This window comes from Thioalkalivibrio sp. HL-Eb18 (genome assembly GCF_000364985.1).
Classification (GTDB): domain Bacteria; phylum Pseudomonadota; class Gammaproteobacteria; order Ectothiorhodospirales; family Ectothiorhodospiraceae; genus Thioalkalivibrio.
The window spans coordinates 180,334-274,768 of record NZ_KB822961.1 but is presented as its reverse complement, the minus strand read 5'-3'; the positions used below and the strand labels follow the sequence as shown (position 1 = coordinate 274,768).

Sequence of the window (94,435 nt, the reverse complement as noted above, 5' to 3'; positions counted from 1 at the left end):
CGTTCCATGGGCTGGCACCGGTCCTGGAAGAATCGGGGACCACGGTCCGGCGGCCCTCGCGGTTGGCGAAGATCGGTTCCAGCCGACTGCGCAAGGCGCTCTACATGGCGGCGGTGGTGGCGACCCGGTACAACCCGGACGTGCGACACCAGCATCAACGTCTGCTGACACGCGGCAAGGCCAAGATGTCGGCGATCGGGGCGGCTATGCGCAAACTCCTGCACATCGCCTTCGGTGTGCTCAAATCCCAACCCCCGTATCAAGCCCGCCATGAAACCCCTTGCACCCCGTAGGGCAAGACGGTATCTACAATTGGCGCTATTACGCAGGATTCGGTAGCTCCGGACGGAGATCGCCACGACGCTGCGAGGCGCCGCGGGGGCCGTGGCAACCTCCCGAACCGGGAACGGCGCATGGCGCGCTCTTGGCCACTGTAGCGGGTGCTTTATACTCCCGGGGCATTGGGGAACCGGGCGGGAGATTCGGGTGGGCAAGACCGATCAGGGGCAATGGCGGGCCGTGGCGCCCAACGGGCTGCGAGCGGGCCTGCTGCTGGCGCTGGCCGCGATCACGGCGGGCTGTGCGACGCTGGCGCCGTCGCCGCCGTCGGATCAGAGCAACATCTGCGAGATCTTCCGCGACCAGCCGCGCTGGTACGACTACGCGCGCGACTCCGAACGCGAATGGGGCACCCCCATCGCCACACAGATGTCGTTTATCCAGCAGGAGTCATCGTTCCGCAGCCATGTGCGCCCGGATCGCGAACGCCTGCTGGGATTTATCCCGTGGCGCCGCCCCTCCTCTGCCTATGGCTATGCCCAGGCGCAAGACCCGGTCTGGGGCGAGTACCGCGAGGATGCCGGAAGCCGGATGGCGCGGCGCACACACATGAAGCACGCGACCGACTTTATCGGCTGGTACAACGCGCGCACCCAGCGCATCACCGGGGTCTCCCTGCACAATAGCGAGCACCTGTACCTGGCTTACCACGAGGGCCAGGGCGGCTATAACCGCGGCAGCTACCGCAGCAAGCCCCAGGTCCAGGCCGCGGCACGACAGGTCGCGCAGCGCGCTGGCCGCTACGAGTCCCAACTGCAAAGCTGCGAGTCCGAGTTCCGCTGCCGACGCTTCTACCAGTTCGGTCCGTTCTGCCGACAGTAGCCGGACCCCCACGGACCACGTTCAATCCCCGTCATCGCGAGCAAAGTGAAGCGATCTCCCAGCGCAGGCACCGACGGTGGGGCAAACCCGGCCGACTGCCGCGTCAGTTGCGCCTCCTCGCAGTGACGGGGGATCGCGGACGGTGTGATGGTGGTACTTGAGGGAACCTCGAGCCCTGTGTTCCAGTCTTCCGGGACACCCCCCCTTTAGCCGATACAAGGACGCACCATGAGCGACAATCCCACCGCAGGCTTTCGCTTCAACCACACCATGCTGCGCGTGAAGGATCCGCAGAAGGCACTGGACTTCTATCAGCGCGTGTTCGGCATGCAGCTGGTCAAGACGCTGGACTTCCCGGAGTTCGAGTTCACGCTCTACTTCCTGGCGCAGATCGGCGAGGACGAGCCCCACCCGCCCAAGGACGGCGGCGAGGCCACCCGCTGGATGTTCAGCCAGCGCGGCATCCTGGAGCTGACCTACAACTACGGAACGGAGAAGGACGCCGACTTCCACTACCACGACGGCAACGAGGAGCCGCAGGGCTTCGGCCACATCTGCTTCTCGGTCCCCGATCTGGACGCGGCCGTACGCTGGTTCGACGAGAATAACGTCGAGTTCGTGAAGCGGCCGGACGAGGGTGGGCTGAAGGACATCGCCTTCGTGAAGGACGTGGACGGCTACTGGATCGAGATCCTGGAGCCGGCCCGGCTGACCGGGCTGGGGCAGTAGCAGACCCCAAGCCCACGTAATGCCCGTGTTTTGCGCGGGCAAGAGTTTTATTGCATATGCGCAGACGTATTTCGTTCCGCAATTCGTGTATGATGCGCGCTGAGTAGATTCATCCGATTTTCGCCGGGCCTTTGTTCCGGCCCGCCCGAGTACCCCCAGCATGTCCGAATCCCCCTCCTTCGCCGAACTCGGCCTGTCCGAGTCGTTGGCCCGTGCCCTGTTGCAACTGGGCTTTACCACCCCGACCCCGGTCCAGGCCGCGTGCATCCCGGCCCTGCTGGCCGGCGACGACGTGCTGGGCGAGGCCCAGACCGGCACCGGCAAGACCGGCGCCTTTGGCCTGCCGCTGATCGACTCGATCGATCCCGCGCAGCGTCGCGTGCAGGCGCTGATCCTCGCGCCGACCCGCGAGCTGGCCGGCCAGGTGGCTACCGCACTGGAGGGCTTCGCGGCCAGCATCGACGGGCTCGAGATCCTGCCGGTCTACGGCGGCCAGCCGATGGGCGTGCAGATCCGCGCCCTGCGCGATGGTGCGCAGGTCGTGGTCGGGACGCCCGGCCGCGTGGTCGACCACATCAAGCGCGGCACGCTGACACTGGATGCGCTGCGCATGGTGGTGCTGGACGAGGCCGACGAGATGCTGCGCATGGGCTTTGTCGAGGAGATCGAATGGATCCTCGAACAGACCCCGGCCGAGCGCCAGACCACGCTGTTCTCCGCGACCATGCCGGCACCGATCCGCCGTATCGCGCACCGCCACATGCGCGAGCCGCAGGAAATCCGCATTGGCGCGGGCAACGAGGCCGGCACCGACATCGACCAGAGCTACTGCCTGGTCGACCAGCGCCACAAGACCGAGGCCCTGGGCCGGATGATCGAGGTGGAAGCGGGACTGGACGCAGCGATCGTGTTTGCCCGTACCAAGGCCGCGACCGCGGAGATCGCCGAGGCCCTGAATGCCCAGGGCGTGCAGTCCTCCCCGCTTAATGGCGACATGGAACAGGGCGAGCGCGAGCGCGTAGTCGCCGACCTGCGCGATGGCCGTCTGGACGTGATCGTGGCCACCGACGTGGCCGCCCGCGGCATCGATGTCCCGCGCATCACCCATGTCTTTAACTACGACGCCCCGGGCGATGCCGAGGTGTACGTGCACCGCATCGGCCGTACCGGCCGCGCCGGACGCAAGGGCCGTGCGATCCTGTTCCTGGAGCCGCGCAAGCGGCGCATGCTGCGCGATATCGAACGCCTGACCGGCAAGCCCGTGCGCGAGCAGAAGGTCCCGGATCGCGCCGCCGTGATCGCCCGCCGCGAGGAGCGCCTGGCCGAACGCCTGCAGGCCGAGCTGGCCGGCGCAGCATCGCCGCAGCTTGATGCCCTCCTGGACCGACTGCTGGCCAACGGCCAGATGGGCGAACGCGATCTCGCCCGCGCCCTGCTCGCCCTGGCAACCCAGGGCACGCCGCTGGATGGCACGCCCAACGCGCACGACCCGGTGACGGCGGCCGCCAGCCGACCCGAGCGCGACAGTCATCGTGCGGATCGCAACCGTGACCGCGCCCCCCGCCCCAGCCGCGGCAAGGACCGTGGGCCGGAAGCGGACATGGTGCGCTACTACATGCCGGTCGGTCGCAATCACGGCATCGCGCCCGGCGCGATTGTCGGCGCGCTGGCCAACGAGGGTGGCCTGAACGGCCGCGACATCGGCCGGATCGGCCTGCAGGACGACCACAGCCATGTGGACCTGCCGGCCGCGCTGGACGAGGCCGCAGTGCGCCGACTGGGCAATATCCATGTCGCCAACCGTCGCCTGGAGATGGCGCGCTCCGTGCCGACCCGGGACTCGCGTGCGACCGAGCGCCACGCCCCGGCCGCGCGCAAGCCCCGTGGTCCCGGCAAGCCGGCCGCCAAGCGGCGCGGCCCGGCCCCGGCCAACGGCAAGCGCCCGGCCTATGCGGCTGCCGGAAAGCCGCGCAAGGCGCAGAGCCGCAAGGCCGCCGACAGCCGCGGTGACGGCACCCTGTCGGTCAAGCGCCGCTCCGCCTGATCAAGGCCAGGACCCGCGCACCGGCCGTTGATGGCCGGCGCGCGGTCACCTCAACCCAATAAAGCATCCACGATGTCGGCCAGGCGATCCGCCAGCCCGGCACCGCGGTGTTGTGCCCGCTGTTCGTCGCCGTCCTGATACTTGCCAGTGCGCACCAGACAGGCTGCCAGACCCGCGGCGCGCGCGCCGTCCACGTCCCCCAATACATCGTCGCCCACCATCAGCACCTGCTCCGGTGGCAGATCGAGATCCGCAATCGCCGTGTGGAACAGCCGGGCATCCGGCTTGCCGAAGTTCTCGGCCTCCACATCGGCCGCATACTCCAGTGCGCGCACGAACGGGCCGATATCCAGCGACAGGCCATCCGCCTCGCGAAAGTAGCGGTTGGTCCCCATCACCCACAGCGGTGCGCCCTCCATCAGCACGCGAAACGCACGGTTGAGCACGGCGTAGTCGAACGCAGCGCCCATATCCCCCAGCACGACCACATCCGGGTCGCCCGTGGGCACGCCCTCGAACTCGGGTTCCAGCGCCGGGTGTACCAGCAGCAGCGGGGTGCGGGACTCGGCCTCGAGCCGCTCGCGGATCGCGGAGGGGGCCGTCGTCAGCTGCGCGGACTCGAACGCGAACCCGAGGCCGGCCAGCTTGTCGATGATGGCCGCGCGCGGCTCGCGCGTGGTGTTGGTGATCAGACGGATCGGGAGCTCGGCGGCCTGTGCCCGCTGCACCGCCTCGATGGCGCCAGGGAGGGCCTCGTCGCCCACGTACAGCACACCGGAGAGGTCCAGCAACAATGCGCGGACCTGCTCCATTCCCTCCGGCGTAGAGTCAAGCATGGGTATCCCCCTTGCCGCGGTACGTCACGCGGTATCCGGCCGGAATCCGTGTGTCCCGGCCCCGGGGCACGGGTGTGCCCCTTCACCCGATTCAACGCCGAATCAGGCGATGAAGCAACTCGAACTTGCCATTGGTGTGCTCGGTGCGCCCCGCGTCGTTGCGCCACTCCCACCGGCTGTCCGGGAACAGCGCCCGCATATCGGCCATCTCGCAGTGAAACGGCGGCCCACCCTCGCGCCCGGTCTGCATGAAGCACGCGAACAGCTCGCCGCCCGGGCGCAGCCAGGCATGCAGCTGTTGCTCGTAGGCGGGCCACTGCTCGGGCGGGATCGCGCACAGGGAGGTCTGCTCGTAGACGCCATCCACCGGCATCTCCGGCTGCCATGCCAGCATGTCGGCCTGGACGACCTCCGCCTCCAGCCCCTCCCGCTCCAGCTGTTCGCGCAGATGCCGCACCGGGGTAGGCGCCACATCCAGACCGATCGGGTAATAGCCAAGGCGCGCCAGAGCCGGGACTTCGTGCCCGAAGCCGCAGCCCGGCACCACGATCCGCGAGCCTTTCGCCAGATCGGTGATCGCCAGCCAGGCCTCCAGCGACGGGCTGGGGGCACCGCGATCCCAGCGCGTGGAGCCCTCCTGATAGCGGGACTCCCAGTCGGCCTCCGCATCCTGGGCGGCATTATCGGCAGACGACTCTTCGGAATTTTGCATCTCTCTCCTTCCCTGCGGACGATGGAACCACTCGAGTAGTAGAGCCTACCAACATGGAAACGACTCAATGGAGAAGCCGATGGACCGCAACGACCTGCCCTACCGCATCCACCGCCAGGAACTCGGCCCGATGGAAAACTTTGTCTACCTGATCGAGGACATGGCCAGCCGCCGCGCGGCCGTGGTGGACCCGGCCTGGGAACCGGATGCGATCCTCAGCCAGGCGCGCGAGAAGGACGTGACCATCTCCGACATCCTGCTGACCCACAGCCACCACGATCACATCAACGGCGTCGAGGCGATCCTGGAGCAGTACCCGAATGCCCGGCTGCATATCCTCAAGCCCGAGGCCGAGTTCTGGGGCAAGGAGCTGGAGCGCCCGCAACTCCACCACGGCGGCGACACGATGAAGCTGGGCGACACCGAGATCCGCTTCCTGCACACGCCCGGCCACACCCCCGGCTCCGCCTGCTTCCACATGCCGGCCGGTGACGACCTGATTACCGGTGACACGCTGTTTGTGTTCGGCTGCGGCCGCTGCGACCTCTCCGGGGGCGACCCGGAGCAGATGTTCCATACGCTGAACGGGCTGCGCGAAGGCCTCCCGGCGCATACCTGCATCCACCCGGGACACAACTACGCAGAGAAGGCCGAATCCACCCTGGCGGAACAGGACGAGGGCAACCCGTTCCTGCACTTCCACGACAAGGACGAATTCGTCCACTACCGCATGCACGAACACGACCGGGTGCGCTCCACGCCCTACCATCCCATCCCGCGCGGCTGAGGCAAATGCCTCATGGCGCTTGCATCCCTCGGGACCAATCGCGATAATGCGCGCCTTCAGTCGATGCGCCCGTAGCTCAGCTGGATAGAGTACCTGGCTACGAACCAGGTGGTCGGAGGTTCGAATCCTTCCGGGCGCGCCATATTCCCGAGAGAGGGCACTCACACCAGGGTGCCCTTTTTCATTAGTAGAAAGCCCCAAAGGATTCGAACCTCCGGACAGGCACGTTGGTTCGATCCCGAGCGCAGCGAGGAACGTGTCGGCCCACGGCCGACACCCGGAAGGGCAAGACGCGCAGCGTCACCGCCATCCTTCCGGGCGCGCCATATTCTTGGAGAAGGGCACTCACATTCGGGTGCCCTTTTTCGTTTAACGAAGCCGAGAGAGAGCCGCGACCCAATCGGTTCGATCTACTCAACAAACAGCCCCTCATGTACCAGACCACTGCCCCCGCCCCCGACTCCATCCCCGGCCTCCGTCCCTGCTGGATGGATGCGCTGATCACACCAAAGGCCTCCACCCGTCTGCGGCACGTCGCTCTGGGCCTGGTACTGGCGATCGCCCTGCTGGCCGCGGAGCTTGAAACCGCGGCGGCGGGCTGGATCCTGCTTGGCCTGCTGGGCTCTGTTACGGTGCTGGCGCTTTCGGTCGATCCGCGCTGGCTCTACCGCATGGCCTATCCGGGCGTGGTCGTACTGGCGGTGGCCGTCGCCGTACCCACCGCCTACGCGGCCTACATCCTGGGCCTGGCGGGGGCCGTCGCACCCGCGATTGTGTTCGCCCTGATCGCCCTGGCGGCCACTCTGCTGGGCCCCGAGGAAGGCAGCCGCTGGCTGGAGCACCGTAGCCGCGAAGAGGACCGCCTGCGCCGCGGTTGAGACAACCGCCACCGTCCACCCGCGCGTCCTCGCACCCACCATCCCTGCGTAGCAGCCGGCCTCTTGCGGCCAACCCGCTGTGAACTTAGCGTGTTGGCATCCACCGACACGGGATTCGCCATGCGCCAGATGTCTCCCCGGGAATTGCAGGACCACCTCGCCGAGACGGACCAGCCGCCGGTGCTGCTGGATGTACGCGAGCCCTGGGAGTACCAGCGCTGCCGCATCGACGGCTCGAAGCTGATCCCTATGGGCGAGATTCCGGCGGCATACCAGGAGCTGAACCCAGACGACGAGATCGTGGTGATCTGTCACCACGGGGTGCGCAGCCAGCAGGTGTGCTGGTTTCTGCAGCGGGCCGGGTTCAGCAAGGTGATCAACTTGGCCGGCGGCATCGACGCCTGGGCGCGGGACGTCGATCCCCATATGGCGACCTACTGATACCCCCTGTGCGCGGGCTCCCGGCCCTGTCGGTCATCATCCCGGCCTGGAACGAGGCGCAGTGGCTGCCGCACACCCTGGCGGCGCTGCAGCAGGCCCTCGCCGACGTGGATCGACGAACCGAGCTCATCGTCGTCGACAATGCCTCCACGGATTCCACTCCGCAGATCGCGCAGCAGGCCGGTTGCCGGGTCGTGTTCGAGCCGGAGCGGCGCATCAGCCGCGCCCGCAACGCGGGTGCCCGGGCCGCCTGTGGCGACTACCTGCTGTTCGTCGATGCCGACACCTGGCCCGACGCCGACCTGATCCGCGCGACACTCGACGCCCTGGACAGCGGCGCGGTCTGTGGCGGCGGAGCCCGCGTCGCGTTCGATCACCTGACCCATCGCATCTACCGCTGGGGCGCGGCGGCCTGGAACACCCTGTCGGCACGGCTGGGACTCGCCGCCGGCTGCTACGTCTTCTGCACCCGCGAGGCCTTCGAGGCAGTCGGGGGGTTCAGCGAGCGGGTCTATGCGGGCGAGGAAGTGTTCCTGTCGCGAGCGATGGCGCGCTGGGGCCGCCAGCACGAGCAGCGGTTCCGGATGCTGGAGACACCCGTGATGACCTCGGGGCGCAAGGCGGACTGGTTCAGCCCCGCCCAGCACATCCTGGTAGTGCTACAGGCCCTGCTGCTGCCCTGGAGCCTGCGCTCGCGCCGGCTGGCCTGGTTCTGGTACACGCGCCCGAAGGGATGAGCGCCCGTTGCGCGCTACTGGCGACGGGCGGTGTCGAGACGCGCCATTAACGTGAGCAGGCGCATGATGTCCGGGGGTGTGGTATCGCCGCGATATTCGCGGTACAGCGTGTCCACATTGACCGCGATCCGCTCGGCATCCCCCCAGTTGGCGTAGTCGTCCAGCGCGATGTCGAACGCGGCCTCCTCCGCCGGCATTCCTGCTTCGAAACGCGCCCGCGCCTGCGCATCGATATACACCAGATAGTCGCGCACGCGCCGGGCACCGGCCTTGTCGGTGATGGGCCCGTGGCCGGGCACAATCAGCTCGACATCCATCGCCAGGATCCGGTCGATCGCCGCGATCCAGTTGCCCACCGGACCGGCCCACATGATGGGTGTCCTTTCGTTATGGGTGTCCTTTCGTTATGGGTGTCCTTTCAGTATCGCCGGGGGCACATCGTCGCCCTCGACCGACCCGGGCTGGAGGCGCGTGTCTGCGAGTGCTACGCAACCGTCCGCAGTGAGTACGATCGCCTTCTGTCGCCTCCATTCTAGGGAGACGCCCGCCAACGTAACGTGCAGGGTCGTCGTTCCCCTGGGTCTCCCACAGCGGTTGGCCCTGGACATCACGCGGACGGCCCCTCACCAATCTCCTCGGCGTAGACCTTGAATCCGCGCAGGGTGTTCGGGCCGAACGTATTGCTGATCGCAACATCGGCGGCATCGCGTCCACGGGCGATCAGAACGCGACCTATACGCGGGGTGTTGTTGCGGGGGTCGAAGGTGTACCAGTGGCCGTCCAGATACGCCTCGATCCAGCCGGCGAAATCCATCTCGCTGTAGGGCGGTGGCACGCCGATGTCGGTCAGGTAGCCCGTACAATAACGGGCGGGAATATTCATGCACCGGCAGAACGTAATCGCCAGATGCGCGTAGTCACGGCATACCCCAACACCCTCCTGGTACACATCGAACGCGGTCTTGGTCGGTCGCGCATGTTCGTAACCGAAGGTGATATGTCGGTGGACGAAGTCGCAGATTGCCTGGACGCGTCCCCAACCTTCCGGGGCGTGTTCGAACAGATGCCACGCGGTTTCCGAGAGCCGGTCGGTCTCGCAGTAGCGACTTCCCAGCAGGAATTGCAGGGTCTCGTCCGGCAGATCCTCCGCCCGAATCTGTCGCGCCTGCGGGACTACCACATCGGGCTGGCCGGTGTCGTTCACCAGGGTGCTCGCAGACAGCCGGAGAAGCCCCTGCGGCGCGACGATACGCGAGCACCAGTTACCGAAGCTGTCGCGATAGGCGGTGACCGGCACTGGCGGGTCGGCAATCATGTGATCGGGCGCGAGGAGATCGGAGATCCTTGTGTAATGCACATTCAGCGTGAGGATCATCGGGGTCGGCTGGGGACAGTCGTAGACAAGCTCGTAACCGATACGGATCTTCATTGCAGTACTCCCTTGGCATGCCGTTCATCCCTGGGTACGGCGGGAAGCTGTGGGGCATCCAGGTCACGCCGCTGACCCCCTTCGTTTGCCGTCTCCAGGCTGCCCGTGCCGCGTGGAGCGAATGCGGTCCGCAAGGACGCGATGACCGTCTCGCGCAGGGCGGCCCAGTGCCGCCCACCACGCAGCACGTGCCGCTGATTGATCTCCAGTTCGACCCCGGCATAGCACTCGGGTGAGAGGCCCTTGCGCAGCGAGGTGGTCAGTCCGTCGTTGCGGCCCGCATAGGGGTAGTTGCGGCGCACCGTGAGCTCGGGGGCGCATGCCTTGATTGCGGCCTTCCAGCGTGCGGCCAGAGCCACCTCGCCTGGCCGGGCCGGGTCGTACAGCAATCCGATATCGGCCGTGCGGACCTTGCCATCCAGCTCGGGGGTGAAACTGTGACTGGAAACGTGCACCACTTGGCCATCCCGGGCGATTCCCTCCCGCACGAGAAGCTCGACCTGAGAGCGATAGGGCTGATAGTGACGTTCCACGATCCGCGCCCGTACAGACGCAGGCAGCTTCCGGACCGCCGCACAGTGCAGTTGGGGGTGCCCGAGCGAGCGGTTCAGATCGACCAGCAGGCGAGTGACCGTGGCCGCCGCCAGGGGTGCACCAAATGCCCGCGCCAGATCCCGCGCCATCTGCAACGACCCGGCATCAAACCCGCGATGGCTTTGCAGTATGGCCCGGTACGGCCGCAACAGGTCACGATAGGGCGCAGGGATGCGATTGCCACCGTGCTCGCACGTAATCACCAGCCCGGCATCTGGTGGACCATCCGGGAGCTCATTGTGGGCCCTTCCAACCACGCCCTTCACCTGCATGCCTGCTCCGCTATCCATTCCGTGAGGACCAAAGCGCCGGGCCGGGCAACCCTTGCCTTGGCCTGCTTTTCGCCCCGCTCGTAGGAAAAACCGTCATTCGCTTGGACCCGCATCCGCCCGACCCGTGCGACTCTTTCTTCGATCCCCCGAACCAGCCGGAAGGAATGACCCGCGCAGGGGCACCGATTGCTCATCCGGATGAGCCTACTCCGGGGACGCCGGCATCCTCTGTGCGCTGGCGCGCTGAGGGTCGAATGACCCAGGCCCGCGTCTTCGACGACGGCTCGCTCGCTCCACAGCCCCCTGCCCTCATCCGGCACCCGCTCCATTGCAAAATCGAACCCTCGACGCCAGCCTGAACCATTCCCCCATCACGGAACGAACCATGCGACAGATGTCTCCCCGGGAATTGCAGGACTACCTCTCGCAGGCCAAAGCACCGCCGTTGCTGCTGGACGTGCGCGAACCCTGGGAGTTTCAGCGCTGCCGCATCGACGGCTCGCGGCTACTCCCGATGGGGCAGATTCCGACCGAATATCAGGACCTGAATCCGGACGACGAGATCGTGGTGATCCGCCACCACGGGGTGCGCAGCCAGCAGGTGTGCGGATTCCTGGCCCGTGTCGGTTTCAAGAACGTGATCAACCTGTCCGGCGGCATCGATGCCTGGGCGCGTGACGTTGACCCCCACATGGCGACCTACTGACCCTCGCCGCTACGTGACCCGCGCTCCCGCCGTTTCGGTGATTATCCCGGCCTGGAACGAGGCCGAGTGGCTGCCACGGATGCGGCCCCATATGTCGCCCAGGGCGCCGGGTGCCGCTTCATCTTCGAGCCGGAGCGCCGAAGGGGCCAGCGGGGACTACCTGCTGTTTGTCGATGCCGATACCTGGCCCGCCGCCCGGCTGCTGAAGGCCACGCTCACGGCACTGAATAGGGGCAGGGTCTGCGACGGTGGCACACTGGGGCCCGACACGCACGGCCAGCGCGTCGAGGTCCTGGACACGCCGGCACTAACCTCCGGGTGCAAGGCCGAATGATTCAGTCCCGCGCGCCACGTCCCGGTCGTTTTACCGGCGCTCCTGTTCCCCTGGAGCCTGCGCTCGCACCGTCTCGCCTGGTTCTCGTACACGCCGCCGAAGGACTGAGGGGTCATTGCCGGCGTCTCGCGAAACCGCTCAGCGAGAACCCCGCCGCGCCGCATCCAGCCGCGCCATCAGACGCAGCAGCTGCATGATGTCCGGCGTTGTAGTGTCTCCGGCGTATTCGCGGTACAGGGTGTCGACGTTGACCGCAATGCGCTCGGCATCGCCCCAGTTGGCGTAATCCCCCAGCGCAATGTCGAAGGACGCCTCCGCTGCCGGCATCCCGGCGTCGAAGCGCGCCCGCGCCTCGCGATCGATATACACCAGGTAGTCGCGTACCTGCCGGGCACCGGCATGGTCAGTGATCGGACCATGTCCCGGGACGATGGTCTCGACATCCATGCCCAGAATACGGTCGATCGCCGCGATCCAGTTGCCCACCGGACCGGCCCACATGACGGGCGTACCCTCGATAAACAAGATATCGCCGGTATACACAACGCGATCGGAGGGCACATGCACCAGCACATCGCCACGGGTATGCGCCGGCCCGACCTCGATCAGTTTCACGTCCTTGTCACCGACCTTGAGTCCCAGCTCGCCGCTGAAGGTGCGCGTCGGGAGAGTCAACTCCACCCCACCGAAATCGAACGCACCGAAGGAGCGCTGCAGGTATTTCCCCACCTCGCCCATCGCGCCGCTTTGCGCCATCAGTCCGGCCAGCATCGCCGGCGGCAGCTCCGGCATCTCGTCGGCACTCGCCTGAGAGGCAATGATCTCGGCCTGATGCACCAGGCGGTTGCCGAAGGTGTGGTCACCATTGGCGTGCGTATTGACCAGGAGGTTGATATCCCCCGCGCCGATCCCGGTCGCGGCATCCATTTGTGCGAGCATCTCGGCGGTCAGGCGCTCGTCGAACAAGGTGTCGACCAGCAGGGCCTCTTCGCCATCGCGGATCAACCCGGCATTGCTCCAGCCCCAGCCACCGTCGGGTTGCAGATAGGCCCAGGTGCCGTTCCCCAGGTCATGCAATCCCTTGCGGTAGGTTGTCGCGCCGCGCTTCCCCTGCGCCGTGTGGTCATGACTGCACGCCATGCATCGCCCCCGATCGGAAACGGCTAAGCCTGCCGCATGGCCCGCTCGAGAGCAAAACCAGCGCCTCCATACTGGCCGCACAGGAAGCGTGTGGATCGCCCATTGGTGTTTGGCTCCGGTATACTGCGCGGTCTTTCGTTTCCCTCGAACACGACGCCCGAGCCGCCATGAACCCAAGCCTGGACCGGCTACAGCCCTATCCGTTTGAACGCCTGCGTCGGCTGTTCGCGGACCTGGAACAACCCGCCGACCGGGAGCCGATCGCCCTGTCGATCGGCGAGCCGCGCCATGCGCTGCCGGGGTTTGTCGAACCGGTACTGCGCGACGCCCTCCAGGGCTACAACCACTACCCCACCACCCGCGGCGAACCCGCGCTGCGCGAGACCATCGCCGCATGGCTGCAGCGGCGCTTCCAGCTGGACGAGGTGGACGCCAACCGGCAGGTCCTGCCCGTCAGCGGTACGCGCGAGGCCCTGTTCGCGATCGCGCAGGCCGTCGTTGCGGAGAAGTCCGGGGCGCGTGTGCTGATGCCGAATCCCTTCTATCAGATCTACGAAGGCGCGGCCCGGCTGGCCGGGGCGGAGCCGGCCTTCTACGACCTGACGCCGGAGAACGGCTACCTCCCCGACTTCTCCGCGGTCGATGCCGCGACCTGGGATGCGGTGCAGCTGGTCTACATCTGCAACCCCGGCAACCCGGCCGGGGCCTGCATGTCCGAGGCGGCGATGCAGGAGCTGATCCGCCTCGCCGACCGGCACGACTTCGTGATCGCGGCAGACGAGTGCTACTCCGAGATCTACCACCCGGATGCCGAACCGCCGGCCGGCCTGCTCGGGGCCGCTGCGCGCATGGGCCGGAGCGGCTTCGAGCGTTGCGTGGTGTTCCACAGCCTGTCCAAACGCTCCAACCTGCCGGGCCTGCGCTCGGGGTTCGTCGCCGGCGATGCCGATCGGCTCGAACGCTTTGCGCTGTACCGCACCTATCATGGCTGCACCCTGCCTCCGCCCACGCAGGCGGTCAGCCGCGCGGCCTGGGCGGACGAGACCCATGTCGCCGATAATCGCACGCTGTACGCCGAAAAGTTCGCCGCGGTCGTGCCGATCCTGCAGGAAGTCCTGGACATGGAACCGCCCGCCGCGGGCTTCTACCTCTGGCCACGCGTGCCGGATGGCGACGACGAGGCCTTCGCCCGTCGCCTGTATGCCGAAGCCGGCGTCACGGTGCTGGCCGGACGCTACCTCTCCCGCAGCGACCCCGAGACCGGGCACAATCCCGGGGCCGGACACGTGCGCATGGCGCTGGTCGCCGAACCGGCGGCCTGCATCGAGGCGGCCGAACGCATCGCCAAACTCTACAAATAACGCATTTTTTTAAAAACTTAAAAGGACTGCTTCATGTCGGACATCAAGAGCATCATCGAGACCGCCTTCGAAAGCCGCGCCGAGATCAACCCGCGCAACGTGGAAACCAACGTGCGTGATGCCGTGAACGAGGCCATGGAGATGCTCGACAGCGGCCAGGCCCGCGTTGCCGAGAAAAAGGGTGGCGACTGGGTCGTCAACGAGTGGCTGAAGAAGGCCGTGCTGCTGTCGTTCCGCATTGCCGAGAACGAGTTCATCAAGGGTGGCTTCACCAACTACTACGACAAGGTGCCGTCCAAGTACGCCGACACCTCCAGCCGCGACTTCCGCGAGGGCGGTGTGCGCGTCGTGCCGCCGGCCACCGCCCGTCGCGGCAGCTACATCGCTCCCAACGTGGTGCTGATGCCCTCCTACGTGAACATCGGCGCCTATGTTGACGAAGGCACCATGGTGGACACCTGGGCGACCGTCGGTTCCTGCGCCCAGATCGGCAAGAACGTGCACCTGTCCGGCGGCGTCGGCATCGGTGGCGTGCTGGAGCCGCTGCAGGCCGCCCCGACCATCATCGAAGACAACTGCTTTATCGGTGCGCGCTCCGAGGTGGTCGAAGGTGTGATCGTGGAGGAAGGCGCGGTGATCTCCATGGGCGTGTACCTCGGCCAGTCCACCCGCATCTACGACCGCGAGAACGATGAGATCCTGTACGGCCGTGTGCCGGCCGGCGCGGTGGTGGTGCCGGGCAACCTGCCGTCCAAGGATGGCAAGTATTCGCTGTACTGCGCGGTCATCGTGAAGCGCGTGGACGAGAAGACCAAGGCCAAGGTCGGCCTGAACGCCCTGCTGCGCGATGTCTGAGCGGGTCGTCTACGGGATCGCCAACTGCGACATCGTGCGCAAGGCACGCCGGGCGCTGGATGCGGCCGGCGTAGACTTCCGCTTCGTGGACTTTCGCAAGGACGGGCTCGAGGAGGCGCGCTTGCGCCGCTGGGCGGAGGCCGTGGGCTGGGAGGCCCTGGTCAACCGCCGTGGTACGACCTGGCGCCAGCTCCCCGAGGATGTGCGTGAGGCCATCGACCAGGAGCGTGCCATCGCCCTGATGCTCGAACATCCGACGCTGATCAAGCGCCCGGTCGTCGAGCGTGGCAGCGACGTATACGTTGGCTGGAACGCGGCAACCGCGAGTGAGCTTGGGGCTGGCTGACCGTTTCTAGCGGGCTCCGGCGCTCGTGGCTCTCTTCGGCGTGGTCATGGCTGGGCCTGGTTCGCCCTTCGGTGTATACGGTGGCTTTGGCTGGCCGCCTGCCTGCGCTGTCTCGCCAGCGCGCCGCGCCCGTTGTTGATCAAAAACGGGCTTCTTTGCTCGTGCAAAGAAGTCACCAAGAAACACGCCCGGCATTCGCCCGGGAACCTTGCTCGGGACGCGCCCGGCCGGCGGCGCTGAAACTCGCTTCGCTCAAACAGTCAGCGCCCCGTTTCTATTTTGAATCGTCCGACCTGTCACGCCCTCCACAAGGGGCTCATATCGGGAGGGTAGGTCAAAACCGACGGTGTCCCCGCACCTGTCACAAGCCCCGAACTGTAGGGTGCGTTGAGCGCAGCGAAACGCACCGTTCCGACGCCCGGGCAACCCTGATGCGATTCGCTGCGCTCATCGGCATCCTACCCTTAGCGCCCGCTGGCGGGCGCGGCACGCCATGGCCGAAGGCCGCACGTGCCTAAGATGTCGGAAGACCCAGCCTCCATCCATGGGCTACACCGCTGGGACAGCCGTTGTTTGGACCTTCACCCCCGTTGTCGTCGCGCCGAGTGGAGAGGGTTTTCGCGGGAAGAGAGGCGCTGACTGTCTGAGCGAAGCCGAAGGCGCAGCGAGTTTCAGCGCCGCCCGCGAAAACCCTCGGAGCGAGGGAAATCCCGGCCCGCGCAGCGGGCCGGGGTCGCGGCAGTCGGGCGTGTTTCTTGGTGACTTCTTTGCACGAGCAAAGAAGTAACTCGGAGCGCGCTGCCGAGACAGCGCAGGCAGGCGGTGGACCGAAGCCACCGTAAACTCCAGATGCCGAACCAGGCCCAGCCCCAAGGACGCTAGTAGAGGGCTGACCCCGGGTGTCAGGCGGGTTGCTGGCGGAAGCCGGCTACCTCGGCCTGGAGGCGTTCGGCCAGGCCTTCCAGGGCCTCGACAGCCTCCTGCATCTCGCGGGCGCCGTCGGCGCTGCGTACCGCGATGTCGTTGATGTGGTGGATGTTGCGGTTGATCTCCTCGGCGACCTGGCTCTGCTGCTCCGTCGCCGAAGCGACCTGGCGCGTCATGTCGTCGATGGTGGTCACGGAGTCGTGGATGTACTCCAGCGTCTCCTCGGCCTCGCCGGCCTTACTGACCGAGGACTCGGCCTGCTGCTGACTGACCTCCATCGCCTGCACGGCCTTTCCGGCCGCACCCTGCAGACGCTGAATGATCTCGCGGATCTCGCCTGTGGAGTCATTGGTACGCTGGGCCAGATGGCGCACCTCGTCGGCGACCACGGCAAAGCCGCGTCCCGCCTCGCCCGCCCGGGCGGCCTCAATCGCGGCGTTAAGCGCCAGCAGGTTAGTCTTCTCGGCGATCTCCTCGATCACCTCGAGGATCGACCCGATATTGTCGGAGTCACCCTTGAGCCCGTCGATCACCGTACTGGCCTTACGGATCTCACTGGCCAGGGCGTTGATCGACCCCTGAGTCGCCTGAACCACATTGCGCCCACCCTCGGCCGCGCGAGTGGCCTGGCCGGCGCTCTCCGCCGTACTCTGGGTGTTGTTGGCAACCTCCTGCACGGTCGCGGACATCTGGTTCATCGCGGTGACCACCTGCTCTACATCGGAACGCTGATCGTCGGTCTCGCGACTTAGTTCGTTGCTTCGGCCCTCCAGCTGGCGCGCCGAAGCGGCGATCCCGTCGGCCGCATCCGCGACTTGTGCGATCAGGCCCGCCAGACGCTCCATAACTGCATTAAACGCGATACTGGTGCGGCCAATCTCGTCGTCGGTGGTGACCTCGACCCGATGGCCAAGATCGGCCTGACCAGAGGCGATCGCCTCCAGCCCCGAGGCCAGCCGCTCCAGCGGCCGCACCAGCATGTTGGCCGCAAACCAGCCGATCCCCAGCGCAACCAGAAACGCAACCACCCACAGGCTCCAAAGGAGCCACCACAACTGATCGACCAGCGCTGCGTCGACATTCGCCGCCAGGTCGCCTTTCATTGTGTGAAAGGTCACCCCTCCCATGATGGACAGGGGGATGGTACTGACGAGGATTACGAGGATCACGAGCTTGAGGCGCAGTCCGCCGATCTTCAGAAGCCGGTTCATGGGGTCCCTCCTTTCCCCGCTATAACGGCCAGGGTGGCCATTTCTTGATAGCGCGCCCATCTTCCCGCCGGCGCCTCCAAGAGCAGGTGATCCGGATCAAGACGACCGCAGGTTCGCGAACACAAAAAAGCCCGCGTCCCCATGGGAGACGCGGGCGGAGTCGGTCAGAACGGCCGGGGGTCTAGCGGCTGCGTGCAGCCCGGTTGCCCTGGGCCGCGCGGCCCTGACCACCACCGCGATTGCCGCCGGGCTTGCCGCCACGGCTCTGGCGCGGCTTGCCATTACGCGCATCACCGCCCGGCTTGCCGCCACGGCGTTGGCCATTGCCATCGTTGGCCGCCGGCTTCGGGGTCGCGAAGCCATCGGTTTCGATGCGCTCGATCGGGCGCTGAATCAGGCGTTCGATGCCCTTCAGGAGCTTCATCTCTTCACCATCCACCAGCGACAGGGCGGCACCAACGGAACCGGCACGACCGGTGCGGCCGATGCGGTGCACGTAGTCTTCCGGCACATTTGGCAGTTCGAAGTTGACCACCTGCGGCAACTGGTCGATGTCCAGGCCGCGCGCCGCGATGTCCGTCGCGACCAGGACCGGAACGGCCCCGGTCTTGAACTGCTTGAGCGCCTTGGTACGGGCCGCCTGGCTCTTGTTGCCATGGATCGCCTCGGAGGGCACGCCATCCTGCGTCAGCTTCTGTGCCAGGCGATTGGCGCCGTGCTTGGTACGGGTAAACACCAGCACCTGGCCCCAGTCGTTGCTGCGGATCAGGTGGCTGAGCAGCTCGCGCTTTCGGCTGCTCTCCACCAGATGCACGGTCTGCCGCACCGTCTCGGCGGCGGTGTTGCGCGGGGCCACGTCGACCTCGGCCGGCTTGTTCAACAGGGTCGCCGCCAGGGTGCGGATCTCGCCGGAGAAGGTCGCCGAGAACATCAGGTTCTGACGCTGCTTGGGCATCAGGCCAATCAGACGACGAATGTCGCGGATGAAGCCCATGTCCAGCATGCGATCGGCCTCATCCAGCACCAGGATCTCGATACCAGAGAGGTCAATCGTCTTCTGGTTGGCATGGTCCAGCAGGCGACCCGGGGTCGCCACGACGATATCCATCGGGCCCCGCAGTGCCTTGATTTGCGGGTTCATGTTCACGCCGCCGAAGATGGTCATCGACTTCAGCGACAGGTGGCGGCCGTAGGTCCGGACGGAATCATGGACCTGGGCGGCCAGCTCGCGCGTCGGCGTCAGGATCAGCGCCCGCGGACGCCCCGGCTTGCGCTCGGGCGCCGGGCGATCGGTCAGTCGCTGCAGGATCGGGAGGGTAAAGCCGGCGGTCTTGCCAGTCCCGGTCTGGGCGGCGGCCAGCAGGTCACCACCTTTCAGGACTTCGGGGATCGCCTGGGTCTGGATCGGGGTCGGGGTCTTGTAACCGGCCTGGTCCAGCGCACGCAAAAGGGGTTCGGCCAACCCGAGGTCGGCAAAGGAAGAAACAGAAGACATTCAATACTCCAACGGCAACCCGCCGCTCGCAATCGAGGGGCACCCATCGGGGTATGACGAAATCGGGGGGACGGGAACCGAAAGGGTTCCGGATCAGTGAACGGACGCTGACGGGCGGGGCGTTCGGTGGGCCCACTATACGCGATCCTGGCCCCTTGTCCATCCGAATATTCTATTTTCGGCATATCGTTGTCATTTGAACGAACGTGGACTACGTTCAGATCAAACAAACCGGTACCAACGTAGTACCGGGATGACCGACGCGGCGAAAAAGCATTCGGTCAAACAGGGGATGGACAACAATGAAGCGCAACCTGCCGATCTCGGGGAACGAGGTCGATTACCCGGCCTCGGCCAACATTCTGTCCACCACCAACCTCAAGGGCGCAATCACCTACGTCAATCCAGAGTTTATCGATATCAGCGGTTTCGCCGAAGACGAGCTGATTGGGCGCAACCACAACGTGATCCGCCATCCGGACATGCCACCGGCCGCGTTCGCCGATCTCTGGCAAACCGTCCAGGCCGGCCAGTCATGGATGGGGATGGTAAAGAACCGCTGCAAGAATGGTGACCACTACTGGGTCAGTGCCTATGTCACCCCGGTGGTGCGGGACGGAGAGGTCGTTGAATACCAGTCCGTCCGCACCAAGCCGGACCGCACGCTGGTTGAGCGGGCCGAACAGACGTATGCAGCCGTCATGACAGGCCACCCACCACTGGCCCTCCGCCTGCCTCCATTGGGTCTTCGCATGCGCGTGCTCGGGAGTATCGGGCTCGGGGTACTGGCTGGGCTGCTGACGACCACCCTGGCGACACAGGCCACCCTCGGGACAGCACTGAGCTTTGCTCTGCCCATGCTGCTGGTCGCCGTACCGGTCTCCTGGATCGGAACTGCGCCCCTTTGTCGGGCCGCTCGACATGCCCGAACAATCGGCCGCAGCCCGATCAGCCGCTATATCTACACCGGCCGCACCGACGAGGTCGGCGAGATCCTGTTTGCCCTGAAGATGCTGGAAGCCGAGGCCAGCGCGGTTGTCGGACGGATCGGTGATGCGGCGCGACAGCTGAACGAGAATACCGAAGGACTCCTCGGCGCGATGGCAGACAGCCGCCAGGCTGCCGACCAACAACAGGCAGAGACCGAGGAGGTTGCCAGCGCTACGCAGCAGATGGTCAACAGCGTGCAGGAGGTTGCCCGGAGCGCACAGGGGGCGGCCGAGGCAGCCGATCACGCAGATCAGTCCGCTCGCTCCGGGATGGACGTGGTGTCCCGTAGCAACCAGGCCATCGAGGCGCTCGGCAGGGAGATTGCTGAAGGGTCAGCCGTAATGGCCGAACTCGACCGCCAGAGCCGCGAGATCAGCCAGGTACTCGACGTCATACGCGGGATCGCCGAGCAGACCAATCTGCTGGCCCTGAATGCAGCGATCGAAGCGGCACGTGCCGGGGAGCACGGGCGTGGCTTTTCGGTGGTAGCCGACGAAGTTCGAACCCTGGCCAGCCGCACACAGGAATCCACCGCCGAAATCCAGACCATCATCGAGTCGCTGCAGACGCGCGCAGCCGCCGCGGTCGAATCCATGAACACCAGCCGGCAGCAGGCAGAAGAGTCCGTTGAACTGGCCCGGACCGTGTCCCGTACGCTGGAGGACATCACCAACGGAATCGGGCATATCCGCGACATGAGCAACCAGATTGCAGCAGCGGTTGAGCAGCAGGGAACGGCGGGAGACGAGATTCGTCAGGGCGTTGCCACAATTCGAGATGCGGCCCAGACAACCGCGGACCGCGCCGTCCGCAGCGACGCCTCGGCGCGATCGGCCGCGGAACTCGCAACCGGGCTCGAGGCACTGGCCGATCAGTTCTGGTCCCGCCATCGCGGCCAGGGCGCACCATGAGGCGGTACTCGCAATGGCGCTTTCAGGACCACTACAACCGAGGCCAGGACGAGCCCGCTGGCTTGTAGCGGTGTATCTGAATACGATCTGCCAAATCTCGAAGCCACTGCGTTCGGCGGGAGAAACGCGCATTCGCGGATCGGCGACGAGAGTCCGAGTGTGCTGCTAAAGATATCTGTCCCGGTTCCACTTTTTGGCCTATATTGCTGCGATTATAAGAATATCGGGCCATGGACGGCTGCGGGCGTGGCCGTTCCCACCAGGGTCTGCCTCGCGGTCAGGCTCCAGGTGCGCGTGCTGCTCGGCATCGACATACACCCGGCTCGAAACTCCGCTGCACTCTCTGGAGGTGCACGATGACGCAGCACGTCCGGACGTCCCTTAGTCCGGTCACCACGGCGAAGGCAGGTCCCCGCGCCGCCAACGGCGTGAGCATGGCGCGATGAACACCCCTCTCCACGCCCTGCTACCGCGTCACGCCCCACTCGCCGGGCTTACCCTGCTCGTACTGTTCCTGCTGCCCGTGCTGCTGTGGATGACCGACATGCCAGTGCCGCCGCTGGTCTCGCCGGAACACATGACGGCCTTTCACACCTCGGCGGAGCTGTTTGCCGTGGTCGTAGCGATTGGCGTATTCGCGGTGGCCTATCACGTGCGCGACCGCCGTCGGCTGTTGGCCACGCTGGTCCTCGCCACTGGTTTCCTCGCAGTGGGCCTGCTCGATTTCCTGCACCTGATGACCTATCCGCAGATGCCGGATTTCATCACCCCCAATTCCTCGCAGCAGACGATCTTTTTCTGGCTCGCGGCCCGCCTGGTCGGCGGCCTGGCGCTGTTGCTGTATGTGGCCCTGCCGCTGGTCCCCCAACACCGAGCGCCGGCCCCCTGGGTATTCGTTGGGGGCGCGCTGAGCCTGGTCCTGCTCCTCGCCTGGTTAGGTCTGTGGCACGAGCACCGGATCCCGGCGCTCTTCGTGCCGGGCGAAGGCCTGACCCCCTTCAAGATCGGGCTGGAGGGCATGGTGGTGGCACTGCACGGCGCGACACTCCTGGTCCTGCTGCTCCGACCCCAATTGATGCGGCGGCCCGGGATGCCCATGGTCGCGACTGCCCTGATCATCTTGATGGCGAGCGAGGTGTTCTTCACGCTTTACACCAGCCTGACGGACAGCCTGTTCGTCCTCGGTCATCTCTACAAGGTCGCGGGCTACGCGCTGATCTACTGGGGCGTGTTCATCGAGAGCGTACGGGCACCCATGGCGCAGCTCCAAGCCGCGCACCACGATATCGAGCTGCGCCAGCAACGCTACGAGCGGCTGGTCGATACCGCCCCCGATGGCGTACTGGTCACCGACGGAGACGGCACCATCCTGATGGCCAACCGCAACATCGAGCATCTGTTCGGCTACCCGCGCCGGCATCTGATCGGACAGCCGGTGGAGACCCTGATTCCAGAACATCTGCGCGCACGCCATCGCACGCTGCGCGAACAACATGGCGAGTACATCTCGGCCCGCACCATGGGCGAGGTACCCGATCTGCGCGGCCGACGAATGGACGGATCGGAATTCCCGGTCGATATCAGCCTCAACGCCTTCGAGGACGAGGGCGGGCGCCGCATTACGGCCTTTATCCGCGATGTGACGGAGCGCCAGCGGCGTGAAGCCCGCATCCAGCACCAGGCGACCCATGACAGCCTGACCGGCCTGCCCAACCGCTGGCTCCTGCATGATCGGCTGGCCTACAGCATTGCCCAGGCCAGCCGCCACGACCATCTGATCGCGGTGATGCTGCTCGATCTCGACAACTTCAAGATGATCAACGACACCTTTGGTCATCACGAGGGCGATGCCCTGTTGCGCGAGGTGGCTCACCGCCTGCAGGCGGTGGCGGGCCACGAGGCCACCATCGGCCGCTTCGGGGGTGACGAGTTCATGATCCTGCTGCCCGAGCTGAACGACGCCCGGCAAGCCGGCAAGCTGGCCCAGCAGATCCTGGATCGCTTCGACCAGCCGTTTCGTACCGGCCCGGCCCGCCAGTTCGCGTCCAGCGCCAGCCTCGGGATCGCGCTGTACCCGCAGGACGCGGCCGACGAACATACCCTGGTGCGCTATGCCGACATGGCGATGTATGAGGCGAAACGCTCGGGGCGCAATACCTATAGCTTCTATTCGGCACACCTGGACGCCCAGGTACGCGCGGAACAGCGCCTTCAGGAACGCCTGAAACACGCGCTGGAGCACGATCGGATCGCGCTGAAATTCCAGCCACTAATCGACGTCAAGACCGGCGAAGTAGTCGCCTGCGAGGCGCTGCTGCGCTGGACGGACCCGGAATTGGGCGCCGTCCCGCCGTCGGCCTTCATCCCCAGCGCGGAGGCCAATGGTCTAATCCTTCCGCTGGGTACGTGGGTCATCCGGGAAGCGTGCCGGCAGCTGGCCGACTGGGCGCGCCAGGGCATCGACACGCCGGTTTGCATCAATATTTCGGCATTGCAGTTCCAGCAACTCGACCTGGTGGGCCAGTTGCAACAGGCCCTCGAGGAAGCGGGCGCCTCACCCAGCCGCCTGGAGATCGAGATCACCGAAACGGTGGCCATGGCAGACGTCGACCTCACCCGCGAGCAGCTCGCCCGACTCAAGACCCTGGGGGTGCGCGTGTCGCTCGACGATTTCGGTACAGGATACTCCTCCCTCGCTTATCTCAAGTCGTTGCCGATCGACAAGATCAAGATCGATCGCTCGTTCATCCAGGACATTGGACAGGACCGCGACGCCGAGATGATCCTGCGCTCGGTGATGGGCCTCGGCCACAGCCTGCATCTGAAGCTGGTGGCAGAAGGCGTCGAGACAGCAGAGCAGCTCGCCTTCCTGCAGCAGGAAGGCTGCGACCTGTACCAGGGATGGCTGTTCTCGCCCGCGCTGTCGGTGGAAGAATTCCGCGCCACCGTCCACTCCCAACGGCATGCCTGAAACCCGCCCTCCTGGACACAAATTGAAGATACATTAGCATTCCCTGTTTGACACCCAGCTAACGCTCCCTTTGAATCAACAGGTTACCGCTCCTTATGGGCGGGGGAAGAATCATGAAGGGGGCGCCATCTGGGTCGAACCCTCGCTACACAGGGACTGGGTGTGACAGGGAGGTTCTGCAACAATACGGCCCCGGGGCCAAGCGGTGCCGCGCCGCCGGAACCGCGCAGCCGTTCCGCCTGGGTGATTGGGCTCGGGTTTACCATCGTGCTCGTGCTGATGGCGGCGTTGATCGCGCTGGGCCTGAATCGCATGGCGCAGGTTCATGACCGCCTCGAACTGATCGTCCACGAACACAACGTCAAGACCGAGCTACTGGGCAACATGCGTAATGCCGCGCGTGAGCGCTCGGTAACCCTGCTTCAGCTGTCGATCACCACCGACCCGTTCGATCAGGACGAGGGGATCATGACCTTTCGCGGTCATGCCTCGGAATTCATGTACAACCGCCAGCGGCTGGATGCGATGCCGATGACGGCGGCCGAACAGCGGCTGCTGGACGAATCCCGCGGACTGACCGAGCGCGCGGTTCAGGTCCAGGAGCGCGTGCTCGACCACATCGTAGATGACGAGACCGACGAGGCGACGAGCTGGCTGCTCGCGGAGGCCATCCCGAAACAGGGGCGCGTGCTGGAACACCTGGACGCGATGATCAACCTTCAGCAGGAGGCCGGTCTGACAGCCGTGCGCGACACCGCGCGTCAATACCGCACCGCAGTCGTCCTTATGCTGGTGCTCGGTGGCGCCGCACTACTGATGGGCATGCTGATCGCCCTGGGGGTGCTGCGGCATACGCGGCGAATTGAATCGGCCCTGTTCGAGGAGAAAGAACGCGCCCAGGTCACACTGCACGCCATTGGTGATGGCGTGATCACCACAGATCTGCAAGGGCGGATCGACTACCTCAACCCGGTCGCCGAGCACCTGACGGGATGGGACCAGGAAGCCGCTCGTGGCCAGCCCCTTTCACGCGTATTTCACATCATCCGGGAGTCCACCGGCGAACGGCTCCATCATCCGCTGACCGAACGCATGCCGGATGGCACGGCCTGCACGCTGGACCAGGAGGCCATCCTGATCTCGGCCGAGGGTCGCGAACACGCCGTCGAAGAGGTCTCGGCCCCCATCCGCGACCGCGACGGCACCATCATCGGCGCGGCCCTGGTATTCCGTGATGTCTCCAAGGCACGCGAGATGGCCCGCGAACTGTCCTGGGCTGCCACCCACGACTGCCTGACCTCGCTGGCCAACCGTGCGGAATTCGAGCGGCGCCTGAGCCAGCTGGTGGCCACGGCCCAGCAGGAAAACCGCGAACACGCCCTGCTCTACATGGACCTGGACCAGTTCAAGCTGGTCAACGACACCTGCGGACACGGGGCAGGCGACGACCTGTTGTGCCAGCTGACCTCGCAGCTGCACAGCCAGCTGCGCGAGAGCGACACCCTGGCACGCCTGGGAGGCGACGAGTTTGGCGTGCTGCTGTCGAACTGCCCGCTGGTACAGGCGGAACGCATCGCGGAGACCCTGCGCACAACCGTCGACAACTACCGGTTCGAGTGGCAGGGACGAATCTTCCGCGTCGGGATCAGCATCGGGGTAGTCCCGGTGTTCGGGCACCTGAAAGACACGGTGCAGTACATGAGCGAGGCCGACGCCGCCTGCTATCTGGCCAAGGAACAGGGACGCAACCGCATCCATGTCTCGCGGGCCGGGGACGCCGAGCTGTCGCATTGCCAGGGCGAGATGAACTGCGTCCAGCGCATTACCCATGCCCTGCAGCACAACCGATTCTGGTTACACGGGCAAAGGATCGTTCCGGTCTCCGGCGACGAACCCACACACACCGAGGTCCTGCTGCGGATGGTCGAGGAGGACGGCACGGTCGTCCTGCCGGCCACCTTCATCCCCGCCGCAGAGCGCTACGGGCAGATGCCCGCAATCGATCGCTGGGTGATCAAGCGGGTGCTTCAGCACGTGGCCACCGACACCGATACCGAGGGTCACTTCGCCGTGAACCTGTCCGGCCAGTCCCTCTGTGACCGGGGCATGCTGGACTATATCGTCCATCAGCTGCAGAACAGCGGCGTCAAGCCCAGCCGAATCTGTTTCGAGATTACCGAGACCTCCGCGATCGCCAACCTGAGCCAGGCCAGCCGCTTCATCCGCGAATTGAGGGGCATGGGCTGTCACTTCTCGCTGGACGACTTCGGGACGGGTATGGCCTCGTTCGGCTACCTCAAGACACTGAAGGTCGACTACCTGAAGATTGATGGCAGCTTCGTGCGCGATATGGCGGAGGACCGGGTCAGCCGGGCGATGGTCGAGAGCATTCACCACATCGGCCGCGTGATCGGGGTCAAGACGGTCGCGGAGTGTGTCTCGCACGAGCGCCTGATGGACGCCCTGCGGCTGGTGGGGGTGGACTATGCCCAGGGCTTTGGACTCCACGTGCCGGAGCCCCTGGAACCCTGTCCTGTTCCGGTCGCGGAAAGCCGGCGTTCCGGATCGGTCGCCGGCTGAATACCGCAGAACACCGGTGCGGCCGGGAACGAACCCCGACCGCCTGTTTAACCCCGGTCAGTAGCCCATGTTCGCGTGGACGTCCGGCGGGGCCTCGTGCGTCAACAGCGACCAGGTCAGATGCGCCATGACCTCGGGCGCCACCACGGTGTGGCGATTGCCCCCGCGCTGCATCCCCTCGCGCAGGCGCTGGCGCACCTCGGCCTGCCCCGTCAGGTCATAGACCACATCCACCTGATCGCCACGGGCCAGGATCTCCTCGACCGATTCCACCGGAATCCCGCGCGCCTGCGCCAGTTTGCGGCCGTCGGTGTCGCCCTGCTCCGATACCGCGGAAATCTCCATTCCCGGCGTATCGCTGTCCAGCAGCAGTTCCAGAAAACGGCCCCCTACGCGGCCCAGCCCCACAATCGCGATCTGAATCGCCATCACTCCCTCCTGTGTTTTCGTTATATCCGGCATGCATCGTTCGGCATGCCCATCGGAGTATAGGGGACATTCTCGCTTTCGCACGCCTGACAGATGCTGGCGGAGACATGGGGAAGATCGGGCCTTTTGGGCCCCGGGCTCGAGCCCCCTACACTCGGCGCATTCACTGCAATGGAGTACACCGCATGAGTCAGTTGCATCTCCCGATCCGCGTGGATCGCCGCGAACAGGGCAAGATCATCCAGCGCCTCGAGCGCCTGGAGGGCGTGGAGCTGGAGTTCGTCGATCTTGATGTCGGCGACTACGAACTCCCCAATGGGGTCGTCGTGGAGCGCAAGTCCGCCACCGACATGGTGCTGAGCGTCGTGGACCAGACCCTGTGGGAGAACGCCGCCAAGCTGAAGGCAACGCATGAAAAGGTGATCTACGTGGTCGAGGGGGACCTCTACGAGCCCCGCTTCCACCAGCAGGCGCTGGACATCCATCGCGCCCTGACGCACCTGACGATCGCACTAGGGATCAGTGTGCTGCCCTCCAATGACGAAGATACCAGCGGCATGCTGATCTACTTGCTGGGCATGAACGCCCAGGTGGACCCCGACCCAATCGCGCGCCCCGCCAAGCCCGAAAAGCGCCGTGCAGCGGCGGAGTTCATTGTCAGCGGCCTGCCCGGTGTGGAACCCGATCTGGCCCGCGACCTGCTGCGCCAGTTCGGCAGCGTCCGCGACGTGCTGAACGCGGATGCCGAGCAACTAGTCAAGGTCGATGGCATGGACCTGGAACGCGCCCAGCGCATCGAGTCGGTCGTGACCCATGGGAGCCGCAAGGGTTAAGGAGACACTGATCAGTGTTTCCTTGATCCCGCAGGGTGCGAGGATTCACGTGTCTCGCCCCCCGCCTGACGTTACAATGCGCGCTGTAGCCCATGCGCAGGCCCCGGGGTCACGCGCGGCGGCGCTCGCCAGACCACCGGAAGGCGGGACCGCAATTCACTGATTTCAGGGAGAAACCCATGACGTTTGTCGTTCTCGAGAACTGCATCAAGTGCAAGTACACCGATTGCGTCGAGGTCTGCCCGGTCGACTGCTTCCACGAAGGCCCCAACTTCCTCGCGATCGACCCTGACGAGTGCATCGACTGCACGCTCTGCGAGCCGGAGTGCCCGGCCGAGGCCATTGTGCCGGAGGACGACGTCCCGGAGGACCAGCTCGAGTTTATCGAGCTGAATGCCGAGCTCTCGCGTACCTGGCCGGTGATCACCGCGCGCAAGGACCCGCCGGAAGACGCCGAGGATTGGGACGGCGTCGAGGGCAAGCTGAAGCACCTGGAACGCTAATCCGCATCAATGGGGCTGCCAGGCAGCCCCACAATCTCGCTGCATCCGCCTGCCAGGCGCACCCCCTCTGCATCTCCCAATGCGCTGCAACAGCCTTCTTCCCGATCGCCCCCCCTTCCTTGCAAGAGAGCCCGTGGCCACCACAGCTGGCTCACCCGGTGTCTCCTCGGTGATTCACTGAAAAGAAACTCGATTCAACTTTGGATTCAAAGGGTTATAAACCGAACGGCCGCTCCCGTATGCGCGCGCTGTATCACGGATGGCACAGATTGGGTCTGATCGCGAGCCCCCTTGCCCCCATAAGTCATTGTTCTACCGCACAAACTCTCCGCTGGCCCAAGTCCTGCTAGTTGGGTTGTTGCGTAGCACGGGCCACGTGGACCGGGGCTACGACAACCGTCTATTGCTAGCTAGCCAATGGAGACAAGACCATGAACTTCCAAAAGACCCTGATTGCTTCCGCAATCGCCCTGGCCTTCGGCCTGAGCTCGGGCCTGGCCCTCGCCAACCCGACCAATACCGCCGATGGCGAAGTCGGTGATCAAACCGCCACCGCCACCTCCTCGGCCGATGGCGGCGGCGCCTCGGCGAACGAGTATTCCCAGGCGTTCGCGATTAATGACTCCGACCTGTCCAACAGCTCGGACAACAGCACGAATGTCTCGGACTCCGGCAACACCACGGTCTCGGATTCGGGCAATGACAGCTCGGATAACAGCCTGAACATTGCCGACTCCGGGAACGACAGCTCCGACAACAGCACGAACATCGCCGACTCGGGCAACACCACCGTCTCGGATTCCGGCAATGACAATTCGGACAACAGTCTGAATATCGCCGACTCGGGGAACGACAGCTCCGACAACAGCCTGAATATCTCGGATTCGGGCAACGACAACTCCGATAACAGCATGGCCCATGCGGATGACAACAGCGCAGCGGCCAACAACGGCTCCACCGCCTCGGTGACCCGTGACCAGAGCGACAACTCCGACAACAGCCTGGCGATCATGGATTCCGGGAACAGCACCGCAACGGACAGCTTCAACACGACGCTGCAGGTGAACGCCGTGGTCAGCCAGAACGAGCTGTCGGGTACGGTGACCGGGAATTATGTTGATATCGCGGGTCATGCCTCTCAGGAGAGCCACAACTACATCGGCTCCGACTCCTTTGTGGCCCCGGCGGGGATTACCCAGGTGTCGCAGAACAGCGGCGCGAACAGCCTGACCCAGCAGCAGGTCTCGGTGCAGGCGCACCTGAACCTGGGCAACTAACCGACACATTCTGTCGGAACGGCATGCGGCGGGGACCAACCCCGCCGCATTCTCCCTGCCATGCAAGAGGGTCCGGTCATGTGTAATCCGTCAGCCCACCGGGGCGGAATCGGTTTTGTTGTCTCGCTGTCTGCCGGCATGTTGCTGCTGACGGCCATCGCCCATGCCGACGTCCCGCCGGCTGGCGATGCACTGCTGCTCGGCTCGGGTCCCGGCACCTACGAGGTGGTCGATCTGGCCACTCTGGACGCGCAACGGGCCCGCCAGGGTGTCACCAGTATCCAGCTCGGCCAGATCCACTCCCGCATCGACCTCGCGAACAACCACGTCGTGAACTCCACCACCGGCAAGAATTTCGTGGCGGCCGGGGCCTTCGACAACGCTCGCGGGATCTCCACGGTCATTCAGAACAGCGGCAATAACGTCGCCATACAGGAATCGATGATCGTGAACATCACGCTCAACCCCTGAGGAATCACCGATGCCCATCCGCCGATGGTTCCTCTGCGCAATCATTACCACCACGCTGATGCTTTCACCCACCCTGTCCGCATGGGCCAGTGGGGCCCAGTTCCCGGGCATGATCGGCAGCATGAATGTGCCGGTGGAGAGCCTTAAAGACCTGCGCTTTCGCTCCATCGTCCCACAGCGATACGACTTCAGCTGCGGCTCCGCCGCCCTGGCCACCCTGCTCACCTATCACTACGACCGCCCCACCACCGAGGTGGAGACGTTCGACAGCATGTTCCGGCACGGTGATCAGGACCTGATCCGCGAGCAGGGCTTTTCCATGCTCGACATGAAGCATTACCTGGAAGGCCAGCAGGGCCTGCCCGCCGACGGCTTTCGCATCGGGCTGGACGACCTCGAGAACCTCGGGGTGCCGGCGATCGCGATGATCGAAACCCGCGGCTATCGCCACTTCGTGGTGATCAAGGGACTCGAAGGCGGGCGTGTACTGGTGGGAGACCCTGCGCTGGGGGTCAAGAGTTATACCCGTCACGAGTTCCAGCGGGTCTGGGTCAACGACATCCTGTTCATCATCCGCGAGGACGTGGACCTCGCCCGGCATCGCTTCAATGCCTCGGAAACCTGGGCCGCCGTGACCCGTGCGCCGATTGAATCGGGCGTCGTGCGCAGCGATCTGGCGAGCTTCACCCTGCATCTGCCCCGCGCGAGCGACTGGTGAGCGCCATGATGAAACGCCTGCCCTGCTGCATCCTGGCCGCTATGCTCGCCAGCGCGACATGCGCCACCACGGCTCACGCCCTGGATGTCCTGCCCCCGCTTGGTGACGAGCGCGTGGTACCGGATTCGGTACTGGAGGCCCAGCGCGGCGGCTTCTTCGGGCGCGACGGCCTGGAGATCTCGATCGGACTGGAACAGATCACGTCACTCAATGGCGAAGTAATCAACCACTCCACCCTGCGCCCCCTGAGCGATATTGCCAGCGGCTCCCACTGGCCCGGCACCGACCTGCGTTCGGTCGTCATCCAGACCGGGGGGGCGATGCCGGCGGAAAGCTGGGCCTCCGGCATGGGCTGGGTCACCGCGATCCAGAACGAACTCGACGGACAGGACATCCGTCACCAGACCATCCTGCAACTGGAGCTGGGCAACCTGCAGATGCCGCGAGGGGACCTGGGCCGGGCGCTGGAACAACACATGCTCGAGCGTGGCGGAGGCTTCTGATACCTCCGCCACGGTAACGCCCCTCAAAAACGGATCGGCACCCGCAGGGTGGCCTGCACATCCGGTGCGGCCTCGGTCGCCCCGACGCCAAGCGAGAAATTCACACTGGTGCGGTCCGTCAGCCGGTGCGAGATACCCCACAGCACGGTCCCCACCTGGCGCCGCCCGAAAACGGGCTCCAGCCCACTTTCGTTCTCCACCCGCGTCCGGAATACCGTGCTGTGGTCGTAGCCAAAGCTCATCGAGGTGCGGTCGTTCAGGCTGATCGCCATTCCCAGGCTCATACCGACCGCGTCGCCGGGATTGACCTTGCCATAGCCATCGCCCACATCGCGCTCGATGTTCCAGAGATAGCTGACGTTCGCAAAGATCACGGCCGGGTCGGTCGGGTAGATCATCGTCACGCTGGGCTGGATGCTCCAGAACCCGGAACCCGTGGGCTGCTCGAGGAAGATCTCGCCCAGGCGATTACCCTCGTCGTCCAGGATCTCGCGGCGGGCGACATCGAAGGGCCCCTTCCCGGTCGTGCTCTTGGCCTTGAGGTTGCCGATAAAGAACGGCCGACCTCGATCCGCCATGTTGAACTGGTAGGACACACCGAACTCGATATCGCCCAGTCCCTGACCGGTGGAGCCGGTCACCCGCTCCAGCGCGGTCGCCTCGAGGATGTCCCGCCGCCGCACCTGCTGCTCGCGGTAGACATACGGGATCTTCATCCCGACCTCCAGCCGCTCGGTCAGGCCGTAGCGAAAGCTCACCGCCGCGGTCAGCGTATCGCGCTCCGTCTCGCTGACATCAATCAGCCCGATCGCCAGGGCCGGGATGATGGTGAATCCCTCGATCGACACATCCAGCGAGCTGCTGTGGACGTACGAAAGCGACGGCTCCACCACCCACTGCCCCTTCGGTGTGAGCACCCCACGTTCCTCGAAGACCGTCACTTCGGGGCCCGAGTCCACCGGGGCGTCCCCGACCGCCTCGCGAGCCTCCTGGCCCACGGCCGGCGCGGCCAGCCCGATACACAGCGGCACCACCCCCAAACCACTTCTCCTGACCCATCGCTTGTCCACCGTCGTTCTCCATGGCCCCAGGGGCCGAACTGTTACGCAAGGGCCACTCTCTTCCCCGTCACAAGATTCAGGGGGCACTGGAACGCAGCCCGTACTTGTCGAGCAGGCGGTAGAGCGTCATCCGGCCCACCCCCAACTGGCGCGCGGCCCGCGAGACATTGTGGTCACACTGGCCCAGCACCTTGATCAGCAATTCCCTTTCGGCGATCGAGCGCGCCTGGGACAGCGTTAGCGGCTTCTCGGCATGGCCCGCCGCGGCCAACCCCAAATCCTCCGGCCGAATCAGGCGGCCCTCCGCCATCGTGACCGCCCGCCGCACCCGGTTCACCAGCTCGCGTACGTTGCCGGGCCAGGCATGGGCGTACATCGCCTGCCACGCGTCCTGGGTAAAGCCACGCAGTCGCGGGTTCTGGCTGCGGAACTGCTCGAAATAGAAGCGCGCGAGTTCTTTCAAATCCGTGCCCCGCTCACGCAACGGGGGCACATCCAGCTGGATAACGTTCAGGCGGTAGTAGAGGTCCTCGCGGAAACGACCGGTCTCGACGGCCTCGTCCAGCGCGACATGGGTCGCCGCGAGCACCCGTACATCCACCTTGATGGGTTGCAACCCACCGAGCCGCACGAGCGTTCCCTCTTGCAGAAAACGCAGCAGATTCACCTGTAGCTCCAGGCTGAGATCGCCAATCTCGTCCAGCAACAGCGTGCCGCCATGCGCGAGTTCGAACTGCCCGATCTTGCGTCGGCCCGCCCCGGTAAAGGCACCCGCCTCGTGGCCGAACAGTTCCGACTGGATCAGTTGTGCCGGCAAAGCCCCGCAGTTCACGGCGACAAACGGCCCGTTCGCGCGCCGTGAATGACGGTGCACGGCCAGTGCAGCCAGCTCCTTGCCGGTGCCACTTTCGCCCTGAAAGAGCACCGGTGCCTCGGAGCCGGCGACCCGCTCGATCTGACGGGCCAGCCCCTGCATCACCGGGCTATGACCGACGATGGAGATATGGCCCGACTCGACACCCCGGGTGGGGCGCGCAGGCCGCGCCTCCAGCGCGGCCATCCCGCATGCCCGGCCCAGCGTGATTTCAAGGCGCGCCTGGTCGAACGGCAGGGTATGAAAGTCGTAACAGGACTCGCGGATCAGCTCGCGAACATCGTCTTGCAGTAATAGATCCGAATGCACCAGCGCAATCCACTTCACGTGCTGATGGGTGTGTACAAACTCGGTCACCCAGTTCGGGACAGGGCTGCCCAGATCGACAAGCCCAACACGAATCTTGCCGAGCGCGCCCTCGGCCAGGCCACCCGCCCCCGGGACACGCCACAGGCTCCAGGCATCGGAGAAGCTCGGCATCGATTGCCCCGCTCCTCCGCCACCGTCCACCCATGCCACGTCGCGCACCATCGCAGTCGCACAGGCACGCTGCAGTGCATAACGCGATTCGTCGGAATCCCCCCGGGGCAGGAAAGTCCCACCATCCACCGACCGCAAAAAGGAACCATTCAACCTTCGCGATCCGGCCATGCCCGTCCCTATTGTTCAGATCCAGCTCTACTGGCCCACTCGATTCAACCGATCCATCGCTGCAAGTTCAGCGATGTCTCTGCCGGAATATAGGGGAAAAGGACGACCGCAACATTAAACAACGAGCGCGAAATTAACCACCAAAAAGAATTACAATTTATTTTAATGAAGAGTATTAATATTCCCGAAACCATCTCCGATAAACAATAAAAAAGGCCGCTCGAAAGCGGCCCTTTTTGTGATGCATTTAAAATCCCCGACCGTACGATACGGGGACACTACGTCTCAGACACGAGAAAGATCTGCAATCTCATCAACCCACCTCACCACAGCCAGGTCTCCGGCTGCTCGATCGCACGGTCCTCATTGTTCGCCAGCAGACCCTTGATACACCGAACCAAAAGCCAGACGATCATGAACAGCAAGACCAGGAATCCAATACCGATCGGGGTCAAAACAGCCCCTACGATGACGCCGAGCAAACCAATCCAGAATGTACGAATCTGGTAGGTAAAATGCGTATCGCTGACCGCGTCCCCATCGTGGCGTTTGATGTAAGCAATAATCAAACCGGCGATCGCGGTGAGTGCGGTCAGAAAACTGACCAGATACAGTACGTACACCACGGTCACCATCGTGCGCTCCTTGCGCGGACCCGGTACCGGACCGCTCACTTCGCTGGGTTCGACCTCCGGTCGTGTTCCTTCGCTCACCTTGCACCTCCTGTCGGCATGGTTACGCTCATGACGAGCCTTGAGCTCGAGACTAGCACTTTTGCCACTTTCCACGGCCAGCACCGGTCAAGCGTACCGCTGCTTCCTAAAGCGCACCCGCCGAAACGATCAGTACGATCCCGGCGAGGGCAAACGCGAATCCGGCCAGTTGCACGCGCGACATGCGCTCGGCCTGAAACAGACGGGCCATCAGTGCGGTCGGCGCGGGCGACAATGCACCGGCCACCGCAATGATCGACAACAGCCCCATGCGCACGGCCACCACAAAGGCCAGTGTCGCGGCTGCCTGGAACAGCCCTGCCAGCGCCAGCAACACAAAGGTGGAACGACTCATGCCACGCTCGGGCCGCAGGACCAGCATCACCAGCGCGAGCGTCAGGGCCCCCACGGCCGAGGTGGCCACCACGGGCCACAACGGCGAGCCGGCCTCGGCCTGATCCAGAAACACGAATACCAGGCCGAAGCAGACCCCTGCGATCACCGCGTCCAGCAGCCCCTTGATCGGATGCGCGCCCCGCGCCAGCGCCATCAGACCGCGTACGGGCCGATCCAGACGCCTGGGACTGGCCTTGCGCGCCCCGCCCGAGATCATGCCGATCGCCACCACAATGGCGCCGATGCCAACCAGCGCGAGCATGCCCGGCCGCTCGCCAAGCGCCAGGCCCACACCCAGCGGCACCAGAGCGGAAATCACCCCGGTGATCGCCGCCACCAGGCCCATCGAGCCCTCGGCCAGCCCGTGATAGTAGGCGAGAAGCCCCAGCGCCAACGCGAGTCCGGAAGCCCCGCCCCAGATCAGCGCCTGGGGCCCCGGGAGCCCGGCCATCGGAATGGCAATCAGCAGCAGCGCCCCCGTGGCCAGGAACTGCGAATAGCACGCCACCACCAGCGCGGGAATGCGGCGCGAGGCCAGGCCACCCAAAAAATCCCCCGCACCAAAGCCCAGCGCGGTCAGGAGTCCGAGGAAAAAGGCCATCTAGCGAGGCCGCCGTCGACCACCCGGCGCGCGAAGCGCCCGGGACTTATTCACCGGCCTGTTCGAGCAACTCCTTCAGCCGGTCCTCGTTCGCCGCGGTGTGGATACCCGTGACCGTGCCGTCGCCATCCAGCAGGATCACGGTGACCTCTTCCGGGGTGTGCGGCATGAAGCCCGCATCCTCTTCGGACTGGGTCACCGCGGTCGGATACTCGCGGGCCTGCATGCGCGGCAGGACAACGTTCTCCATCACGTGCGGGGGCATCTGGTGGATATCCGCGATGTAGATCACACCGATCTCGTTACGCTCTTCCTCGGTCATCTCGCCGAGCACGGCATTGGCGATATCCGCCGGGGCCATCTCCACGGTCTTGAGGATCACGCGTGCATCGCCCGGAATCTGGAGCGGGTTCCCGTGCTGATCGTTCAGCGTGCGTTCGGGAAAGGCCTCGCCCTCGACGACTTCGTCGGCCGAGGCGTTGGCACCCCCGTCGCAGGCCGCGAGCAACAGGGTTGAGGTGGCAAACAACGCGGCAAGCAGAAGTGCAGGCAATCGTGTCATGGGGAGTCCTCCAGGGCTGTGAATCGATGCGCGCCGTGAACGGTCGGACGTTCGCGGCAAACGCCACCGATGGTAACGCATCCATGGCCCCAGTAGACTTCACGGACTCGCTGACCCATGTAACCACTCGCGTTGGTCCGTGTTTCCCCAGAGCAAATGCCCCGGAACTCCTCAATGCTTCAGCCACTGATCAAACTGCTGCGGCCGCACCAGTACATCAAGAACGGGTTTGTCCTGCTGGGCGTCGTGTTCGCCCACGAGTGGCAGCCGACGATGCTGCTGGCCGCGGGGGTCGCCTTTGTCGCCTTTTGTGCGATCGCAAGCGCTGTTTATGTGCTGAACGACATCGTCGATGTCGAGGCCGACCGCCAGCACCCGGTCAAGCGCAACCGGCCGATCGCCAGCGGGGTGATCCCGGTCGGCACCGCCTGGGCGATCTTTGCCACCCTGGTCGTGGTCGCGCTCGTGCTGGCGGCACTGGTCAGCACCGGCGTGACCGCCCTGGTGCTCGCCTACCTGGTGCTTAACGTGGCCTACTCCTGGTCGCTGAAGCATATCGTGATCCTGGATGTCTTCAGTATCTCGGCAGGCTTCATGCTGCGCATCCTGGCCGGCACGCTCGGCCTCGGGATCGAGCCCTCGCAGTGGCTCTTGCTGTGCGGGCTGATGCTCACGCTGTTTCTCGGCTTCGCCAAGCGCCGCGCGGAACTGGCGGATACCGCGATCGAGCGCTCCCCCGAGCGCGAAGGCCCGCGCCGCGTACTCAACGACTACAGCGTGGGCCTGGTGGACCAGTTCATCGCGATCAGCGCAGCCTGCACGGTCCTGTCATACGGGCTTTATACGGTCAGTGCACAGACCATCGACCTGCACGGCACCGACGGGCTGATCTACACCCTGCCGCTCGTAATCTACGGCATCTTCCGCTACCTGTTCCTGCTGCACGCCCGAGGCGGGGGAAACGACACCTCGCGCGACCTGGTCACCGACCCGCACCTGCTCGCGACGGTCGCTGTCTGGCTGGGCGTCACCATCGTCGTCCTGGCATGAGCGCAGTGCTGCTGTCCGGCTGGCGCATGCGTGCCGTGATGTTCTCCGTAATCGCGGCGGTCGTGCTGTATCTGGGCGTCGCACTGTGGGCGGGCGCGACCGAGGTCTGGCATGCCCTCACCCTCGTGGGCATCGGGGGGCTGCTGCTGGCATTGTCGCTCTCATTGGTGAACTACTCGTTGCGTTTCACGCGCTGGCAGCTCTACCTGCGCCGCCTCGGCCACCATGTGCCCCTGCGCGCGAGCGGCCACATCTACCTGGCCGGGTTTGCCCTGACCACCACCCCCGGAAAGGCGGGCGAAGCGCTGCGCGGGGTGCTGCTGAAACGGCGTCATGTTCCCTATCCCGACAGCTTCGCGGCCTTCGTCAGCGAGCGCCTGTCGGATCTGATCGCGGTCGTGCTGCTGTCGATGCTGGGCTTTACCCTGGTGGCCCAGGGCGGCTGGCTGATCCTCGCAGGGGCCAGTACCGTGGCGCTCGCGCTGGTCATCCTGTCGTGGCGCCGACCGCTGGCGCGGCTGCAGGCGTGGACGGACCGGCCCGGCCAGCGCCTGTGGCGGACCGTTCATCACTTGGCGACCGTCCTCCTGCAGGCCCGTCGCTGCCATCGCCCGACCCTGCTGGCTGGGGCGACTATCCTGAGCGTGGTCGCCTGGAGCGCGGAAGCGCTCGCCTTCTGGTGGATCCTCAACGCGATGGGCTTCGAGGCGAGTTTCGCCTTCGCCGCGTTCGTGTTCGCACTGGCGATGCTGGCCGGGGCGCTGAGCTTCCTGCCCGGCGGGCTCGGCGGCACCGAGGCCGTGATGGTCGGCCTGTTGCTGCTGCACGACATGCCCGCGGCCGATGCGGTCGCCGCGACCATGCTGATCCGCTTCACCACCCTGTGGTTTGCGGTCATCCTGGGCCTGATCGCCCTGGGCACCAACCCCGAGGCCCGCGGGCGCGAACACCCGGCAGAGCATCATGCGTAACCGATCTCCTGTAGGAGGCCAGCCCTCTGGCCGATCACCCATGACGAATCGGCCAGAGGGCTGGCCTCCTACAGGGCTGCGCAATCACGGGTATCTTGAGGACGCGCCATGACCACGAGCTGGAACCGCATCCCGCGTGTCGCGCACGCCGCCGAGCTCTCCCTGACCCGGCGTGGCCAGCCCCTGCCCGAGATTGCCCACCCGCTGCTGGCCCACGGTCTCGGCCGCAGCTACGGCGACGTCTGCCTGAACCCCGGCGGAACCCTGCTGCATACCCGTGACCTCGACCGCTTCATTGCCTTCGACCCGGACACGGGCCGCATCACCGCCGAGGCCGGCCTGACCCTGGACGACTTGCTGCGCTTCGCGCTCCCGCGCGGCTGGTTCGTGCCGGTGGTCCCCGGCACGCGCTTTGTCACGCTCGGAGGCGCAGTGGCCAACGACGTACACGGCAAGAATCACCACCATGCCGGCAGCTTTGGCGAGCATGTCCGCGCCCTGACCTTGCGCCGCTCGGACGGCGAATGCCTCGAAGTAACCCCCGACGGCACCCCGGACTGGTTCGCCGCGACCGTCGGCGGACTCGGGCTGACCGGCCTGATCGAGACGGTCACACTGCAACTCGTGCCCGTGCGCACCCCCTGGATGCGCGCCTGGTCGCAGCGCTTCGAGAGCCTGGAGGAGTTCTGGGCGCTGGATGCCCGGGCCGAGCGCGAATGGCCCTACACCGTCGCCTGGATCGACTGCCTGAACCCGGGCCCGCGCGGCGAGATCGGCCGCGGCATCTACAGCGGGGCACGCCATGCGACCACCGCACCGGCGCGCAGCCGATACCGGGAACCCCACCGCGCCATCCCGCTGGACCCGCCGGTGTCGCTGGTCAACCGCGTGACCCTGCGGCTGTTCAACCAGCTCTATTACCGCCAATCCGTACACCCCACCGCTCGCGCCGTCCATCACCTGCCCTGGCTCTTCCCGCTGGACGCAGTCCGCCACTGGAACCGTATCTACGGGTACAAGGGGTTTTACCAGTACCAGTGCGTGCTGCCCCCCCATGCGCAAAAGGACGGCATGCAGGCGTTGCTCGATGCCGTGGCCGCCAGCGGCCAGGGTTCGTTCCTCGCCGTGCTCAAGCGCTTCGGGGACCGCGCGGGACCGGGAATGCTGTCGTTCCCCCGCCCCGGCGCGACCCTGGCGCTGGACTTCCCCGAACGCGGCAACGAGACCGAGCACCTCTTCCGGCGTCTGGACCGCATCGTGCAGGAGACCGGCGGCGCGCTGTACCCGGCCAAGGACGCGCGCATGCCCCCCGAGCTGTTCCGCAGCGGCTTTCCCCGCTGGGAGGAGTTCGCTAGCTTTGTCGACCCCGAATTCTCCTCCGGCTTCTGGCGCAGGGTAACCCTATGAACCGTTTGCAATCCGTCGTGATCCTCGGCGCCACCTCGGCGATCGCCACCGCCGTCGCGCGCGAACTCGCCGAACACGGCGCCCGACTGTTTCTGGTCGCGCGCGACGGCGAACGGCTGGAGGCACTGCTGCAGGATCTGCGCGTACGCGGCGACGATGCCTCCGCCACGCGCATCCTCGGCACGACGGTCGACCTGGCGGACGTCGACGCCCACGCGGACGTATGGGCACAGGCACAGGAGGCGCTAGGCGACAGCATCGATGCGGTGCTGCTGGCCTGGGGCACGCTGCCGGATCAGGAGGCCTGCAACGCGTCCGTCGCCACCACACTGGAGGCGATCCACGTGAACGGCACCAGCGCCATCGCCTTCCTGGCCCGCATAGCCCCCGACTTCGAACAGCGCGGCCGTGGCGTGATCGCCGCCATCGGGTCGGTCGCCGGCGACCGCGGGCGCCAGAGCAACTATGTCTACGGCACCGCCAAGGGCATGCTGGCCACCTATCTCCAGGGACTGCGCAACCGGCTGTTCTTCAGCGGCGTGGATGTGGTCACGATCAAGCCAGGTTTCGTGCGCACCCCGATGACCGAAGGCTTCAACCGCGCCGGGGCGCTGTGGGCTGAGCCCGAGACGGTCGCGCGCGGGATCGTCAAGGCCATGCGTCGCGGCCGCGATGTCGCCTACCTGCCCTGGATCTGGTGGGGCATCATGACCGTGATCCGCCTGATCCCCGAGTACCTGTTCAAACGCCTGAAGCTGTAATGACGGCGCCGCAACGCATCGTGCTGTTCGACTTCGACGGGACCCTGACCCGACGCGACACGCTGTTCCCGTTCCTGCGCTTCGCGCTGGGGACACCGCGCTTTCTTGCGGCCCTGCCCGGATGCCTGCCCACGCTCGCAGGCTTAGCGCGCGGCCGCATCGCCAACCAGGTCGCCAAGGAGGCCGTGCTCCAGCGGATGATCGGCGGGGCATCCCTGGACGATCTGCAGGCCCGGGGCCGCGCCTTCGCCGATCACGTGCTGGACCGCCTGTTGCGCCCGGCCGGCATGGAACGCCTGCACCACCACCAGGCGGCCGGCGACACCTGTGTGCTGGTCTCGGCCTCGCTGGATCTGTGGCTGCGCCCCTGGGCCGAGCGTCATGGCCTGGCCGACGTGATCTGCTCGCACCTGGCGGTCGACGATCACGGCCGGGTCAGCGGTCACCTCGACGGCACCAACTGCCAGGGCGCGGCCAAGCCCGCCGCGATCGCCAGCTGGCTGGGTCGCTTTGACCCGCACACGCCCGTCGACCTCTACGCCGCCTACGGCGACAGCGCGGGGGACGAACCCATGCTGCAGATGGTCACCACGGGTTACCGACTGCGGGGCGGCCGCTTCGAGCCAATCCAGACGGACACGCACAAGGCATGAGTGCCGATCGCCTGCCTCCCGGCGCGCCCTGGCTCGCGCGCCACTACGGTGCGGTGCTGCTGACCGCCCTGGCCGCCAAGATCCTGATCGCCTGGACCCTGCCGATCACGGGCGACGAGGCGTACTTCCTGATCTGGGGGCAGCACCCCGATCTTGGCTACTACGACCATCCCCCGATGGTCGGCTGGTGGCTGAGCCTGGTGCTCGCGATCTCGGACCATCCGCTCGCGATCCGGGCCCTGGGGATCGCCGTATCCATGGCACCTGCCCTGCTGATCCTTGCGCTGTGGCGCCGGCAGGACCCGGTTCGGGCGCGGCTGGTCTCGCTGATCGCCCTGTTCGTGCCGCTGCTGTTCATCGCGGTACTGACCGCCACGGACACCCCGCTGCTCCTGTTCGGCCTGGTGGCCACCGGTCTGACCTGGCACGCGCTGCGCACCGGGCGTTCGGGCTGGTTCCTGCTGGCGGGATTCGTGCTGGGCCTGGCCTTCCTGTCGAAGTACTTCGCGGTGCTGCTCGGGATTGCGCTGGGACTGCACATCCTGCTGTTCGCGCCGCGCCACTGGCGCGGACTGCTGCTGATCATCCTCGGCGTCGCGCCGGCGGTGGCCCTGAACCTGTACTGGAACTGGGACAACTGCTGGTACAACGTGATGTTCAACATCGTGAACCGGCATGGCGGCGACGGGATCGACCCAACCAACCTGCTCGCCTACGCGGCGATGCTGGTCTACGTGTTCACCCCCTGGCTGCTGTGGTTCATCGCCCGCGAGTTCCCCGCGCTGCGCCCCGGCATCCGCGAACATCACCTTGGCGTCTTCCTGAGCGCCGGACTGATCCCGCTCGCGGTGTTCGCCCTGCTGGCGCCGTTCAAGAGCATCGGCCTGCACTGGCTAGCGGTGTTCGTACCCTTCCTGCTGCTGCCCGCCCTGTTCCTGAGCACCCGCGCACTGAACATCAGCGCCTGGCTCTCGACCATCCTGGCCGGCGTACACGCAGCCGTACTCCTGACCATCGCGCTAATGCCCGTGGAATGGCTGGAGGACCACGGGCGCTACGCCGATGCGGTCTACTATCTCGCCCCGGAGTCCGTGGCCGAGGCCGTGAACGAATACGAGCCGGACTGGCACGTATTCACGCGCAGCTATTCGCGCTCCGCCGTACTCGCCTACTACGCCGGACGCGAGGTCGGCGTGTTCGGCTCCGGCTCGCACTACGGCCGTCAGGACGACCTGCTGACCGACTTCCGCGCCCTCGACGGCGAGAATCTGCTGTACGTCGCGACCCGCGGCGAGGTCGACCCGGGCGACCTGGAACCCTTCTTCGACGAGGTCGTGATCCGCCGCCAGCCGATCCGCGGGATCGACTGGGAATTCGCCGAAGGCTACGGATTTCGCTATGACGCCTACCGCGAGCGGGTCCTGAGCGAGATCCTGGCCGACTACTACGCCATCCCCGCCTGGCTCCCCGAAGGCCGCTGCGACTTCACCGATCGCTACAGCCCGTAACGCCGCGAACGTCGGTGCGGTATTACGGTCACACAGGCACGGCGATATGCTTGAACCCGCCGCCATGCGCGTTCAAGCTGACGCGTTTGTTTGCCAATGCAATGACGGAGATCCCTACATGAAGCCTTACCTGGCATTCGCTGGTGCGCTGCTGCTGGCCATCCCGAGCCTGACCCTGGCCCAGGCCCAGACCGACCCGCAGATGGAAGAGCAGATGCAGCAGCAGGAGCCGGAGACCACGACCTATCAGGACTGGGAGGTCGCCTGCATTGAGGTTCAGGGCGGCGAGCGCTGCCGTATGCAGCAGACCCTGCAGATCCAGGACGAGCAGGCGCAGGGCGCCTACCTGCAGGCCTCGCTGTTCCGCGATGGCGACAGCTACATCATCGAGATCCTGCTGCCGCTGGGCGTGGATCTGCGCCCCGGCATCCTGATGCAGGTCGACGAGGACGGCGAGGAGATCGAGGCCCCCTACATCGCCTGTGTGGAGCAGGGCTGCGTGGCAGGCCATGAGCTCACGGAAAGCCAGTTCAGCGCGATGCGTGGTGGTAGTGCGCTGACAGTCGGCTTCTGGCCGCTGCATGGCGACCAGCCGCTGGCCTTCGACGTCTCGCTGATGGGCTTCACTGACGCCAGCGAGCGGCTCTAGGCCTTCGCTTGGCTGCGCCACACGGGCCGGTACAATGACCCGTGTGGCGAAGCACAGGGACGCAACGAGCCGGGCCGGCCTCAACCGCGCCCGGGCACGCTGGCGGCGGGCAGCCTGGACTGTCCTGGCCGCCGCCGTGCTGTGGTGGATCCTGGCCGGGCTTGATGCCCTGCTGGAACCCCTGGCACTGCTCGCGGTTCTGCTGGCCGGGGCCGCCAGCCTCGTACTGCCCAGCGGTCGCCCCCTCGGTGTCCGAATCCGGGCCATACCGGGCCTGATCGGCTATTTCCTGCGAGCCTCCTTCCTCGGCGGCATCGATATCGCCCGACGCGCACTGGACCCCAAACTGCCCATCGCACCGGACTTCATCGAGTACCGGGCCGACCTTCCGCATGGACCACCTTTGACCCTGTTCATGGCCGTGCTCAGCCTGCTCCCGGGGACCCTCAGCGTTCGCCTCGAGGGGCGCCTGCTGACTGTCCATGTGCTGGATCGCCATGGCCAGCCCGAAGTCGCGCTGCGCGAGCTCGAGCGGCGTATCCACGCGGCCTTCGAGGATCCGCGGCGCCGTAAGGAGGGGGGCACATGAGCGCGTTCTATCTGGGCGCGGCGCTGTTCCTGCTGGCGACCATTCTCCTGGGCCTGATTCGCGTGTTGCGCGGCCCCGGCTCCGGCGACCGCATGCTGGCCGCCCAGCTGTTCGGGACTACCGGGGTCACCATCCTGCTGTTGCTGTCACTGACGCTGGAGACCCCGGCACTGGTCGACGTCGCGCTGGTCTTCGCATTGCTGGCGGTGGTGGCTGCGGTCGCGTTCGTCCGCCAGCACGGCCTGCCGGAACCGTCGGGCACGCCCATCCATCAGCGCCACGGCCAGAAAAAGGAGCCGGACGATGATCGCTAACACCCTGACCGTGATCCTGATCCTCGCCGGACTGGTGTTCTTCGCGGCCGGCACGGCCGGGCTGCTGCGCTTCCCGGATGTCTACTCCCGCCTGCACGCGCTGACCAAGGCGGACAATGTCGGGCTGGGCCTGGTCATCCTTGGCCTGATGCTGCAGGCCGGCGGGCCGGCGGACATCCTCAAGCTGTTCCTGATCTGGGTACTGGTCCTGGCGGCCGGCACCACGGCCGCGCACATGGTGGCGCAACGCACCTGGACCCACGGGGAATTCGAGTCCGACCGATGAGCGGCCTGCTCCTCGTCGTCTTCGACCTGGTCCTGCTGGTCGGACTTCTCGGGGTCGCCTGGCGCTGCCTGGCGAGTACCGACCTCTTCCGGGCGGTGGTGCTGTTCATCACCTTTGGACTGCTACTCGCGCTGGCCTGGGTGCGTCTGGAGGCCCCGGACATCGCCCTGGCCGAGGCCGCGATTGGCGCCGGCATCACCGGCGCCCTTTTGCTGGTCACGCTGGAGAGGCTGCGCAGCATCGCGGTCGAACGCCGGCGCGGACGCCCTGACGAGCCACCCGACCCGGCCGCCGCCGATGCCCTGCTGCACGCCCTGCATGACCCCCCGCCGCCACGACGGACCTTTCTTCCGGCACTGACCTTCGCCCTGGTGGTTGGCGGGCTGATGGTCACCGCCCTGTGGCATCAGCCGGACGCCGTGGGCCTGGAGCCCGTGGTCGACGAACACATGGGCGTCTCGGGCGTGGATCACCCGATCACCGCCGTGCTGCTGAACTTTCGCGCCTATGACACCTTCCTGGAGCTGGCGATCGTCCTGATCGCCCTGCTCGGGGCCTGGTCGCTGGGCCGCTACGACCGCCTGCCGGCACGCCCGGCGCCCGGCCCGATCCTGCCCGGCACCCTCCGGCTCCTGGTGCCGGTCGCGATCGTCACCGGTGTGTATATCCTCTGGGCGGGCAGCCATGCCCCGGGCGGGGCGTTTCAGGCGGGGGCCATCCTGGGCGCCGCGGGCATCCTGCTTGTACTGGCGCGGCCGCGCGACCTGCCGATGGCGCCGAGTACGCCACTGCGGCTGGGCCTGGCCGCGGGTGTGGGCCTGTTCCTGGCGATTGGGGTCATTGGCCTGTTCATCGGCCCGGGCCTGCTCGGCTATCCGCCCGAGTGGGCCTATCCGCTGATCATCGTGATCGAGGTGGCGGCCACGCTGTCGATCGCCCTCACCCTGGTGGCGCTGTTCATTGCCGGACGGCCTGCCGGAGACGATCACTAATGGAATGGCTTGCCCAGCAACTGGCTCCGGGCCTGATCTATCCGACGGCCGGCGCGGTCCTGTTCGCGCTCGGCCTGTACGGGCTGATACGCCGCCATCACCTGGTCCTGCGGATTCTTGCGCTGAACATCATGGGTTCCGGGGTGTTCATGGTGCTGCTGGGCATTGCGGCCCGCGGCGAGGGCCCACCGGACCCGGTTGCGCAGGCGCTCACGCTGACCGGCATCGTGGTCGCGGTCAGCGCGACGGCATTTGCCCTGGCGCTGGTCGTGCGCCTGGCACGCATCACGGGGCAGGCGATGATGCTACCCGGCCCACCAGACGACGACGCACCGGTGGACGACATCTCGCGCGAGGAGCACGCCCCTTCCGCGGAGTACGAGCGGGAGCATCGCGAATGAGCGAGACACCCGCCGCGATGCTCCCGCTGGCGATCAGCGGCCTGGTGGCCCTGTCACTGGCGCTGGCCATCCTCGCCACGATCTGGCCGCGCCAGGCGCACCGGATTGGGGGTTATGGCGCGGTGCTGATGGCCGCAGCCGTAATCACACTGAGCGCCTTGTTCCTGGCTGCGGGACCCGAGCCGGAGAACGCGGCCACGCGCGTGGCGCTGGGCGGCTGGGAGGCACCGCTGGGCGTAATGCTGCACCTGGACGGGCTGTCGATGACGCTGCTGGTCCTCACCGCGGTGGTAGGTCTGGCGACCAGCCTGTACAGCCTTGGCTATGTGCACGACCCGATCGAACGCCGGCAGTTCTGGCCCCTGTGGCTGTGGCTGTGGGCCGGGCTGAACATGCTGTTGCTGTCCGGCGATGCCTTCAATCTTTACATCTCGCTGGAGGTGGTGTCGCTGTCGGCGGTGGCACTGGTGGCGTTCACAGGGACCGCGGCCGCCGTATCCGGGGCGATGCGCTATCTGCTGATCAACATCCTCGGCTCGCTCAGCTTCCTGATGGGGGTCGTGCTCCTGTTCGGGGAGCACGGGGTGCTCGACCTGGTGCTGCTGGAGGCCCGTACGGAGATCGGCCCCACCGAACTCATGGCCGCGGTACTGATGACCGCCGGGCTGATGCTGAAGGCGGCGCTGTTCCCGCTGCATGTCTGGCTCGCCCCCGCACACGGCTCCGCCCCGGCCCCCGTCAGCGCGGTGCTCTCCGGCCTGGTGGTCACCGGCTCGTTCTACCTGATCCTGCGCCTGTGGATGGGCCCCTTTGCCCCACTGGCCACACCGGCGTTCGGCATCCTGGTGGGGCTGCTTGGCGTGGCCGCGCTGATCTGGGGCTCGGCCCAGGCCCTGCGCTCCGGGCGCCTGAAATCCATCGTTGCCTACTCCACCGTGGCCCAGTTTGGCTACCTGCTGATCGCCTTCCCGCTGATGCTGGTGGACTCCGGGGCATGGAAGGTGGTGGTGTTCTTTGCCGTCGTGCACGCCCTGGCCAAGGCCTCCGTCTTTCTCGCCGCCGGCACACTGCAGCACGCGGCCGGGCATGACCGTCTGGCCGACATGGGCGCGGTCCTGCGCGCCCGCGGCCGCACCGTATTCGCGCTGGGCCTGGCCGGGGTGAGCCTGATGGGCCTGCCCTTCACCGGCGGCTTCATCGCCAAGTACCTGCTGCTGGAGGCGGGCCTGTCCACGATCCTGGCAGGCAGCCTGATCGGCGTGCTGTGGGTGATCGCGATTGCCGGGGGCGGGCTGCTCGCGGCCGGGTACGTGCTGCGCATGGTGGCCCCGGCCTTTCACCGTGGTCCCCAGAACCCTGGCGAGGCGGTCTCGCCGTGGATGGACTGGGTGCCGCTGGGGCTGGCCGTGGTCGCGGCCGCCGCCGGCTTCGCCGGCACCCTGACCCTGCACACCCTGACACTGACGCCGGGGGCACCATGAGCGACGGCGGCTGGCTGCTCCTCGCCATCCTGATGAGTTCGCTGGGCCCGGGCCTGGCGATCTTCTTCCTGCCCGAGCGGCGCTACGGGCTGCGGACCCTGCTGAACCTCGGCGGGGCCGGGACCAAGCTGGTGCTGGTCGGCTGGCTTTTGGTGAGCGTTCTGCGTGGCGACGAGTACCGCCTGGTCCTTCCGCTCGTGCCAGGGATCGACTTTGTGCTTGCGGCGGACGCTTTGTCGCTGCTGTTCGCCACGCTGTCGGCGGTGCTGTGGTTCGTCACCACCGTGTACGCCATCGGGTATCTGGAAGGTTCGCCCCGACGCAGCCGCTTTTTCGGGTTCTTTTCCCTTTGTGTCAGTGCCACGGTCGGGATCGCGCTGTCGGGCAACCTGATCACACTGCTGATCTTCTACGAGCTGCTGACGCTGGCCACCTGGCCACTGGTGGTGCATCGCGGCACCCCCGCCGCCCTGCGCGCCGGGCGGCTGTATCTGGCCTACACCCTGACCAGCGGACTGGTGCTGTTCACCGCCATCGTCTGGCTGACCCTGCTGGCCGGTGCCGAGTCTTTCGTGCCGGGCGGCTACCTGGGCGACCTCGCGACCACACACGAGACCACGCTCAAGGTCCTGTTCGTGATGCTGATGATCGGGTTCGGGGTCAAGGCGGCCCTGGTACCGCTGCACTCCTGGCTGCCGATCGCGATGGTCGCGCCCGCCCCGGTCAGCGCCCTGCTGCACGCGGTCGCGGTGGTCAAGGCCGGGGCCTTCGGGATCGTGCGGGTAGTGAACGACGTCTATGGCGCCGAGGTCGCAATCGAGCTCGGGCTGGCGGCTGGACTGGTGGTGATCGCCGCGATCACCATCCTGTACGGCTCGATCCAGGCCCTGCGCACGGACGACCTGAAGCAGCGGCTGGCCTTCTCCACCGTCAGCCAGGTCTCGTACATCGTGCTGGGGGTCGCGCTGGCCGGGCCGCTGGGGGTCATCGGCGGGCTGGTGCATCTGGTGCACCAGGGGATCACCAAGATCACGCTGTTCTTCTGTGCCGGCAACTTCGCCGAGACCCTCGGCATCCACAAGATCAGCGAGCTGGACGGCGTAGGCCGCCGCATGCCCCTGACCATGCTGGCCTTCACCCTTGGCGCCCTGGGGATGATCGGGCTGCCGCCGCTCGCCGGTTTCGTGACCAAATGGCATCTGGGCCTGGGCGCGCTGGAGGCCCAGTTCCACTGGGTGCTGGCGGTGCTCGTGGCCAGCAGCCTGCTCAATGCCGCGTACTTTCTGCCACCGGTGATCCGGGGCTGGCTCGGCGAGCGCCGCACCCCCTGGCACGAGCACATGGTCGAGCATAGCGGCCCCACGCGCTTCGAGACGCACTGGATGCTGCTCGTCCCGACGTTATTCGTCGCAGCGCTGAGCCTGCTCGGCGGTCTGCTGGCCGGGATGAGTCTGAGTCCGCTCGACTGGGTGACCCTGATCGTGGAACGCGACTATTCGATCCCGGGGTTCGCGCCATGAACGCCCTGGTCTGGCTGGCGATCCCTCTGGTCCCGTTGCTGCTGGCGGTGCTGATCGGCCTGCGACCACACCGGACCCGATTCAACCGCTGGCTCCCGTGGGCCGCATTGCCCGGTCTTGTGGTCGCGGCGGTTGGAGGCGATGTCGAACCCGCCGTCCTGGACTGGCTGATGCTGAACACCCTGCTGGGGCTGGATCCCCTGGGGCAGGCCTTTCTGGCGCTCACCTCGGGGCTGTGGCTGGCCGCCGGCCTGTTCGCCCTCGGCGACCGCCAGGATGACCCGCTGCGCCACCGCTTCTACGTGTTCTGGCTACTCGCGCTGTCCGGAAACCTGGGCCTGATTCTCGCGCAGGACGCCCTGAGCTTTTATCTGTTCTTCTCGCTGATGAGCCTGGCCGCCTATGGGCTGGTGGTGCACTCCAATACCGCGGAGGCCTGGTGGGCCGGGCGCATCTATCTGATTCTGGCCGTCGTTGGCGAGATCCTGTTGTTTGCCGGCTTCGTAATGGCGATCCACCAGGCGGGTGGCGATACGCGGCTGACCGCGATCGCCGAGGCGCGGCCCGAGGGCTGGGGGCTTGCATTGCTGGTGCTCGGGTTCGGTATCAAGGCCGGCATGCTTCCCCTGCATTTCTGGCTGCCACTGGCCCATCCGGCCGCACCGGTCGCAGCCAGCGCCGTGCTATCGGGGGCGATGATCAAGGCGGGCCTGCTGGGCTGGCTGCGGGTATTGCCACTGGACGAGACCGGCCACGTGCTGCTCGGCGAGACCCTCGTGCTGCTGGGTCTGTCGGCGGCCTTCCTCGCCGCACTCGCCGGGGCCGTGCAGTCGCGTCCCAAGACCATCCTCGCGTACTCCAGCATCAGCCAGATGGGACTGATGACGGCCGGGGCCGGGCTGGCGCTCGTCCTGCCCGACCTGCGGGCCTGGCTGCTGATGGCCGTTACCCTCTACGCGGTGCACCACGGCTTTGCCAAGGGTGCGCTGTTCCTGGCCGCCGGGATGACCACGCAACGCCCCGCGGGTGGTGCAGCCCGCCTGGCGTTTTTCCTGTTCGCGGTGCTGCCGGCTCTCGCCCTGGCCGGGATGCCAATGACCAGCGGAGCACTCGCCAAGAACATCCTGAAGGAACCGCTGTACGACGCCGATCTGGCCGGCTGGATGGCTCATACGGAATTCGCGCTGACGCTGGCGGCCGCCGGCACAACGCTCCTGATGCTGCGCTTCCTCTGGCGCTGGTATCAGGCACAGCAAGGCACACAGGCGCCCCCGCGCGCGGACTCCCGCCGCTGGTGGGCCTGGGGTGGCCTGGCGTGCATGTCGCTGGTCTTCCCCCTGCTGGGGGTCGCGGTCGCCCCACCGGAGCAGGTTCCGGCTTGGGTCGTGCTGACGGGCCTGAGCCTTCTCTGGCCCATCGGTGTCGGCCTGGTGTTGGGGCTGCTGGCCTGGCGATGGGCCCGGGATCGCGATCGGCCGTGGCTGCCGGAAGGCGATCTTGTCGTGCCCCTGGAGTGGCTCGCGCAGACCGGCCAGCGCCTGTGGCACCGCCACCCTGCACTCATCAGCGTCGGGCGCCACCCGGCGCGCCTGCGCTGGGTACGCTACCGGCTGCGCGAACGGCTGGAACTGGCCGAGCGCGTACTCACGCGCTGGGAGACCATTGGCCTGCTGTTCGCCGCCGCGATGCTGGGCCTGTACCTGACCCTCTGGGCCGGTTGAGACACACACAAAAAAGGCCGGCCCGAAAGGGCCGGCCTGATGGGCTCGGATCAGCCGATCAGTGCTGATCGAGGAAATCGACGGTGAAGTCCACCACGTCGTCGGCGAAGAAGTCACGGAAGAAGTGATCCGCGCCATCGACGGTGTTCACGGTGATGTGCTCCTTGTCCTCGACCGCATCCATCCGCTCCGGAAGATCCGCCACCACGTCATCCTCGGACCCGATCACCACCAGCGTCGGGGTCTGAATGCCGTCGATCACGCTGGGCGTGTTGTGGACCGGAGCCGGATCGTAATAGCTCAGGAACGCATGGGGCGCGACATCCAGCTCGCCACACTGCAGGAAACGCACGCCTTCGAGCATGGAGCCGTCGCCACGATCGTGCTTTTCCTGGGCTCGGGCCAGGACCTCACCCAGTGGTTCGCCGGCCTGCTCTTCGTAATCGGCGGAGACCTTGTCCGCATCGAAAGTCGACGGGGCGACCAGCACCATCGCGCGAATGTCGTCCGGATCATGCTCGGTCAGATAGCGCGCGACCTGGTTGCCGCCACGCGAATGCCCGAACAGCGTGACCGGGCCATAGCCTTCACCCTGCAGCCATTCCTGCCAGGCGGCGACCTCCTTCAGGTGCTCGTCCACCCCATGATGGATCGGCGCATCACATTCGAACATGCCTTCGCGCTCGTCGATCCCGTAACTCAGGTTGATCGACAGCGTGTTATGGCCGCGGTCGGCCAGTTGATCCTGGACCGCCTGCATGACCTCCATGCGGCCGTGGGCCAGCGTGCCGTGCAGCATCAGCACCACACCGTCTTCAGGCGAGGCGCCGGCCCCCTCCTGGAAATGACCGATCAGGGTCAGGTCGTCGTGTTCCAGCGTGACCTTGTCGGCCGCAAACGCCGGGGCTGAAGCCAGGGCAGCGGCCGCACAGGCCGTCGTGATCCATGAATACCGCATCGCAATCTCCTTGGGTCGGGGTTGGAATCATTCTAGTAATCCCGCGAATGACTAGACCGTCACGCAACAGGAAAAATTCCCAACCCGCACTCGGTTTATTGCATCTGCCTTCACCGCGCCTGGTCTCGTAAAACCTGGGTTGCCAACGCGAGTGTGTACATCGATCAGTTCTTCCCCAGAGACAACACGAAGTGACACGGACATTTCCTGTGCCGCCCACGGCCTGTAACCTGAAGGGTCCATCACCCAATCCGGACGCCCCTGACCACACCATGAGTGCCGCACAGCCCCTGCCCCCGGATTCCACTGCGCTGGATGCGCTGGCGGCTGCGATCGCGGTCTTGCAGCAAGAGCTGCCCGCGGATCGGCTGATACTGGAGGCCCACGAGCGCCGCACCTACGAATGTGACGGGCTGTCCGCCTATCGCCAGACCCCTGGTGCCGTCGCGCTGCCCCACACGCGAGAGGAACTACTTACCTGCCTGCGGGTGTGCCGCGAGCACCAGGTCCCGATCGTGCCCCGCGGGGCCGGCACCGGACTCTCGGGCGGGGCTTTGCCCAGTGCCACCGGATTGCTGCTGTCCCTCGCCCGCTTCAACCGCATCCTGGAGATCGACGCCGACAACCGCTGTGCGGTCGTGCAACCCGGCGTACGCAACCTCGCCATCTCCGAGGCGGCGGCCCCGCAGGGCCTCTACTATGCCCCGGACCCCTCCTCCCAGATCGCCTGTTCGATTGGCGGCAACGTCGCCGAGAACGCCGGCGGCGTGCACTGCCTGAAATACGGCCTCACCGTGCACAACGTGCTGGGACTGGAAATGGTCACGCTGGATGGCGAGATCATCCGCCTGGGCGGCAAGACCCTGGACACCGCGGGCCCCGACCTGCTGGCGCTGATGATCGGCTCCGAGGGGATGCTCGGCATCGTCACCGAGGTCACGGTACGCCTGCTGCCCCGTGCGGAACGCACCCAGGTCCTGCTGGCGAGCTTCGACGATGTGGAGGCCGCCGGGCGCGCAGTGGCCGGGATTATCGCGGCCGGACTGATCCCGGCCGGCCTCGAGATGATGGACAACGCCGCCATCCGCGCCGCCGAGGATTTTGTGCATGCCGGCTACCCGGTGGATGCCGCCGCGATCCTGCTGTGCGAGCTCGACGGCACCAACGCCGAGGTCTCCGAGGACATCATGGTGGTGCGCCGCAAGCTGCTCGAGCTGGGCGCCACCGAGGTGCGCACCGCGCGCGACGCCCAGGAGCAGGCCCTGTTCTGGGCCGGGCGCAAGGCCGCCTTTCCGGCCGCCGGCCGAATCTCGCCGGACTACTACTGCATGGACGGGACCATCCCCCGTCACCAGCTCGGTACCGTGCTGGAGCGCATCAATGCGCTGTCGCGCGAACATGGCCTGGGCGTGTGCAACGTCTTTCATGCCGGCGACGGCAACCTGCACCCCCTGATCCTCTACGACGCCAACCAGCCCGGCCAGCTGGAAACGGCCGAGACCTTCGGACAGCAGATCCTGGAGTTATGCGTGGCCGTCGGTGGAACCGTTACTGGCGAACACGGCGTGGGCGTCGAGAAGCTCGACGGCATGTGCGTGCAGTTCGCCCCCCTCGAACTCGAACAGTTCCACCGGCTGCGGCAGGCCTTCGACCCGCTCGGCCTGCTGAACCCGGGCAAGGCGGTACCTACGCTGGCGCGTTGCGCCGAGTTCGGCCGCCAGCATGTCCACGGCGGCCAGCTCCCGCACCCCGACCTGCCTCGACTGTAAGGCGCCGCCGATCCCGTCGCGCATCCACAAAATCTGGAAGAGCTGCAGTCCGGATGACACTCTAATAAGATGCAGCGACAGTCCAAAGTAACGGGCTATCGCCAAGAAGCCCGTGCGCGATCGAATGAAACGTTCCCACGACCGGTGCGACGCCGCCCACGACTCGTTCACCCAGGGCGTTGACAACGCGCTGCGGCTCCTGCACTTGCTGGCCCCACTCGACACCTGGATGCTGACGCGGGTGGAAGGCAACGAACAGATCGTGGTTCGCGCGGACGACCACGGTTACGGCATCGAGGCCGGCACGGTTTTCGACTGGAGCAATTCCTTTTGCATCCGCATGCTCGAGGGCCGCGCCCCGCGTATTGCACCGGACGCCGCCAGCGAACCCTCGTATGCCGAGGCCCTGGAAGCGCTCGCCGCGGCCGGTAACGACGTCCCAATCAGCAGTTATATCGGCTACCCCATCCGCGACGTCGACCACCAGCTGTATGGCGTCCTGTGTGCGATCCATCCGGAAACCATCGCCATCTCACCGGAGGAACACGACGCGCCGATCCAGGCCGCGGTGGGCACCCTCGAGTCCCTGATTCATATGCGCCATCAGGTCGACAGCCTGGAGCGCGAGCAGGAAACGCTAAGGCTTGAGGCCCACACCGACACCCTCACCGGCGTTTACAACCGCCGTGGCTGGTCGCTCACCCTCGCCTCAGAGGAGGATCGTTGTGCACGGCACGGTCTGCCGGCTGGCGTCGTTATGGTCGACCTGAATGGACTGAAGCTTGTCAACGACAGCGAGGGGCACGACGCCGGTGATCGGCTGATCGCAACCGCCGGTCGTGTCCTGCGCGAGACCGTGCGTGACATCGACACAGTCGCCCGCCTCGGGGGCGACGAATTCGCGATCCTGTTCCCCGAGACACCCATCGACTACGTTCCGGATATCATCCGGCGCCTCCGCGAAGCCCTCTCCCAGGCCGGGGTTTCCGCCGCACTGGGGGCATGCTCGCGCGATACACGTGGCGATCTGCAAGCCACCCAGGCCCATGCCGACAAGGCCATGTACGAAGACAAGCGCAACCAGCGCAACGCCCACTGACATAACGTGGTGGAACCCGTCCAGGATTCGGGGAAACCGTCCGGAACGACGCTGCCCGGCCCGTGTCGATGGTTTACCATGCTCTTTTAGACTCCGCGCGTTCGGGCGCCCCAGCGAATCTTCGAGGCCGTTTCATGAGCAAGACCGTCACGCTGACCGACAACACCACCGGCAAGAGCATCGAGCTGCCGATCCAGGAAGGTGCCCACGGGCCCAACTGCATCGACATCCGTGCGCTGTACAAGGAACTCGGCTACTTCACCTACGACCCCGGGTTCATGTCCACGGCCAGTTGCCGTTCGGATGTGACCTTCATCGACGGGGACGAAGGCACCCTGCTCTACCGTGGTTACCCGATCGAACAGCTGGCGGAAGAGAGCACCTATCTCGAGGTCTGCTACCTGCTGCTGAACGGCGAACTGCCCTCCTCCGACGACCTGCACGACTTCTCGCGCATCATCAAGGAACACTCGATGCTGCACGAGGCGGTGCGCCGCTTCTTCGACGGTTTCCGTCACGATGCACACCCGATGGCGATCATGGTCGGCGTGGTGGGCGCGCTGTCGGCCTTCTATCACGACAACGTCGACGTGCATAACCCGGAGCACCGCCGCATTGCCGCGCACCGACTGATCTCCAAGATGCCCACCATCGCCGCCTGGTCGTACAAGTACGCCCACGGCCAGCCGTTCATGTATCCGGACAACAACCTGTCATACACCGCCAATTTCCTGTCGATGATGTTCGGCGTGCCCAGCGAGCCCTACCAGCCAAACCCCGTGTTCGTGCGCGCGCTGGACCTGATCCTGATCCTTCACGCCGACCACGAGCAGAACGCCTCGACCTCCACCGTGCGCCTGTCCGGCTCCTCCGAGGCCAACCCGTTTGCCGCGATCTCCGCCGGCATCGCCTCGCTGTGGGGCCCGCTGCACGGCGGTGCGAACGAGAAGGTCGTGCGCATGCTCGAGGAGATTGTGAACTCCGACAAGAGCGTGCAGGATTTTGTCGCCCGCGCGAAGGACAAGAACGACCCGTTCCGCCTGATGGGCTTCGGCCACCGGGTGTACAAGAACTACGATCCGCGCGCCAAGATCATCCGCAAGATGTGCCACGAACTGCTGGCCGAGATGGGCGATATGGGGGCCGACAACCAGCCGCTGTTCGACGTCGCGATGGAACTGGAGCGTATCGCGATGGAGGACGACTACTTCATCGAGCGCAAGCTCTATCCAAACGTGGATTTCTACTCCGGCATCATCCTGCGCGCGATGGGGATCCCGCTGAACATGTTCACCGTGATCTTTGCGCTGGCCCGTACGGTGGGCTGGATCTCGCACTGGAACGAGATGATGCAGGACCCGGAATCGCGCATTGGGCGCCCGCGCCAGCTCTATACCGGGCACCCCTCTCGCCAGTACACCTCAATCGAGGAACGTTAGGCCGGCGCCGCGCGTTCCCCTCCTTGCCGTTCGACTGCGCCAGTGCTATCTACTGGTTAAATAAAGGACGCAAGGGAGGGAACGTCCATGAATCTTGATCGCTTTTTCCTGGTCTTCGCCGGGATTGTCGTCCTGATCAGCGCCTTGCTGACCTGGGCCGCCAGTGGATGGTGGCTGCTGCTGACGATATTGATCGGCGTCCACCTGATCCAGTCTGCCTTTACCGGATTCTGCCCTTTGGCCATGGTGCTGAAGAGCCTGGGCATGAAACCCGGCGAGATCTTCCACTGAACCGACCTGCTCCGACACGTGCACGGGCCCATTGATCGATGGGCCCTTGTGTTTCTGTGTCCGCGGGCACATATTAGAGTTGTCTAATAGATAACCCGGGAGACCCCCATGAGCATCGATCGCATTGTCCTTGCCTTTGCCGGCACCGTCGTCATCCTCAGTGCCATCCTGGCCTGGGTATTCAGCCCCTGGTGGCTGCTGCTGACCCTGTTCGTCGGCTTCAACCTGCTGCAGTCTGCCTTTACCGGATTCTGCCCGCTGGCCATGATCCTGAAGGCCATGGGCGTCAAGCCCGGCGAGGCCTTCAACTAGACCCGCCATCTGGCAAGGCCCGGGCCGCTCGGCCCGGGCCTTATTGCGTCAAGGGAACACCGAACCGTGTTTCCAAAAGGGCCTGCAAAACGCCCCGCCCTGGCGCACAATGGAGGGGCACCCAAACCCGCCTCCCGCGATGCTCTCGCTAATCCCGCGTCTGTTCCAGCGCGCCCCCGAACCCGACACCGAGGCCCGCCAGTGGGTCCGCGCCGTCACCCTGTGGACGCGACGCCAGCCCGTCTGGGCGCGCCCGCTAGGCCAGGCCCACCTGGTCCTGCCGATTCGCGAGCATTTTCCCGGACAGGCCGATACCCGCCACGGGATGGCGCAGATCGTGTTCGACGCCGTGTGCCACCACGCCGGCTTTGCCGACGGCCCGTTTCGGCTCGCGCAACCGGACGACCTCCTGGACGACCCGGTGCCGATGGGGTCCTGGGGCCACGCACCCCGGCCCGAATCCATCCCGATTCCGTACGACCCCCGGCTGGTCGGCGAAAACGAGGCCTTGATCGGCCACTTTGCCCGCGAGATCGCGCTGAGACTGCTCCCCACCTCGGAAGAGCCTGCCCCCTCGCAGGCCGGCAACGAGGGGCATGTGGCCGAACTGCTGGCCACACAGATGGGATTCGGCGTGATGCTCGCCAACACGGCCTTCCACGTGCGGGTCGGTGGCTGTGGCTCGTGCAGTGCCCCGAGCGCAGAACGCCAGGCATCGCTCGGGCGCGACGATCTCGTCTATGCGCTGGCCCTGTTCTGTCACTATCAGGGCATTGCCCCGAGCCGGGCGCGAACCTTCCTCAACAAGCCGCTGCGACCGGTATTCCGTCAGGCCACACGCAGCCTGGCGCAGCAGGCTCGCGCATCAGCCTGATCCGGTCTTCGCCGAGCGCCTCCATGTCCACGGCACGACCAGCAGGCTCTCCAGGGGACCCTTGCGGAACAGCCGGCGCCAGCCCACCGCAAACAGCATGAACAGCCCGGTGAAGGCCCCCGCCACCAGCAGCGCGGGCCCGACCTCCTGCTTGAAGACCAATTCATCGCGCCACAGGGCGATCACGACCAGGTGCAGCACGTAGAAGGTCAGTGCCAGCTGGCCCGTCGCGACCAGCGGCCACAGCGCACGCCCGAGACGATCCGCCGCCACCAGACTCACGGCAAGCACGGCCACCGCCACCCCAGTCGCATTCAACAGCCAAAGCGGACGCTGGCTGTGGGCCTTCATGTCGGCCAGATCGGCCCAGCGCAGTCCCCCGCCCGGCTCGCCCCACCACGCAAAGAGCACCACATGCAGGCCCCAGGCCACCCCTGCGACCAGGGCCCCGACCAGCAGTATCCGCAAACGCAGCACGTCGCTGCGCAGATCGCAGCGACCCAGCCACAGACCCACCAGGAAGGGCACGATCCAGGTCACCAGCGGATAGGGGCCCGAAAACACCAGGGCGTGCAGCATCACGCCCGGCGGGTTGTTGGGTCCTATGCCGACCCGCTGGAACGTATCGGGATCCAGCATCTGACCATACAGATACAGCGGAGGGCCCAGGGTGAAGGCCACCAGACCGATCAGGAGGAGAACGGAGGTATGCAACCGTACCAGCCCGATCGAGAGCACAAAGAACAGCGCGTACGTCTGCAAAATCACGTTCAGCTCGTCCTGCATGGCCTGCAGGGCCAGGCCCAGCGGGAACAGCAACAGCGCCCGCCACAGGAGCTGTCCGGCCAGGCCCTCGGCCGCGACACGCCGCGAGGCCGCCAGAAACGAGATCCCGACCCCGGCCACCAGCATGAACAACACCGAGGCCCGCCCGTGCGGCAACGCATACCACTGCCCCGCGACAGACTCCAGGCGCGTGGGCCCCACATGCACCATCAGCATGCCGATCATGGCCAGCGCACGGGCCACATCGACCCCTTCCAGCCTGCGCCTGCCCTCCCTGGCCTTACTGTGTTCCACCCGTCGTCCTCCATGCGCTGTCGACGCCTGCATTAACAGCCCAACCGTGCCCGATCCGCACGCAAACATCACTCATCACGCGCGGGTTTCGCCAACTATGTTCGCCCCCCCCCACCATTGCGGAACACTCGATCAATGACTAGATAACAAATGGGATCTAAACCAAGGAGTATCGCCATGCGTATCGCCAAGCTCACCCCCCTGTTCCTTGCCGGCGCCCTGGCCTTCGCCGCAAGCCCGGCGCAAAGCAGCGAGGGCACCTTCAATACCCCGACGCTCCTCCCCGAACTGGCCGTAAAAGCGGTCCAGGCAGCCGTGGAGGCCTGTCGTGATCGGGATACCCAGGTCGCGGTGGCCGTTGTGGATCGTCACGGTGTAACCCAGGCCGTGAAACGCGACCGCTTCGCCGGTGCCCATACCGTCGATACCGCCGTGTCGAAGGCCTGGACAGCGGTCAGCTTCCGTACCGACACCCTGGAGCTGCGCGAAATGACCATGCCGGGCGAGCTCGGCTACGGCATTCAGCACCTGCCGAATGTGACCATCCTGGGCGGTGGTGTGCAGATCACCGATAACGGGAGCATCATCGGTGGCATCGGCGTCTCCGGCGCCCCCAGTGGTGAAGTCGACCACGAATGTGCGGAAGCGGGTATCGACGCCATCCGCGACGACCTGTTCTAGCGCCAAAAAACAACAGGGCCCTTCCCGCTGGAAGGGCCCTGCTTGCTGAACCCGGGTTACTCGATCGCTCTACCGGGCCTCCATCCGATACAGGCCCCCATCGGACTCGTCCGTCAGTACGTAGATATGACCGTTCGGGCCCTCGCGCACATCGCGGATGCGCCCGATCTTGCCGTGCAACAACTCTTCCATGTGCACGACCTCGTCGTCCTCGATCACGATGCGCAGGATACGCTCCGCGCGCAGGCCGCCGGCCAGCAGATTACCCTCCCAGGCCTCGAAGCGATCCGAGGTGACCAGCGCCAGACCCGAGGGCGCCAGCGTGGGCAGGAACTCGTAGACCGGGGGGATCACATCGTCCGCTTGACGGGCATCGCCAAACGGGCGCTCGGTCGGATATTCACGTCCACGGGTGACACCCGGCCAGCCGTAGTTACCGCCAGCCTCCATCCGATTGAGCTCGTCCCCGCCACGTGGGCCATGATCGGTCAGCCAGATCGTGTCATCGGCGGGATCGACCACCAGCCCCTGCGCGTTGCGCAGGCCGTAGGCATAGATGTGCGGCTGGGCATCTTCACGGTCGGCAAACGGGTTGTCTGCCGGGGCCTCGCCATCCTCGGTCAGGCGCAACAGCTTGCCGCTGTGGCTGGACAGGTCCTGGGCCGGCTCCTCCTGGCGGCGGTCGCCGATGGTCATCAGCAGGGTGCCATCGGAGAGCCAGGCGAGGCGAGAACCGAAATGGCCGTGATTACTGCCCCCGCGATCCTGCTCGAAGAGCTTCTCGAAGTCGTGCAGCTCGCCATCCTCCAGCAGGCCACGCCCCAGCGCGGTGTAGGACTGATCTTCGTCACCAGAGGAATAGGTCAGGTAGACCCAGCCGTTGTCACGAAAATCCGGATGAAGCGACACATCCAGCAGCCCGCCCTGGTCGCGGGCCACCACATCCGGCACGCCCGCCACCTCGCGGACCTCACCGTTCCTGCGGATGTGCTTCAGCGCGCCGGTACGCTCGGTGACCAGATAGCCTCCACCGGGCAGGAACGCCACCGACCACGGGTGTTCCAGATCGCCCGCAACCCGCACCAGGTCGAACTGTTCGTACTCGGTACTGATGCCAGACTCGACCGTCTCGCCCGCCCCGGCTGACATCGCCAGCGCCATGCCCGCCAGCAACCCGCCAAATCGTGTCATGGGTGCGTCCACAATTCCGTCTCGCATGCTGTGTCTCCCTATCCTGGTTCTTCGAGAAAATGGGACACCCAGGCAACGGGATTGTTCACTCGCGGACGGCACAACCGTGGCGGTCCAACGGCACCGAGACGAGTCCCTCAATGAGAGCCCACATCGATGCCCAGACGCTTGATCTTGCGCCACAGCGAGACACGGTCGATGCCCAGCAGGCGCGCCGCCTGCGTGCGGTTACCCCCGGTCTGCTCCAGGGCCTGACGGATCTGTATCGCCTCCTGCTCCTCGAGCGTCCTCAGCGGCGCCTGGGTCTCGTCGACCACGCGCACCGTCGTCTCGCGCAGGCTGCGCGGGAGGTCCGCAAGCGCCAGACGGGACGTGCGGGCCAGAGCCACACCACGTTCAATGATGTTGGACAGTTCGCGCACGTTGCCGGGGTAGTCATGGTCAACCAGGCGTTCCAGCGCCTCCGGCTGGATGTCGTCGATGCGCTTGCCCATGGCCAGCGCATGGCGCTTGAGAAAGTAGTAGGCCAGCAGCGGGATATCGTCGCGGCGCTCGCGCAGCGGTGGCAGCACGAGGTTCACCACGTTCAGGCGAAAATACAGGTCCTCGCGCATCTCGCCGCGGTCCACCGCCCGATCCAGACGGCGGTTACTGGCGGCAATGACACGGACATCCACCGGAATCGGCTTGCGTCCGCCGACCCGTAACACCTCCCGTTCCTGCAGGACGCGGAGCAGACTCACCTGCATCGCAGGACTCGTCTCGGCAACCTCGTCGAGAAACAGTGTCCCGCCCGCGGCGCTCTCGAACAGGCCTTTCTTTTGCTGGGTGGCGCCGGTGAACGCACCCTTCTCGTGGCCGAACAACTCGCTCGCCAGGAGTTCGTCCTGCAACGCCCCGCAGTTGACCGCCAGAAATGGCCCCGCCGCGCGATTGCTGTGATTGTGGATGTAGCGGGCCAGCAGCTCCTTCCCGGTCCCGCTCTCGCCGGTCAGCACGACATTGCAGTCCGTGGGCGCAATCTGGCGGGCCGTCTCCAGCAGACGCTGCATCGCAGCATCCTGCGCCACCAGCGTCGCGCGCCGCCCCCCCTGTTCCACCTGATCACGCAGGGCATGGTTCTCGCGGCGTAGCCGAGTGAACTCCACCGCCTTGGCCACGACCTCCCGCACCTCGTCGATCCGGAATGGCTTGGCGATGTAGTGAAACGCCCCGGCCTTCATCGCCTCGACCGCGGAATCAAGGGTCGCATGCCCCGTGATCATGATGACCGCCAGGTCCGGATCCAGCTCACGGGCCCGGTGCAGGATCTGCATGCCATCGACGCCAGCCATGCGCAGGTCCGTCAGAACCGCATCGAAACGTTCCTGTTCCAGCGCCTGCAGACCGGCCGCGCCATCCTCGTGCGTCACCACCGTGCAGGGCGATCGACGGAACACCTGCTCCAGCTGGCGGCAGGCGATCGGCTCGTCATCGATCACCAGCAGCCGGGCATTGCCAGGCTCCGCCGCAGGCCCTCGCGTCGGCTCCGAATCCATACTCATGTCCGGTCCTCGTCCTCGCAATCACAAGGGAGCCAGAGGTGGAACCGCGTCCCGCCGAGCGGACAGCGGCTGACGCCGATCGCCCCCCCGTGGTCCTGCACGATTTCCTGCGCCACGAACAATCCGAGGCCGGACCCGCTCCCCTCCTCGCGCCCGCGGAAAAATGGCTCGAACACGTGGTCAAGCGCGGCCTCCGGTATGCCCGGCCCGTCATCATCGATGGCGATCCGCACCACCGGGGTTGCCGCGTCGCGGGTCAGGAGATCGCCCACTACGTGCTCCCCCGTACCCGGCCGGAGGTCACCCAGACGACCCCTTTGCGCCTGGATACGCACCTCCACCTCTTCGCCCCCCGCCTCGAAGGCGTTACGGAGCAGATTCACAAACACCTGCTGCAGCCGTTCGGGATCGACCGTCACCTGCAGGGCACTGTCGATCCGCATGTCGATCCGCTCCACCGGCAGGGTGGCCCGAACCAGATCGAGTGCCCCGTCCAGGATGGTGCCGAGTGGGCGGCACTCCTCGCGCCGGGGGCTCTGGGGCTGCTGACGGGAGTACATCAGCAGACCACGCACGATATTCTGGGCCCGGGACGTTTCCCCCTCGGCCTGCTGCAACCACTCCTGCAGCAGGACCGGATCGCCCCCCGGCCCCTCTTCCGAGACCAGCTGCAATGCCGTGGAGATATTGCCCAGTGGGTTATTGAGCTCGTGGGCCACTCCCGAGACCAGCACACCCAATGCCGCCAGACGCTCGGAACGACGCAGGTCCGCCTGACGCGCATCCAGCTCGTCCAGCATTCCGTTGAAGGCCCGTGTAAAGGACACCAGTTCGCGGTCCCGGGTGGGCGCAGTCAGGCGACTGCGCGTACCCGCCCCGATCGCGCGCAGCTGTTCCTCCATCGAGCGCAACGGCGCCAGGATGCGCCGTGCCAGCCACCAGCCACCCAATAGCACCAGCAGCAACACGATGCCGGTCGCCACCAGCAGCTCCGTCCGCGACACCTGCACACCCGTACGCAAGCTCTCGCGCTCGCGCTGACTCAGTACCTTGGTCAGGGCCGAGGCCTCGCCACCGGCATTGCGGATCGATTCGATGACCTCCTGGCGTTGTGCCCCGGCCAGACCGGGATAGCGCTCCAGCCCGCTGCGGTAGGTCTCCAGCGCCCCGCGCAACTCGTCCAGTTCGCCTGTGGTGGCATGCCGCGCCAGCGCCTCCTCGTTATCGCGTACACGCTCCAGCGCGGCCTCCGCATGATCCCGGGCGGCTGCCAGGTCGCCATGCTCGCCGGTGCTGTAGAACTTCTTCTCGAAGCGGCGCATCTCGAGACTGTCCTGCAGCAGCTCGGCCACCACGTCGCCCTGTTGCAGGCGGGTCTCGATCGTCGAGAGCACCACGTACTGGGCGACGACGAGCCCCAGCACCAGGACCAGGACTCCGGCGTATACCCAGCGAACCTTGCTGCGCAAGCTGCGACCCATGATGTTACTCGTTGCAATATGGATTGTTACATATTGCAACTATCTGCAACCGCTTGGCAATGGCGTTTCCGGGCCGCCGAACGAAATCGATGCAACCTGCAACACCCCACCAGCTGGAACGCACCCGGAACTGATGTAAGTCATTGTTTTTACGATCTGGCACGCAGCGTGCAATAACTCCGTTGACCAACCCAATGGAGACACCAATGCCTGCCCTGACCCGCGCGATGAAACAGATGCTGGAAGGTCTCGCCTACGCAGACCTCGCCGAGATGCAGCCCATGGGCGACAAGTACCGCTCGCTCGCTCACGAACCAACGAACTCGACGAAAGCCGCGAACCGCTTGGCGGAACCCGCCCCACAGCCGGAACCACGCCGCCGCATCGGCCTGTTCGTCGGGCCGTTCGCTTCCCGCCATGTCTTCGATTACGCCGCCGACAGCTGCGAGCGCCTGGACGCCGAGCTCGTCGTCCTGACCTTTCTCGGCGAAAGCGAGGCGCGGACGTTGATCAACGGATTCACCCGGGATCAGCCCTCCCTGCCGCACGGCATACATATCGAGGCCCTGACCGGCGATCCCGAACGTGCCTTGCGGCGGGTACTCGGTCGTGGCCTGCGGCTGGACTTCCTGGTCTGTGACGAACAGGGCTACCTCGGACACCAGATCCTCGGCACCGAGACCGCCACCGAACTACCGGTTGTGATGGTCGCAGCCCCCCGTACCGAGGGACGCAAGGAACGCCGGCCGGCTGCCCTCGGCGCTGCGGTCCCATCGGCGGGCTAGAACCCGCCCTGTGTTTTCGCGCAACCGGCCCGGGACCTCCGGTCGCCGGCATGCCCCCGATCGGCCCCTCGACTAAACAAGGAACGCCACCCCTAGATGAATAGCAACTGGACCTACCGACTGTTTCCCTTTCTTGCCTGGTTCCCGATGTCGGGAACCTCCATCCGCGCCGATGTAGTGGCCGGGCTCAGCGTCGCCATGATCCTGGTACCCCAGGGCATGGCCTACGCGACGCTGGCCGGCCTGCCTGTGGTTTATGGTCTGTATGCCTCGGCCATTCCGGCGATCGTCGGCTCGCTGTGGGGCTCTTCGCGCTTTCTGCATACCGGCCCGGTGGCGATGCTGTCGCTGCTGTCGGCGGCATCACTGGCCCCCTTCGCGGTGGCCGGCACGGACTACTTCATCCAGCTCTCGATCCTGCTCGCGCTGATGGTCGGCATCATGCGGCTACTTCTGGGGGTGTTCCGCCTGGGCATCCTGATGAACTTCGTCTCGCAGCCGGTGATTGTGGGTTTCACGAACGCCGCCGCGCTCATCATCGGGCTGTCCCTGATCAACACCTTCTTCAATGTGCCCAAGCCCGATACCGGGGCATTCCTGACCGACTTTGCCGGGGTCGTCACCCAGCTCGAACAGGCGCACTGGCCCACCATTGCATTCGGTGCCGGGACCCTGCTGACCCTGATCGGGCTGCGCCGAGTCATGCCGCGCCTGCCGGGGGTGCTGGTAGTCGTCGTGCTGGGAACCCTGATCAGCGCGCTGACCGGATTCCAGAACAACGAAACCATCACGCCGGAGCAGATTGAGGCCACGGAGAGCCGCGAGCTCTACCAGAATGTCGCCGACACCCGCTCCGCGCTGAACACCACCTCGGAAGACCTGAGCGAGAGCAGCCGTGCACTGAAAGAGGCCGAGAAGGCGGGCGAGGAATCCCCGGAGCTGGCGGTGCAGGTCGCCCGCCTGGAGGTGCAAGAGGCACGCCTGAAACGCGAGTTGAGCGACCTGCGCATTGCCGCGCACGCCGAACGCCTGGAACGTACCGAGGACGCGGACGGCAATAGTCGCTTCCGCGCCTGGGAGGACGATTCGGAGGGTCGCCCATGGCGACTCTCCGGCTTCGACGGGGGCCGCATCATCGTCGCCTCCGGCGGACAGGTTGTAGGCACCATCCCGCAGGGTCTGCCCAGCCTGCAGTTGCCGGTCCTGGACTGGGGGGTCATCCCCGCTCTACTCCCGGCCGCTTTCGTGATGGCCCTGATCGGGTTCATGGAGGCCACTTCCATCTCGCGCGCCCTGGCAGCCCAGCGCCGCGAAAAGCTGAACCCCAATCAGGAGCTGATCGGCCAGGGCCTGGCCAACATCGTGGGCAGTTTCTTTCAGTCCTACTCCGTCAGTGGGTCGTTCTCGCGCTCGGCCGTCGCGGCCCGATCCGGCGCCCAAAGCGGCCTTTTCGCGGTGGTCAGCGCGATCGGCGTGCTGATCACCATGCTGTTCCTGACCCCCTACCTCTACCACCTCCCGCAGGCCGTACTGGCTGCCATCGTGATGTCCGCCGTCTTCGGTCTGCTCGATTTCCGGACCCTCGCACGATCCTGGACGATCAGCCGTGCCGACGGTCTGGCCGGCTTCCTGACCTTCGGCGTCACGCTGTACATGGCGCCGGACCTTGCCAACGGGGTGATCGTCGGGGTGATCCTGTCGTCGCTGTTGTTCCTGGTCGGCACGGTACGCCCGCGATCGGAGATTCAGGGCCTGCGCCCGGACGGTGCCCTGGCCGGAGCCATCAGCAACGACCTGCGCCCGGCGGGGGACCGGTTCACCGTGCTGCGCTTCGATGCCTCGCTAGTGTTCATGAACGTCGCCCATTTCGAGGACGCCGTGATGGACGCCGTCGCGCGCAACCCGAATGCCCGCGCGGTACTCGTACTCGGCAACAGCATCAACCGTATCGATGCCTCGGGTGTGGACAAGGTGCGCGCCCTGATTGGCGACCTCGCGGCGGCCGACTGCCGGCTGATGTTCAGCGGCCTGAAGAAACCCGTCCGCGAAGCCATGGAACGCGCGGGCCTGCTGGACGAGATCGGCCGCGAGAACATCTTCCCGAACAAGCAGATCGCTCTCGCCGAGCTCCAGCAACGCGCACTCGCCACGCCCGACCGCACGGAGCCTCAAGAGCGTGATCATGGCGGGAAAGACGTGACCCGAACCCCGGCTGGCGCAGCCTCGTGACCGGCCGGAACCCATCCCGCGAAACAGGTCTAATCTTCGCTTCAGTGCCTCACGGAGGGCCCGCCATGAAACCGACTTTGCGCTGTACCCTTGCCTCAACCCTGCTGTTCGGGCCGCTTCTATCCCCAGCGCAGGCAGACTCCCTGCCGCTCGACACCGTCGAACGCATCCTCGAGATCGGGAAGGAATACGGCGTTTCCAGCTACAAGGAGATCGAGGCAAAGGGCGACGACCGCTTCGAACTGGAAGGCTGGAAGGCAAGCGAACGCCGCATCGCGGTCAAGTTCGATCTCGACGGGCGCATCCTGGAAGAAGAGACCAAACGCGGCTCCAATCGCAAGCGCGGGCTGACCGATGCCGAGATCCTGCAAGCGGTGGCCATTGCCCAAGAACACGGCATGAAACGGTTCGAGGAGATCGAACTGGACGAGCGTGATCGCATCGAGATTGAAGGACGCACAGATGATGGCACCGAGCTGGAGCTAAAGCTGGAACGTCGCAGCTATACCGTGCTGGAAGTCGACCGCGACTGACCTTGCCCCCCGGGCCCTGACCGGCCCGGGGGATTTCCCGTAGCCGGTCAGGCCTCCGGGCGCAGGTGCGGGAACAGCAGCACGTCGCGGATGGACGGGCTGTTGGTCAGCAGCATCACCAGGCGGTCGATGCCGATGCCCTCGCCGGCGGTGGGCGGCAGGCCGTATTCCAGGGCGCGGATGTAGTCGGCGTCATAGTGCATCGCCTCGTCGTCGCCGGCGTCCTTCTCCGCGACCTGGGCCTGGAAGCGTTCGGCCTGGTCCTCGGGGTCGTTAAGCTCGGAGAAGCCGTTGGCGATCTCGCGCCCGCCGACGAACAGCTCGAAGCGGTCGGTCACGAACGGGTCGTCGTCGTTGCGCCGCGCCAGCGGCGAGACCTCGGTCGGATACGCGGTGATGAAGGTCGGGTGGCGCAGTTTGTTTTCGGCGGTGTATTCGAAGATCTCGGTCCACAGCTTGCCGAGGCCGAAGCTCTGCTTGATCGGGATTTCCAGGCGCTCGCAGTGGGCGCGTACCTTGTCGATATCCGCCAGGTCCTCGCTGCTGATCTCCGGGTTGTGCGCGAGGATCGCCTCGCGCACGGTCATCCGCGTGAACGGCTGGCCGAAATCGTAGGTCTCGCCCTGGTACTCGATGGTGGTCGTGCCCAGCACGTCCTCGCACAGCCCGCGCAGCAGCGTCTCGGTGCGGTCCATCAGCGCGTGGTAGTCCACGAACGCCTCGTAGAACTCGAGCATGGTGAACTCGGGGTTGTGCCGGGTGGACAGCCCCTCGTTGCGGAAATTGCGATTGATCTCGAAGACCTTCTCGAAGCCACCGACCACCAGGCGCTTCAGATACAGCTCCGGCGCGATGCGCAGGTACAGCGGCATGTCCAGCGCATTGTGATGGGTGGCGAACGGCCGCGCGGTCGCGCCGCCGGGAATCACCTGCATCATCGGGGTCTCCACCTCGATGAAGTCTTCGCGTTCGAAATATTCGCGGATGTAGCGCACGATCCGGGTACGGGTGCGGAACAGCTCGCGGCTGTCCGGGCTGGTGATCAGGTCCACGTAGCGCTGGCGGTAGCGCTGTTCCTGATCGGTCAGGCCGTGGAACTTCTCCGGCAGCGGGCGCAGGCTCTTGGTCAGCAGGCGCAGCTCGTCCAGCTGCACCGTCAGCTCCCCGGTCTTCGTCTTGAACAGCGTGCCCTGCCCGCCGACGATGTCGCCCAGGTCCCAGTGCTTGAAGGCCGCGTAGACGCCCTCCGGCAGGCTGTCGCGCTGGGCGAACAGCTGGATATCCCCGGACTGGTCGCGCAGGCGGACAAAGCTCGCCTTGCCCATTACGCGCTTGCCGATCATGCGCCCGGCCACGGTCACGCGGATCCCCTGCCCCTCCAGCGCCTCGCTTTCGGTGGCGTCATGCGCGGCGTGCAGATCGGCCGCCAGGGCATCGCGGCGGAAGTCGTTGGGGAAGGCCGGGCCGGCCTCGCGCAGCTCGTTCAACTTCGCACGACGCTGGGCGATCAGCTTGTTCTCGTCGGTAATCTCGGTCATCGGGAATCCCGGTAAAAGAAAGCGTTACAGCCCACTCTTCAGGCTGGCTTCGATGAACTGGTCCAGGTCGCCGTCGAGCACGGCCTGGGTGTTGCCGACCTCCACGCCGGTGCGCAGGTCCTTGATCCGCGACTGGTCGAGCACATAGGAGCGGATCTGGCTGCCCCAGCCGATATCGGACTTGGCATCCTCGGCCGCCTGCTTCTCGGCGTTGCGCTTCTGGATCTCCATCTCGTAGAGCTTGGCCTTCAGCTGCTTCATCGCCGTATCGCGGTTCTTGTGCTGCGAACGGTCGTTCTGGCAGGCCACCACGATGCCGGAGGGCTCGTGAGTAATGCGGATCGCGGACTCGGTCCGGTTGACGTGCTGCCCGCCCGCCCCGGAGGCGCGGTAGGTATCCACGCGCAGATCGGCCGGGTTGATCTCGATCTCGAAGCTGTCGTCCACCTCCGGCGAGGCGAACACCGAGGCAAACGAGGTGTGCCGGCGGTTGCCGGAGTCGAACGGCGACTTGCGCACCAGGCGGTGCACGCCGGTCTCGGTGCGTAGCCAGCCAAAGGCGTACTCGCCTTCGATGCGCACGGTCGCGCTCTTGATGCCGGCGACCTCGCCCTCGGAAAGCTCGATGATCTCGGTCTTGAAGCCGTGGGCCTCGGCCCAGCGCAGGTACATGCGCAGCAGGATGTTGGCCCAATCCTGGGCTTCGGTGCCGCCGGAACCGGCCTGGATGTCGAGATAGGCGTTGGCCTCGTCCATCTCGCCGGAGAACATACGCCGGAACTCCAGCGCCTCGACCCGCGCGGTCAGGGCTTCGACGTCGGCCTCCACCGCCGATGCGGTCTCGGCATCGTCATCGGCCTCGGCCATCTCCAGCAGGTCGCGGCTGTCATCCAGCTGCGTGCCAATCTCGCGGATGTTGACGACGATGTTCTCGAGCTGGGCGCGTTCCTTGCCCAGCGCCTGGGCCCGGTCCGGGTCATTCCAGATATCCGGGTTTTCCAGCTCGCGCTGGACCTCTTCTAGGCGTTCTTCCTTGACCGGGTAGTCAAAGATACCCCCTAAGGCCTTCCAGGCGGCCTTTCAGGTCATCAATCTGGGTATACAGCGGATTCAGTTCCATGATGCGTCGATTTCCGGTGTCCGGGTGGGCGGAAAAGCCGCGCAGTATAACACCCCTGACCTGGCGTCTGGCGCACTCGGGGCAACCGGACAGGGTGCGTCAGAGGGCTCGCGCGCGCCGCCAGAACGCCAGGCTGTCCCGGCGTTCCAGCACCCGGGGCGGTTCGGAGCGCGCGAGCGGATCATGAAATTCCAGAGCGTCCAGGTACCCCCTCCGAAGCAGGGGCAGCAGGGGCCGTACGACGTCGTCGGCCAGCGACTGCATGACCTCCGCATGGCGTTCGAGGTCGCGCGCGCCTGCCAGGGCATCCAGCACCACGACGGTATCGCGCGCCATCTCCGCGGCAGATGCCGGGTCGGGGGACCAGTCGAGCGCCGTCCAGTCCGCCAGAAAATGCGCGACGGGCCCGCCGCCACAGACCGCGCGCACGGCCGTGGCACCCTCCGGACGCCCCGGTGACCAGAACCACAGCCCGTGAACGGGTGCCCGCCCGGACTGCTCGCGCGCCTGGTTCACCGGATGCTGGAACCAGGTCATCTGCAGGGCATTGTTCAGGACCTGCAGGCGGCGCGCGACGTCACTGTCCATCGCACCTCGGCTCATCGAGCGACCCCAGCCCGTCGAGGGTGGCTCGCCCGTGCCATCCCCCTCGCCCTCCATTTCCAGTAGCCACAGTCCACCCGAAGAGAGCCGCAGCGTGGCCCCCGCCGCCGCCAGATCCGGACGGGCCGCCTCCCACAGTGCCTCGCGTTCTTCCTGATGGACCTCGAAGACCGGATCCGCGACCAGGTCCTTCATCCCCGGTGTGAGCCGCACGGGCCACGCCAGCCAGAGGCGCGGTCCCGAGACCGGCTGTTCGAAGCCCAGTCGCCTCGCGAGCTGGGCCTCCCAGCCATCCCGAGCGCCCGCCGGCGCGGGCGACAGCGGCCGCGCCCGGCCCATCCAGCGGGCCAGGTGCCGGATACCCGGAGGATCCTCGCCGTTCTTCGGCAAGGCCGCCTCGGCCCGCCGAAACAACCCGGGCAGCAGGAGCGTCACCCTCGCCATCTCGGGTCCCCTCTCGTCCCGGCCGTCCCTCCCCTGCAAAGGCGCATCTCGATCCCCTGTGGCCTGATCCACGGCCATGCTACCACCGAGGCAGGCGTCGCCCGAGGAACAGCAAGCCCTTGATTGTGGTCTACCGTAATAAGCAGCCCAAATCTCCAGGTGCGCCATGGACGAGCACAAATCTCTTGCAGTCACCACCATCGGCGGGTGGACCAGTTCTGTCGTGGGCCTTGTTCTGCTGGGCCTTGCGGGCACTGCTAGTGCCCAAGGTGCGGCCGGGCCCGCCGAGGCCCCGGATAACGGGCCCGACAACGGTTTCGAGGTGGATGACTACCCGGAAGGTTCGCAGATCGACTGGCAGTCCTGGGACAGTGAACTGTTCGAGGAGTCGAAGGAGCGCGAACGGCCGATTTTCTTCTATTTCCACGGGCAGTGGTGCACCTGGTGCCGCGACTTCCAGGACGAGTCGCTGGAGAACCCCGACGTGGTCGACACGATCGACCGGCACTACATTCCGGTTCTGGTCGACCTCGACGAGCGTGCTGACCTGTTTCGCCGCTACGGCGGTCGTGGCCTGCCGTTCGTGGTGATCGTGAACCACGAGGACGAAATGCTGACCCGCTTTACCGGGCATGTGAATCCGCGCGACCTGCAGGGCATCCTGGAGGCCCAGCGCGACATGTTCTCGGTCACCGGCCGCGAGATCACCCCGGACGACGCCGCGATCAACGACCTCGATCGCTTCCGCGAGATGCTCGACGAGGTCTACGACAGCTCCGCCCACCGCCTGAGCGGCAGCGCGGCCTTCGGCACGCTGAGCAAGCGCCCGCAGCCCTGGACCTATCGCTTCCTGCTCGACGAGGAGGACTGGGAAGAGCGCATGCCTGCCATGCTCGACCAGATCGCCGCCGACCTGTACGACGGCGTGGAAGGCGGGTTCTTCTTCTTCCACGACTGGGACCAGCGCGATCCGGTTCTGGCGCTCGAGACTTCCAAGCGGCTGGACCAGAACGCCGCATTCCTCTGGCTGTACGCCGAGGCCTACGAGCGCTTCGGCGAGGAACATCACGCCGAATTCGCACGCGGAATCCGCGACTATCTGCGCGACCAGCTCTGGGACGAAGAACAATCACGCTTCGGCAACAGCCAGTACGCGGATCGCGACTACTACCAGCTCGACCCGGGCGAACGGCTGGAGACCGATCCCCCGCGGGTGGATCGCAACACCTATGCAGATACCTCCGGCCAGGCAATCGCCGCCCTGGCCAACATGGCCCGGGTCATGGAGGACGAAGACACCCTCGACTGGGCACGCGAGGCCATGCAAGCCCTGGACCGGTACCTGGGCACGGAGGCCGGCTTTCTCCATGGCCTCACCGCTGATGGCCGCCCGGCGATGGAGGGCTACCTGCCCGCCCAGATCTGGCCGGAGATCGCTCGCATCGAATTGGCCCGCGCGATCGAGGCGCTGGAGGGCGAAAAACCCGATCTGCCCGATCCAGTCGCCGCGCTGGACCGCCTGGAGCCGTTCTTTGACGAGGAGCTCGAGGCGCACGCCGAGCGTGTCGGATCGGACCTTGAACCGTGGTCGGAGACGCGCAGTCAGGCCGCACTGGCCTGGTGGCTGCACCGTCTGCCGGAAGAGGTCGTGGAAGAATCCCACATCGATCCGGAGAAGGTTCGCGCGCGGCTGCACATCGAACCCGGCTCTGACCCCGACGACGTGGCTATCGGTTTCCAGGCCCTGCGCACCGGCATCCCGGGACTGGACGACTGACTCAGTCGCCCGCGTCCAGCGGGCGACTCCGCATATCGCCTTCGTCGAGCGTCTGTGTCCCCCGCTCCGGTGGTGGCACATCGGCATAGGGGTCTCCGTTCCAGTGCCCCTGTTGCCAGCTCCAGCCAAACAGGGCCAGATTCGCCAGCAGCAGCAGCGCGACAAGCCAGCGCATCACGAGCCCTCCTCCATACGCGCGATCTGCCACAGACCCTCAAGCACGAGGTTTTCGCGCAGGGTAAAGAACTCGGTGAGTTGCCCGGCAAGCCACGATGCATCCCCGCCGTATAGCCAGCAGACGGTGTCATTGCCCAGGTGGGTGCGGGCCTCGACGATCAGACGATCAACCGCACCGGACAGGCCCAGCATCAGGCCACGTTCCAGGCCCGGTTCGCTGCCAAGCCCCGGTGTGGAGTCGAAGGTCGCAGGCCAGCCAGCCGGATCACGCGGAGTGACACGGTCGGCCAGCCGGGCCTGCAACGACTCCCAGCCCAGCTGTCGCCCCGGCAGCAGGTACCCGCCCCTGTGCCGACCCTCGGCATCCAGCAGATCGACCGTGACCGCGGTCCCCGCATCCACCAGTACGCAGGGTCCCGGCCCTTCCGCCCGGGCCGCCACCAGTGCACAAAAGCGATCCACACCCAGCTGACCCTCGGCGTAATCACTGCGCACGCCATAGCGCCCGTCCCCGTGCGTGCCGACCCAGTGGATGGGTACCGCCGCCCCTATCGCGGCCTCCAGTGCCGCCTGGCGCTCCGGGCTGCCGACCCGGGCGGCCCAGATCGCCAGACCGGTGTCCTTTAGCGCCTGGGCGCAATCCTCGATCGCGAGGCTCGCGCCCTCGTCCAGCACATGACCGGCCGCGTCGCGGCGCTGCCACTTGACTCGGGTACTGCCGATGTCGATCAGTGCGCAGTCAGGCATGCCCGGCCCTCCGGATGGATACTTCTCCCGCGTCGAGATGATGCAGGAGGCCCGCCTCATCCTCGACGCGCAGACGGCCCGAATCCAGGCAAATGCCCCGGGCAACGCCCGCCAGGCCCGTATCCGGCACTTCGATCGTGCGTCCGGCCAGCACATCGAGGCGGTCGAGGTCGTCCCCCAGCGCCGCCAGCCCCTGTGCCATCAGCACCCGATGCAGGCGCATCTGCCACCCTGCCACCTCGGCCGCCAGCTCCAGCCAGTCGGGCCCCTGCCCATCCAACAGGGCTTCCAGGTCGGTCACCTCGCGGTCCAGACCAAGCGCGCCGGAACCCCGGCGATTGAGCCCGACCCCTACCACCAGGCGCCCGGGCCGGTCCGACCGGGGGAGCCGCTGTTCGACCAGAATACCGCCCAGCTTCGCAGTGCCCACCACCACGTCGTTCGGCCACTTGAGGCCCGGGCCTTCCACACCCAGTGACTCCAGCGCGCGGATGACCCCGATCCCCACACCGACCGGGTAGGCCGCGGGCACCCGCTGGTCGGCGGCAATCGGCCAGGAGAGCGACAGGGCCAGGCCGGCATCCGGCGGCGCCACCCAGGCCCGGCCTCGTCGCCCCCGCCCCGCCAGCTGCGCGCGCGCCAGACATACCCTGGGCCCGGCATCCATCTGCGCGGCCTCGAGCAGTCGCGCATTGGTGGAATCCACCCGTTCCAGCACCTCCGTAAGCGGCGGTTCCAGCGCGGTTCCCGCCAGGGCCTCGCGCAGCAGCCCTTCCAGTTGCGCGGTTTCCGGCGCCATAATGGGATCGGTCGTCTGGGGAACGTTCATGCGGATGTGGGCGACAAGGGGGGATTCGGTTGCGCAATCGTGCACATGGTAAGCGTTTCGCGGGCGGACTGCCGGCGTTGCTGCTGGCCGCCGGCATCCTCGCCGTACCTGCCCAGGCCGAGCTGTACACCTATTACGACGCCACGGGTGCCCGCGTGATCACGGACCAGCGCCCCGAGGGCATCGAGTACGAGTCCGTGCCCTCGCCCCAGCGTCCCGGCACGTCGGCCAGGCAGAGCGGAACGGCTTCGGGCGGTAGCTGGTCGCCCAGCGAGATCTTCGTGTTCGAGGGCCCCGACGGCCAGCGCCTGGTCACCAACCAGCGCCAACAGAACGCCAACATGAACCTGATCGCCACCTACGGCCGTCCAACCGCGCGCGCACGCTGCGGCGAACGTGCCCGCCAGGCCCTGGCCAGTGGTGGTGGCGAGTTCGCCGAGCTGATCCGCGCCGCCGCGGGCCACAACGGTGTCGACCCGGCCCTGGTGCAGTCAGTGATTCACGTCGAGTCCTGCTTCGACCCCGAGGCCGTTTCGCGGGTGGGCGCGCACGGCCTGATGCAGCTCATGCCGGCCACCGCGGCCGATCTGGGTGTAACCGACCGCTTCGACCCGGCTCAGAACATCCATGGGGGCACACGCTACCTGGCCGAGATGCTGCAGCGTTTTGACGGGGATCTGGACCTGGCCCTGGCTGCCTACAACGCCGGCCCGGGCGCCGTGGAGCGCCACGGCGGCGTGCCGCCCTTCCCCGAGACCCAAACCTACATCCAGCGGGTACGGGCCCAGTACGGCTCGGGGAACGGGATTCGCTAGAAAGACGCCCAGCGGCACGCCGTAGCTGGAGAATCAGCGCCGCTCGCGCCCGCAGTTCCAGCACTGGGTAAACTGCGGCTCGATCCGCTCGCCGCAGCGCGGGCACTTCCACTCCTTCCCGTCGTGCTCGGGCTCGCCTTCCAGATACTCCACGATCAGCTCGCGGGCCTGCTCGGCCTGGGCCTCGTGCACCACCATCACCCGTCCCCAGCACTCCGTCGGCGGGATCTCGCCGGCGGCGCCGTAAAGCCCGGCCTGGGCGACATAGGCGGGGATGCCGGCCTCCTGCAGGAGGTTCTCGATAAACCCGGCCATCACCGGGTCGGCGGCGGTGTAAACAGTGCGCATGACCCGACCCTAGCAGTCAGTACGTGCTATTGCACCGTGCCCTGGTTGGCCGCCTGGAAGTATTCCATCGCCTTCTGAATGGCGTAGAACGGGGCCTCGTCCAGGGCCTCGCGGGTGTGCGGTTCGTGAATGTCGGCGTGGTACTTGCGCATCGCGAGCACATGGATCGGAAGCTCGCGCGCAAACATCGGGTTGTCGAAGTTGAAGAACTGCCCCAGGCCCAGCACGAGGTTCTTGCGCTCCTCGGCCTCCAGTGCCTCCGGGCTGACTGCGACATCCGGCAGCTGGCCGGCCTGACCGGTCACGGTCACGATGATCTCGCGGTCGCCGTCAGCCGCGGCCGGGCGTTCCTCGTCACCGTTGACCAGCTTCAGGTCTTCCGACAGGTCCAGGTAGCCCTTCGCCAGGATGTGACCATGCGGCTGGAACACCTTGCTGGACATGTTCACCGCCCACAGTTCCAGGGTCTCCTTGAGCTCCTGAGCCGGCTGCGTCTCGCCAAGGGCAAACAGCTGCTGGGCGTAGAGGATGTCCCATACCCAGACCTGGCCATATTCCGGCAGCTCCTCGTCGCCGCCCGCGGTCACGGACACGCGCTGAAATTCGGGCTCGTCCGCGGTGCGGGCATGCAAGGTGATCGTAAAACTGGCCAAGGCGCTCTCTCCTGCCGACGATGGACCGGCCATCGCGTAAATGCATCAGCGCCCCAGTATAACGAACACCCCGCACAGCACTCGGTTCTTCCACGCCGGTCGGGGCCTTGCCGCCAACGGCCATCGCACCGGTTAGCTGGCCATGCGCGGGCGTTCGGCGCCCACGGGTTGTCCCAGCCGGGCTTCCAGCTCTGCCGCGCGCCGTGCCAGGGACCCCGATACCGCGAATCCGGCCAGCACGCCGTCGGCGTGAAACTCCAGCTGGCGACCCGAAGGGGTGGATTCGGTCTCGACCCACGTACCCCGAGTGACGTCGCGCGGTGGACACACGTTCAGGGGCAGACTCGCCGTCTTCACCTGGACCGTACCGGACCCGGGCACGTACTCCGTCACTTCGCCACAGAGGGTTCGAGCCAGCACCGCCGCCTGGTCGCGCAGCGTCTCCACGTACGGGCGCAACCGGCCGGCAAACTCGCAGCCGTCGCCGAGGGCAAAGATCGACGCATCGGAGGTGGCCAGTTGTGCATTCACGCGGATTCCGAGGCCGCAGTCCAGACCCGCGGCCCGAGCGATATCATTCTGGCCCTCCAAGCCCAGCGCGGACAGCACCACCTCGGCCTGGACCGATTCCCCATCCTGCAGCTCGATGGTCGTCCCCGACTCTCCCTTGTTCAGGCGGGCGATATTCGCGTCCAGACGCAAATCGACACCCCTGTTCTCCAGCGCGGCGGCGAGGTCGCGGCTCATGGGCGACGGCAACAGTCCCGCGAGAGGCTGCTCGGCACACTCGATCAGTGCGACCGGGAAACCTCCCCTGGCCAGGTCATCGGCCAGCTCGCAGCCCACCAGACCCGCCCCAATGATGGCCACCAGTGTCTCGGCCGGCCTCTTTCCCGGCGCTTCCAGTGCCTCGCGCAGCAGACAGTAGTCATCCAGGGTATTCACGGACAGCGGGGCCGCCGCATCCCCCGGAAAATCGATGCGGCGCGGCCGGGCACCGGTGGCCAGCACCAGCTGGCCATAGGGTATGCCCCCGCGCGCCGTGATCACGCGCTGCCGGTCGCGATCGATACCCAGCACGCGCAGAAATGGCATCAGCTCCACACCCAGACGCCCCGCGCGCTGCTGCCCACCCTCTTCGACCAGTTCGTCGAGCGCGGTCTCGCGGCCAAACGCGTTCGACAGCCGCGGCTTGGTGTAATAGTCGCCACTGTCCGCGGTAATCATGCGGATGGTGCGGCGCGGGTCCAGTTCCCGCAGGCGCTCGGCCAGGGCCCAACCGGCCATGCCGGCACCCACGATCACGACCGCGTCGGGGTCGTCGCCGCGCGGGCCACTCCAGGCGCTTGCGGCGGAGACGGCATCGGTGGACTCGGCCCGGGGCTCGAAGGGGCTGAAATCCGCCTTGGTCACGTTACAGTCCGGGCAATACCAGTCGTCGGGAATGTCCTCGAAGCGGGTGCCCGGCGCGAGGCCGGAGTCGGGGTCACCCTTCGCCTCGTCGTAGATGTAGCCGCAGACCTTGCAGATATAGCGTTTGTAGTCGTCGGTTTCGGTCGTCATCACGCGGCCTCCAGGGTGTCCAGAATCGCCTGCAGCTTCGGATCCAGCTCCGCCCCAATGGCGTCGAGCTCAGGGCTCGCCCAGGGCTTGAATACCTCCCTCGCCGAACGCGTGCGGATGCACAGAACATCGCCCTCACCCGATACATGGATGCGCAGCGGGATATCGATTCCGGCGTCCTTGCAGGCCTGCCATACGCGCACCGCGTAGCTCGGGTGAAAGACCTCGAGGATCTGGTCGGTAGGGACCTCGACCCCGATCTTTGCCGCATTGGCCTGGCCGTTGATGTGCGAGACCAGTTTCAGGCCCTGGGCTTCGATCGCCTGCTTCAGTCGTTCCACGGCGGTCTCGGGGTCCAGTCGGGTGGTGGTTTCCAACATGGGGATTCCTTGCGTTCGGGGCGCGATCCCGGCCTCACCGGGGCCGCGCGGGTTCGATGGGCACCGGTTCAGTGGGCGTGGATCCGCGCAAGCTCCTTGCGCAGGTGCTTGATCGCGGGCGTCACAATGGCGACGAAGTACGATTCGCGCAGCTTGCGCTGGGCCGCGGCGTCCGCCTTGTAGCCCCGCGCGCCGCAGTGCAGCAGGGCCGACTGCGAGGCCCGCAGGGACAGCTCGGAGCCGGTCAGGCGCATCTGCAGTACATCGGCAAAGAAGCGCTCGGAGTCATCGAACGGGGTCTCCGCCAGCGCGTAACAGGCGCTGCGGGCATCCGCCAGGGCCTCTTCCAGCTCGCCGACCTGGTCATCCAGATAGCCATTCACGTGCGCGAGGGTCTCGTTGGACTCGCGCATGGTCTCGATACAGCCATCAATCAGGCCCAGTCCCATGCCCATCTGCAGCAGCACGAAACCGGGGCGAATGCGGCGGATGTACTCCGGCAGCGGGTCCGCAAGGATATGGGCATCCGGCACGAACACCCGGTCGAAGTGGCAACCGAAGGTGCGTGAGCCCTCCAGCGCGGTGAACTCCGGGCAGGCCGTCAGGCTGAAACCGGGATCGGCACAGTTGATCAGCGCCATCAACGGACGCGGGTTGGCATCGGTGGTGCGGAAGATCGCGCCGAAATAATGGTCCTCGCCCAGGTTGGACACCCAGGGCAGCGCGCCGGAGACCCGATAGCCGCCATCGACGCGCTCGGCATTCAGCTTCAACTCCTCAATGTTGGCGAACCACTTCATCGGATTCGACAGAGCGGTCGCGCCCAGCGCCTCGGCATTGGCGAGCTTCGGCAGGGCCTCGCGCTTGAGCACCTCGGAGTCGCTGTTCTCCGCGTACCAGGCGCAGGCGTTCTGGCACCAGGCCACAAAGCCTGTGGTCATGCACTCGGCCGAGATCACCTCGGTCGCCCGGATCGCGCCGGCAAGGTCGGTAGTACCGGTCGCATTCTGGCTGGCCAGGTGGCGATTGAATGCGCCGAGGCGACCCGCCTCGCGCAGGAAATTCTCGGGGTAGACGCCCTCGCGATCGATGCGGGCGGTTAGCGGCGCGAGTTCGCGTTCCACCAGCGCCTTCAATGGGGCATCGGCGTCCGCCGGCCCTGCGGCCGGCGACACCCCCGTCTGTTCGTCAGTACGGGTTTGCAACATGGGTTCTCTCTCCCGTTCGGGATGGCAGGTGGTTCAGGCCAGCTCGACGCTGACACCAACCGGGTTGCGCATGGTGTTGGCCACGGGCGACCAGAAGTCGGCATGGGCCACCAGCTCTTTCAGTTGTTCCTCGCTGGCATCGCCCTCCAGGTGGGCCTTCACGCGGATATCGGTGAAGCCGAGGCGCTTGTTGACGTCGGTGTCGCCCACACCCCAGACGGCGGTCACGTTGATGTCGCCCTCCAGTGTCAGCTCCAGCTTGGTCAGCGTGATGCCGCGGTCAATGGCATTGGCGTGCATGCCGACCGACAGGCAGGCGCCCAGGCTGGCCAGCACGGCCTCGGAGGGGTTGGGGGCGGTGTCGTCGCCCAGCAGGTGCGGCGGCTCGTCGATCACATGCGCATCCAGGTCGCGCACATAGGTCAGGTTGCGGAACTTGCCCTCGCAGACCGTGGTGGCCTTCAGGGTGACGATGCTCTCCGGGTTGGCCTTGCCCTTGGCGGCCAGATCGTTGAGACCGTTCTGGTCGATCGGCTCCAGCGCGTTCATGGACAGGGTGGTGGTGGCTTCGGCAGTGGACATGGTGTAGCTCCTCTCGATGGTTGGCGGTTAAGGCCACCGGCTGGGTGACCGTCCCGGATTACGCCGGGTCGACCAGCACAGTGCAGAAGCTGTGCCAACCGCCGAAAAACGGCTTCATGAAGCGATTTCCGCCTGAACGCGCCAAATTGACCAATCACCCGGACCGGACGATGTGTCCGCTTTGTCGGCCAAGGCGGACACTTTGTCGTCTTTGTCCGCGACGTGCCGGACGCCCAAGGCTGCTCGACACCAACAGAGATCCCAGCCCCGCCGCGATTCAAGACCTGCGGAACGGCTCCACGTCGCCATTTATCGGGGGGACCGGGAACCCTCGGGGAATCACATCGCGAGGTTTGGCACGCGCCTTGTAAGGACCCCTGTGAACGCGCCGTCCACCGGGCGGCGCATGAACGCAGGCTAACGAGGGACATGCCATGGGCGCCGCCATCTCCATCGACTACATCACCCATCACTATCCGGGTCAGGAGCAGCCGACCCTGAAGGACATCGAGGTCACCGTCGCACCGGGCGAAACGGTCGCGCTGATCGGCCAGAGCGGATGCGGCAAATCCACCCTGCTGCACATGCTCGCCGGGCTGCTGCTGCCCAGCGACGGCTGCGTGCGCATCAACGGCCAGCAGGTCATCAAACCCAGCCCGCGCTGGAACATGATGTTCCAGAAGCCCTCGCTGTACCCCTGGATGACCGTGCGCAAGAACGCCTCCCTGGGGCTGATCTTCCAGGGTCGCCGCAAGGGTCTGAAGGACCGCATCGATCAGCTCCTGGACACGGTGGGCCTGGCGGACAAGGCCGAGGTGAACGTGCAGTCGCTCTCGGGCGGCCAGCAGCAGCGCGTCGCCCTGGCCCGCAGTCTGGCGACGGACCCGGAACTGCTGTTGCTGGACGAGCCGTTCTCCGCGCTGGACGCCTTTACCCGTGTCGCCCTGCAGGACGAAGTCACCCGCCTGGCACGCGAACGTGGCATCTCCGTGGTGTTCGTGACCCACGACATCGACGAGGCCGTCGCCATGGCCGACCGCGTGCTGGTGATGGGCTCCAACCCCGGCACGATCACCGCTGAGCTGAAGGTGGAACTCCCCTACCCCCGTGATCGCGCCAGCCACCGCTTCGTCGATCTCAAGAGCGAGCTCATGGAGTTCTTTGGTGCCACCCGCCACCCGGGCGGCTCCGGGGTGCAACCCCGCGCCGAAGCAGAACCCGAAAGCGAGTCCAGTCGTCGTCAGGCGCGGATCCGCGCGGCCTGAGAAGCCGCAACCAACCGTTACCCGTCGTCACCGTCACCGCGAAAAAAAGGAACCACCGTCATGTGCAACTGCGACCACCACCACGACATCGACCGCGAGCTCGACCAGCTGCTGTCGACCAACTTCTCGCGGCGCAACTTCCTGCGCACCGCCGCCGTCGGCGGGCTGGCCGGCACCGGTCTCGCCCTGCCGGGATCATTGTTCGGCGCCGAGCCGGACGGCCTGGAAGAGCCCGAAGGGATCACCCGTGACTTCGACGGCGTGGTGCGAATCGGCTACATCCCGATCACCGATGCCGCCGCGCTGCTGGTGGCCCACTCCGAGGGCTATTTCGAGGACGAGGGCCTGGAGGTCGCCGATCCGACGTTGATCCGGGGCTGGTCGCCGCTGATCGAATCCTTCGCCGCCAACCGCTTCAATCTCGTGCACCTGTTGAAGCCCATCCCCCTGTGGATGCGCTATCAGAACGATTTCCCGGTCAAGATCATGTCCTGGGCCCATATCAACGGATCGGCCGTGGTCACCGGGCGCCATGTGGAGGTCAAGGACTTCTCGGACTTGGGCGGCAAGAGCGTAGCCGTGCCCTACTGGTACTCGATGCACAACGTGGTGATGCAGATGGCCCTGCGCGACGCCGGGCTGACCCCGGTGATCCGTGACCAGGGAGCGGCACTGGAGTCGCACGAGGTCAACCTGATGCTGATGCCGCCGCCGGACATGCCGCCGGCCCTGGCCGCGCGCTCTATCGATGCCTTTATCGTGGCCGAGCCCTTCAACGCGGCGGGCGAGATGCTGGCCCATGGCAATCTGCTGCGCTTTACCGGCGACATCTGGAAGAACCACCCCTGCTGCGTAATTTGCATGAACGAGCGCCTGACCAACCGCGAGCCGGAATGGACGCAGAAGGTCATGAACGCCGTGGTCCGCGCCCAGGGCACCATCCAGGAGGACAAGAAGGCGGTCGCCACCCTGCTCTCGCGTGACGGCAAGGGCTACCTGCCAATGCCGGCCGGCGTGGTCGAACGGGCCATGACCAACTACACCAACGACGCTACCTACACCGACAGCGGCGCGATCCGCAACGCCGACTGGGGCAACGGCCGCATCGACTTCTCGCCCTGGCCCTACCCGTCCGCGACCAAGTATCTGGTCAGTGCGATGAACGAGACCCTGGTCGGTGGCGACACCACCTTCCTTCAGGACCTGGATCCCGACTTCGTGACCGAGGACCTGGTGAACTACGAGTTCGTGAAGAAGGCGATGGAGAAGCACACCGCCTGGCACGGCGCGCCCGGCGTGAACCTCGATTCGCCGTTCGAGCGTGAGGAGGTGATCGCGCTATGAACCGCGAAGCCACGATGAACGAGCTGAACCCGGCCCTGGAACGGATGATCCCGTTCCTGCGGCTGGCGGATCAGGCCCGGCGCCGGGTGCAGTACCCGGCGGTGGGCATCGCCGGGCTCTTCGCCCTGTGGTGGTGGGGCGGCTGGCTGATTGCCAATAACGAGGACACGATGGCGTTCGCCAGCTTCGCCCCCGGGCCGACCCTTACGGCGTTCTGGGACCTGGTCAGCTCCGGCAACGTCTGGAAACCGATCGAGTCCAGCCTGTACCGCGTGGGCTGGGGCCTGTTCTACGCCATCGCCATCGGGGTACCGCTGGGTGTGATGATCGGCTACTTCCTGACGCTGAAGCAGATCACCCATGTGCCGTTCCAGTTCCTGCGCATGATCTCGCCGCTGGCCTGGATGCCGATTGCCGTGCTGGCCTTCGCCACCTGGGACGGGGCGATCATCTTCCTGATCGCGATCGCCGCAATCTGGCCGATCACCTATGCGACTGCCCATGGCGTCCAGCGCATCGACCCGATGTGGCTCAAGGTGGGCTCCAACCTCGGAGCCAATCCGATCCACACCCTGCGCTACATCGTGATGCCCGCGATCGCGCAGGACGTATTCGCCGGCATCCGCCTGGCAGTGGGTGTGGCCTGGATCGTGCTGGTTCCGGCCGAGTACCTCGGCGTGACCTCCGGGCTGGGCTATGCGATCAACGATGCCCGCGACACGCTGGAGTACGACAAGCTGGCGGCCTTCGTGCTGGTGATTGGCATCATCGGCTACATGCTCGACGCGATCTGCGTGCGTCTGATCAAGCGCAGCAGCTACCACGCCGAGAGCTAGCGGGCGGCAGGCCTCGCCGCGCGGTGGTGCAAGTCGCGCCCCGCGGCGAGGCAGACGGCACCACAACGGACCACAAAATCGCCTGCCAGACCGCCTTATGACAGGAAATACGGGCTGGCAGGCTTTCTGCATATACCCAACCATGGCACTGCACTCGCTTTCCGAACCGGCTGCACCCGACCTGGCCACCCGCGAACAGGAGATCACCCTGTTGCTGGAGGTGGCCAAGCTGATGGGCCGCTCGGGCGATCCCGACGCCGCGATCTACCGCATCCTCGGGATGATGTCGCAGTTGCTGGGGCTGAATCGGGGACGCGTACTGCTGCCCGACCCGGACACCGGAAAGCTGCGCATCCGTCATGCCTACGGGCTCACCGACGCCGAGCGTGACCGCGGGCGCTACAGCCTCGGCGAGGGGGTCACGGGGCGCGTGATGAAGACGGGCCAGATCGCGCTGATTCAGGACATCGACAACGAACCGGAGTACCTGGCGCGTGCGATCGACCGCGCCACCCTGCCGCAGGAGACGGTCGCCTATATCGCCGTACCCATCGTGCAGGACGAACACGCGATCGGCGTACTCGGCGTGCATCGCCTGCGCCGGCGCTCACGACAGTTCCAGGACGACCTGAACGTACTGCGCGTCATCGCCAGCATGATCGGCCAGGTCCTGCGCATCAACCAGCTGATCGCCGAGCGCACCGCCGAGCTGGTATCGGAAAACCGCTACCTGAAAAGCGCACTGGATACACAAGGCGGGCAGTACGGCATTCTCGGGGAGAGCCCCGCGCTCAAGCATGTACTCAAGCAGGTCCACCGCATCGCGGATACGCAGGCCACGGTCCTGATCACCGGGGATTCGGGGACCGGGAAGGAAAAGGTCGCGCGCATGATCCACCGGATCAGCCAGCGCAACGCCCGCCCCTTCATCTCGCTCAACTGCGCGGCCATCCCGGCCGATCTGCTGGAGTCGGAGCTGTTCGGTCATGAAAAAGGCGCGTTCACCGGAGCCAGCAGTGCCAAGACCGGGAAGATCGCCCTGGCGGATGGCGGGACCCTGTTCCTGGACGAGATCGGTGACATGCCAGAGGCGCTGCAGTCGAAGATCCTGCGCGTGCTGCAGGAGCGCGTGGTCCAGCCGATCGGCGGCAACCGCGATATTCCGGTGGATGTACGCATTGTCGCCGCCACTCACAAGAACCTGCAGGCCGCTGTCAACGCCGGCGAGTTCCGGCTGGATCTGTTCTACCGCCTGAACGTCATCCCGCTGCACATACCCGCACTGCGCGACCGGGCAAGCGACATCCGCCTGCTGACACGACACTTCCTTGACCGCTTCACCCATCTGCATGGCTGGAACGTGGTGCTCGACGAACGCGTACTGGAGCGCCTGGAGGCCTTCGACTGGCCGGGCAACATCCGCCAGCTGGAGAACGTGCTCGAACGGGCCGTCCTGCTCTCGAGTGACGGGCGCATCACCACCGCGCTGATCGACGAGATCCTGCACGAGGAATCACGCATCAGCCCGCACGAACCCTCCCGAACCACGGGTGAGTCGTCTGCCCAGGCAGTGGTCAATCCTGCCGCGACCGTGCCCAACGATGACGCACAGCGCACCAGCGTGGTGCGCCCGTACCAGCGTGTACATGCATCCGAGGCCGAACGTCTGCTGCGTGCCATCGAGCAGTCCAGCGGCAACAAAACGCGTGCGGCGCTCGGACTCGGGCTGACGCCCCGCCAGTTGCGCTATCGGCTGAAAAAGCTCGGCATAGAAGCCACTTAGAGACGATCAACCCTCTTAATCGGGACACTTTGTCCACTCTGTCCACAGTGTCGACCAAGTGTCGCCCGGCCCCCGATCGCCGCGCTCCACCGTCGCCCCAGCCATCGTCGTTTTCGTTCTTGGCATGGCTTCTGCAACGCCTCGGTCATGGGCGACTCGACCGCCCCGATTTGAATCCGTCCACCCAGGAGAACATCGCCATGCCGACCAAGAGCCTAAGCGACCCGTTTGACGCCAACGCGGATCTGCGCCACGACAGTGCTTGCCGCCACGGCCACCATGGCCCCGGCCATTGCAGCTGTTTCGACGCCGCCGACCCGAACCTGGAGCGCCGGCTGGACAACGGCGATTTCGCCACGTCCGAGCCGGCCCATGCGCACAACAAGCCCCAGGAAAGACTGGACGAAGAGGCCCTGATCGACCGCGCGGTCGAGAGCGCGGTAGTGCGCGGCATGTTCGGCCACAACGAGATCAATCGTCGGCGTTTCCTGCAGATGCTGGGTGGCGGCACCCTGGCCGCGGCGCTGGGTTCGGTCATGCCGCTGGACAAGGTCAAGGCCGCGATCAAGGACGGCGGTCCGCTGGAGAAGACCAAGCTGCGGATCGGTTTCGTGCCGATTACCTGCGCCACGCCGATCATCATGGCCCACCCGATGGGCTTCTACGAGCGCTATGGCCTGGATGTCGACGTGATCAACACGGCGGGCTGGGCGGTCGCGCGCGACATGTCCCTCTCGGGCGAATACGACGCCTCGCACATGCTCTCGCCAATGCCGCTGTCGATGACGCTGGGCACCAGCTCGTCCAGCCGCGAGCACTTCATCATGCCGGCGATCGAGAACATCAACGGCCAGGCGATCACCCTGCACAACAAGCACAAGGACAAGCGCGATCCCAAGGACTGGAAGGGCTTCCGCTTTGCGGTCCCGTTCGAGTACTCGATGCACAACTTCCTGCTGCGCTACCTGGTCGCGGAACACGGCCTGGACCCGGATCAGGACATCAGCATCCGCGTGATCCCGCCGCCGGAGATGGTGGCCAACCTGCGCGCCGAGAACATCGATGGCTACCTGGCCCCCGACCCGTTCAACCAGCGCGCGGTCTGGGACGAGATCGGCTTCATTCACATGCTGACCAAGGAGATCTGGGACGGGCACCCCTGCTGCGCCTTCGCCTGTTCGGCCGCCTGGGCCGAGGAACACCCGAACACCTTCGGGGCGTTGTTCCGCTCGCTGATCGAGGCCACGCAGTACTCCTCCGACATCGAGAACCGGGCCGAGATCGCCGAGGCCATCTCCCCCCGTGCCTACCTGAACCAGCCGGAGCCGGTGGTGCGCCAGGTCCTGACCGGACGCTACGCCGATGGCCTGGGCGAGGTGAAGGAAGACCCGCACCGGATCGATTTCGACCCGTTCCCCTGGCATTCGATGGCGACCTGGATCCTCACGCAGATGAAGCGCTGGGGCTATGTCAGCCGCGACTTCGACTACAACCAGCTCGCCGAGGATGTCTTCCTCGCCAGCGAGTGTGCCGAAGTGATGACCGAGCTCGGCTACGAGCCGCCGAGTGACACCTACAAGAACTTCGAGATCATGGGGAAGGTGTTCGACTACACCGACCCGGAAGGCTATCTCGACAGCTTCGAAATCCGCAGGAGCTAAGCCATGTTGAGCAATCTCAACTTTCGCGCCGGGGTTCTTTCGGTTGTGATCCTGCTGTTCTTCCTGGGCGTGTGGCAGATGGCCACCGCCCCGGAGGTACTGATGGTCCAGGAGGAAGAACTCAGCGAGTACGAAATGCTGACCGGGGGCGGCGGGCAACGCGGCTCCAGCGGCATCCCCGCACCGTCCGAGGTGATCAGCCACGCCGTTTCCGAGCTGAGCAACCCCTTCTACGATGCCGGCCCGAACGACAAGGGCATCGGCATCCAGCTGGGGTACTCGATCTATCGCGTGCTGCTGGGCTTCTTCCTGGCCGCGCTGATCGCCATCCCGTTCGGCTTCGTGATCGGCATGTCGCCCCTTCTGAACAAGGCCTTTGACCCGTTCATCCAGGTGCTCAAGCCCATATCCCCTCTGGCCTGGATGCCGCTGGCCCTGTTCGTGATCCGTGACTCGAACATCTCGGCGATCTTCGTGATCTTCATCTGTTCGATCTGGCCCATGCTGGTGAACACGGCCTACGGCGTCGCATCGGTGCGCAATGACTGGCTGAACGTGGCCAAGACCCACGAGCTGTCCAAGGTGCGCACGGCGTTCACCGTGATCCTGCCCGCCGCGGCCCCGACCATCCTGACCGGGATGCGCATCTCCATCGGCATCGCCTGGCTGGTGATTGTGGCCGCCGAGATGCTCGTGGGCGGCACCGGCATTGGCTACTACATCTGGAACCAGTGGAACAACCTTGACCTGGCCAGCGTGATCTTCGCGATCGTGATGATCGGCATCATCGGTTTTCTGCTGGATCTCAGCCTCGCCCAGGCCACCAAACTCGTGCGCTACGCCGACTGACGTCGGCGCAGCCCAACCAGGAGTACAACCATGAGCAAGGGCTTCCTCGAAATCGAGAATCTGAGCCAACGCTTTCCGCAGCCCGACTCGGACGACCTGATGACGGTCTTCGAGGGGGTGGATCTGGATATTCAGAAAGGCGAGTTCGTCTGTCTGATCGGCCACTCCGGCTGCGGCAAGTCCACCATCCTCAACGTGCTCGCCGGCCTGGCCTCGCCCACCGACGGCAACGTGATCATGGACAACAAGGAGATCAAGGGTCCGAGCCTGGACCAGGGCGTGATCTTCCAGAACCACAGCCTGCTGCCCTGGCTGTCGGCGCGTGACAACGTGATGTTCGCGGTGCGCGCCCGCTGGCCCAACTGGAGCAAGCAGAAGCGTCTGGACCATGCCGAGAAGTATCTGAAGATGGTCGGGCTGGATCACGCGATGGACCGCAAGCCATCACAGCTCTCCGGCGGCATGCGCCAGCGCGTCGGCATCGCACGCGCCTTTGCGATCGAGCCGAAGCTGCTGCTGATGGACGAGCCGTTCGGGGCGCTGGATGCCCTGACCCGCGGCGTGATCCAGGAGGAGCTGCTGAAGATCTGGCAGGAGACCCACCAGACGGTATTCATGATCACGCATGACGTCGACGAGGCCATCCTGCTGGCCGACCGCGTGCTGCTGATGACCAACGGCCCGCACGCCAAGGTCGCGGAGTCGGTGAAGGTCGACATCCCGCGTCCCCGCGAACGCGCCACGCTCCACCAGCACGAGTCCTACTACAAGATCCGCAACCACCTGGTGGACTTCCTGGTGCACCGGGCGAAGGACATGTCCCTGGAGGCCCAGCAGGAAGCCGCGCAGGGCGCGGACCCGCGTCACAAGCCGCGTCACGTGAATCCCGCGAAACCCGCGGAATCCGCACCGGAACAGGAACGGCCCGCGATCCGGGCGGTTTGAACACCCTTATCCACTAACACGACCAAGAGGACTTACCCGATGAGTCTCAGCAAGACCGCCATGACCACCACCATCCTCGAGGCGAAGGAGAACCGCGACACCACCTGGGCCGCGATCGCCGAGGCCACCGGCCTGCACGAGGTTTATGTCACCTCCGCCTGCTATGGCATGAACCACCTCGAGGCGGACCAGGCCGAGAAACTGGCGAGCTTCCTCGGCCTCGGGCCCGAGGTTGCTCAGGCGCTGCAGGCCTTCCCGCACAAGCACTGGGACAAGACCATCCCGACGGACCCGGTGATCTACCGCTTCTACGAGGCGATCAACGTGTACGGCGACACCATGAAGGCGCTAATCCACGAGAAATTCGGCGACGGAATCATGAGCGCGATCGACTTCACCATGGACATCGACAAGGTCAAGGACCCGAAGGGCGACCGCGTGAAGATCACCTGGAACGGCAAGTTCCTGCCCTACAAGAGCTGGTAGGGCACCTGCACCAAGCCGCAAACGAAAAAAGGCCTGCATTAGCAGGCCTTTTTTCTGGGAATGTGGTGGAGCGGAGGACCACACCCGCCCGAAAACGATTAGTAGCAATTCGGCGCTAAGCGCCTGACCCGTCGGCGCTAAGCGCCTGACCCGCCAGTTTTTTCCCCTTTCCCCTTGTTTCATTCGGTCGCGTCTAGTAGCATCCAATTACACGCCCTTTGTTGGGTAGGTTGTGAGGTGCTACGTGCCAAAGAAAGCGAAGGAACTAAGCGCCACCGAAGTGCGGCGCCTGACCAACAAGCCGGGGCTGCATTCCGTGGGCGGCGTCTCCGGCCTGCTGTTGCAGGTCACGAAGTCCGGGGCCACGTCTTGGGTGCTGCGCTACTCCACCGGAGAGATGCGCCCCACCGCCAGCGGGAAACCGTATGCCGTCCGGCACGATATGGGCTTAGGCCCCTTTCCCGAGGTGACGCTTGCACAGGCGCGTGAGGCGGCGCGTGAGGCCAAGCAAAAGATTCGCGAGGGTATCGACCCGGTGGCCGAACGCAAGGCCGCCAGAGACGCCACACGGGCCGCACTGGCGAAGCGTAAGACATTCGAGCAGGCCGCCCGCGAATGCCACGCCGTGAAAGCGCACGACTTCCGCAACGAGAAACACCGGGCCGACTGGATTAGCAGCCTAGAGCGGTACACGTTCGAGAAGCTGGGCACCCTGCCGGTGGACGCTATCGAGCTTGCGCACGTTAAGGACGTGCTAGACCCCATTTGGCTGGAAAAGAGCGAGACCGCCAGCCGCCTACGCCAGCGCATTGAATCCGTGCTGACCTTCGCCAAGGTGTCCGGCTACCGGGAGGGCGAGAACCCCGCCCGGTGGGAAGGCAACCTTAAGGAGATCATGCCGCACGTATCGAAGAAGAAGCGCATACAGCACTACCCCGCCCTGCCCTGGCAGAACGTGCCCGACTTCATGGGCGAGCTACGCGAGCGCCCCGGCACCGGCGCCCGTGCGCTGGAGTTCCTGATTCTGACGGCTGCCCGCTCCGGTGAGGTGCGCAAGGCGACATGGGATGAAATCGACCTGAATGCTCGCGTCTGGACGATCCCCGCCGAACGGATGAAGGCAGGCAAGCCGCATCGTGTGCCCCTAAGCGATCAAGCGGTGGCCCTGTTGGAGTCTCTGCCGCGCATGGAGGGCGGGCGCCTGTTCACGTCTCCGCGTGGTGGCGAGCTTTCCGATATGAGCATTAGCGCCGTGTGCAAGCGCATGGGGCACGTTGAGCCCACCACGGGGCGCGTGGTGGTCCCGCATGGCTTCCGTTCATCGTTCAAGGATTGGGCGCGGTCCCGCACCGCCTACCCGGATGAAGTCTCGGAATTGGCCCTTGCCCATGTGAACAGTGACGCCACCCGAGCGGCCTATGCACGCGACGAACTGTTGCCGCAACGGGTGCGCCTGATGACCGATTGGGCGCGGTTCCTGAATGAACCCACCACCACGGGCGACGTGGTGCCGATGCGGGAGGCGGTGGAATGAGTGACGCCACCAGCCAAGCCCGCGCCGATCTGCGCGAGTTCTTGGGCCTTGTCGCCGCCGATCTTTCGGATACTGACATAGGCCCGGATGCGCGAGCGCAGAGGATGGCCGCGAAAGTCGAAAAGACCGAGGCCGGATTAGCGCCTTTGATCGTTCAGGCTCGAACGGACCGAGCCGCGTATGACGCGTGTTGTGCCCTATTGGATCATTTCATCCAAAACGACCAGCCGGTGCCCGACAACCTTTTGCTAATGGCCCGAGACGTAATGACCGGAAAGCAAAAGCGACCCACCAAGCGTGGACGCGACAGCATGAAACTATATGGACGCGATTCCGTAGTGGTGACAAGCGTTGCGATTGCGCGGCAACACGTGTCGGCCCTGTACGCACACGGGTACAACCAAAGAAACACCGCTTGTGCAATTGTTGCGGATGCCCTGGCGGAGCATGGCGTGATGCTTTCACCCGATGCTATTGAGTCCGTTTGGAAGTCCCGAACAGGGGGGAAGAAATAGGCGAAACGTTCCACTTATAGCCTAAACAAAAGCACCTGTAGAACTGCACCCGTTGTTACCAATCTCAACGGAGTGCAGACAATGACCCACCAAAAAACGACCCACCTGAGCGATAAGCAAATCGCTGAACTTTACAACGTCCACCCCAAGACGCCTTGGCGCTGGGCGCGTGAAGGAAAATTCCCGAAACCCGTAAAACTCACGACCGGCTGCACGCGGTGGCGCGTTGCCGACCTTCATGCGTGGGAAGCGGAACGGGAGGGCGGCGCCCATGCTTGATACGGAAGAAATTCTCAAATACGACCGCCGCCGTATCGCATTCCACGAAGCCGGGCACTTGGCCGTGCTCTTTGCGCTGGACGGTAATGGGTACATCCGCATTGATGACCCCGACACCCGCGATCCAATAAACCAAACGTGTTTTTCTGGAACGGTAAATGTGCTGGTTTCGTCGCCTTACACTCGCGCCGATATCTTTATCGGACTTGCTGGCAAGGTTGCCGAGATGATGGAGATGGACGGCCCGGAGAATTTTGACCAGTACTCGTTCAAGGACGATATCGACACAGGCTCTATCGAGCTGTCGGATACCGATGCGGCATTTATCGAAGGCTTTACCGACGAAGATGTGGAAGCTGTTCACAATCTTCTGCTCGAACATTGGCGGGAGGTGAGGCACTACGCGACAAGCGAGATCGGGAAGTTCGACCTGATGGAACAGGGAGGGGCTTACGATGCTTGAGCCAAAAGAAAACCCCGCCCCGGAGGCAACCGGGGACGGGGCAGAGATGAGCGGGGGGATGCTCGGGGTTGATTGTAGCACCCGCTTGGCCGAAGCCCTAGAGCTTGCCGATCTTGGCGTGCCCGTGTTCCCGGTGCGGATCACGACACCCGATGAAAACGGCAAAAGGGCAAAGATTCCCACCACGTCGCATGGCCTAAACGACGCCACCATGGACGCCGACACGATCCGGCAATGGTGGAACCGCAACCCGCGCGCCGCCATTGGCGTGCCTACGGGCAAAGTGTCCGGAATTGATGCTTTGGACGTTGATCCCGAGGGCGAAACCTGGGCAGCGGACAATACCGAAGTTTTGATGAATGCTGGTCGTATTCATCATACGGAGCGAGGCAAGCATTACCTATACCAGCACTTTGAAGGCTGCCGAAATTCAAGCGGCAAGATCGCGCCCGGTATCGACGTGCGAGGAGAAGGCGGTTTTATTGTCTGGTGGCCCGCAGAAGGGCGTGAGAGCTTCGGAGAGCTTGAAGAAATCGGCCCCGCACCTGACACCCTCAAGACCACAATTCTAGGCGCACAGGGCAGTACAAAAAGCACCACGACCGACGCGAAGCCCGGAAGCATTATCGACGGGCAGCGAAACGACACGCTTGCACGCGAGGCCGGATGGATGCGCCACCACGGCTACAGCGGCGAAGCAATCGACGCCGCTTTGCAGGTGATGAACCGCGACCGCTGCGCCCCGGCGCTGGATGCTGCCGAAGTGTCCAAGATCGCATACGGCATGGAACGGTACGACCCCACCGCCGATGCGTTCGACGCACCCGACCCGGTGGCCCCGTTCGACATGGACGCCGCTCGCGTAGGCGAACTGCTGGACCGCGAACCGCCCGAGCGCGAATGGCTGGTAACGGACCGCGTGCCGCTTGGCGTGGTGGGCCTGCTGGCCGCAGCGGGCGGTACGGGCAAGAGCATGGCGACCCTGCAACTCGCGGTGTCTGTCTGTACGGGCGTGCCCTGGCTGCAAATGCCGATGGGCGAACCTGGCCCCGTGCTGATATTCAGCGCAGAAGATGATCGGGACGAAGTGCACCGCCGCCTAGCCCGCGTGGTGGGCATGTACCGGGACAACGTGACCGGATACGGCCTGCTAGACCACGACGCCTGGAACCAACACGACGAAAGCATCCGTCGTGGTCTGTTTGTGTTCGACCGGGTAGGCGAGAACAACCAACTCACGCGGAAGGTGCACGGCACCACGGAGCGCACCGAGTTTGCGGAGCGCGTGATCCGTACCGCCCACCAGGCACCCGAAGCCCCGCGCCTGATCGTGTTGGACCCGCTGAGCCGGTTTGATGGTGGGGAGCCTAACGACAACGCGGACGGCACCCGACTAGTGGAGGCTGCCGAGCAAATCCGCAAACAGACCGGCGCGACCGTCCTGCTACCCCACCACGTTGCGAAGGCCAGCATGAAAGACAGCGAGGCAGGGCAGGAGGCGGTACGCGGCGCTTCCGGGCTGGTAGACGGTGCGCGCTGGGTTGGCCTCCTGCAAACGATGGGCAGCGATACAGCGAAGCACTACGGGATCGAAGAAACCGAGGCCGGGCGCTATGTGCGTTTCAGCACGCCGAAGGCCAACTATTCCGCCCCGTGGGGTGCCTTGTGGTTGGAACGTCAGGCCGGCGGCGTGATGGTGCCCGCCGAACTGAAGCCCACCAAGGCTACCAACCGAGAACGGAAGGCCGATGCCGAGTATCACGAGCTGATGCGCCGGATCGCCAAGCTAATCGAGGACAAAGGGCCGATGCCGAAACGCCGCATTGCGGACGATTGGGGCGGCACGACCAACACCCTGAAGGCCGGGGAGAAGAAGGTACGCGGCACGATCCAGCGCGCCATTGAGGAAGGCCACCTAGTGAACCGCGTAGAGGACGGCGCAAACCTTGTGGGGCTGCCGGAAACCGCTCCGCAAGAGGCGGCGGCATGAACGGGCAAGCGGGCGGGCAGCGGGCAAACGGGCAAACGGGCAAACGGGCAACGGGCAAATTGCCCGCCAAAACTGCCCGCCCGTGGTTTTTGGCGTCATGGCGCCGTTTCCCGAGGGCAGCGGGCAAAACCTTATTTTGCCCGTGGGTACGCCACAACCCGCGCCACACAAGGGCGGGCAACGGGCAGCGGGCAACCCCCTACGGGGGAACGGGCAGTTTTGCCCGCCCCCTTGGGTGGCGGCGAAAGAGCCGCCGCAACCGGACAGAAACAGACGAACAGGAGCAAGGCATGAACAACCACACGCAACAGACCATCGGCCCCGGCGTAATCGTTGGGGAGTACCGGGACCGGATTCCGGCGCACTGGCCCGCCATTGATGTAGAGCCATTGGGCGGCAAGCGCACCCGTGTCTCTGTACTGCCCCCGGAAGGCGAGGCGCTCACCCTGGCGATGCTTGCGCCCGTACTGGACGCGATAGCGGTTCGAGCGGATGAAGTCATGGTGACGATGGAGGGCGGAGGGGATCGCGTTTCGATTGTGGTCCCGAGTGCCTACGCGCCCCGATTGGCGCAACGACTTTGGCGCCTATGCGGATAGACGACCAACCGCCCCCGGTGGAGTAGCCCTGCATAAATCGGGGGCTTTCCGAACCGGGGGAGGGTCTGAACACGAAAAAACCGAGTTCGATTCCCAATTGCTCCGCCCCGCTCCATTGTGCTGCTGTGCTATGCCGGTACAATTGTAGCCGTACCCAACAAACTACCCCACTACTACGGGCAAGATGGACACAAGACAGGCAGAAACCCCCTCGCGTTATTCGTCCGGCTGGATCGACAAACTGGACGGACGCACCCGCTTGGCCCAAGCCGCCCGCGAACGCCTGGACGCTTTGCAGGCCGATCTAGGGGGCGCCGATGCCTTGAGCTATCAACGGCAAAGTATCTGTAAGCGCGTTGTGTGGTTGGAGGTTCAGATTGAGCAAAGAGAGGCCGCGCTTGCCCGTGGCGAGGAAATCGACGAAGCCCGCCATGCGAACAATATCAACACGCTGACGGGTCTACTTAAAGCTATTGGGCTAGATCGGAAAGCCC

General features: G+C 65.6%; 93 protein-coding genes, 1 tRNA gene and 3 pseudogenes (1 of these 97 cut by a window edge). 66 read left to right on the top strand and 31 right to left on the bottom strand.

All coding sequences use genetic code 11. The features are described 5' to 3' along the window. The 4 genes from F813_RS0102785 to F813_RS0102770 all read left to right on the top strand — a co-directional run. Positions 1 to 293: transposase (locus F813_RS0102785; RefSeq protein WP_026148114.1), on the top strand; the 293-nt coding region annotated here is incomplete at its 5' end. A gap of 193 nt (positions 294 to 486) precedes the next feature. Continuing rightward, complete coding sequence (locus F813_RS0102780) at positions 487 to 1,161, top strand: hypothetical protein (protein WP_017925469.1); 675 nt, start codon at positions 487 to 489, stop codon at positions 1,159 to 1,161. A gap of 228 nt (positions 1,162 to 1,389) precedes the next feature. Continuing rightward, entirely contained in the window at positions 1,390 to 1,890 is a 501-nt protein-coding gene (gloA, locus tag F813_RS0102775) for a lactoylglutathione lyase (protein ID WP_012982453.1), read from the top strand. Positions 1,891 to 2,050: 160 nt separating this feature from the next. Beyond that, entirely contained in the window at positions 2,051 to 3,934 is a 1,884-nt protein-coding gene (locus F813_RS0102770; RefSeq protein WP_017925468.1) for a DEAD/DEAH box helicase, read from the top strand. 50 nt (positions 3,935 to 3,984) lie between these two features. Here the strand turns inward: F813_RS0102770 and F813_RS0102765 are convergent, their stop codons facing one another. Both F813_RS0102765 and F813_RS0102760 read right to left on the bottom strand, forming a co-directional pair. Next, the gene (locus F813_RS0102765; protein WP_017925467.1) at positions 3,985 to 4,746 is read right to left on the bottom strand and encodes a TIGR01458 family HAD-type hydrolase; all 762 of its coding nucleotides are present in this window, start codon (positions 4,744 to 4,746) and stop codon (positions 3,985 to 3,987) included. A gap of 115 nt (positions 4,747 to 4,861) precedes the next feature. Then, positions 4,862 to 5,482: a methyltransferase domain-containing protein gene (locus tag F813_RS0102760; RefSeq protein ID WP_017925466.1), complete on the bottom strand. Its 621-nt coding sequence runs from the start codon at positions 5,480 to 5,482 to the stop codon at positions 4,862 to 4,864. 79 nt (positions 5,483 to 5,561) lie between these two features. On the opposite strand from F813_RS0102760, the gene F813_RS0102755 reads away from it, so the two are divergent. From F813_RS0102755 to F813_RS0102735, 5 genes are all read left to right on the top strand, one after another. Next, positions 5,562 to 6,269, top strand: coding sequence for an MBL fold metallo-hydrolase (locus tag F813_RS0102755; RefSeq protein ID WP_026148113.1), 708 nt, complete (start codon positions 5,562 to 5,564; stop codon positions 6,267 to 6,269). Positions 6,270 to 6,334: 65 nt separating this feature from the next. Then, a tRNA-Arg gene (locus F813_RS0102750) sits at positions 6,335 to 6,411 on the top strand. Between the two features lie 346 nt (positions 6,412 to 6,757). After that, on the top strand, positions 6,758 to 7,147 hold the full coding sequence (locus tag F813_RS0102745) for a hypothetical protein (protein WP_017925464.1): 390 nt from the start codon (positions 6,758 to 6,760) through the stop codon (positions 7,145 to 7,147). Between the two features lie 120 nt (positions 7,148 to 7,267). Further along, entirely contained in the window at positions 7,268 to 7,588 is a 321-nt protein-coding gene (locus tag F813_RS0102740; RefSeq protein WP_012982447.1) for a rhodanese-like domain-containing protein, read from the top strand. An 8-nt stretch (positions 7,589 to 7,596) separates the two neighbouring features. After that, positions 7,597 to 8,325, top strand: a complete 729-nt coding sequence (locus F813_RS0102735; RefSeq protein ID WP_017925463.1) for a glycosyltransferase — start codon at positions 7,597 to 7,599, stop codon at positions 8,323 to 8,325. Between the two features lie 14 nt (positions 8,326 to 8,339). Here the strand turns inward: F813_RS0102735 and F813_RS13510 are convergent. Beyond that, positions 8,340 to 8,711: pseudogene (locus tag F813_RS13510) on the bottom strand (MBL fold metallo-hydrolase); the annotation flags it as partial. A 36-nt stretch (positions 8,712 to 8,747) separates the two neighbouring features. On the opposite strand from F813_RS13510, the pseudogene F813_RS14490 reads away from it, so the two are divergent. Continuing rightward, positions 8,748 to 8,861: pseudogene (locus F813_RS14490) on the top strand (Crp/Fnr family transcriptional regulator); the annotation flags it as partial. A 71-nt stretch (positions 8,862 to 8,932) separates the two neighbouring features. Here F813_RS14490 and F813_RS0102725 read toward each other — a convergent pair. Continuing rightward, positions 8,933 to 9,754: a transglutaminase family protein gene (locus F813_RS0102725; RefSeq protein ID WP_012982445.1), complete on the bottom strand. Its 822-nt coding sequence runs from the start codon at positions 9,752 to 9,754 to the stop codon at positions 8,933 to 8,935. Next, entirely contained in the window at positions 9,751 to 10,620 is an 870-nt protein-coding gene (locus F813_RS0102720; RefSeq protein WP_012982444.1) for an N-formylglutamate amidohydrolase, read from the bottom strand. The genes F813_RS0102725 and F813_RS0102720 overlap by 4 nt, the downstream gene beginning before the upstream one ends. Positions 10,621 to 11,005: 385 nt before the next feature. Here F813_RS0102720 and F813_RS0102715 point away from each other — a divergent pair, with 385 nt between their 5' ends. Both F813_RS0102715 and F813_RS13895 read left to right on the top strand, forming a co-directional pair. Beyond that, positions 11,006 to 11,326 (top strand): rhodanese-like domain-containing protein, encoded by a 321-nt coding sequence (locus tag F813_RS0102715; RefSeq protein ID WP_012982443.1) that lies wholly within the window; start codon positions 11,006 to 11,008, stop codon positions 11,324 to 11,326. A gap of 13 nt (positions 11,327 to 11,339) precedes the next feature. Next, a pseudogene (locus F813_RS13895) lies at positions 11,340 to 11,768 on the top strand (hypothetical protein). Between the two features lie 30 nt (positions 11,769 to 11,798). Here F813_RS13895 and F813_RS0102705 read toward each other — a convergent pair. Next, complete coding sequence (locus tag F813_RS0102705) at positions 11,799 to 12,728, bottom strand: MBL fold metallo-hydrolase (RefSeq protein ID WP_026148112.1); 930 nt, start codon at positions 12,726 to 12,728, stop codon at positions 11,799 to 11,801. A 239-nt stretch (positions 12,729 to 12,967) separates the two neighbouring features. On the opposite strand from F813_RS0102705, the gene dapC reads away from it, so the two are divergent. Genes dapC through F813_RS0102690 form a run of 3 tightly spaced genes read left to right on the top strand, consistent with a single transcriptional unit; the run spans position 12,968 to position 15,362 of the window. Further along, positions 12,968 to 14,161 (top strand): succinyldiaminopimelate transaminase, encoded by a 1,194-nt coding sequence (dapC, locus tag F813_RS0102700; RefSeq protein ID WP_017925460.1) that lies wholly within the window; start codon positions 12,968 to 12,970, stop codon positions 14,159 to 14,161. Between the two features lie 33 nt (positions 14,162 to 14,194). Continuing rightward, on the top strand, positions 14,195 to 15,016 hold the full coding sequence (gene dapD / locus F813_RS0102695) for a 2,3,4,5-tetrahydropyridine-2,6-dicarboxylate N-succinyltransferase (RefSeq protein ID WP_017925459.1): 822 nt from the start codon (positions 14,195 to 14,197) through the stop codon (positions 15,014 to 15,016). Beyond that, positions 15,009 to 15,362 carry an arsenate reductase gene (locus F813_RS0102690; protein ID WP_017925458.1) on the top strand — a complete coding sequence of 118 codons (354 nt, stop codon included), beginning with the start codon at positions 15,009 to 15,011 and terminating at the stop codon, positions 15,360 to 15,362. The genes dapD and F813_RS0102690 overlap by 8 nt, the downstream gene beginning before the upstream one ends. Before the next feature lie 902 nt (positions 15,363 to 16,264). Here the strand turns inward: F813_RS0102690 and F813_RS0102685 are convergent. Next, complete coding sequence (locus F813_RS0102685; protein ID WP_017925457.1) at positions 16,265 to 17,500, bottom strand: methyl-accepting chemotaxis protein; 1,236 nt, start codon at positions 17,498 to 17,500, stop codon at positions 16,265 to 16,267. Positions 17,501 to 17,681: 181 nt separating this feature from the next. Continuing rightward, positions 17,682 to 18,995 carry a DEAD/DEAH box helicase gene (locus F813_RS0102680; RefSeq protein ID WP_038059936.1) on the bottom strand — a complete coding sequence of 438 codons (1,314 nt, stop codon included), beginning with the start codon at positions 18,993 to 18,995 and terminating at the stop codon, positions 17,682 to 17,684. A 302-nt stretch (positions 18,996 to 19,297) separates the two neighbouring features. On the opposite strand from F813_RS0102680, the gene F813_RS0102675 reads away from it, so the two are divergent. From F813_RS0102675 to F813_RS0102665, 3 genes are all read left to right on the top strand, one after another. After that, positions 19,298 to 20,896, top strand: a complete 1,599-nt coding sequence (locus F813_RS0102675; RefSeq protein WP_017925455.1) for a PAS domain-containing methyl-accepting chemotaxis protein — start codon at positions 19,298 to 19,300, stop codon at positions 20,894 to 20,896. A 442-nt stretch (positions 20,897 to 21,338) separates the two neighbouring features. Beyond that, a complete protein-coding gene (locus F813_RS0102670) occupies positions 21,339 to 23,867 on the top strand; it encodes an EAL domain-containing protein (protein WP_017925454.1) in 2,529 nt (842 codons plus the stop codon). A gap of 243 nt (positions 23,868 to 24,110) precedes the next feature. Beyond that, complete coding sequence (locus tag F813_RS0102665) at positions 24,111 to 26,447, top strand: EAL domain-containing protein (protein WP_017925453.1); 2,337 nt, start codon at positions 24,111 to 24,113, stop codon at positions 26,445 to 26,447. 57 nt (positions 26,448 to 26,504) lie between these two features. Here the strand turns inward: F813_RS0102665 and F813_RS0102660 are convergent, their stop codons facing one another. Then, positions 26,505 to 26,876, bottom strand: coding sequence for a hypothetical protein (locus F813_RS0102660; protein ID WP_017925452.1), 372 nt, complete (start codon positions 26,874 to 26,876; stop codon positions 26,505 to 26,507). A 185-nt stretch (positions 26,877 to 27,061) separates the two neighbouring features. Between F813_RS0102660 and F813_RS0102655 the strand changes: the two genes are divergently transcribed. The 6 genes from F813_RS0102655 (at position 27,062) to F813_RS0102630 (ending at position 31,181) form a co-directional block, all read left to right on the top strand. Continuing rightward, the gene (locus F813_RS0102655) at positions 27,062 to 27,709 is read left to right on the top strand and encodes an ERCC4 domain-containing protein (protein ID WP_017925451.1); all 648 of its coding nucleotides are present in this window, start codon (positions 27,062 to 27,064) and stop codon (positions 27,707 to 27,709) included. A 179-nt stretch (positions 27,710 to 27,888) separates the two neighbouring features. Then, positions 27,889 to 28,212 (top strand): ferredoxin FdxA, encoded by a 324-nt coding sequence (gene fdxA / locus F813_RS0102650; RefSeq protein WP_017925450.1) that lies wholly within the window; start codon positions 27,889 to 27,891, stop codon positions 28,210 to 28,212. A gap of 431 nt (positions 28,213 to 28,643) precedes the next feature. After that, complete coding sequence (locus F813_RS0102645; protein WP_017925449.1) at positions 28,644 to 29,489, top strand: hypothetical protein; 846 nt, start codon at positions 28,644 to 28,646, stop codon at positions 29,487 to 29,489. Positions 29,490 to 29,627: 138 nt separating this feature from the next. Then, the gene (locus tag F813_RS0102640; protein WP_017925448.1) at positions 29,628 to 29,960 is read left to right on the top strand and encodes a hypothetical protein; all 333 of its coding nucleotides are present in this window, start codon (positions 29,628 to 29,630) and stop codon (positions 29,958 to 29,960) included. A 10-nt stretch (positions 29,961 to 29,970) separates the two neighbouring features. After that, positions 29,971 to 30,678 (top strand): C39 family peptidase, encoded by a 708-nt coding sequence (locus tag F813_RS0102635; protein WP_017925447.1) that lies wholly within the window; start codon positions 29,971 to 29,973, stop codon positions 30,676 to 30,678. Next, positions 30,675 to 31,181, top strand: coding sequence for a hypothetical protein (locus F813_RS0102630; protein ID WP_017925446.1), 507 nt, complete (start codon positions 30,675 to 30,677; stop codon positions 31,179 to 31,181). The genes F813_RS0102635 and F813_RS0102630 overlap by 4 nt, the downstream gene beginning before the upstream one ends. Positions 31,182 to 31,204: 23 nt before the next feature. Here the strand turns inward: F813_RS0102630 and F813_RS0102625 are convergent, their stop codons facing one another. The 5 genes from F813_RS0102625 to F813_RS0102605 all read right to left on the bottom strand — a co-directional run bounded on the left by F813_RS0102625 (position 31,205) and on the right by F813_RS0102605 (position 36,039). Further along, the gene (locus F813_RS0102625) at positions 31,205 to 32,221 is read right to left on the bottom strand and encodes a transporter (RefSeq protein ID WP_017925445.1); all 1,017 of its coding nucleotides are present in this window, start codon (positions 32,219 to 32,221) and stop codon (positions 31,205 to 31,207) included. Positions 32,222 to 32,318: 97 nt separating this feature from the next. Continuing rightward, positions 32,319 to 33,749, bottom strand: coding sequence for a sigma-54 dependent transcriptional regulator (locus F813_RS0102620; RefSeq protein WP_017925444.1), 1,431 nt, complete (start codon positions 33,747 to 33,749; stop codon positions 32,319 to 32,321). 341 nt (positions 33,750 to 34,090) lie between these two features. Further along, complete coding sequence (locus F813_RS0102615; RefSeq protein ID WP_017925443.1) at positions 34,091 to 34,480, bottom strand: DUF4870 domain-containing protein; 390 nt, start codon at positions 34,478 to 34,480, stop codon at positions 34,091 to 34,093. Between the two features lie 106 nt (positions 34,481 to 34,586). After that, positions 34,587 to 35,477, bottom strand: coding sequence for a DMT family transporter (locus tag F813_RS0102610; RefSeq protein WP_017925442.1), 891 nt, complete (start codon positions 35,475 to 35,477; stop codon positions 34,587 to 34,589). 46 nt (positions 35,478 to 35,523) lie between these two features. Further along, a complete protein-coding gene (locus F813_RS0102605) occupies positions 35,524 to 36,039 on the bottom strand; it encodes a hypothetical protein (protein ID WP_017925441.1) in 516 nt (171 codons plus the stop codon). Positions 36,040 to 36,213: 174 nt separating this feature from the next. Between F813_RS0102605 and F813_RS0102600 the strand changes: the two genes are divergently transcribed. The 15 genes from F813_RS0102600 (at position 36,214) to F813_RS0102530 (ending at position 50,342) form a co-directional block, all read left to right on the top strand. Beyond that, positions 36,214 to 37,089: a decaprenyl-phosphate phosphoribosyltransferase gene (locus F813_RS0102600; RefSeq protein ID WP_017925440.1), complete on the top strand. Its 876-nt coding sequence runs from the start codon at positions 36,214 to 36,216 to the stop codon at positions 37,087 to 37,089. Continuing rightward, on the top strand, positions 37,086 to 38,060 hold the full coding sequence (locus F813_RS0102595; RefSeq protein ID WP_026148111.1) for a lysylphosphatidylglycerol synthase transmembrane domain-containing protein: 975 nt from the start codon (positions 37,086 to 37,088) through the stop codon (positions 38,058 to 38,060). The genes F813_RS0102600 and F813_RS0102595 overlap by 4 nt, the downstream gene beginning before the upstream one ends. Positions 38,061 to 38,168: 108 nt before the next feature. Next, positions 38,169 to 39,467 carry an FAD-binding oxidoreductase gene (locus F813_RS0102590; RefSeq protein WP_017925438.1) on the top strand — a complete coding sequence of 433 codons (1,299 nt, stop codon included), beginning with the start codon at positions 38,169 to 38,171 and terminating at the stop codon, positions 39,465 to 39,467. Further along, positions 39,464 to 40,228, top strand: a complete 765-nt coding sequence (locus F813_RS0102585; protein ID WP_017925437.1) for an SDR family oxidoreductase — start codon at positions 39,464 to 39,466, stop codon at positions 40,226 to 40,228. The genes F813_RS0102590 and F813_RS0102585 overlap by 4 nt, the downstream gene beginning before the upstream one ends. After that, positions 40,228 to 40,881, top strand: coding sequence for an HAD family hydrolase (locus F813_RS0102580; RefSeq protein ID WP_017925436.1), 654 nt, complete (start codon positions 40,228 to 40,230; stop codon positions 40,879 to 40,881). Before F813_RS0102585 ends, F813_RS0102580 begins: the two co-directional genes overlap by 1 nt. After that, entirely contained in the window at positions 40,878 to 42,389 is a 1,512-nt protein-coding gene (locus tag F813_RS0102575; RefSeq protein WP_017925435.1) for a glycosyltransferase family 39 protein, read from the top strand. Before F813_RS0102580 ends, F813_RS0102575 begins: the two co-directional genes overlap by 4 nt. Before the next feature lie 118 nt (positions 42,390 to 42,507). Further along, complete coding sequence (locus tag F813_RS0102570; protein WP_017925434.1) at positions 42,508 to 43,038, top strand: invasion-associated locus B family protein; 531 nt, start codon at positions 42,508 to 42,510, stop codon at positions 43,036 to 43,038. A gap of 34 nt (positions 43,039 to 43,072) precedes the next feature. Beyond that, positions 43,073 to 43,627, top strand: a complete 555-nt coding sequence (locus tag F813_RS0102565; protein WP_012982415.1) for a Na+/H+ antiporter subunit E — start codon at positions 43,073 to 43,075, stop codon at positions 43,625 to 43,627. Beyond that, complete coding sequence (locus F813_RS0102560) at positions 43,624 to 43,941, top strand: monovalent cation/H+ antiporter complex subunit F (protein ID WP_012982414.1); 318 nt, start codon at positions 43,624 to 43,626, stop codon at positions 43,939 to 43,941. Before F813_RS0102565 ends, F813_RS0102560 begins: the two co-directional genes overlap by 4 nt. After that, positions 43,931 to 44,227 carry a monovalent cation/H(+) antiporter subunit G gene (locus F813_RS0102555; protein ID WP_012982413.1) on the top strand — a complete coding sequence of 99 codons (297 nt, stop codon included), beginning with the start codon at positions 43,931 to 43,933 and terminating at the stop codon, positions 44,225 to 44,227. Before F813_RS0102560 ends, F813_RS0102555 begins: the two co-directional genes overlap by 11 nt. Further along, entirely contained in the window at positions 44,224 to 45,219 is a 996-nt protein-coding gene (locus F813_RS0102550) for a hydrogenase subunit MbhD domain-containing protein (protein ID WP_017925433.1), read from the top strand. The genes F813_RS0102555 and F813_RS0102550 overlap by 4 nt, the downstream gene beginning before the upstream one ends. Further along, entirely contained in the window at positions 45,219 to 45,620 is a 402-nt protein-coding gene (locus tag F813_RS0102545; RefSeq protein ID WP_012982411.1) for a cation:proton antiporter subunit C, read from the top strand. The genes F813_RS0102550 and F813_RS0102545 overlap by 1 nt, the downstream gene beginning before the upstream one ends. Continuing rightward, the gene (locus tag F813_RS0102540; protein WP_017925432.1) at positions 45,617 to 47,101 is read left to right on the top strand and encodes a complex I subunit 5 family protein; all 1,485 of its coding nucleotides are present in this window, start codon (positions 45,617 to 45,619) and stop codon (positions 47,099 to 47,101) included. The genes F813_RS0102545 and F813_RS0102540 overlap by 4 nt, the downstream gene beginning before the upstream one ends. After that, positions 47,098 to 48,621, top strand: coding sequence for a complex I subunit 5 family protein (locus F813_RS0102535; RefSeq protein WP_012982409.1), 1,524 nt, complete (start codon positions 47,098 to 47,100; stop codon positions 48,619 to 48,621). Before F813_RS0102540 ends, F813_RS0102535 begins: the two co-directional genes overlap by 4 nt. Next, positions 48,618 to 50,342 (top strand): complex I subunit 5 family protein, encoded by a 1,725-nt coding sequence (locus tag F813_RS0102530; RefSeq protein ID WP_012982408.1) that lies wholly within the window; start codon positions 48,618 to 48,620, stop codon positions 50,340 to 50,342. Before F813_RS0102535 ends, F813_RS0102530 begins: the two co-directional genes overlap by 4 nt. 58 nt (positions 50,343 to 50,400) lie before the next feature. On the opposite strand, the gene F813_RS0102525 is transcribed toward F813_RS0102530, so the two are convergent. After that, positions 50,401 to 51,300, bottom strand: a complete 900-nt coding sequence (locus F813_RS0102525) for an alpha/beta hydrolase (RefSeq protein ID WP_012982407.1) — start codon at positions 51,298 to 51,300, stop codon at positions 50,401 to 50,403. Positions 51,301 to 51,572: 272 nt separating this feature from the next. Here F813_RS0102525 and F813_RS0102520 point away from each other — a divergent pair, with 272 nt between their 5' ends. From F813_RS0102520 to F813_RS0102495, 6 genes are all read left to right on the top strand, one after another. Further along, on the top strand, positions 51,573 to 53,069 hold the full coding sequence (locus tag F813_RS0102520; protein WP_012982406.1) for an FAD-linked oxidase C-terminal domain-containing protein: 1,497 nt from the start codon (positions 51,573 to 51,575) through the stop codon (positions 53,067 to 53,069). Positions 53,070 to 53,193: 124 nt separating this feature from the next. Further along, complete coding sequence (locus F813_RS0102515; protein WP_017925431.1) at positions 53,194 to 54,168, top strand: sensor domain-containing diguanylate cyclase; 975 nt, start codon at positions 53,194 to 53,196, stop codon at positions 54,166 to 54,168. Between the two features lie 134 nt (positions 54,169 to 54,302). Beyond that, complete coding sequence (locus F813_RS0102510) at positions 54,303 to 55,607, top strand: citrate synthase (RefSeq protein ID WP_017925430.1); 1,305 nt, start codon at positions 54,303 to 54,305, stop codon at positions 55,605 to 55,607. 87 nt (positions 55,608 to 55,694) lie between these two features. Beyond that, the gene (locus F813_RS0102505) at positions 55,695 to 55,898 is read left to right on the top strand and encodes a DUF2892 domain-containing protein (protein WP_017925429.1); all 204 of its coding nucleotides are present in this window, start codon (positions 55,695 to 55,697) and stop codon (positions 55,896 to 55,898) included. Between the two features lie 108 nt (positions 55,899 to 56,006). Further along, complete coding sequence (locus F813_RS0102500) at positions 56,007 to 56,210, top strand: DUF2892 domain-containing protein (RefSeq protein WP_017925428.1); 204 nt, start codon at positions 56,007 to 56,009, stop codon at positions 56,208 to 56,210. A gap of 139 nt (positions 56,211 to 56,349) precedes the next feature. Beyond that, positions 56,350 to 57,084 carry a hypothetical protein gene (locus F813_RS0102495; protein ID WP_017925427.1) on the top strand — a complete coding sequence of 245 codons (735 nt, stop codon included), beginning with the start codon at positions 56,350 to 56,352 and terminating at the stop codon, positions 57,082 to 57,084. On the opposite strand, the gene F813_RS0102490 is transcribed toward F813_RS0102495, so the two are convergent. Further along, entirely contained in the window at positions 57,076 to 58,128 is a 1,053-nt protein-coding gene (locus tag F813_RS0102490; protein WP_026148110.1) for an acyltransferase family protein, read from the bottom strand. The genes F813_RS0102495 and F813_RS0102490 overlap by 9 nt on opposite strands. A 213-nt stretch (positions 58,129 to 58,341) precedes the next feature. Between F813_RS0102490 and F813_RS0102485 the strand changes: the two genes are divergently transcribed. Next, entirely contained in the window at positions 58,342 to 58,845 is a 504-nt protein-coding gene (locus F813_RS0102485; RefSeq protein WP_012982399.1) for a heme-binding protein, read from the top strand. 69 nt (positions 58,846 to 58,914) lie between these two features. On the opposite strand, the gene F813_RS0102480 is transcribed toward F813_RS0102485, so the two are convergent. From F813_RS0102480 to F813_RS0102470, 3 genes are all read right to left on the bottom strand, one after another. Then, on the bottom strand, positions 58,915 to 60,036 hold the full coding sequence (locus F813_RS0102480; protein WP_017925425.1) for a PQQ-dependent sugar dehydrogenase: 1,122 nt from the start codon (positions 60,034 to 60,036) through the stop codon (positions 58,915 to 58,917). A gap of 137 nt (positions 60,037 to 60,173) precedes the next feature. Further along, complete coding sequence (locus F813_RS0102475) at positions 60,174 to 61,580, bottom strand: sigma-54 dependent transcriptional regulator (RefSeq protein ID WP_012982397.1); 1,407 nt, start codon at positions 61,578 to 61,580, stop codon at positions 60,174 to 60,176. Then, positions 61,577 to 63,061 carry a sensor histidine kinase gene (locus F813_RS0102470; protein ID WP_012982396.1) on the bottom strand — a complete coding sequence of 495 codons (1,485 nt, stop codon included), beginning with the start codon at positions 63,059 to 63,061 and terminating at the stop codon, positions 61,577 to 61,579. Before F813_RS0102470 ends, F813_RS0102475 begins: the two co-directional genes overlap by 4 nt. A gap of 206 nt (positions 63,062 to 63,267) precedes the next feature. On the opposite strand from F813_RS0102470, the gene F813_RS0102465 reads away from it, so the two are divergent. The 3 genes from F813_RS0102465 to F813_RS0102455 all read left to right on the top strand — a co-directional run bounded on the left by F813_RS0102465 (position 63,268) and on the right by F813_RS0102455 (position 66,608). Then, entirely contained in the window at positions 63,268 to 63,846 is a 579-nt protein-coding gene (locus F813_RS0102465; RefSeq protein ID WP_017925423.1) for a hypothetical protein, read from the top strand. Between the two features lie 96 nt (positions 63,847 to 63,942). Continuing rightward, the gene (locus F813_RS0102460) at positions 63,943 to 66,075 is read left to right on the top strand and encodes a SulP family inorganic anion transporter (RefSeq protein ID WP_017925422.1); all 2,133 of its coding nucleotides are present in this window, start codon (positions 63,943 to 63,945) and stop codon (positions 66,073 to 66,075) included. Between the two features lie 65 nt (positions 66,076 to 66,140). Beyond that, positions 66,141 to 66,608, top strand: a complete 468-nt coding sequence (locus F813_RS0102455) for a PepSY domain-containing protein (protein ID WP_017925421.1) — start codon at positions 66,141 to 66,143, stop codon at positions 66,606 to 66,608. 47 nt (positions 66,609 to 66,655) lie between these two features. Here the strand turns inward: F813_RS0102455 and lysS are convergent, their stop codons facing one another. The 3 genes from lysS to F813_RS0102440 form a co-directional block, all read right to left on the bottom strand. Further along, on the bottom strand, positions 66,656 to 68,146 hold the full coding sequence (gene lysS, locus F813_RS0102450) for a lysine--tRNA ligase (protein WP_026148109.1): 1,491 nt from the start codon (positions 68,144 to 68,146) through the stop codon (positions 66,656 to 66,658). A 24-nt stretch (positions 68,147 to 68,170) separates the two neighbouring features. Continuing rightward, a protein-coding gene (gene prfB, locus F813_RS0102445) for a peptide chain release factor 2 (protein WP_155995108.1) occupies positions 68,171 to 69,266 on the bottom strand; the annotation gives its coding sequence in 2 pieces (ribosomal slippage) (positions 68,171 to 69,193 and positions 69,195 to 69,266; 1,095 coding nt in all). A 99-nt stretch (positions 69,267 to 69,365) separates the two neighbouring features. After that, positions 69,366 to 70,313 carry a hypothetical protein gene (locus F813_RS0102440; protein ID WP_038059934.1) on the bottom strand — a complete coding sequence of 316 codons (948 nt, stop codon included), beginning with the start codon at positions 70,311 to 70,313 and terminating at the stop codon, positions 69,366 to 69,368. A 166-nt stretch (positions 70,314 to 70,479) separates the two neighbouring features. On the opposite strand from F813_RS0102440, the gene F813_RS0102435 reads away from it, so the two are divergent. Further along, a complete protein-coding gene (locus F813_RS0102435; RefSeq protein ID WP_026148108.1) occupies positions 70,480 to 72,090 on the top strand; it encodes a DUF255 domain-containing protein in 1,611 nt (536 codons plus the stop codon). A 1-nt stretch (position 72,091) separates the two neighbouring features. On the opposite strand, the gene F813_RS14395 is transcribed toward F813_RS0102435, so the two are convergent. Genes F813_RS14395 through F813_RS0102420 form a run of 3 tightly spaced genes read right to left on the bottom strand, consistent with a single transcriptional unit; the run spans position 72,092 to position 73,813 of the window. After that, positions 72,092 to 72,265: a hypothetical protein gene (locus tag F813_RS14395; protein WP_017925417.1), complete on the bottom strand. Its 174-nt coding sequence runs from the start codon at positions 72,263 to 72,265 to the stop codon at positions 72,092 to 72,094. Next, a complete protein-coding gene (locus F813_RS0102425; protein ID WP_012982387.1) occupies positions 72,265 to 73,014 on the bottom strand; it encodes a type III pantothenate kinase in 750 nt (249 codons plus the stop codon). The genes F813_RS14395 and F813_RS0102425 overlap by 1 nt, the downstream gene beginning before the upstream one ends. Then, on the bottom strand, positions 73,007 to 73,813 hold the full coding sequence (locus F813_RS0102420; RefSeq protein ID WP_026148107.1) for a biotin--[acetyl-CoA-carboxylase] ligase: 807 nt from the start codon (positions 73,811 to 73,813) through the stop codon (positions 73,007 to 73,009). Before F813_RS0102420 ends, F813_RS0102425 begins: the two co-directional genes overlap by 8 nt. A 59-nt stretch (positions 73,814 to 73,872) precedes the next feature. Between F813_RS0102420 and F813_RS0102415 the strand changes: the two genes are divergently transcribed. After that, positions 73,873 to 74,658, top strand: a complete 786-nt coding sequence (locus F813_RS0102415; protein ID WP_017925415.1) for a lytic transglycosylase domain-containing protein — start codon at positions 73,873 to 73,875, stop codon at positions 74,656 to 74,658. Between the two features lie 33 nt (positions 74,659 to 74,691). Here F813_RS0102415 and F813_RS0102410 read toward each other — a convergent pair whose 3' ends face one another. From F813_RS0102410 to F813_RS0102385, 6 genes are all read right to left on the bottom strand, one after another. Next, positions 74,692 to 75,006, bottom strand: a complete 315-nt coding sequence (locus F813_RS0102410) for a DUF2007 domain-containing protein (protein WP_017925414.1) — start codon at positions 75,004 to 75,006, stop codon at positions 74,692 to 74,694. Between the two features lie 26 nt (positions 75,007 to 75,032). Next, positions 75,033 to 75,659 (bottom strand): hypothetical protein, encoded by a 627-nt coding sequence (locus F813_RS0102405; RefSeq protein ID WP_017925413.1) that lies wholly within the window; start codon positions 75,657 to 75,659, stop codon positions 75,033 to 75,035. 132 nt (positions 75,660 to 75,791) lie between these two features. After that, a complete protein-coding gene (locus F813_RS0102400; RefSeq protein ID WP_017925412.1) occupies positions 75,792 to 77,222 on the bottom strand; it encodes an FAD-dependent oxidoreductase in 1,431 nt (476 codons plus the stop codon). Then, complete coding sequence (locus F813_RS0102395) at positions 77,222 to 77,602, bottom strand: DUF302 domain-containing protein (protein WP_017925411.1); 381 nt, start codon at positions 77,600 to 77,602, stop codon at positions 77,222 to 77,224. Before F813_RS0102395 ends, F813_RS0102400 begins: the two co-directional genes overlap by 1 nt. 68 nt (positions 77,603 to 77,670) lie before the next feature. Beyond that, positions 77,671 to 78,810, bottom strand: a complete 1,140-nt coding sequence (locus F813_RS0102390) for an acyl-CoA dehydrogenase family protein (protein ID WP_012982380.1) — start codon at positions 78,808 to 78,810, stop codon at positions 77,671 to 77,673. A 33-nt stretch (positions 78,811 to 78,843) separates the two neighbouring features. Continuing rightward, complete coding sequence (locus F813_RS0102385; RefSeq protein ID WP_012982379.1) at positions 78,844 to 79,392, bottom strand: OsmC family protein; 549 nt, start codon at positions 79,390 to 79,392, stop codon at positions 78,844 to 78,846. Between the two features lie 434 nt (positions 79,393 to 79,826). Between F813_RS0102385 and F813_RS0102380 the strand changes: the two genes are divergently transcribed. From F813_RS0102380 to F813_RS0102310, 15 genes are all read left to right on the top strand, one after another. Further along, a complete protein-coding gene (locus F813_RS0102380; RefSeq protein WP_012982378.1) occupies positions 79,827 to 80,657 on the top strand; it encodes an ABC transporter ATP-binding protein in 831 nt (276 codons plus the stop codon). Positions 80,658 to 80,717: 60 nt separating this feature from the next. Further along, on the top strand, positions 80,718 to 82,001 hold the full coding sequence (locus tag F813_RS0102375; protein WP_017925410.1) for an ABC transporter substrate-binding protein: 1,284 nt from the start codon (positions 80,718 to 80,720) through the stop codon (positions 81,999 to 82,001). Then, positions 81,998 to 82,837: an ABC transporter permease gene (locus tag F813_RS0102370; RefSeq protein WP_017925409.1), complete on the top strand. Its 840-nt coding sequence runs from the start codon at positions 81,998 to 82,000 to the stop codon at positions 82,835 to 82,837. The genes F813_RS0102375 and F813_RS0102370 overlap by 4 nt, the downstream gene beginning before the upstream one ends. A gap of 142 nt (positions 82,838 to 82,979) precedes the next feature. After that, complete coding sequence (locus F813_RS0102365) at positions 82,980 to 84,620, top strand: sigma-54-dependent Fis family transcriptional regulator (RefSeq protein WP_017925408.1); 1,641 nt, start codon at positions 82,980 to 82,982, stop codon at positions 84,618 to 84,620. Between the two features lie 200 nt (positions 84,621 to 84,820). Further along, a complete protein-coding gene (locus F813_RS0102360) occupies positions 84,821 to 86,281 on the top strand; it encodes an ABC transporter substrate-binding protein (protein WP_017925407.1) in 1,461 nt (486 codons plus the stop codon). A gap of 3 nt (positions 86,282 to 86,284) precedes the next feature. Further along, positions 86,285 to 87,130 carry a nitrate ABC transporter permease gene (ntrB, locus tag F813_RS0102355; protein ID WP_012982373.1) on the top strand — a complete coding sequence of 282 codons (846 nt, stop codon included), beginning with the start codon at positions 86,285 to 86,287 and terminating at the stop codon, positions 87,128 to 87,130. Between the two features lie 30 nt (positions 87,131 to 87,160). After that, complete coding sequence (locus tag F813_RS0102350; protein ID WP_017925406.1) at positions 87,161 to 88,075, top strand: ABC transporter ATP-binding protein; 915 nt, start codon at positions 87,161 to 87,163, stop codon at positions 88,073 to 88,075. A gap of 39 nt (positions 88,076 to 88,114) precedes the next feature. Then, positions 88,115 to 88,561 carry a cyanase gene (cynS, locus tag F813_RS0102345; RefSeq protein ID WP_017925405.1) on the top strand — a complete coding sequence of 149 codons (447 nt, stop codon included), beginning with the start codon at positions 88,115 to 88,117 and terminating at the stop codon, positions 88,559 to 88,561. Positions 88,562 to 88,805: 244 nt separating this feature from the next. Continuing rightward, on the top strand, positions 88,806 to 90,095 hold the full coding sequence (locus F813_RS0102340; RefSeq protein ID WP_026148106.1) for a site-specific integrase: 1,290 nt from the start codon (positions 88,806 to 88,808) through the stop codon (positions 90,093 to 90,095). Beyond that, a complete protein-coding gene (locus F813_RS0102335; protein ID WP_017925403.1) occupies positions 90,092 to 90,610 on the top strand; it encodes a hypothetical protein in 519 nt (172 codons plus the stop codon). The genes F813_RS0102340 and F813_RS0102335 overlap by 4 nt, the downstream gene beginning before the upstream one ends. Positions 90,611 to 90,691: 81 nt before the next feature. Continuing rightward, positions 90,692 to 90,889, top strand: a complete 198-nt coding sequence (locus tag F813_RS13890) for an AlpA family transcriptional regulator (protein WP_081601272.1) — start codon at positions 90,692 to 90,694, stop codon at positions 90,887 to 90,889. Further along, positions 90,882 to 91,352, top strand: coding sequence for a hypothetical protein (locus tag F813_RS0102330; RefSeq protein WP_017925402.1), 471 nt, complete (start codon positions 90,882 to 90,884; stop codon positions 91,350 to 91,352). The genes F813_RS13890 and F813_RS0102330 overlap by 8 nt, the downstream gene beginning before the upstream one ends. Then, positions 91,345 to 93,342: an AAA family ATPase gene (locus F813_RS13495; protein ID WP_081601271.1), complete on the top strand. Its 1,998-nt coding sequence runs from the start codon at positions 91,345 to 91,347 to the stop codon at positions 93,340 to 93,342. Before F813_RS0102330 ends, F813_RS13495 begins: the two co-directional genes overlap by 8 nt. 290 nt (positions 93,343 to 93,632) lie before the next feature. Beyond that, positions 93,633 to 93,941 carry a hypothetical protein gene (locus F813_RS0102315; protein WP_017925400.1) on the top strand — a complete coding sequence of 103 codons (309 nt, stop codon included), beginning with the start codon at positions 93,633 to 93,635 and terminating at the stop codon, positions 93,939 to 93,941. Between the two features lie 184 nt (positions 93,942 to 94,125). Then, on the top strand, positions 94,126 to 94,435 hold the 5' portion of the coding sequence (locus tag F813_RS0102310; RefSeq protein ID WP_026148105.1) for a hypothetical protein. It continues 53 nt past the right edge of the window; the window shows 310 of its 363 coding nt (coding positions 1–310); the start codon lies at positions 94,126 to 94,128; its stop codon lies beyond the right edge, outside the window.

Bases quoted from the DNA above. Each gene is read 5' to 3' on its own strand.
- gloA (WP_012982453.1), top strand. From the start codon at position 1,390: ATGAGCGACAATCCCACCGCAGGCTTTCGCTTCAACCACACCATGCTG.
- F813_RS0102770 (WP_017925468.1), top strand. From the start codon at position 2,051: ATGTCCGAATCCCCCTCCTTCGCCGAACTCGGCCTGTCCGAGTCGTTG.
- F813_RS0102765 (WP_017925467.1), bottom strand. From the start codon at position 4,746: ATGGAGCAGGTCCGCGCATTGTTGCTGGACCTCTCCGGTGTGCTGTAC.
- F813_RS0102760 (WP_017925466.1), bottom strand. From the start codon at position 5,482: ATGCAAAATTCCGAAGAGTCGTCTGCCGATAATGCCGCCCAGGATGCG.
- F813_RS0102755 (WP_026148113.1), top strand. From the start codon at position 5,562: ATGGACCGCAACGACCTGCCCTACCGCATCCACCGCCAGGAACTCGGC.
- F813_RS0102745 (WP_017925464.1), top strand. From the start codon at position 6,758: ATGGATGCGCTGATCACACCAAAGGCCTCCACCCGTCTGCGGCACGTC.
- F813_RS0102740 (WP_012982447.1), top strand. From the start codon at position 7,268: ATGCGCCAGATGTCTCCCCGGGAATTGCAGGACCACCTCGCCGAGACG.
- F813_RS0102725 (WP_012982445.1), bottom strand. From the start codon at position 9,754: ATGAAGATCCGTATCGGTTACGAGCTTGTCTACGACTGTCCCCAGCCG.
- F813_RS0102720 (WP_012982444.1), bottom strand. From the start codon at position 10,620: ATGCAGGTGAAGGGCGTGGTTGGAAGGGCCCACAATGAGCTCCCGGAT.
- F813_RS0102715 (WP_012982443.1), top strand. From the start codon at position 11,006: ATGCGACAGATGTCTCCCCGGGAATTGCAGGACTACCTCTCGCAGGCC.
- dapC (WP_017925460.1), top strand. From the start codon at position 12,968: ATGAACCCAAGCCTGGACCGGCTACAGCCCTATCCGTTTGAACGCCTG.
- dapD (WP_017925459.1), top strand. From the start codon at position 14,195: ATGTCGGACATCAAGAGCATCATCGAGACCGCCTTCGAAAGCCGCGCC.
- F813_RS0102690 (WP_017925458.1), top strand. From the start codon at position 15,009: ATGTCTGAGCGGGTCGTCTACGGGATCGCCAACTGCGACATCGTGCGC.
- F813_RS0102685 (WP_017925457.1), bottom strand. From the start codon at position 17,500: ATGAACCGGCTTCTGAAGATCGGCGGACTGCGCCTCAAGCTCGTGATC.
- F813_RS0102680 (WP_038059936.1), bottom strand. From the start codon at position 18,995: ATGTCTTCTGTTTCTTCCTTTGCCGACCTCGGGTTGGCCGAACCCCTT.
- F813_RS0102675 (WP_017925455.1), top strand. From the start codon at position 19,298: ATGAAGCGCAACCTGCCGATCTCGGGGAACGAGGTCGATTACCCGGCC.
- F813_RS0102670 (WP_017925454.1), top strand. From the start codon at position 21,339: ATGAACACCCCTCTCCACGCCCTGCTACCGCGTCACGCCCCACTCGCC.
- F813_RS0102660 (WP_017925452.1), bottom strand. From the start codon at position 26,876: ATGGCGATTCAGATCGCGATTGTGGGGCTGGGCCGCGTAGGGGGCCGT.
- F813_RS0102655 (WP_017925451.1), top strand. From the start codon at position 27,062: ATGAGTCAGTTGCATCTCCCGATCCGCGTGGATCGCCGCGAACAGGGC.
- fdxA (WP_017925450.1), top strand. From the start codon at position 27,889: ATGACGTTTGTCGTTCTCGAGAACTGCATCAAGTGCAAGTACACCGAT.
- F813_RS0102645 (WP_017925449.1), top strand. From the start codon at position 28,644: ATGAACTTCCAAAAGACCCTGATTGCTTCCGCAATCGCCCTGGCCTTC.
- F813_RS0102640 (WP_017925448.1), top strand. From the start codon at position 29,628: ATGTTGCTGCTGACGGCCATCGCCCATGCCGACGTCCCGCCGGCTGGC.
- F813_RS0102635 (WP_017925447.1), top strand. From the start codon at position 29,971: ATGCCCATCCGCCGATGGTTCCTCTGCGCAATCATTACCACCACGCTG.
- F813_RS0102610 (WP_017925442.1), bottom strand. From the start codon at position 35,477: ATGGCCTTTTTCCTCGGACTCCTGACCGCGCTGGGCTTTGGTGCGGGG.
- F813_RS0102605 (WP_017925441.1), bottom strand. From the start codon at position 36,039: ATGACACGATTGCCTGCACTTCTGCTTGCCGCGTTGTTTGCCACCTCA.
- F813_RS0102600 (WP_017925440.1), top strand. From the start codon at position 36,214: ATGCTTCAGCCACTGATCAAACTGCTGCGGCCGCACCAGTACATCAAG.
- F813_RS0102595 (WP_026148111.1), top strand. From the start codon at position 37,086: ATGAGCGCAGTGCTGCTGTCCGGCTGGCGCATGCGTGCCGTGATGTTC.
- F813_RS0102590 (WP_017925438.1), top strand. From the start codon at position 38,169: ATGACCACGAGCTGGAACCGCATCCCGCGTGTCGCGCACGCCGCCGAG.
- F813_RS0102585 (WP_017925437.1), top strand. From the start codon at position 39,464: ATGAACCGTTTGCAATCCGTCGTGATCCTCGGCGCCACCTCGGCGATC.
- F813_RS0102580 (WP_017925436.1), top strand. From the start codon at position 40,228: ATGACGGCGCCGCAACGCATCGTGCTGTTCGACTTCGACGGGACCCTG.
- F813_RS0102575 (WP_017925435.1), top strand. From the start codon at position 40,878: ATGAGTGCCGATCGCCTGCCTCCCGGCGCGCCCTGGCTCGCGCGCCAC.
- F813_RS0102570 (WP_017925434.1), top strand. From the start codon at position 42,508: ATGAAGCCTTACCTGGCATTCGCTGGTGCGCTGCTGCTGGCCATCCCG.
- F813_RS0102565 (WP_012982415.1), top strand. From the start codon at position 43,073: ATGACCCGTGTGGCGAAGCACAGGGACGCAACGAGCCGGGCCGGCCTC.
- F813_RS0102560 (WP_012982414.1), top strand. From the start codon at position 43,624: ATGAGCGCGTTCTATCTGGGCGCGGCGCTGTTCCTGCTGGCGACCATT.
- F813_RS0102555 (WP_012982413.1), top strand. From the start codon at position 43,931: ATGATCGCTAACACCCTGACCGTGATCCTGATCCTCGCCGGACTGGTG.
- F813_RS0102550 (WP_017925433.1), top strand. From the start codon at position 44,224: ATGAGCGGCCTGCTCCTCGTCGTCTTCGACCTGGTCCTGCTGGTCGGA.
- F813_RS0102545 (WP_012982411.1), top strand. From the start codon at position 45,219: ATGGAATGGCTTGCCCAGCAACTGGCTCCGGGCCTGATCTATCCGACG.
- F813_RS0102540 (WP_017925432.1), top strand. From the start codon at position 45,617: ATGAGCGAGACACCCGCCGCGATGCTCCCGCTGGCGATCAGCGGCCTG.
- F813_RS0102535 (WP_012982409.1), top strand. From the start codon at position 47,098: ATGAGCGACGGCGGCTGGCTGCTCCTCGCCATCCTGATGAGTTCGCTG.
- F813_RS0102530 (WP_012982408.1), top strand. From the start codon at position 48,618: ATGAACGCCCTGGTCTGGCTGGCGATCCCTCTGGTCCCGTTGCTGCTG.
- F813_RS0102525 (WP_012982407.1), bottom strand. From the start codon at position 51,300: ATGCGGTATTCATGGATCACGACGGCCTGTGCGGCCGCTGCCCTGGCT.
- F813_RS0102520 (WP_012982406.1), top strand. From the start codon at position 51,573: ATGAGTGCCGCACAGCCCCTGCCCCCGGATTCCACTGCGCTGGATGCG.
- F813_RS0102515 (WP_017925431.1), top strand. From the start codon at position 53,194: ATGAAACGTTCCCACGACCGGTGCGACGCCGCCCACGACTCGTTCACC.
- F813_RS0102510 (WP_017925430.1), top strand. From the start codon at position 54,303: ATGAGCAAGACCGTCACGCTGACCGACAACACCACCGGCAAGAGCATC.
- F813_RS0102505 (WP_017925429.1), top strand. From the start codon at position 55,695: ATGAATCTTGATCGCTTTTTCCTGGTCTTCGCCGGGATTGTCGTCCTG.
- F813_RS0102500 (WP_017925428.1), top strand. From the start codon at position 56,007: ATGAGCATCGATCGCATTGTCCTTGCCTTTGCCGGCACCGTCGTCATC.
- F813_RS0102495 (WP_017925427.1), top strand. From the start codon at position 56,350: ATGCTCTCGCTAATCCCGCGTCTGTTCCAGCGCGCCCCCGAACCCGAC.
- F813_RS0102485 (WP_012982399.1), top strand. From the start codon at position 58,342: ATGCGTATCGCCAAGCTCACCCCCCTGTTCCTTGCCGGCGCCCTGGCC.
- F813_RS0102480 (WP_017925425.1), bottom strand. From the start codon at position 60,036: ATGACACGATTTGGCGGGTTGCTGGCGGGCATGGCGCTGGCGATGTCA.
- F813_RS0102475 (WP_012982397.1), bottom strand. From the start codon at position 61,580: ATGAGTATGGATTCGGAGCCGACGCGAGGGCCTGCGGCGGAGCCTGGC.
- F813_RS0102470 (WP_012982396.1), bottom strand. From the start codon at position 63,061: ATGGGTCGCAGCTTGCGCAGCAAGGTTCGCTGGGTATACGCCGGAGTC.
- F813_RS0102465 (WP_017925423.1), top strand. From the start codon at position 63,268: ATGCCTGCCCTGACCCGCGCGATGAAACAGATGCTGGAAGGTCTCGCC.
- F813_RS0102460 (WP_017925422.1), top strand. From the start codon at position 63,943: ATGAATAGCAACTGGACCTACCGACTGTTTCCCTTTCTTGCCTGGTTC.
- F813_RS0102455 (WP_017925421.1), top strand. From the start codon at position 66,141: ATGAAACCGACTTTGCGCTGTACCCTTGCCTCAACCCTGCTGTTCGGG.
- lysS (WP_026148109.1), bottom strand. From the start codon at position 68,146: ATGACCGAGATTACCGACGAGAACAAGCTGATCGCCCAGCGTCGTGCG.
- F813_RS0102440 (WP_038059934.1), bottom strand. From the start codon at position 70,313: ATGGCGAGGGTGACGCTCCTGCTGCCCGGGTTGTTTCGGCGGGCCGAG.
- F813_RS0102435 (WP_026148108.1), top strand. From the start codon at position 70,480: ATGGACGAGCACAAATCTCTTGCAGTCACCACCATCGGCGGGTGGACC.
- F813_RS14395 (WP_017925417.1), bottom strand. From the start codon at position 72,265: ATGCGCTGGCTTGTCGCGCTGCTGCTGCTGGCGAATCTGGCCCTGTTT.
- F813_RS0102425 (WP_012982387.1), bottom strand. From the start codon at position 73,014: ATGCCTGACTGCGCACTGATCGACATCGGCAGTACCCGAGTCAAGTGG.
- F813_RS0102420 (WP_026148107.1), bottom strand. From the start codon at position 73,813: ATGGCGCCGGAAACCGCGCAACTGGAAGGGCTGCTGCGCGAGGCCCTG.
- F813_RS0102410 (WP_017925414.1), bottom strand. From the start codon at position 75,006: ATGCGCACTGTTTACACCGCCGCCGACCCGGTGATGGCCGGGTTTATC.
- F813_RS0102400 (WP_017925412.1), bottom strand. From the start codon at position 77,222: ATGACGACCGAAACCGACGACTACAAACGCTATATCTGCAAGGTCTGC.
- F813_RS0102395 (WP_017925411.1), bottom strand. From the start codon at position 77,602: ATGTTGGAAACCACCACCCGACTGGACCCCGAGACCGCCGTGGAACGA.
- F813_RS0102390 (WP_012982380.1), bottom strand. From the start codon at position 78,810: ATGTTGCAAACCCGTACTGACGAACAGACGGGGGTGTCGCCGGCCGCA.
- F813_RS0102385 (WP_012982379.1), bottom strand. From the start codon at position 79,392: ATGTCCACTGCCGAAGCCACCACCACCCTGTCCATGAACGCGCTGGAG.
- F813_RS0102380 (WP_012982378.1), top strand. From the start codon at position 79,827: ATGGGCGCCGCCATCTCCATCGACTACATCACCCATCACTATCCGGGT.
- F813_RS0102375 (WP_017925410.1), top strand. From the start codon at position 80,718: ATGTGCAACTGCGACCACCACCACGACATCGACCGCGAGCTCGACCAG.
- F813_RS0102370 (WP_017925409.1), top strand. From the start codon at position 81,998: ATGAACCGCGAAGCCACGATGAACGAGCTGAACCCGGCCCTGGAACGG.
- F813_RS0102365 (WP_017925408.1), top strand. From the start codon at position 82,980: ATGGCACTGCACTCGCTTTCCGAACCGGCTGCACCCGACCTGGCCACC.
- F813_RS0102360 (WP_017925407.1), top strand. From the start codon at position 84,821: ATGCCGACCAAGAGCCTAAGCGACCCGTTTGACGCCAACGCGGATCTG.
- ntrB (WP_012982373.1), top strand. From the start codon at position 86,285: ATGTTGAGCAATCTCAACTTTCGCGCCGGGGTTCTTTCGGTTGTGATC.
- F813_RS0102350 (WP_017925406.1), top strand. From the start codon at position 87,161: ATGAGCAAGGGCTTCCTCGAAATCGAGAATCTGAGCCAACGCTTTCCG.
- cynS (WP_017925405.1), top strand. From the start codon at position 88,115: ATGAGTCTCAGCAAGACCGCCATGACCACCACCATCCTCGAGGCGAAG.
- F813_RS0102335 (WP_017925403.1), top strand. From the start codon at position 90,092: ATGAGTGACGCCACCAGCCAAGCCCGCGCCGATCTGCGCGAGTTCTTG.
- F813_RS13890 (WP_081601272.1), top strand. From the start codon at position 90,692: ATGACCCACCAAAAAACGACCCACCTGAGCGATAAGCAAATCGCTGAA.
- F813_RS0102330 (WP_017925402.1), top strand. From the start codon at position 90,882: ATGCTTGATACGGAAGAAATTCTCAAATACGACCGCCGCCGTATCGCA.
- F813_RS13495 (WP_081601271.1), top strand. From the start codon at position 91,345: ATGCTTGAGCCAAAAGAAAACCCCGCCCCGGAGGCAACCGGGGACGGG.
- F813_RS0102315 (WP_017925400.1), top strand. From the start codon at position 93,633: ATGAACAACCACACGCAACAGACCATCGGCCCCGGCGTAATCGTTGGG.